The organism is Erythrobacter sp. W302b (assembly GCF_046452395.1).
GTDB lineage: Bacteria > Pseudomonadota > Alphaproteobacteria > Sphingomonadales > Sphingomonadaceae > Erythrobacter.
The window spans coordinates 2,360,117-2,474,061 of sequence record NZ_JBKFDH010000001.1 but is presented as its reverse complement, the minus strand read 5'-3'; the positions used below and the strand labels follow the sequence as shown (position 1 = coordinate 2,474,061).

101 protein-coding genes, 2 tRNA genes, 1 pseudogene and 1 riboswitch (2 of these 105 running past the window's edge) are annotated in these 113,945 nt (G+C 65.0%); of the genes and pseudogenes, 63 read left to right on the top strand and 41 right to left on the bottom strand.

Translation table 11 applies throughout. From position 1 onward, the window contains the following. A pseudogene (locus ACLBKT_RS11695) lies at nt 1–123 on the bottom strand (tRNA-guanine transglycosylase); its annotated part reaches 111 nt to the left of the window's first position; the annotation flags it as partial. A 428-nt stretch (nt 124–551) separates the two neighbouring features. Here ACLBKT_RS11695 and ACLBKT_RS11690 point away from each other — a divergent pair. From ACLBKT_RS11690 to ACLBKT_RS11640, 11 genes are all read left to right on the top strand, one after another. Next, the gene (locus ACLBKT_RS11690) at nt 552–908 is read left to right on the top strand and encodes a hypothetical protein (protein ID WP_410183092.1); all 357 of its coding nucleotides are present in this window, start codon (nt 552–554) and stop codon (nt 906–908) included. Between the two features lie 188 nt (nt 909–1,096). Next, nucleotides 1,097–1,771 carry an HAD family hydrolase gene (locus ACLBKT_RS11685; RefSeq protein ID WP_410183091.1) on the top strand — a complete coding sequence of 225 codons (675 nt, stop codon included), beginning with the start codon at nt 1,097–1,099 and terminating at the stop codon, nt 1,769–1,771. Between the two features lie 688 nt (nt 1,772–2,459). Continuing rightward, nucleotides 2,460–3,041 (top strand): DUF2239 family protein, encoded by a 582-nt coding sequence (locus ACLBKT_RS11680; RefSeq protein ID WP_410183090.1) that lies wholly within the window; start codon nt 2,460–2,462, stop codon nt 3,039–3,041. Then, nucleotides 3,038–3,481, top strand: a complete 444-nt coding sequence (locus ACLBKT_RS11675) for an abscisic acid-deficient protein Aba4 family protein (RefSeq protein WP_410183089.1) — start codon at nt 3,038–3,040, stop codon at nt 3,479–3,481. The genes ACLBKT_RS11680 and ACLBKT_RS11675 overlap by 4 nt, the downstream gene beginning before the upstream one ends. Nucleotides 3,482–3,760: 279 nt before the next feature. Continuing rightward, entirely contained in the window at nt 3,761–4,288 is a 528-nt protein-coding gene (locus tag ACLBKT_RS11670; protein ID WP_410183088.1) for a DUF2239 family protein, read from the top strand. Continuing rightward, nucleotides 4,285–4,680 carry a GFA family protein gene (locus tag ACLBKT_RS11665; RefSeq protein WP_410183087.1) on the top strand — a complete coding sequence of 132 codons (396 nt, stop codon included), beginning with the start codon at nt 4,285–4,287 and terminating at the stop codon, nt 4,678–4,680. Before ACLBKT_RS11670 ends, ACLBKT_RS11665 begins: the two co-directional genes overlap by 4 nt. Before the next feature lie 204 nt (nt 4,681–4,884). Beyond that, nucleotides 4,885–5,721: a MerR family transcriptional regulator gene (locus tag ACLBKT_RS11660; protein WP_410183086.1), complete on the top strand. Its 837-nt coding sequence runs from the start codon at nt 4,885–4,887 to the stop codon at nt 5,719–5,721. After that, nucleotides 5,718–6,725: an acyl-CoA thioester hydrolase/BAAT C-terminal domain-containing protein gene (locus ACLBKT_RS11655; protein WP_410183085.1), complete on the top strand. Its 1,008-nt coding sequence runs from the start codon at nt 5,718–5,720 to the stop codon at nt 6,723–6,725. The genes ACLBKT_RS11660 and ACLBKT_RS11655 overlap by 4 nt, the downstream gene beginning before the upstream one ends. A gap of 241 nt (nt 6,726–6,966) precedes the next feature. Next, nucleotides 6,967–7,710: a class I SAM-dependent methyltransferase gene (locus tag ACLBKT_RS11650; protein WP_410183084.1), complete on the top strand. Its 744-nt coding sequence runs from the start codon at nt 6,967–6,969 to the stop codon at nt 7,708–7,710. A 66-nt stretch (nt 7,711–7,776) separates the two neighbouring features. Further along, nucleotides 7,777–8,472, top strand: a complete 696-nt coding sequence (locus ACLBKT_RS11645; RefSeq protein WP_410183083.1) for an HAD family hydrolase — start codon at nt 7,777–7,779, stop codon at nt 8,470–8,472. Nucleotides 8,473–8,612: 140 nt separating this feature from the next. Further along, a complete protein-coding gene (locus ACLBKT_RS11640) occupies nt 8,613–9,098 on the top strand; it encodes a DUF5946 family protein (protein WP_410183082.1) in 486 nt (161 codons plus the stop codon). 203 nt (nt 9,099–9,301) lie between these two features. Here the strand turns inward: ACLBKT_RS11640 and ACLBKT_RS11635 are convergent, their stop codons facing one another. Continuing rightward, nucleotides 9,302–10,606, bottom strand: coding sequence for a hypothetical protein (locus tag ACLBKT_RS11635; RefSeq protein ID WP_410183081.1), 1,305 nt, complete (start codon nt 10,604–10,606; stop codon nt 9,302–9,304). A gap of 526 nt (nt 10,607–11,132) precedes the next feature. On the opposite strand from ACLBKT_RS11635, the gene ACLBKT_RS11630 reads away from it, so the two are divergent. Next, the gene (locus tag ACLBKT_RS11630; protein ID WP_410183080.1) at nt 11,133–11,378 is read left to right on the top strand and encodes a helix-turn-helix transcriptional regulator; all 246 of its coding nucleotides are present in this window, start codon (nt 11,133–11,135) and stop codon (nt 11,376–11,378) included. Between the two features lie 32 nt (nt 11,379–11,410). Next, nucleotides 11,411–11,878, top strand: coding sequence for a hypothetical protein (locus ACLBKT_RS11625; RefSeq protein WP_410183079.1), 468 nt, complete (start codon nt 11,411–11,413; stop codon nt 11,876–11,878). Nucleotides 11,879–12,147: 269 nt separating this feature from the next. Here ACLBKT_RS11625 and ACLBKT_RS11620 read toward each other — a convergent pair whose 3' ends face one another. Then, on the bottom strand, nt 12,148–12,711 hold the full coding sequence (locus ACLBKT_RS11620) for a recombinase family protein (protein WP_410183078.1): 564 nt from the start codon (nt 12,709–12,711) through the stop codon (nt 12,148–12,150). Nucleotides 12,712–13,025: 314 nt separating this feature from the next. On the opposite strand from ACLBKT_RS11620, the gene ACLBKT_RS11615 reads away from it, so the two are divergent. From ACLBKT_RS11615 to ACLBKT_RS11605, 3 genes are read left to right on the top strand one after another with little or no spacing between them, the layout of a single operon-like run. After that, on the top strand, nt 13,026–13,943 hold the full coding sequence (locus ACLBKT_RS11615; RefSeq protein WP_410183077.1) for a DUF5655 domain-containing protein: 918 nt from the start codon (nt 13,026–13,028) through the stop codon (nt 13,941–13,943). Further along, nucleotides 13,930–14,445 carry a hypothetical protein gene (locus tag ACLBKT_RS11610; RefSeq protein ID WP_410183076.1) on the top strand — a complete coding sequence of 172 codons (516 nt, stop codon included), beginning with the start codon at nt 13,930–13,932 and terminating at the stop codon, nt 14,443–14,445. Before ACLBKT_RS11615 ends, ACLBKT_RS11610 begins: the two co-directional genes overlap by 14 nt. Continuing rightward, nucleotides 14,429–15,574: a tyrosine-type recombinase/integrase gene (locus ACLBKT_RS11605; protein WP_410183075.1), complete on the top strand. Its 1,146-nt coding sequence runs from the start codon at nt 14,429–14,431 to the stop codon at nt 15,572–15,574. Before ACLBKT_RS11610 ends, ACLBKT_RS11605 begins: the two co-directional genes overlap by 17 nt. On the opposite strand, the gene ACLBKT_RS11600 is transcribed toward ACLBKT_RS11605, so the two are convergent. Continuing rightward, on the bottom strand, nt 15,571–16,293 hold the full coding sequence (locus tag ACLBKT_RS11600; protein ID WP_410183074.1) for an RES family NAD+ phosphorylase: 723 nt from the start codon (nt 16,291–16,293) through the stop codon (nt 15,571–15,573). The genes ACLBKT_RS11605 and ACLBKT_RS11600 overlap by 4 nt on opposite strands. Nucleotides 16,294–16,302: 9 nt before the next feature. After that, complete coding sequence (locus ACLBKT_RS11595; RefSeq protein ID WP_410183073.1) at nt 16,303–16,725, bottom strand: antitoxin Xre-like helix-turn-helix domain-containing protein; 423 nt, start codon at nt 16,723–16,725, stop codon at nt 16,303–16,305. Between the two features lie 306 nt (nt 16,726–17,031). Between ACLBKT_RS11595 and ACLBKT_RS11590 the strand changes: the two genes are divergently transcribed. After that, the gene (locus ACLBKT_RS11590) at nt 17,032–17,904 is read left to right on the top strand and encodes an LOG family protein (protein WP_410183072.1); all 873 of its coding nucleotides are present in this window, start codon (nt 17,032–17,034) and stop codon (nt 17,902–17,904) included. Here ACLBKT_RS11590 and thiD read toward each other — a convergent pair. The 5 genes from thiD to glmM form a co-directional block, all read right to left on the bottom strand. Next, nucleotides 17,901–18,722: a bifunctional hydroxymethylpyrimidine kinase/phosphomethylpyrimidine kinase gene (gene thiD / locus ACLBKT_RS11585; protein ID WP_410183071.1), complete on the bottom strand. Its 822-nt coding sequence runs from the start codon at nt 18,720–18,722 to the stop codon at nt 17,901–17,903. The genes ACLBKT_RS11590 and thiD overlap by 4 nt on opposite strands. Nucleotides 18,723–19,246: 524 nt before the next feature. Beyond that, entirely contained in the window at nt 19,247–19,669 is a 423-nt protein-coding gene (locus ACLBKT_RS11580) for a contact-dependent growth inhibition system immunity protein (RefSeq protein ID WP_410183070.1), read from the bottom strand. 89 nt (nt 19,670–19,758) lie between these two features. Then, entirely contained in the window at nt 19,759–20,031 is a 273-nt protein-coding gene (locus tag ACLBKT_RS11575; protein ID WP_410183069.1) for a hypothetical protein, read from the bottom strand. A 301-nt stretch (nt 20,032–20,332) separates the two neighbouring features. Further along, the gene (locus ACLBKT_RS11570; RefSeq protein ID WP_410183068.1) at nt 20,333–20,557 is read right to left on the bottom strand and encodes a DUF1272 domain-containing protein; all 225 of its coding nucleotides are present in this window, start codon (nt 20,555–20,557) and stop codon (nt 20,333–20,335) included. 123 nt (nt 20,558–20,680) lie between these two features. Beyond that, nucleotides 20,681–22,018, bottom strand: a complete 1,338-nt coding sequence (gene glmM, locus ACLBKT_RS11565) for a phosphoglucosamine mutase (protein WP_410183067.1) — start codon at nt 22,016–22,018, stop codon at nt 20,681–20,683. Nucleotides 22,019–22,108: 90 nt separating this feature from the next. Here glmM and ACLBKT_RS11560 point away from each other — a divergent pair, with 90 nt between their 5' ends. Both ACLBKT_RS11560 and ACLBKT_RS11555 read left to right on the top strand, forming a co-directional pair. Next, entirely contained in the window at nt 22,109–23,407 is a 1,299-nt protein-coding gene (locus tag ACLBKT_RS11560) for a dicarboxylate/amino acid:cation symporter (RefSeq protein WP_410183066.1), read from the top strand. Nucleotides 23,408–23,479: 72 nt separating this feature from the next. Further along, nucleotides 23,480–24,088 (top strand): superoxide dismutase, encoded by a 609-nt coding sequence (locus tag ACLBKT_RS11555; RefSeq protein ID WP_166547478.1) that lies wholly within the window; start codon nt 23,480–23,482, stop codon nt 24,086–24,088. A 156-nt stretch (nt 24,089–24,244) separates the two neighbouring features. Here the strand turns inward: ACLBKT_RS11555 and ACLBKT_RS11550 are convergent, their stop codons facing one another. Then, complete coding sequence (locus ACLBKT_RS11550) at nt 24,245–24,883, bottom strand: sigma-70 family RNA polymerase sigma factor (protein WP_410183065.1); 639 nt, start codon at nt 24,881–24,883, stop codon at nt 24,245–24,247. Then, nucleotides 24,880–25,098, bottom strand: coding sequence for a NepR family anti-sigma factor (locus ACLBKT_RS11545; protein ID WP_410183064.1), 219 nt, complete (start codon nt 25,096–25,098; stop codon nt 24,880–24,882). The genes ACLBKT_RS11550 and ACLBKT_RS11545 overlap by 4 nt, the downstream gene beginning before the upstream one ends. A gap of 130 nt (nt 25,099–25,228) precedes the next feature. Here ACLBKT_RS11545 and ACLBKT_RS11540 point away from each other — a divergent pair, with 130 nt between their 5' ends. Continuing rightward, nucleotides 25,229–27,037 carry a CHASE domain-containing protein gene (locus ACLBKT_RS11540; RefSeq protein WP_410183063.1) on the top strand — a complete coding sequence of 603 codons (1,809 nt, stop codon included), beginning with the start codon at nt 25,229–25,231 and terminating at the stop codon, nt 27,035–27,037. Between the two features lie 108 nt (nt 27,038–27,145). Here ACLBKT_RS11540 and ACLBKT_RS11535 read toward each other — a convergent pair whose 3' ends face one another. Together ACLBKT_RS11535 and ACLBKT_RS11530 are read right to left on the bottom strand one after the other, a co-directional pair. Continuing rightward, the gene (locus tag ACLBKT_RS11535; RefSeq protein WP_410183062.1) at nt 27,146–27,934 is read right to left on the bottom strand and encodes a response regulator; all 789 of its coding nucleotides are present in this window, start codon (nt 27,932–27,934) and stop codon (nt 27,146–27,148) included. A 401-nt stretch (nt 27,935–28,335) separates the two neighbouring features. After that, complete coding sequence (locus ACLBKT_RS11530; RefSeq protein ID WP_410183061.1) at nt 28,336–29,541, bottom strand: N-acetyltransferase; 1,206 nt, start codon at nt 29,539–29,541, stop codon at nt 28,336–28,338. 115 nt (nt 29,542–29,656) lie between these two features. Here ACLBKT_RS11530 and ACLBKT_RS11525 point away from each other — a divergent pair, with 115 nt between their 5' ends. Further along, nucleotides 29,657–30,748, top strand: coding sequence for a fatty acid desaturase family protein (locus ACLBKT_RS11525; protein WP_410183060.1), 1,092 nt, complete (start codon nt 29,657–29,659; stop codon nt 30,746–30,748). A 112-nt stretch (nt 30,749–30,860) separates the two neighbouring features. Here the strand turns inward: ACLBKT_RS11525 and ACLBKT_RS11520 are convergent, their stop codons facing one another. The 7 genes from ACLBKT_RS11520 to ACLBKT_RS11490 form a co-directional block, all read right to left on the bottom strand. Then, the gene (locus ACLBKT_RS11520) at nt 30,861–31,373 is read right to left on the bottom strand and encodes a GNAT family N-acetyltransferase (protein WP_410183059.1); all 513 of its coding nucleotides are present in this window, start codon (nt 31,371–31,373) and stop codon (nt 30,861–30,863) included. Then, complete coding sequence (gene lptG, locus ACLBKT_RS11515; RefSeq protein WP_410183058.1) at nt 31,370–32,473, bottom strand: LPS export ABC transporter permease LptG; 1,104 nt, start codon at nt 32,471–32,473, stop codon at nt 31,370–31,372. Before lptG ends, ACLBKT_RS11520 begins: the two co-directional genes overlap by 4 nt. Nucleotides 32,474–32,479: 6 nt before the next feature. Continuing rightward, complete coding sequence (locus ACLBKT_RS11510) at nt 32,480–33,715, bottom strand: LptF/LptG family permease (RefSeq protein WP_410183057.1); 1,236 nt, start codon at nt 33,713–33,715, stop codon at nt 32,480–32,482. A gap of 118 nt (nt 33,716–33,833) precedes the next feature. Further along, nucleotides 33,834–34,340 carry a DUF427 domain-containing protein gene (locus ACLBKT_RS11505; protein WP_410183056.1) on the bottom strand — a complete coding sequence of 169 codons (507 nt, stop codon included), beginning with the start codon at nt 34,338–34,340 and terminating at the stop codon, nt 33,834–33,836. A 10-nt stretch (nt 34,341–34,350) separates the two neighbouring features. Further along, entirely contained in the window at nt 34,351–34,761 is a 411-nt protein-coding gene (gene clpS / locus ACLBKT_RS11500) for an ATP-dependent Clp protease adapter ClpS (protein WP_410183055.1), read from the bottom strand. A gap of 189 nt (nt 34,762–34,950) precedes the next feature. Continuing rightward, complete coding sequence (locus tag ACLBKT_RS11495; protein ID WP_410183054.1) at nt 34,951–35,724, bottom strand: phasin family protein; 774 nt, start codon at nt 35,722–35,724, stop codon at nt 34,951–34,953. Nucleotides 35,725–35,873: 149 nt separating this feature from the next. After that, nucleotides 35,874–37,802: a PHA/PHB synthase family protein gene (locus ACLBKT_RS11490; RefSeq protein WP_410183053.1), complete on the bottom strand. Its 1,929-nt coding sequence runs from the start codon at nt 37,800–37,802 to the stop codon at nt 35,874–35,876. Between the two features lie 172 nt (nt 37,803–37,974). Between ACLBKT_RS11490 and ACLBKT_RS11485 the strand changes: the two genes are divergently transcribed. From ACLBKT_RS11485 to ACLBKT_RS11460, 6 genes are all read left to right on the top strand, one after another. After that, on the top strand, nt 37,975–39,174 hold the full coding sequence (locus tag ACLBKT_RS11485) for an LL-diaminopimelate aminotransferase (RefSeq protein ID WP_410183052.1): 1,200 nt from the start codon (nt 37,975–37,977) through the stop codon (nt 39,172–39,174). Between the two features lie 123 nt (nt 39,175–39,297). Next, entirely contained in the window at nt 39,298–39,951 is a 654-nt protein-coding gene (locus ACLBKT_RS11480; protein WP_410183051.1) for a hypothetical protein, read from the top strand. An 84-nt stretch (nt 39,952–40,035) separates the two neighbouring features. Next, nucleotides 40,036–40,551, top strand: coding sequence for a hypothetical protein (locus ACLBKT_RS11475; protein WP_410183050.1), 516 nt, complete (start codon nt 40,036–40,038; stop codon nt 40,549–40,551). Between the two features lie 222 nt (nt 40,552–40,773). Continuing rightward, nucleotides 40,774–41,592 (top strand): crotonase/enoyl-CoA hydratase family protein, encoded by an 819-nt coding sequence (locus tag ACLBKT_RS11470; RefSeq protein WP_410183049.1) that lies wholly within the window; start codon nt 40,774–40,776, stop codon nt 41,590–41,592. Nucleotides 41,593–41,701: 109 nt separating this feature from the next. Continuing rightward, the gene (locus ACLBKT_RS11465; RefSeq protein ID WP_410183048.1) at nt 41,702–42,520 is read left to right on the top strand and encodes a sulfite exporter TauE/SafE family protein; all 819 of its coding nucleotides are present in this window, start codon (nt 41,702–41,704) and stop codon (nt 42,518–42,520) included. A gap of 31 nt (nt 42,521–42,551) precedes the next feature. Beyond that, nucleotides 42,552–43,682, top strand: a complete 1,131-nt coding sequence (locus tag ACLBKT_RS11460) for a pyridoxal phosphate-dependent aminotransferase (RefSeq protein WP_410183047.1) — start codon at nt 42,552–42,554, stop codon at nt 43,680–43,682. A 7-nt stretch (nt 43,683–43,689) separates the two neighbouring features. Here ACLBKT_RS11460 and ACLBKT_RS11455 read toward each other — a convergent pair whose 3' ends face one another. Then, on the bottom strand, nt 43,690–44,469 hold the full coding sequence (locus ACLBKT_RS11455) for an acyl-CoA thioesterase (protein WP_410183046.1): 780 nt from the start codon (nt 44,467–44,469) through the stop codon (nt 43,690–43,692). A 139-nt stretch (nt 44,470–44,608) separates the two neighbouring features. Between ACLBKT_RS11455 and ACLBKT_RS11450 the strand changes: the two genes are divergently transcribed. Then, a tRNA-Cys gene (locus ACLBKT_RS11450) sits at nt 44,609–44,682 on the top strand. Nucleotides 44,683–44,732: 50 nt separating this feature from the next. Next, nucleotides 44,733–44,808 (top strand) — tRNA-Thr (locus ACLBKT_RS11445). Between the two features lie 51 nt (nt 44,809–44,859). Here the strand turns inward: ACLBKT_RS11445 and ACLBKT_RS11440 are convergent. Next, nucleotides 44,860–46,158 (bottom strand): amidohydrolase family protein, encoded by a 1,299-nt coding sequence (locus ACLBKT_RS11440; protein WP_410183045.1) that lies wholly within the window; start codon nt 46,156–46,158, stop codon nt 44,860–44,862. Between the two features lie 476 nt (nt 46,159–46,634). Here ACLBKT_RS11440 and ACLBKT_RS11435 point away from each other — a divergent pair, with 476 nt between their 5' ends. The 8 genes from ACLBKT_RS11435 (at nt 46,635) to ACLBKT_RS11400 (ending at nt 57,374) form a co-directional block, all read left to right on the top strand. Next, a complete protein-coding gene (locus tag ACLBKT_RS11435; RefSeq protein WP_410183044.1) occupies nt 46,635–48,269 on the top strand; it encodes a TldD/PmbA family protein in 1,635 nt (544 codons plus the stop codon). Nucleotides 48,270–48,291: 22 nt separating this feature from the next. Continuing rightward, a complete protein-coding gene (locus tag ACLBKT_RS11430) occupies nt 48,292–49,614 on the top strand; it encodes a TldD/PmbA family protein (protein WP_410183043.1) in 1,323 nt (440 codons plus the stop codon). 28 nt (nt 49,615–49,642) lie between these two features. After that, a complete protein-coding gene (locus ACLBKT_RS11425; RefSeq protein ID WP_410183042.1) occupies nt 49,643–50,377 on the top strand; it encodes a DUF4159 domain-containing protein in 735 nt (244 codons plus the stop codon). Between the two features lie 72 nt (nt 50,378–50,449). Then, entirely contained in the window at nt 50,450–51,412 is a 963-nt protein-coding gene (locus tag ACLBKT_RS11420; RefSeq protein ID WP_410183681.1) for an AAA family ATPase, read from the top strand. 3 nt (nt 51,413–51,415) lie between these two features. Then, a complete protein-coding gene (locus ACLBKT_RS11415; RefSeq protein WP_410183041.1) occupies nt 51,416–52,312 on the top strand; it encodes a DUF58 domain-containing protein in 897 nt (298 codons plus the stop codon). After that, nucleotides 52,309–53,448, top strand: coding sequence for a BatA domain-containing protein (locus ACLBKT_RS11410; RefSeq protein WP_410183040.1), 1,140 nt, complete (start codon nt 52,309–52,311; stop codon nt 53,446–53,448). The genes ACLBKT_RS11415 and ACLBKT_RS11410 overlap by 4 nt, the downstream gene beginning before the upstream one ends. Beyond that, a complete protein-coding gene (locus ACLBKT_RS11405) occupies nt 53,445–55,580 on the top strand; it encodes a DUF4175 family protein (protein WP_410183039.1) in 2,136 nt (711 codons plus the stop codon). Before ACLBKT_RS11410 ends, ACLBKT_RS11405 begins: the two co-directional genes overlap by 4 nt. 27 nt (nt 55,581–55,607) lie before the next feature. After that, on the top strand, nt 55,608–57,374 hold the full coding sequence (locus ACLBKT_RS11400) for a carboxypeptidase regulatory-like domain-containing protein (RefSeq protein WP_410183038.1): 1,767 nt from the start codon (nt 55,608–55,610) through the stop codon (nt 57,372–57,374). Nucleotides 57,375–57,444: 70 nt separating this feature from the next. Here ACLBKT_RS11400 and ACLBKT_RS11395 read toward each other — a convergent pair whose 3' ends face one another. Next, complete coding sequence (locus ACLBKT_RS11395) at nt 57,445–60,198, bottom strand: TonB-dependent receptor plug domain-containing protein (RefSeq protein WP_410183037.1); 2,754 nt, start codon at nt 60,196–60,198, stop codon at nt 57,445–57,447. Between the two features lie 529 nt (nt 60,199–60,727). Between ACLBKT_RS11395 and ACLBKT_RS11390 the strand changes: the two genes are divergently transcribed. The 4 genes from ACLBKT_RS11390 to ACLBKT_RS11375 are packed head-to-tail and all read left to right on the top strand — an operon-like array spanning nt 60,728 to nt 64,349. Continuing rightward, nucleotides 60,728–61,726, top strand: a complete 999-nt coding sequence (locus ACLBKT_RS11390) for a glycosyltransferase family 2 protein (protein ID WP_410183036.1) — start codon at nt 60,728–60,730, stop codon at nt 61,724–61,726. After that, on the top strand, nt 61,713–62,402 hold the full coding sequence (locus tag ACLBKT_RS11385; RefSeq protein ID WP_410183035.1) for a class I SAM-dependent methyltransferase: 690 nt from the start codon (nt 61,713–61,715) through the stop codon (nt 62,400–62,402). Before ACLBKT_RS11390 ends, ACLBKT_RS11385 begins: the two co-directional genes overlap by 14 nt. A 4-nt stretch (nt 62,403–62,406) precedes the next feature. Next, nucleotides 62,407–62,790 carry a GtrA family protein gene (locus ACLBKT_RS11380; RefSeq protein ID WP_410183034.1) on the top strand — a complete coding sequence of 128 codons (384 nt, stop codon included), beginning with the start codon at nt 62,407–62,409 and terminating at the stop codon, nt 62,788–62,790. Next, entirely contained in the window at nt 62,787–64,349 is a 1,563-nt protein-coding gene (locus tag ACLBKT_RS11375) for a hypothetical protein (RefSeq protein ID WP_410183033.1), read from the top strand. Before ACLBKT_RS11380 ends, ACLBKT_RS11375 begins: the two co-directional genes overlap by 4 nt. Here ACLBKT_RS11375 and ACLBKT_RS11370 read toward each other — a convergent pair. Further along, the gene (locus ACLBKT_RS11370; protein WP_410183032.1) at nt 64,346–66,070 is read right to left on the bottom strand and encodes an N-acyl-D-amino-acid deacylase family protein; all 1,725 of its coding nucleotides are present in this window, start codon (nt 66,068–66,070) and stop codon (nt 64,346–64,348) included. The genes ACLBKT_RS11375 and ACLBKT_RS11370 overlap by 4 nt on opposite strands. Before the next feature lie 103 nt (nt 66,071–66,173). On the opposite strand from ACLBKT_RS11370, the gene ACLBKT_RS11365 reads away from it, so the two are divergent. Next, the gene (locus tag ACLBKT_RS11365; protein WP_410183031.1) at nt 66,174–67,070 is read left to right on the top strand and encodes an NAD(P)H-binding protein; all 897 of its coding nucleotides are present in this window, start codon (nt 66,174–66,176) and stop codon (nt 67,068–67,070) included. Here the strand turns inward: ACLBKT_RS11365 and ACLBKT_RS11360 are convergent. Together ACLBKT_RS11360 and ACLBKT_RS11355 are read right to left on the bottom strand one after the other, a co-directional pair. Continuing rightward, the gene (locus ACLBKT_RS11360; RefSeq protein WP_410183030.1) at nt 67,067–68,968 is read right to left on the bottom strand and encodes a beta-galactosidase; all 1,902 of its coding nucleotides are present in this window, start codon (nt 68,966–68,968) and stop codon (nt 67,067–67,069) included. The genes ACLBKT_RS11365 and ACLBKT_RS11360 overlap by 4 nt on opposite strands. Then, a complete protein-coding gene (locus ACLBKT_RS11355) occupies nt 68,965–71,076 on the bottom strand; it encodes an alpha-galactosidase (RefSeq protein ID WP_410183029.1) in 2,112 nt (703 codons plus the stop codon). The genes ACLBKT_RS11360 and ACLBKT_RS11355 overlap by 4 nt, the downstream gene beginning before the upstream one ends. A gap of 105 nt (nt 71,077–71,181) precedes the next feature. Between ACLBKT_RS11355 and ACLBKT_RS11350 the strand changes: the two genes are divergently transcribed. From ACLBKT_RS11350 to ACLBKT_RS11315, 8 genes are all read left to right on the top strand, one after another. Then, nucleotides 71,182–72,660, top strand: coding sequence for a sodium:solute symporter family transporter (locus ACLBKT_RS11350; protein ID WP_410183028.1), 1,479 nt, complete (start codon nt 71,182–71,184; stop codon nt 72,658–72,660). Beyond that, on the top strand, nt 72,660–73,685 hold the full coding sequence (locus ACLBKT_RS11345) for a UDP-glucose--hexose-1-phosphate uridylyltransferase (RefSeq protein ID WP_410183027.1): 1,026 nt from the start codon (nt 72,660–72,662) through the stop codon (nt 73,683–73,685). Before ACLBKT_RS11350 ends, ACLBKT_RS11345 begins: the two co-directional genes overlap by 1 nt. Nucleotides 73,686–73,700: 15 nt before the next feature. Beyond that, nucleotides 73,701–74,885, top strand: a complete 1,185-nt coding sequence (gene galK, locus ACLBKT_RS11340) for a galactokinase (RefSeq protein ID WP_410183026.1) — start codon at nt 73,701–73,703, stop codon at nt 74,883–74,885. A 64-nt stretch (nt 74,886–74,949) separates the two neighbouring features. Beyond that, a complete protein-coding gene (locus ACLBKT_RS11335) occupies nt 74,950–75,933 on the top strand; it encodes an ArsR/SmtB family transcription factor (RefSeq protein ID WP_410183025.1) in 984 nt (327 codons plus the stop codon). Continuing rightward, nucleotides 75,933–76,865, top strand: coding sequence for a methylenetetrahydrofolate reductase [NAD(P)H] (gene metF, locus ACLBKT_RS11330; RefSeq protein WP_410183024.1), 933 nt, complete (start codon nt 75,933–75,935; stop codon nt 76,863–76,865). The genes ACLBKT_RS11335 and metF overlap by 1 nt, the downstream gene beginning before the upstream one ends. Continuing rightward, nucleotides 76,862–77,905 carry a homocysteine S-methyltransferase family protein gene (locus ACLBKT_RS11325; protein ID WP_410183023.1) on the top strand — a complete coding sequence of 348 codons (1,044 nt, stop codon included), beginning with the start codon at nt 76,862–76,864 and terminating at the stop codon, nt 77,903–77,905. Before metF ends, ACLBKT_RS11325 begins: the two co-directional genes overlap by 4 nt. A 122-nt stretch (nt 77,906–78,027) precedes the next feature. Beyond that, complete coding sequence (gene metH / locus ACLBKT_RS11320; protein WP_410183022.1) at nt 78,028–80,640, top strand: methionine synthase; 2,613 nt, start codon at nt 78,028–78,030, stop codon at nt 80,638–80,640. Between the two features lie 31 nt (nt 80,641–80,671). After that, nucleotides 80,672–81,874 carry a serine hydrolase domain-containing protein gene (locus tag ACLBKT_RS11315; protein ID WP_410183021.1) on the top strand — a complete coding sequence of 401 codons (1,203 nt, stop codon included), beginning with the start codon at nt 80,672–80,674 and terminating at the stop codon, nt 81,872–81,874. A 140-nt stretch (nt 81,875–82,014) separates the two neighbouring features. Here the strand turns inward: ACLBKT_RS11315 and ACLBKT_RS11310 are convergent, their stop codons facing one another. Continuing rightward, entirely contained in the window at nt 82,015–83,214 is a 1,200-nt protein-coding gene (locus ACLBKT_RS11310) for a cation:proton antiporter (protein ID WP_410183020.1), read from the bottom strand. A gap of 139 nt (nt 83,215–83,353) precedes the next feature. Further along, nucleotides 83,354–83,461, top strand: a riboswitch (glycine riboswitch). 166 nt (nt 83,462–83,627) lie between these two features. On the opposite strand from ACLBKT_RS11310, the gene gcvT reads away from it, so the two are divergent. From gcvT to gcvPB, 4 genes are read left to right on the top strand one after another with little or no spacing between them, the layout of a single operon-like run. Further along, entirely contained in the window at nt 83,628–84,767 is a 1,140-nt protein-coding gene (gene gcvT, locus ACLBKT_RS11305) for a glycine cleavage system aminomethyltransferase GcvT (RefSeq protein ID WP_410183019.1), read from the top strand. A 3-nt stretch (nt 84,768–84,770) separates the two neighbouring features. Continuing rightward, the gene (gene gcvH, locus ACLBKT_RS11300) at nt 84,771–85,139 is read left to right on the top strand and encodes a glycine cleavage system protein GcvH (protein ID WP_410183018.1); all 369 of its coding nucleotides are present in this window, start codon (nt 84,771–84,773) and stop codon (nt 85,137–85,139) included. A gap of 43 nt (nt 85,140–85,182) precedes the next feature. Beyond that, nucleotides 85,183–86,559, top strand: coding sequence for an aminomethyl-transferring glycine dehydrogenase subunit GcvPA (gene gcvPA, locus ACLBKT_RS11295; RefSeq protein ID WP_410183017.1), 1,377 nt, complete (start codon nt 85,183–85,185; stop codon nt 86,557–86,559). Further along, nucleotides 86,556–88,112 (top strand): aminomethyl-transferring glycine dehydrogenase subunit GcvPB, encoded by a 1,557-nt coding sequence (gene gcvPB / locus ACLBKT_RS11290; protein ID WP_410183016.1) that lies wholly within the window; start codon nt 86,556–86,558, stop codon nt 88,110–88,112. Before gcvPA ends, gcvPB begins: the two co-directional genes overlap by 4 nt. A 109-nt stretch (nt 88,113–88,221) precedes the next feature. Here gcvPB and ACLBKT_RS11285 read toward each other — a convergent pair whose 3' ends face one another. From ACLBKT_RS11285 to ACLBKT_RS11275, 3 genes are all read right to left on the bottom strand, one after another. Beyond that, on the bottom strand, nt 88,222–89,535 hold the full coding sequence (locus ACLBKT_RS11285) for a lipopolysaccharide biosynthesis protein (protein ID WP_410183015.1): 1,314 nt from the start codon (nt 89,533–89,535) through the stop codon (nt 88,222–88,224). A gap of 152 nt (nt 89,536–89,687) precedes the next feature. Next, the gene (locus ACLBKT_RS11280) at nt 89,688–90,152 is read right to left on the bottom strand and encodes a hypothetical protein (RefSeq protein ID WP_410183014.1); all 465 of its coding nucleotides are present in this window, start codon (nt 90,150–90,152) and stop codon (nt 89,688–89,690) included. A gap of 5 nt (nt 90,153–90,157) precedes the next feature. Next, the gene (locus tag ACLBKT_RS11275) at nt 90,158–91,651 is read right to left on the bottom strand and encodes a CoA-acylating methylmalonate-semialdehyde dehydrogenase (RefSeq protein ID WP_410183013.1); all 1,494 of its coding nucleotides are present in this window, start codon (nt 91,649–91,651) and stop codon (nt 90,158–90,160) included. Nucleotides 91,652–91,790: 139 nt separating this feature from the next. On the opposite strand from ACLBKT_RS11275, the gene ACLBKT_RS11270 reads away from it, so the two are divergent. Next, complete coding sequence (locus ACLBKT_RS11270) at nt 91,791–92,726, top strand: SMP-30/gluconolactonase/LRE family protein (RefSeq protein ID WP_410183012.1); 936 nt, start codon at nt 91,791–91,793, stop codon at nt 92,724–92,726. Between the two features lie 66 nt (nt 92,727–92,792). Here ACLBKT_RS11270 and ACLBKT_RS11265 read toward each other — a convergent pair whose 3' ends face one another. Further along, nucleotides 92,793–94,145: a M24 family metallopeptidase gene (locus tag ACLBKT_RS11265; protein WP_410183011.1), complete on the bottom strand. Its 1,353-nt coding sequence runs from the start codon at nt 94,143–94,145 to the stop codon at nt 92,793–92,795. A gap of 57 nt (nt 94,146–94,202) precedes the next feature. Beyond that, a complete protein-coding gene (locus ACLBKT_RS11260) occupies nt 94,203–94,988 on the bottom strand; it encodes a citryl-CoA lyase (protein ID WP_410183010.1) in 786 nt (261 codons plus the stop codon). A 102-nt stretch (nt 94,989–95,090) separates the two neighbouring features. On the opposite strand from ACLBKT_RS11260, the gene ACLBKT_RS11255 reads away from it, so the two are divergent. The 8 genes from ACLBKT_RS11255 (at nt 95,091) to ACLBKT_RS11220 (ending at nt 103,835) form a co-directional block, all read left to right on the top strand. Continuing rightward, nucleotides 95,091–96,251, top strand: coding sequence for a CaiB/BaiF CoA transferase family protein (locus ACLBKT_RS11255; protein WP_410183009.1), 1,161 nt, complete (start codon nt 95,091–95,093; stop codon nt 96,249–96,251). Beyond that, a complete protein-coding gene (locus tag ACLBKT_RS11250) occupies nt 96,232–97,062 on the top strand; it encodes an IclR family transcriptional regulator C-terminal domain-containing protein (protein WP_410183008.1) in 831 nt (276 codons plus the stop codon). Before ACLBKT_RS11255 ends, ACLBKT_RS11250 begins: the two co-directional genes overlap by 20 nt. Before the next feature lie 360 nt (nt 97,063–97,422). Continuing rightward, a complete protein-coding gene (locus ACLBKT_RS11245; protein ID WP_410183007.1) occupies nt 97,423–99,642 on the top strand; it encodes a TonB-dependent receptor in 2,220 nt (739 codons plus the stop codon). Between the two features lie 11 nt (nt 99,643–99,653). Further along, entirely contained in the window at nt 99,654–100,256 is a 603-nt protein-coding gene (wrbA, locus tag ACLBKT_RS11240; RefSeq protein WP_410183006.1) for an NAD(P)H:quinone oxidoreductase, read from the top strand. 29 nt (nt 100,257–100,285) lie between these two features. Next, the gene (locus tag ACLBKT_RS11235) at nt 100,286–100,831 is read left to right on the top strand and encodes a VOC family protein (protein ID WP_410183005.1); all 546 of its coding nucleotides are present in this window, start codon (nt 100,286–100,288) and stop codon (nt 100,829–100,831) included. Between the two features lie 28 nt (nt 100,832–100,859). Continuing rightward, nucleotides 100,860–101,681 carry an alpha/beta fold hydrolase gene (locus tag ACLBKT_RS11230; RefSeq protein ID WP_410183004.1) on the top strand — a complete coding sequence of 274 codons (822 nt, stop codon included), beginning with the start codon at nt 100,860–100,862 and terminating at the stop codon, nt 101,679–101,681. Continuing rightward, the gene (locus ACLBKT_RS11225) at nt 101,678–102,802 is read left to right on the top strand and encodes a cobalamin-independent methionine synthase II family protein (protein ID WP_410183003.1); all 1,125 of its coding nucleotides are present in this window, start codon (nt 101,678–101,680) and stop codon (nt 102,800–102,802) included. Before ACLBKT_RS11230 ends, ACLBKT_RS11225 begins: the two co-directional genes overlap by 4 nt. A 61-nt stretch (nt 102,803–102,863) precedes the next feature. Beyond that, nucleotides 102,864–103,835 (top strand): CorA family divalent cation transporter, encoded by a 972-nt coding sequence (locus ACLBKT_RS11220; protein ID WP_410183002.1) that lies wholly within the window; start codon nt 102,864–102,866, stop codon nt 103,833–103,835. Here the strand turns inward: ACLBKT_RS11220 and ACLBKT_RS11215 are convergent. The 8 genes from ACLBKT_RS11215 to ACLBKT_RS11180 form a co-directional block, all read right to left on the bottom strand. Then, the gene (locus ACLBKT_RS11215; protein WP_410183001.1) at nt 103,832–105,256 is read right to left on the bottom strand and encodes an AMP-binding protein; all 1,425 of its coding nucleotides are present in this window, start codon (nt 105,254–105,256) and stop codon (nt 103,832–103,834) included. The two genes, ACLBKT_RS11220 and ACLBKT_RS11215, sit on opposite strands and share 4 nt — an antisense overlap. After that, nucleotides 105,253–106,077: a hypothetical protein gene (locus ACLBKT_RS11210; RefSeq protein WP_410183000.1), complete on the bottom strand. Its 825-nt coding sequence runs from the start codon at nt 106,075–106,077 to the stop codon at nt 105,253–105,255. The genes ACLBKT_RS11215 and ACLBKT_RS11210 overlap by 4 nt, the downstream gene beginning before the upstream one ends. Further along, complete coding sequence (locus ACLBKT_RS11205; RefSeq protein ID WP_410182999.1) at nt 106,074–107,372, bottom strand: hypothetical protein; 1,299 nt, start codon at nt 107,370–107,372, stop codon at nt 106,074–106,076. Before ACLBKT_RS11205 ends, ACLBKT_RS11210 begins: the two co-directional genes overlap by 4 nt. Further along, a complete protein-coding gene (locus tag ACLBKT_RS11200; protein WP_410182998.1) occupies nt 107,369–108,457 on the bottom strand; it encodes a DUF3419 family protein in 1,089 nt (362 codons plus the stop codon). Before ACLBKT_RS11200 ends, ACLBKT_RS11205 begins: the two co-directional genes overlap by 4 nt. Beyond that, complete coding sequence (locus ACLBKT_RS11195; protein ID WP_410182997.1) at nt 108,454–110,865, bottom strand: PEP/pyruvate-binding domain-containing protein; 2,412 nt, start codon at nt 110,863–110,865, stop codon at nt 108,454–108,456. The genes ACLBKT_RS11200 and ACLBKT_RS11195 overlap by 4 nt, the downstream gene beginning before the upstream one ends. After that, nucleotides 110,862–111,788 carry a UbiA family prenyltransferase gene (locus tag ACLBKT_RS11190; protein ID WP_410182996.1) on the bottom strand — a complete coding sequence of 309 codons (927 nt, stop codon included), beginning with the start codon at nt 111,786–111,788 and terminating at the stop codon, nt 110,862–110,864. The genes ACLBKT_RS11195 and ACLBKT_RS11190 overlap by 4 nt, the downstream gene beginning before the upstream one ends. 4 nt (nt 111,789–111,792) lie before the next feature. After that, nucleotides 111,793–113,052 carry a hydroxymethylglutaryl-CoA reductase gene (locus ACLBKT_RS11185; RefSeq protein WP_410182995.1) on the bottom strand — a complete coding sequence of 420 codons (1,260 nt, stop codon included), beginning with the start codon at nt 113,050–113,052 and terminating at the stop codon, nt 111,793–111,795. A 387-nt stretch (nt 113,053–113,439) separates the two neighbouring features. Next, nucleotides 113,440–113,945, bottom strand: partial view of a PAN domain-containing protein gene (locus tag ACLBKT_RS11180; RefSeq protein ID WP_410182994.1) — the 3' portion only. 313 nt of this gene lie beyond the right edge of the window; only the last 506 of its 819 coding nucleotides appear in the window; the start codon falls outside the window, past its right edge; its stop codon occupies nt 113,440–113,442.

The window sequence follows — 113,945 nt, the reverse complement described above, 5'->3', positions numbered from 1 at the left end:
GTTATGCTCGGTGACCAGCATCGCACCGAGCATCTCGCCCGATTTGACGAGGTGGTGGATATAGGCGCGGCTGTAGGTGGTGCAGACCGGGCAGGTGCAGCGGGTGTCGAGCGGGCCTGTATCGGCGGGCAAGCAGTATCTTTTGGGCGAAAACGGCCCCGAGATGTTCGCGCCTCCCTCACGGATCCTTCGGCGCACGCGAGCCACAGCTTTCGGCGCAAGCAGACACTCAAGCACCTTCTGTTGAAGGGCAATTTCTGGTCGATAGGCGACGCATTGCTCGGCTGTGATCAACGGCAGCTAACGCGTTTTGTCACCCGAAAGCAGTCAGACAGCTACCCACCCAGCTGCCGTCATTAGCTTGCTCGATGGGCGATCCTGAAAGCGGCACGGCAGCTTCAACGGGGTTTTCGCCAGCAGCCGACATTCAGGCTTCGACCCCATTCACGACGTGACGATTTATCGTAATCGCTATGAGTGGACAGACATGCAGGGAAACATCATGAAACGTGCAAGGCTCATGACGTCTCATTTTCGAGGGTGCGAAGAACATGATCGATTTGAGAGGCCATATTAATCTTCCAGAATATGGCATGGATGCTGACGACAAAATTACGGTTACGCGAGATGAAATTGAAAATCTCGTCACTTCAATTCGAGATGCGGCTGAGGGCTGGATTACGATTTGCCTTCACCATTGGAATAATGGCCAGAGAATAATCTTTCTCGCTGATTTTGGAAACCACGGTCTCCATAAAATCGCTGCATTGAAAGAAATTGAATCTCTGCTCAGACCATTTGAAGAACGCCTTCCTGGAGCTTTGAAAGCTCATATTTTCGCGCACGACGACGAGACTGACCGAACCGTCGATATGCGTTTTGGCGAACCATATTCACCAAAAATCTGACTTCGATTGCGATGTCCCTTTTCCACCCACCACCCACCTCCAGTCATTAGCAGGCCTGATCCGCGATCCCGAAAGCCGCATGGCGGCTTTGCCGCGCTTCTGAAAAATTCCTGCCATTCAGCAATCGACCCCAAGGTGGTCGCGCATGAAGGTCTTGTTTACCAGCGCCTTTCCATTACATGACGAGCATGCGGCTGAATGAACCCGAAGCGATAATATTTGATTGCGACGGGGTGCTGGTCGACTCCGAGGTCATTCATATAACTGCCGAACTTGAGCTGCTTGCGCACTTGGGCTTGGTCTATGAACGCGAAGCTTATCTGACGCGCTTTGTCGGTTTATCGAATGCGGATTTCCATGCCGAGTTAAGATCGGATTACGCCAGACTTACCGGAGATGAATTCCCTTCAAACTTCGGGTCGCAGCTTGAGCAGACCGTATGGCCCCGGATCGAAACCAAGCTTGAAGCAATTGATGGCGTTGCGGATCTTGTATGCGCCTTGGGTGGAAAGGTCGCTGTCGGATCATCTTCTCCCTATCATAAGCTCGTGAGGAAGCTCGAAATCACGGGGCTGCAATCATTGTTTGTTCCCCACATCTACTCTGCCGATCATGTCAAAGCTGGCAAACCAGCCCCAGACCTTTTTCTGCATTCGGCCGCGCAGCTTAATGCCGATCCCGGACGCTGCCTCGTCGTCGAAGACAGCGTTCATGGGGTCCTAGCAGCAATTGCGGCAGGCATGACACCAATCGGCTTCGTGGGCGGAAGTCATTGTGACGCTGGGCTTGAGCAAAGGCTATTGGCCAACGGCGCGGAGGTGGTGGTTACCCATCACACCCAAATCCTAGCGTTGCTTAGCTGACCTTCAGCTCCCCGCCCACGAGCCGCCATGAGCCGAGCCGAAGCGCGCTTCTGAATACCACATGGCGGCTCTCCCCTGCTCGCGAAAAACATCTACCAATCAGCAACCTACCCCAAATCGGTCGTTCACGACCAAGGTCATTCGACCTCAAAGCTGTCGTTCAAGCAAAATACCGTCAGCAATTCTCAACCGCTAAAAGCGGGGCAGAGAGGCGGAACGATGATGGATATGGAGCGCAAAGAAGCATGTTCTGCCATACCGCTGCTGGGGAGCATGTGCGCGCCCTTGGCTGGTTATGAATGGGCGCGCGATTAAGTCGGGGAGTCAGGCGGTGCGGTTTATCGTCTACATGCCAAACCCGACGGGCCCGACCTGTTCCTCAGAGCTTATCCCTCATTGAAGCTTTTGGCACCAGGAATCCAATAGCTGGTTCAGGAACAGTGCTCCAGCAATTGGTGGCCTTATCTGATAGCCGTTCGCCTTCCCACCCAAAACCAGCCATTCAACACGGTAACGATCTGCGGCCGGGATTGAACCGACAAAAGGCAAGCGGCCTTCGAAATTGACCAAGCCGAAGTTGGTATTTGTTGAGTTTCAAGTCGATGAAATTAGGAGCCAGAATATCACCCGGGTGATATTGACTCTCTAATTTTACCCCGGTAATAATCCCGTATCGGAGGAGGGGCTTTTGAGCGACAATGAACATTCGGCTGCATTTGCAAGCACGAAGCGCCGTGAAGCGAGGGCAGCTCACACGATCGTACGCACCGTCGAACGCCAACTCGAACAGGATTCGGGCACAACCAATCTCATGTTCGACCGCCCGACCGGTCGCCTCGTCGATCTCGATCCGCGCGGAACTGAAGCCGATGTGGCAGATCGATATCGCATCGACGCGCCTATCCCTTCCGCGGAAGCGCGCGAACGCGGCCGTCCAAAGCTCAGCGTCGTTTCTCGCGAAGGGACACTTCTGCCGCGCCATTGGAATTGTCTCGCCGACCAGGAGGGCGGAGCGTCCTCAATGGGGCGTCGAATAGTGGACGCAGCGATCAAGGTTCGCCAAGGCTTGGAACGCGCGCGAGGCGCAACCGAGGCTGGCTCCCGCTTTATGAGTGCCATTGTCGGCGACCTTCCGAATTTGGAGGAAGCGTCAAGTGCCTTGTTTGCGGCCGGCCACGCTGCGTTCAAAACTCGAACAGCCGGGTGGTCAGCCGATTTAAGGGATGAGCTAGACCGTTTTCGTCGCGACGCGACCGGAGCGGACGCATGATCGGCACAGGCCTGTTCGCCCTGTGGGGGAATGCGGTTCTGCTGGCCTGGACTGGCTTGGCGCTGTCCGCTGCGCTCCCGCGATCAGTCACTTGGGGAAAGCGCTTGGCCACTATCAGCGGCTTCTACGCCCCCGCCGTCCTGTCGATCTGCTGGGCCGTGCTGCTTGTCGCCGCCATGACGAATCCGGGTGCGGGCGATCTGTTTACGCTCGATGGTGTGGTCGCAAGGTTCGCTGATCGCGATCGACTAATGCTGCTGTATTTCGAGTCCCTGACGTTTTCATTGTTCGTGGGCGGTTGGATCGTATCGGATGCTTCCGAAAAAGGTGTGCCGCGCATCGCGATGATCCTAGTCCTTCCCCTGCAATTTCTATTCGGACCCGCTGGCGTCGCGTCGTATGTTGTGGTTCGAAAACTACGAACCAAAACCGCATGCTAGGCACATTGTTTATCGAGGTCGGTCGTTGTTGAATGAACGCCTACTTCTAGCACGATCAAACGCTCACAAGCCAATAGGCGAACGACCGGGTCTGATCGGGAGCCGTCACGGCTCACCCTAGCCGCGAATGGCGGTTTGGCGTCACTTTAGAAAAACTTACTGTCATTCTGAAATCTACCCCAGAGCCGACTTTGATCAGGCAAGTGGATTTTATTACCCGGATATAATTGACTCAGTTTCTATCCGGGTATAATGCCACCTCTCAGGAGGCAATCGAAGATGACACATTACACGGCTTTCCTCGCGCATGAGCGAGTTGCCTCTGGCACGCGCGGTGAAATCCAAAGGCAAATCCTGTCGGAGCTCGGGGAGCACAAGGACTCCATCCTCGTCTTCGATGACGAGACCGGGCGGGTGACCGACCTCGATTTTCGGGGGACAATGGCCGGGAATACGCCCCAACCTGTTGGGCGCCCGAAGTTGGGCGTTCAGGCGCGAGAGGTGACGCTGCTTCCGCGGCACTGGGATTGGCTCTCTCAGCAAAGTGGCGGCGCTTCTGCTGCGCTTCGACGTCTCGTCGATGCTGCACGCTCACAAGGGCGCACTGTCCGTGAGCGTCAGGACGCGGCCTATCGCTTCATGCAGGGCCTTTGCGGCGATATGGAAGGCTACGAGGAGGCACTGCGCGCGCTTTACCGTTCTGACAGCACCATGTTTGCATCCGCCATTGCGCGGTGGCCCGAAGACGTGAGGCTCTACATCAACAGCTTGCTCAGCGCAGGCGCGAGCGATCAGGAAACAAAATGATGCGCGTCGCCTCTTGTCGTTGCGGCAGCCTCAGAGCGAATTGCTCAGGTGAGCCGATCCGACTTTCCGTCTGTCACTGCCGGGCCTGTCAGCAACGGACCGGGAGCGCCTTTTCGGCACAGGTTCGCTTTCCTGTCGACGCCGTCACTGTTGAGGGGAACTGGCTCGAATTTGTTCGGACGGCTGACAGTGGACGCGAGGTCACGTACCGGTTTTGCCCGAGCTGCGGATCGACGGTGTCCTACATGATCGATGAGTGGCCAGAACTGATCGCGGTCCCTGTAGGTCTTTTCGATGAGGCAGATTTTCCGGATCCCGCATATTCGATCTACGAGAAAAACAGGCAATCCTGGGTCAGCATCACGTCCGCTGAAGCGGAGCATCATCCGTAGTAAGCTGACTTTCGCCTTCACACCCATCACACGTAATGAGCGGGATCGACGCGCGATCCCGGAACATGCCGGGCGGCTTCGTTGGGCTTCTGACCGACTGCCGAAATTATCGTTCCGACCCCATTCGTGCGATTTGTCGCGATCAGAACTGCTCTTGAATTGGCCGCTTGAAGTTGACGCGACGTCAACTGCTAAAGGCAGGTCATGAGCGATTCGTTTTCCATTCAAGAAGTTGTCCGCCGCACGGGCCTCACCTCGCGCGCACTTCGGTTCTATGAGGCGCGCGGGCTAATCGCGCCGCTGCGGACGGGCTCTGGACGGCGGTTTTATGGCGCGGCCGAGCTTGAGCGCATCCACCAGATTGTTACACTCAAGCGCGCCGGGCTTACACTGGAGGCGATTGGCCGGGTGCTCGGGCGCGGGCCGCATGATCTGAGCGCGATGATCGATGCGCAGCTCGACGTGATCGAAGCCGAAGCTGCGCGCCTGGCCGACATCCGTTCGCTGCTGGCGGCGGTGAAATCGCGGCTCGCACGCCATGAGGCGCTCGATCCGGCCACATTGTGCCAGCTTATCCATGACAGCCAGCTCGCTGCGAGCGGCGACATGGCCGCCTGGCAGGCCTTTGCTAGCCGCTACATGGATGAAAGTGTGCAAGCTGAATTTGTCCGCGCAATGCCTACCATCGACTGCGACGTTTCGAGCGAGGAATATAACGCTAGGTGGCACGATCTCGGCGCGCGGATCAGCGCGTCCCTGCCGCTCGCGCCCGATAGCGCGGCCGCGGTGGGCTTCGTGCGCGAATGGATGGCGCTGCTTGCGCCTTTCTCGCAGGTGGCAACGCCTGCCATGTGGGAAGGCGCGCGCGCGATCTATGACGATGTCGACAACTGGCGCGGCGAAGGCGGATTTGATCCCGGCTTTGACGGCGCAGTGTGGCGCTTCATCAGCGCAGCAACCAGCGCGGCGCTGGCGCGCGGCGAGGATATTGGCCCGGTGCCCGCCTGGATGCAGGCAAACACGCCTCAGGAGACGGAATGACAATGCGCAAATGGATAAAATGGTTCGGCATTGCGCTCGGGGTGGTGCTGGTGCTGTTGGTGGCAGCAGGGGCGTGGCTGTGGACCACCAAGCCGTGGATCCCTGCCATTGAACTGGCTGAGCCGGGGCCGGGCGGTGAACGGATCAACCAGCCTGGACTGATCGGCAATTTCTACCCCGGTAAAGGCGAGGGCAAACGCGCAGCGGTGCTGGTGCTGGGCGGATCGGAAGGCGGGCTGGGCGGGGCGAGCGAGGCCGAGGCGCAATTGCTGGCCAAGCAGGGCTTTGCCGCGCTTGCCATTGGCTACTATCGTCTGCCCGGCCAGCCTGAAAAGCTTGAAGATGTGCCGCTGGAAACCATCACCCGCGCGATTGATTGGCTCAAAGCGCAGCCGACGGTTGATCCGGCGCGCATCGCAATCATGGGCACGTCCAAGGGCGCCGAGGCTGCTCTGCTGGTAGCGAGCCGCCGCGCCGAGGTGGCCGCCGTGGTCGCCGCGGTGCCGAGCCATGTGGTGTGGCAGGGATTTGACTGGAGCTTCATGCCTGTGAACAGCTCCAGCTGGAGCGAGGGCGGCAAGCCCGTGCCCTTCCTGCCGCTTACGCCGGGCGGGTTCAGCAGCGATGTCTACACCCCGGCGCTCGCAAATCTGCCGCAGCATCCCGAAGCGGTGATCCCGGTGGAACGGATCGCCGGGCCGGTGCTGGTGCTGTGCGGCGAGGATGACAGCCTGTGGCCATCCTGCCCGATGGCGCGCGCTGTCAAGACACGGCGCGATGGCAGCGGGGCGGGCCTCCAAACCACGTTGCTCGCGTACAAGAATGCCGGCCATTTCGGCGTTGGCCCGCCGCTTCCCGAGGGCAAGGATGTGCCCTTCATGCTGACTGTTTTCGGCGGCACCGAGCAGGGCAATATCGCCGCGCGCAAGGATGGCTGGCCGCGCACGCTCGCCTTTCTTGAAACCGCGCTGGCAGAGCCTGCCGCTGGAAATGCCGCGCAGTGACGATCAATCTCTGGGCATTGCTGGTGGGCGGGATTACGCATGAGGTGGTCTCGACCAGCCTTCTCAACGCCTCGCAGGGGATGACCCGCTGGGCCCAGTGGCGATCGCGAAAGCGCTATGGCGGCTTTGAATTTCTTCAGAAAAATTTCTGCAGTTCTGAAAGGGCCTCCGTTATGGTCATGCGTCTAATGCCTTCCCGGTACTATCGCCGAGGCTTCGCAGATGGGTCTAACCTAGCCCGATGACTGCGCGCTACGACACGATCGGGATCAACTATGACCAGCTGCGATTACCGGATCCCCGGATCGCCAGGCAGATCAACCATGCGTTGGGAACAGCCTCGACCGTACTGAACGTTGGAGCCGGAACCGGGTCATATGAACCTGCGGATAGACAAGTCACGGCTGTCGAGCCGTCGATGGAAATGATCCGCAAGCGAGGACGGTCGGCTGCTCCCGTCATTCAGGCGAGCGCCGAGCACCTTCCCTTCGAAGATCAGTTCTTCGATGCCGCGATGGCAATTCTGACCATCCACCATTGGCCTGATAAAGCTGCAGGCTTGCGCGAGATAAGGAGGGTGACGCGCGGACCTATCGTGCTGCTAACGTTCGACCCGGCGCACCGGCCTTGGTTGACCGATTACTTGCCCGAACTGGTGGCGCTGGACGAAGGCCAAATGCCACAGATGTCGCAGGATGAAGAATGGCTGGGATCAGTAACGATTGAGCCGGTCTTGGTTCCGCATGACTGCACGGACGGATTCCTGTACGCCTATTGGCGCCGACCGGAGGCATATTTGGACGCGCGGATCAGGTTGGGCAGCTCTTCGTTCTGGTCGATCAAGGGTCTGGAGCAAGGCCTTGCGCGATTGTCGCACAATCTGGAAAACGGGCAGTGGGACAGCAAGCACGGACATCTTCGCGATCAGCGTGAATATGATGCGGGATATCGACTGGTGATCGGCAATCAGCTGCAAGGCAGCTAGCCACGCGGCGCCGGCCATCAGCAGGCAGCAAACGCGATCTTGCCACCTGCCGGGCAGCTTCAACCGATGTTCATCAGCAGCGGCCATTCGAAAACCGGCCCTTGGCAGCTCTCGCGTGCTTTCGGAGTGGAAGGTAAGGGTGGAAGTATGCGACGCAAGACGATCATGGTTGATGTGGATGGCGTGCTCGTCACGCACCCGGATGCAGCTGGCTGGTCTGCCAATCTCGAGAACGACCTCGGCATCCCGCCTGCCTTGTTGCATGACGGATTTTTTCGCCGCCATTGGGATGATGTCGTGCACGGACGCGCTGCTCTGCGAGATCGCTTGGCGCTTGCCCTTGCCGAATTTGCGCCCTCGGTCTCTCCCGCAGCGCTAATTGACTACTGGTTCAAGAACGACGCGCACATTGACGAGCGTTTGCTGGCGGAACTTCAGCACCTGCGAAAGGCAGGTTTCGCGCTCCATCTGGCCACAGTCCAGGAGCATGAACGGGCCGCCTACCTGTGGGATCGTCTGGCGCTGCGAGACAGCTTCGATGGCATGCATTACGCTGCTTCTCTCGGCTGTTCCAAGCCCGATCATGCCTTCTACCTTGCGGTTGAAGCCGCTGTGCAGATCCCACCCGCAGCGATCTTCTTCATCGACGACAAGATCGAAAACGTGGAAGCGGCAAGAGAATGCGGTTGGGCTGCAGCACTATGGACAGGTGACAGCACCGTGACAGAACTCATGCAAGTGATGCAGTGGCAATACCTTTGAGCAACCTGAAGCCAGCCTCAGCGGCAGCGTTCACAACGACTATACTCGCCATGCAGCTTCAACGGATTTCCCAGCGGAAGCCACCATTCTGAAAACGATTACGTAGTTGCGTGGGGGGCGCGGTTCGGTGAGGTATCCTTATGAACGATAAGTGCTTTGCTTGCGGCGGTAGCTTTGTGGCTGTCGAAGGCCCCACGCACGAATACATGCTTTCATCTCCAGGGTGTTGGAACGCATATGGTGGGGTTCTGGCACGCGAGTATGAGAACCCTATGCTATTTGGTGCCGTCCACCGACTGACCGTGGACGCTTATGCACTTCAACATCCAGGCAATGCTTCAGACAGACGCGCCCGACAATCCGTCTGGATTCACTATGCTGCCCTTTATTTGTCCCTTCACAAAAAGGAAGCACACTCGAGGATACCGTCTGTCATGCAGAAGCTAGTGGCTGGCACCTTCCCGGCGCTGCCGCCGCCTCCCGCACGGTTCGATGTCACACTTGAGGACGTTCTCGCCCAGGGGGAGATAAATCATGTATCGGCGGTCAAGGCATGGGCCGACTGCGCATTTAAGGCTTGGGCCGAGCTAGAAGATCAAACCGTCGCGATGCTGAAATCTCTTTAGCGACCATTCCGGAATCCACCCAAATGCAGTCATTCGCCGCGATCGGCCGCGACCCTGAAAGCGGACGGGCAGCTATCGCCGCACCTGCGCCGAAAGCAGACCTTCCGCAAACGACCCCAACCCGGACATCGCGCGGCCCGTTTGTATATATTCCTGAAGGCTTCCAATCGGACGACCCAACTCGTCAGTCCGGCATACATTGACTATTTTTGCAGAGAAGATCTTGGCTCTGGATCGAGGTCAAGAATCGCGCGCGCAACTAGATAATCCCGTTGAAAAGCTGGCTGAGAGATGACAGCTCCGCACTCCTCGATGATAGTTTGTAACCCAATCCGTGCTTGGGCGACTTCTCTGACAAGATTATTCTCCTCGGATGAGCTCGCAAGAAAATATGCCCACGAGAGTTTATGCAACGTGTCGTAGACTTGCTGATCTTCTTCTTTGCAGGTCTTGGGGATCCCATCAGCGTCTAATTGGGCCGCCAAGACCAAGAGACGGACTGCCTCAGACGGAGCGGCGCTCTCCCCATAGCGCATCCCTTGATGCCACGCGCGTCGGATGAAGAGATCTATTGTCTTTCGGGTTGTGCGACCCATTGAGACAGGACCATCAAGCCAGCCAATTGACAGACCGACTTTTTCAGCCAGCAATTCCAAGCGGCTACGCTGATACCAAAAACCGTAGGCGTAACCCTCGAACCCATTCTCATTACACCGATCTTTGTATCCGGCTGCGCTATTCAACTCATTAGCTATGCAAGCTTCATCATCCCTCTCGTAAGCTTCCAGAATGAATGTCAGAAGGTCTGGATACGGATAGCTGCGCCCATCTGGACGATACAGACGTCTCGTCAAGTTATCGGCCGCTAGTATCGCTTGGCTCTCTTTGGTCACAAATGCTTCTGTCACAGCCAATGAAATCTCTCGGAGACGCGGGTCCATCCGGTCGGATAGATATTGGGGTCGCGTGCGCCCTGCTAAAAAAGCCTCAATGCCGCCAAGTTGTTCGCGTTGTTCGATGAACGCCAATGCTGCAGCTGCGGAGGTATGGACCCGCCGCGCCTCACCCAGCAGTTCGCGTGAACCGAACGATTCTGCTGCGCGCGTATATTCGGTTGCAATAAATTGGGCCTCACCGATTTTCTCGGCCTCGGCCTGAAGTTTCTTGATGCTCTTCAGTTTCTCAAATGCAGCGGTCATATCAATGCGTAACTGCTCTTCACTTGCCGAGGGGTTCTTAAGTCGCCTGCGTTCGAGAAGCGCTCCGGCGTCGCGAGCCGCACTTGCCCAAGTCCTCTCGAAATTTTCGGCAAAATCGGGCTCCAGACCGCCGATAAGTTCTTGCTCGAGAAAGCGCAGGGCAGCGATGGCAGACCTATCGTCACCGTGCTTGAGATGCCAATCTAGGAGGCTTCCAAGTACGAGCTGGAACCGTGTGCACGGATCACCAAAAAAGCGGTCACGGAAGGATTGCGGGATCGGCACGTCGTTAATTTGCGCTCGCTCCACGCGGGAGCCTGTCCAACCGCGTGCAATCGTAAGGCAAATTATACCAGAGTCTCTTCCTTCGCTTTGGTCGTTTAGATCCTGGCCGTACAAAGGGTGCACAGCGGCCAACGACGAGACGAGGGCGACCACGGAAAGTCTCGCGGCTAAGCGTATTCGTGTGGTCAAGATCAACACCCTCCAGGGTTCAAGCGATGATGGCGGATCCTAACGCGCTGAAGCTAAGAAATTATTGAATTACCTTGATTTGGAAGCTGCCTTTTAGGAATCCACCCACGAGCCGCCATGAGCCGGGCCGACGCGCCATCCCGAAAGCCGTCTGGCGGCCATCCCCGGCTCACGAAGAAATCCTGCCTTTCAGCAACCGACCCCATTCCGGACGGCTGTCGGCTACCAAGCTTGCCCATTGATCGGGCGAATGTGCCACCCGGGCAACACGTGCGCTAGCACAGGCCAGCGCCGCGTAGACGCCATTTACACAATCCACATTCTTATTGCGTTAACGCAACGAATCATGCATCACATAACTATGTCGAGAGAAATTCACAATCGGATCGCCATGTTTCGGGCTGATGCGGGGATGACCCGCCGCGAGCTTGCGGAAGCCGTCGGGGTCAACCCCCAGACGATCGGCTTCCTCGAGCGCGGCGATTACAAGCCCAGCCTCGAACTGGCGCTATCGATCGCCGAGGTGTTCGGTGTGAGCGTGGAGCTGCTGTTCTCGTTCGAGCCGTTCCCCTCGCTCTCGCAGGCTTTGCAGAAGGGACGCGAATGATGGCTTATGGGAAAAACGGCTTGGTTACAGTCATGGACAGGATCGCGATGGCCGTGACAGGCCAGGATGCCGCCAGTGGCATGGCTCGGCGCGTCGCGATCTTCGGCAATCTCATGTTCATGGCAGCCGGCATCGCGGGCCTTGTCCTCACCGCGCGAGGGCAAAGCGGCCTTTGGCTGGTGTTCATCGCGATGAGCTCCTCGGGCGCTTATTCGGGTGTCCTCGAGCACCAGCAGCGGGGCAAGGCCCCGCGCGACGAACGCGAGTGGGCCATTTTCTGGAAGGCTTCGGCCATCGGAGCTTTCGTGCCCTGCGTGCTCGCGGGGTTCTGGGCCATGCTGCTGGGGTCGTTTGCCGATCAGGGGATGTGGTATCCCGACCGCGCGGAGGAATGGGAGTCGGCGGGGCTGTTCATCCTCGGGCTCATGGTCCAGATCAGCAATGTCGCGAAGGCCTGGATGACCCCTGCCTACGCGACTGAGCCGCTGGGCGATGACTGAACTCTCGGGCCTGGACAAAGCCTGACGAAATCATGCCGACTGATCGGGAGGGGCAACGCGCACAACCTTGAGGTTGAAGGGGTGACCGAAGATAGCTGCCATTCGCCTATCCACCCACTTGCGGTCATCAGCGAGACTCACCGACAGAACCAATAGCGGTCGTTCCATTCCCGGTGGATGGGCGGCTCGTCCAGACCTCGCCTGATTGGCAGCACCTGGGTCAAGCACTTCCGCACGGTCTAGGACTTCTTGTATTTGCAGCGCAGCGACTATGCTAACATGACGAGCTCGTCCCTCAGAGCTCGATAGACGCTCGCTCGTGCGATCCCCAGATGCGTCGCAATGTCAGTTGCACCGATACCCTGTTGTCGCAGAGATCGCACCCGATCGACGTCTACCGTGCGCTTGCGGCCTTTGTAGACACCAGCCGCCTTGGCGCGCTCTATACCTTCGCGTTGGCGTTCTTTGCGAATGTCGGTCTCGAATTCTGCGACCGCAGCGAGGATGCCAAGGATGAGCTTCCCCATACTGGTGGTCGTATCGACCGCTCCCTGTTGAACGCACCGGAACCCTACCTTCTTGGCTGAGAGCTGTGCGATGATGTCGTGCAAATCGCGACCAGACCGAGCGAGGCGGTCTAGGCGCGTGACGATCAGCGTGTCGCCCTCCCGCACCCAGTCGAGGCAATCTGCGAGCGCTTGCCGGTCATTGCGCGAGGTTCCTGTGATCTTTTCCGAGAAGACCTTCTCGCAGCCCGAGGCGGCAAGCTGTTCAAGCTGGAGGTCTAAGTTCTGGGAGTTGCTGCTAACGCGGGCGTATCCGACTATGCTCATGTGCAGGGCCTCACTGTCTCGCTGGGGTCTAGAGTCAGCGCAGCATAGCGTCTCACAATCGCAAGCGAACTCTTATGAGACACTCCGTGGACGCCGTGAGACGCCTCGGATGGGTACCTGCCCCGAGGGCTACAGCCCACAGGCTGGTAGCGCAACGCGCCGGTCGCCGATCCCGACAGGTTTCTCAGCACCCCTCTTGTGGCGCTCATGGGCGCGTCTGTTGGACTTTGGAATTGCATTGCGCTTCTTCACGTTGAAGTGTCACAAGATGGAAGGCGTTGAATACGCATTCCAAGATGGGGGCGCAGAGATAGATGAGTGACCTGAAGCTTTTCCAGGCAAGCAGTTCAACGATGGTGGAGCTCGAAAGTTCTTCCGCCCCCTTGGAGAAGGGTCTCCAAACGCAATTCGAGAAAAACCTCGATACGCTCCTTGGCGTGCGCTTCCTCGCCATTGAATATGTGACGTCGCATGGTGGGCGGATGGACACACTCGGCATCGACGAGAACGGCTATCCGGTCATCATCGAATACAAGCGCGATCGGTCCGAAAACGTCATCAATCAGGGGCTGTTCTATCTCGACTGGCTGATGGACCACCGCGGCGACTTCGAGCTGCTGGTGCGTGATCGATACGGTAAGGAAGCGGCCGACCAGATCGAATGGAGCGCACCCCGTCTGATCTGCATCGCAGCCGATTTCACCAAGTATGACGAGCATGCCATCAAGCAGATGGGCCGCAACATCGAGCTGGTGCGCTACCGCAAGTTCGGCGAGGATCTGCTACTGCTCGAACTGCTCACCGCTGTGTCGGCATCTGCCTCGACAAAGCCGACTATCCCCAGCCTGAAGTCGTCGGGAGCTGGGTCATCTGGCTACAAGACGGTCTCGGACTACATGAACGACATGTCGCCCCAGCTCGCCGAGCTGTTCGCCGACGTAGAGACTTTCCTCCTGGGCCGCGGTGACGATGTGACGAAGAAGGTCACGCGGTTTTACCTTGCCTACCGCCGCATCAAGAACTTCGTGTGCCTGGAGGTGCGGCCGACCCTCGGCCAGCTGAAGTTGTTCCTGAAGATCGACCCAAGCACCGTGGAGCTGAAGGACGGCTTCGCCCGTGACGTGCGCAAGATCGGCCACTTTGGAACCGGCGATCTCGAACTGACGATCGCCTCGCACGACGATTTCGAGCGTCCGAAAGAGCTAATCCTACGATCCTATGAAGAGTCGTGACGCATGTCCGAGCGGCCTCGCAACCGGCCGGGGGAAGGTCGCCAAATTCGACTTCAAGCAGCTCACCCACCTGTCGGTTGCGCTTGCGCTGATCGACGCTGGCTTGTCGCCAGAATACGCCGCGACCGCAGTCGAAGACATGGACGGCGTGGCTGACAGGTGTTTCGGCTTGCTTGCCGGCCACGGGCTTTGCCGTGACGAACTAGGGCAGGCACTGGTGGCGAGTTTCTGGCCAATGGAGGCGAGCGTCACAGCTCTATGCAGTGTGCATCGTCTTCTGGGTAATCCCGGTGATCAAGCAATTCGCGTCCCTACTTGGGCTATCTCGTCGTCCACAAATAGCCGACAACCTTCGGACACTGGCTTGTCCGCTGCGCACATCGATTTCGGAACCCTGTTCATCAGGCTCGTGCGCGCGATCGCTGGAATTACGGGCCATGATGGCGTTGAGCTCGCGACCGCTCTGCTCGACCGATCGGAAGACTATGTCGTCCATTCGTAAGCGGTCTTGGAACACACCATCAGGTAAGTCCCGCACAGCTTGGCAAGTCGATTACCGAGACGCAGCAGGCAAACGCCGCTCGAAACAGTTCGAGCGGAAGAAAGACGCTGAAGCTTGGGCCGTCAATGCCCTCGCCGAGGTTCGGCGAGGCGTTCACACGCCGGACAGCACCTCGATCACTGTGGCCAAAGCTGCTGACCAGTGGCTGGATTCTGTGCGCGCCAGTGATCGCGAGCCAACCACCATTGCAGCCTATGAGCAACATGTCCGTCTTCACATCGTGCCAGTATGTGGCGACATCAAGCTCTCGCAGCTGACTGCCCCGAAGGTGCGCAGCTTGCTAGACGGTTGGCTGGCTGGGCTTTCCCGACCAATGACCACGAAGGTGTTTCGCAGCTTCAAGGCGATCCTGACCGAAGCGCAGGCGCGCGGGCTGCTCGGTCAGAACGTAGCGTTGGCGGTCAAGGTGCCAAAAGCTCCGCGCAAGGGCAAAAAGATGGTTATTCCGTCTAAGGCTGAGCTCCGTGCGGTCTTAGCCGCTTGCAAAAAATCCGAAGACCTTATGGCTCGCGCTATGGTCGAATTGATCATCTACACTGGCATGCGTGCTTCAGAGGTTCGAGGGCTCAGATGGAATGCAGTTGATCTGAAGAACAACAATGTGCGGGTAGAGAGCCGCGCAGACGCTGGCGGCGTCCATGGCGCACCGAAATCAGAGTCGGGCGTGAGAACCATACCGCTGCCGGTAGGAGCCGTGGCGACCATACGGAGTTGGAAGATCGCTTGCCCCAGCCACCCGGATAGCTTGGTGTTCCCCAGCCCTAAGGGCAAGGTTCTATCGCATGACGTTATGGGCAAGAAGTATCTCAAGCCCATCCTGGTTGCCGCTGGAGTGACCAAGCTCGCACAGGGAGAGGCAGTTGCGAAATACACTGCGCATACCTTTCGCCATGCCGCTGCCTCGCTCTGGATCGACCAAGGTCTCAATCCGAAGCGGGTGCAAACCCTCGTCGGGCACAGCTCAATTCAGGTGACGTTTGATACCTACGGTCACCTGTTCGAGGAGCGGGATCGCGATGCTTCCGACGCGGACGCAATCGAGCGAGCGCTGTTGGCCGCTGACACTTAGAGTGCGATCACGGTGGGTCGAGGTGTGCCTTGCCACTCTAAACGCCAAGTTGCCCCCTGCCGGATGTTTTGGACGAGGTTTGTGCGAAATGCTGCAAGGCAAAGCCCTCCTGGGCGCCGCAACGATGGGTATAGGACACCATTAGCGTCCGCAGCTTGCAACTCACGGGCGAGCGTCTGTCCGGCTACGTGCCCAACGTCTGGATCGGGATCCAAATACGGCTCGTGGTCATTGCCACGCAGATCGACGAAGGGACCGATGAAGGCAGCAACGAGCTCGCGATAGTCGGTGATGTTCTCGAAGACGCCTACATTCTCCAGTTCGCGAGTAAGGTGAAAGGAGACCTCTTCAATTGCAGTTTTCGCAGCCTCGGCGTCCCACGCGGCATACCAAGTTCCGCGATTGGCATCGTTGAAACGATTGCCATCTGGCCGCGTGTAGCAGAACGCGGCGTTAACGTAGCTCCAGCCATAGCCAGAGGCTTCTGTCAGCAACTCGCGCCGATCGACTCCCGGCGGGAGAGGAATATCTTCATTCTGTCTCATCGAGGTCTTGCGCTCGATCTCAGCAAGGTAGTCGAGCTCGGGGTCGCTATCGGCAAGTGGTGCCATTGCAGGTTCATCGATGTAGGCCGTGTTGATGAGCCTAATGGTATTGGGTTCCGCTACGTCTGTGAACGCGAGGCCGTGCGGTAATTGAGTCATTTTGTGTTTGGCCACAGGGATGCTTCAGAGCCCGCCCCGAAGCGCATCGATGTGCTGACGCACCGACACCATTGCGGGAATGCCTCCTGCAATCATGGCATCAATCGGACGCTTGCCGTTGTAAGGCGTACCCTTGTTAGGGAGTGTCGGCCAGCCATAGGTCAGAGGGCCGTTGAACAGCAATCGAAGCCCCTTGAAAATGCCGATGATGAGACTGGCCCTCGTCACCTTATCTCGGTCGAGGCGACCCTTGAAGGTATCGGCCTTCATGCGATCCCACGTTGCGACCGGGACATCAAACAGCGCTGCTGCTTCCATGCTCGTCAAATCCCATGCGGCTGATACGCGCACGATGGCCTTGACGATCGTGGAGACCTCGTCACGGTTGGCGACTGGTTGAATTTGAGGTTCGAGCATGCTGCCAGAAGCAGTCACAAAAATCTCCATATGAGAGAATTACCCCTTTCATATGATACAAGCATCATCAAGATGCAAGAGGGATGCCGCGGAGGTCTCGGCGCGCGCATTTCGCGCTTGTGCAACATGGCTGCGACATGGTCTGACAAAAAGTAATAGATACAAAGCACGTTCGCGGACTCTGACTCCGTCAATCAAGGTTCGAATCCTTGCGGGGCATCCAGCCACCCATCGTCCGAATGTTTCATGACCAAGCAACGCTCTGGCGTGCGTCGGAAACATGCCAGCAAACCAAGCCTATTGCGGGTGCGACCACCCCCCACTAGGGGTTGAGCAATGACTGAAAAAGACCTGACCGACCGCAAGTTCTACCGTGCGGGCGAAGAGACCCGCTTCGCCGAAGGTGGCCCTGAGCGCACACCCCAGACCGCGCATCCCGCCTACAAGCTCGCCTTCCGCGACACCGATTTCCTGCTGCGCGACGAGCTGCGCCCGGTGCGGTTCCAGCTGGAATTGCTCAAGCCCGAAATGCTGCTCGATGAAGCGCGGGTCGGCTCGACGCTGGTGATGTATGGCTCGGCCCGCATCCCCTCGCCTGCGCAGGCCGAGGCACGGATTGCCGCGGCCAAGGATGGCGATGAGTATGACCAGAAGGTCGCCGCCCGCCTCGCCGAGAAGGCCAAATATTATGACGAGGCCTACAAGCTGGCCCGCCTCGTGAGCGAGAAAGGCATCATCGAGAACGGCTTGCGCCAATTCGTCATCACCACTGGCGGTGGGCCTTCGATCATGGAGGCGGGCAATCGCGGCGCGTCTGATGCGGGCAGCGAATCGATCGGGCTCAACATCGTGCTCCCGCACGAGCAGGCGCCCAATCCCTATGTGACGCCGTATCTCAGCTTCCAGTTCCACTACTTCGCGCTGCGCAAGATGCACTTCCTGCTGCGCGCCCGCGCTGTCGCGGTGTTCCCCGGCGGATTCGGGACGTTCGATGAATTCTTCGAGCTCGTCACGCTGATCCAGACCGGCAAGATGAAGCCGATGCCGATCATCCTGTTCGGCAAGGAATTCTGGAACCGCGTCGTGAATTTCGACGCGCTGGCCGAAGAAGGCGTGATCTCCAAGGCCGATCTCGACCTGTTCACCTGGGTGGAAACCGCTGAGGAGGCCTGGGCCTGCATCTGCGATTTCTACGAGATCACGAACTAGGCGAGGCTGCGCACCGCCTGATGGCCGAGCGGGCCGTGGCCTGCGCCAAAGCCGGGGGCGGCTTCGATCGCGCGGATCACGAATTGCCGTGCCAGCCGGACCGCGTGTTCGAGCGGCTGACCGTGGCCGAGCAGCGTCGCGATCGCCGATGACAGAGTGCAGCCGGTGCCGTGGGTGTGCCGGGTGTCGATCCGCGCATGATCGAATGAGACGATCCGCGCGCCTGCATCACCCGCTGCGGGGAAATAGAGCACGTCGCGGATCCGGTCGGTCTCGCCATGCCCGCCCTTGGCCAGCACCGCTGCGCCGACCGCTTCGGCCAAATCCTCGGCAGCGTCGACCATGGCGTCATGGGTGGTGAGCGGGCGGCCCACGAGGTGCGCGAGTTCAGGGAGGTTGGGGGTGATCAGAGCCGCGCGCGGGAACAGCAGTGTGCGCATGGCCTCCACCGCATCGGGCGCGATCAGCGCCGCGCCCGAGGTGGCGATCATCACGGGATCAAGCACGATGGGCGCTTCGACCCCCGCCAGCGCCTCGGCCACCGCGGCGATCACGGCGGCATCGTGCAGCATCCCGATCTTGATCGCGTCCACGCCGATATCGTCGATGCACGAGGCGATCTGCCGCGCCACCATCTCCGGAGCGAGCGGGACGATCCCCTGAACGCCGACCGTGTTCTGCGCCGTAATCGCGGTCATCGCCGTCATGGCATAGCCGCCGAGCATGGTGATGGTCTTGATATCCGCCTGAATCCCCGCGCCGCCTGAGGAGTCGGAACCGGCGATCGAGAGGATGCGAGGGGGTGCAGGGGAGGTCATGTGCCCCCCATAGCAGGCCCGCATGGCAGACGAGACGATTTTTGCGAGCGCCCCGACCGGCAGCTTCCGGGACGGCGCCGCGCCGGAGCGAATGACGGGAAGTGGGTGGTTATTTGCCGCTCGAAAGGTAGCCCTGCTTCATCGGAACGCCGCGAGTCTTGAGCTCGTCGAAAACGCATTTCGCTTGTTCGAAGGAGCTCGCCTCGGGCGCGATCCAGCGAACAGACCCGTCAACGAACTGCAAGTTTTCTGACGGTATTCCGCACTTTTTTGCGACCGCTTGCACTTCCGCCGGCCAGTCCTTGTTTCCCGCCAAGAATGTGCCTCCCGCGCTTAGAGCGATAACTGCCAAAGCCGCAACGTAGACCATCGTGTTGTTGTCGCATCAATGTCCGATGGCAGCAACGGGTTCGCTTGCAGAAGGTCCACTTTCGACTCAGATGAAGCGATAACTGCTTGACGGCTGCCGGGCTCGTGGCTGATCGCGGCGAACGACTGCTAATGGGTAAATTTCGGCCGTGTTATCAATTCGAGAGGCTATCATCAGTGGGAAGACCTAAGCTTTCCAGAAAGCTGTCCTTTTCCTCTTTCGGTCGCTGAATTGCGCGTTTGTAAAGGCTTTTCAGCTCCGCCTCATATTCTGGTCTATCTTTCCAGTTCTCTTTCTCCCAGCGGATCAGGTTTGAGAGCACATCGCCTGGATAGTAACTTCCTTCGAACAGTGGATCGCGTTGTAGCTTTACCCAAACGAGATCAAGGATGTAGGGCATGCCATACCCCTGCACGACAAGCCGCCCGATTTCTTCATCCGTGAGGCTGGATAGGGGCTTCTTCCAAGACCGCATGATCCACTCGACAAGCGGCGTAGGCGCTTCAGCAGGATCACCTTCGATTAGTCCTGTGAGTTCTTCGAGCGACTTGTCGAAATCTGTGATGGTTCGCGTCATTGTCGTTCGATACGGAACAAGCGCGACGTCCGCAAAGGGTTGCTTGCTGTTGGCCAGCTTTTGTCTGAAAAGCTTGGTTAGCTGCCGTCTCAGGGACCGTATAAGGTGCTGCCCCTGTTTGGTGCCGAGAGGAGTTGATGGATACCGATCCGCCAGGCATCCTGAACGGTCAATTTCGGAGCATCGCTGTTCCAGATCCCAGCCGATACACCCGTCGTGAACTCCTTTGTTAGTCGTAAAAGGACCTTCTCTGCCGCCTTCTCCTTTGTGGCAGCATACGCATGGCGGGTTGTGAAGAAGCCGCGGACGTCGTCCGGATAGCGGGGGTCACGACCGTGAATCATGAAGCGGTAGAACGGCATCGACTTAGTTTCTGACACTTGCAGAATGACATCAATGGGGTCGATAGCCGAACGGCAGATTTCGGCTGGCAGCCAGCCACCGTGGACATTTCCTACACGGCTCGGGGGCCGTAGGATCGGCCCGGCTCTTTCCCATTGTCATGCACGGCCTGCGAGGCCGTTGGAAACCGGTCGGGCGAAACAAGGCCCGGTTTCCCTGTCCGTCCGCTTGCGTGAAATGCGACTAGACTATTGAAAGTGCTGCAATAAATCAATGCTGCATAAGCGGACACGGTGTCCGCTTTGTCCGCTTTGCGCCGTCTCAGCCCTTGTACTTGCGCTCGGTGCTCGGCGGGTATTTCGCGTGGAGCGCCTTGGCGCGCGTCGGGCGGTCGACCAGCTCGCCGCCGCAATTGGGACAGCGGTCGTCGAGGTCTTCCGCGCATTCGGCGCAATAGGTGCACTCGAAGGAGCAGATGAAGGCGCCTGCCGCCTCGGCGGGCAGGCCGACGCCGCACATTTCGCAATCGGGGCGCATTTCGAGCATTCTTGTTAGTCCTGTTCCCGTTCGCCCAGCGCTTGTCGAAGGGCCGTTTTCCTCTTCCTGCGAAGCGATGACGGAAGAACGGTGCTTCGACAAGCTGAGCACGAACGGAACAAGGGGCGAAACCTATCCCGCCGCGTGCACGGCTTCGCAGATGGCGTCCACCACCTGTTCGACCTGCGCGCGGTCGTCACCCTCGGCCATGACGCGGATCACCGGTTCGGTGCCCGAGGGACGGATAACCAGGCGGCCCTTGCCCGCCAGCGCGGCTTCCGCCTCGGCGATCACGGCCTTCACCTGCGGATTGTCGAGCGGCTTGCCGCCCTCGTAGCGCACGTTCTTGAGCAATTGCGGCACGGGGTCGAACACATGCAGCACTTCGCTGGCGGGCTTGCCCGAGCGCACGAGGCTCGCCAGCACGCGCAGCGCGGCGACCGTGCCGTCGCCGGTGGTGCCATGGTCGAGCAGGATCATGTGGCCCGATTGCTCGCCGCCGACATTGAACCCGCCCGCCTTCATCGCTTCGAGCACGTAGCGGTCCCCCACCTTGGCGCGTTCGAGGGTAAGGCCCCGGCCCGCCAGATAGCGTTCGAGGCCGAGATTGCTCATCACTGTCGCCACGATCCCGCCGCCGCGCAGCAGGCCCTTGTCCTGCATTCGCCCGGCGATCAGCGCCATGATCTGGTCACCATCGACCGCGCGGCCTTTCTCGTCGACCACGATCAGCCGGTCGGCATCGCCGTCCAGCGCAATGCCGATATCCGCGCCTTCCTCGACCACCTTGGCTTGCAGCGCGGCAATGGCGGTGGAGCCGACGCCGTCGTTGATGTTGATGCCGTTGGGGGTGACGCCCAAGGCGATCACCTCGGCCCCCAGTTCCCAGATTGCGGAAGGGGCCACCTGATAGGCCGCGCCATTGGCGCAATCCACCACCACTTTCAGGCCATCGAAGCGGATATCGGATGCGACCGATTGCTTGACCGCGTGGATATAGCGCCCGCGCGCATCCTCGATCCGGCGCGCACGGCCGATGCGTTCGGCAGGGGCAAGCGGGATGTCGGTCTCCATCAAGCGCTCGATTTCCGCCTCGGCCTCGTCCGACAGCTTGAAGCCGTCAGGGCCGAACAGTTTGATGCCGTTATCGGCGAACAGGTTGTGGCTGGCCGAGATCATCACGCCCAGATCCGCGCGCATCTCCCGCGTCAGCAGCGCGATGGCCGGGGTGGGGAGCGGTCCGGTCATGATCACGTCGATCCCGACCGAGGTGAAGCCCGCCACGAGCGCGCTCTCCATCATATAGCCCGACAGCCGGGTGTCCTTGCCGATCACCACCCGGTGCCGGTGCCCGCCGCGCACAAAGTGACGTCCGGCCGCCTGCCCGACCTTCATCGCGGTCGCCGCGGTCATTACGCCGGCATTGGTGCGGCCTCTGATCCCGTCCGTCCCGAACAGCTTGCGTGCCATGAAAGTCCCGTCCCCGCTTCAGCAAGATTGTCTCGCGCTTCTGGCGCGGTTATCGGCCAAAGGGAAGGGCGGGGCGCTCGTTTAAGGGATATGGCATTGCTCGAAAGTGAAAACGCGGCACCCGGTTCAGGCGGGCAGGGGAAATTCGCGCTGGTTTCGATCCGCTTGCCGGTGGCCTTGACCTTCGCTGCGCTGGTGGGCGGCCTGCTGGCGGGGATCGTCGGGGGAGCGATGGGCGCGCCGACCGCGCTGACCGATATCGCCGCGCTGATCGGCGGGCTGTGGCTGCGCGCCTTGCAAATGACGATCATCCCGCTGGTGGCGGCGCTGCTGGTGCTGGGGCTGGTGCAGATGATCATGGCCGCGCGCGTCGGGACGGTGGCGCGGAGGATGCTGGCGATCATGGTCGCGGTGCAGCTGACGGGCGGGGCCTTCACCTCGATTGCCATGCCGGCGCTGCTGCGCGCCTTCCCGGTGCCGCAGGGCGCAGGCGCGTTTCTTGCCAGAACGCCGGAGAGCGTGGGGGAAGTCCCCGGCGTGCTCGACTTCATGGCCTCGCTCGTCTCGCCCAATATCATCGCCGCCGCGGCCGAGACCGCGATGCTGCCGCTGACGCTGTTCTTCGTGATGTTTGCGGTCGCGATCACCCGCTTGCCCGAAGATCAGGGTGAGCGGCTGCTGGGGTTCTTCCATGCGCTCGGCAATGTCATGCTGCTGATCATCGGCTGGGTGTTGGGGATCGCGCCCATCGGCGTATTCGCGCTGGCCTACGGCGTCGGCGTGCAGAGCGGGGGTGGGGCATTCGCGGCACTGGGGCACTATGTGCTGACCGTGACGGCGATGGGCACCTTCATTCTGGCGCTCGCCTATGGCATCGCCATCGGGCTGGGGCGGACGGGCGCGCGCTTTGCCACAGCCGTGCTGCCTGCCCAAGCCGTGGCGCTGTCGACCCAAAGCTCGCTCGCCAGCCTGCCGGCGATGCTCGATTCGGCGGGACGGTTGAGCCTGCGCGCATCGACCGCTGAATTCGTCCTGCCGCTCGCCGTGGTGATCTTCCGCGCCACCAGTGCGGCGATGAACCTCGCGGTGGTCTATTACATCGCCGCGCTGGCGGGCGTGGAGGTTTCGCCGACCGTGGCGGTGGCGGGCATCCTGATTGCCAGCGTCATCAGCCTGTCTGCTGTCAGCCTGCCCGGATCCATCAGCTTTGTCGTCTCGATCGGCCCGATTGCGCTGGCGATGGGCGTGCCGGTCGAGCCGCTCGCGCTGCTGGTCGCGGTTGAAATGCTGCCCGATCTGATGCGCACCTTGGGCAATGTCACGATGAATGTGGCTGTCACAAGCGCAGTTGACCGCGCTGCTGCGTCGTCCGAGACAGCAACGACTTGAAGCTGCAACCCTTCGCCCACATCTGCGTTACCGATACAGAGTAATTTCAACCCCGCCTTCTGGAGGACACCCATGGCTTTCGCACTTTCCCCGCTGCCCTATCCCGCTGACGCGCTCGACCCGGCGATTTCGGCCGAGACGCTGTCGTTCCACCACGGCAAGCATCACCAGACCTATGTCGACAAGATGAACGCCGCGATCGAAGGCACGGCCCATGCCGACAAGTCGCTCGAAGAAATCGTCGCTGCATCGCGTGGCAGCGACAAGGGTCTGTTCAACAACTCGGCCCAGACCTGGAACCACGCGTTCTACTGGCACTCGATGGCACCTGCCACGACCGAGCCTTCGGCCGAACTGGTCGCCGGGATCGAAGCGGCGTTCGGCTCGGTCGACGAGCTGAAGCAGAAGCTCAAGGATCGCGGCGTTGGCCACTTCGCGTCGGGCTGGGTTTGGCTGGCTGAAAAGGACGGCAAGCTCAGCATCGAGGAAACTCACGATGCCGACACGCTGGCCGACAGCGACTTCAACCCGCTGCTGGTGCTCGACGTGTGGGAGCACGCCTATTACCTCGATCACCAGAACAAGCGCCCCGCCTATCTGGACGCCGTGGTCGAGAACAAGCTCAACTGGGCCTTCGCCAGCGAAAACCTCGCGCGCGGCACGGTGTGGACTTACGCCTGATTTTCTTGGGTTCGTGAATAAGGAAGGCCCGGGGCGCTTGGCGCTACCGGGCCTTTTCTTGTCCCCGTCCCGGGCTTGACCCGGGACCCCGCTACCTTTTGGTGACAGCGAGGAGAGACGCTAGCTGGGCCCCGGATCAAGTCCGGGGCGGGGGAATCAAGGCCGCGAACTGACCCCGTTGCCCGCTGCGACCTCGTCCAGCTCTTCGAGGATCGCGGCGTGGGCGACATCATCATCGCTCGACCGGCGCGGGATGCTGCCATTCGCCAGCATTTCGGTCAGCGCCGCCCGCGCACGGCCCACGCGGCTCTTGATCGTGCCGACGGCGCAGCCGCAGATCGCCGCGGCCTCCTCGTAGGAAAAGCCTCCCGCACCCACCAGCAACAGCGCTTCGCGCCGCTCCGCCGGGAGCGTCAGCAGCGCGCGGTGGAGGTCGGAGAGGTGGATCGGTTCCTCCTGTCCCGCAGGTGCGGTCAGGATGCGTTCGGCTACGCCTTCATCATACTCGCCGCGGAAGCGGTTGCGGCGCATATCGGTAAGGTAGGCGTTGCGCAGGATCACGAACGTCCAGGCGCGCATCGAGGTGCCAGGCTCGAACCGGTCCTGCGCCGCCCATGCCTTGAGCAAGGTTTCCTGCACCAGATCGTCCGCAAGATCGGGCCGGCCGCACAGGCCCCTCGCAAAGGCGCGCAGATGGGGAACGACCTCGGTCAGCTCACGCTTGAAACTGGCCTTGTCGAAGGCCGAAAGGCTGCCGCCCGGCTGGCGTTCATCGCTCGCTGGCCCATCGCTCATTGGCTGGTGTCCCGGCCATCGCGCGCTGCACCCTTCCCGCGGGCCGGGTCCTTTGCGTCGAGCCGGTCGAGCAGATCCTTGAAACTATCGGGCAAAGCCTCTTCGACGACCGAATCATACAGCTGCTTCAGCCCGTCGGCCCATTCGGGCGGGCGCTGCCGGGCGCCGTCGTCGCCCCTGCCATTGCTGCCACCCTGATTGAAATTCGCGGCCATGATGCTGTGGTGTGTCCCTGATCCCGTCGTCCCGGCCCCACTGCGGAGCCGATTTCGCCGCCCTGTTGGCTGACCATACCACGATGGCCACCGCTTTGGCACGCTTGCGAGTTTGGACGATTCGGGAACGATGCGCTACCAGTTTGGTTCCGGCTGCGACCTCAGCGTCCCGCTTTGCGCCGCTGCTCGGACAGGATTGCACGCCATCGACCCGCTCAATCTCAGCCCGGAGCTTGTTTCCACCGTCCCGCCGCCGCCGACTTCGTCGAGCCGGGCGCGGCGTTGGCTGGTGCTCTATCCGCGCGCGATCCCGCTGATGATCTTCCTTGCGCTGGCCGCGATCACCGCGCTCAGCGTCTTCGCGATCGAAAGCAACGCGCGCGCCCGCGAACGTGCGCTGATGCGCGAATATGCCCAAGGCGTCGCCGCCGCGCTTGATCGTAGCGGGAGCGCGTTCACCTCATACCTCAGGGCAGGCGCGGCGCTGTTCTCCAGCCTTGAGGATGTCAGCCCCGAGACCTTCGACAATTTCGTGCGCGCGCTGAAGCTCAATACCGAATATTCGGGCGCAGAAGGCATCGGCTGGATCCCGGTGCTGGAGGCCCGCGACCTGCCGGCGTTCCTTGCTGAGACCCGCGCCAGCCAGCCGGCCTATCCCGATATCTTCCCGGCCCCCACCAGCCGCACCGGGCGGGTGGCACCGGTGGCGATGTTTGCTCCGGCCGCGCCGCATAACCGCCGCGCGCTGGGCTATGACATGTATTCCGACCCGGCCCGCGCCGCCGCCATGGCCGAGGCCGAGCTGACCCTGCGCCCCGCCGCATCGGGCCGGATCGTGCTGCGGCAGGAAACCAGCGGCACCGCGCCCGCCTTTGCGATCTACATGCCGGTGTTCCGCATGAGCCGACCGGGTGAGCGCGGACTGGCGGGCTTCGTTTACACCCCGTTCCGCGCGCGCGAATTTCTCGATGCGGCGATTGACCGGCAGGGGCAGGGCCAGTTCGGCGTGCGGCTCTATGACGGCGAGGTCAGCACCGGGCACCTGCTGGTCGCCCAGTCGATCAGCGACGCGGCCAAGGAAACGGTCGAACAGGAAGTCACCATCGCCGACCGCAAGCTGATGCTGGTGATCGAAGGCGGCAATGCGCAGGTGCTCTCACCCCTGTCGATGGTCACGCTGATCTTCGGGCTGGCGCTGGCGAGCCTGCTGATGCTGCTCGCAAGGCTCCTGACGCAGCAAGCGTTCGAGGATCAGGCGCGCCTCGCCTTCTTCGAAGAGCAGCACTCGATCCGCAATTCGCTGACCCGCGAACTCAATCATCGGGTCAAGAACACTCTGGCCAATGTGCTGTCGATCCTGTCGCTGACCCGGAGGCGGGCGAGCGGGCTGGATGACTTCGCCGACAGCCTCGAAGGCCGGATCCGCGCGCTGTCCGCGACGCATGACCTGCTGACCGTGACGGACTGGGGCACCACCCCGATCCGCGCCGTGATCGAGGCGGAATTGCAGCACTTCCGCAGCGTGCTGGACGATACGATCCTGCTCGAAGGGCCGGAGCTGGAGCTGGCGCCGAATGATGCGCTGTCCTTCGGCCTCGCGGTTCACGAATTGGCGACCAATGCGGCGAAGTATGGCGCGCTCAGTGTCCCCGGCGGGCAAGTCACCATCCGCTGGCACCGCGGAGAGGATCAGAGCGGGGAAGCCGGCTGGGCCGAGGTCGAGTGGCAGGAAACCGGCGGGCCGTTCGTCGCAACCGAGCGCCGCCGCGGGTTCGGCACCGAACTGATCGAAAAGGTCGTCGCGCACGAATTACGCCAGCCAGTGACGCTCGACTTTGCGCCCACTGGCGTGCGCTGCGTGCTGCGCGTCCCCGTGCGCCGCCCGGCGGATTTCCGCATCCGCGAGAAGGACGGGGAACGGCGGGTGAGGAAGCCGTGACCCGTTATCTCCCCTCCCCTCGGGGAGGGGCTGAGGGGTGGGGGCTCTGCCCTACGAGATGTCGAACCCCCATCCCCAACCCCTTCCCCAAGGGGAAGGGGCTAAAGGTCACAAAGGCCGCGTGCTCCCGAAGAACAGCGCCTGACTGATCGCCGCGCGCACCGTGGCCTCCTGGAAGGGCTTGGTGACCAGATAGGTCGGCTCGGGCCGGTCGCCGGTCAGCAGGCGCTCGGGGTAGGCGGTGATGAAGATCACCGGCATCGACCCCACCGAAAGGATATCGTCCACCGCATCCAGACCGGACGAGCCATCGGCCAGCTGGATATCGGCCAGCACCAGCCCCGGCATCGCCGCGTCCACCGCAGCGCGCGCCTGCGTGCGCGTCGCGGCGGTGCCGCTGACGGTGTGGCCCAGACTGGTGACGAGGTCTTCGAGCTGCATCGCGATCAGCGGCTCATCCTCGATGATCAGGACCGATGTGGTCTGCTCGCGTTCGATATCGGCGATGGCCTGCGCGACCATCTCCGTCACCTCTTCGGGCGAGCGGTCAAGGATCGCGGCGGCTTCGGCCGTGGTGAAATCTTCCAGCGTGGTCAGCAGCAGCGCCTGACGCGCGGGCGGCGTGATCACGCCCAGCCGCGCCTGCGCCCCGGCCTCGTGCTCGCTCGCCGCGGTGCCGGTCGCTTCCGGGCCCGAAGCGCTCGCCCAGACCTTGCTGAACGCGCGGTAGAGCGGCACGCGCCCTCCGGCGAGGCTGGCCATCAGCGCCTCATCGGCGAGCACGGCTTCGAGCATCTCGCGCACGAAGGCATCCCCGCTCGCCTGCGATCCCGTCAGCGCACGAGCATAGCGGCGCAGGAAGGGCAAGTTGGCCGCGATCTGGCTTCCGAGAGACATGAGGCACCTTTCGCATGGATATGTTTGGATCAATCGACCAAGGCCCATAGCGGTTCCCCGCAGCGCCGTCGCGCTTATCCGGCAAGCCTTTGAATTATCGCGATTTGCATCGCCTTTCCGTTACGGCAAAAAAATTTTGCGGGGTACGGGAACCGGAATACTGGACGATCATTATCCCATTGTCACCGCCGAGACCCCCCTCCCGTCCAAGCGGCTGGTGATACGATCCCGAAAGGCCTCCGTTGTTTTGCAACGGAGGCCTTTTTTCTATGTATCGCGCTGGCGCGCGATGCAGACCACCCGCCCCACCTTCCCGCCCGGCCACCAATAGTACCACTATGTTATGGTGGCCGGGCGGGGAGGTGGGGCGGGTGGTCTGCGCCAGCGACGGTGGCCCTAAATCAAAAAAGCTTCCGCTCGTAGATCACATATTCGCGGTTGATCGCGCTGTTGATGGTGTCGGCAATCGCCAGCATCCCTTGATTGTCTTCAAGGATCCAGCCGATCTCTCCGCGGGTAGAGGCGAACTTGGTATTCGCCTGCTGGCGGATGTCCTCGATCATCATGAAGGCAAGCTGGCTTGCGAGCCGGGAATTGTGGAGCTCCTTCAGCACTCCCATCAGGGGCACCCGCATCCCTGCGCCCTTGGGATGGCGCAGCCAGCGCAGCATGGTGATCCAGCCGAACGGGAACAGCTTGCCTCTGATCTTGGCCAGCGCGGCATTGATATCGGGCCAGGTCAGCATGAAAGCGACCGGGCGTCCGTCGAGCTCGGCGATCATGTTCAGCTCTTCGAAGATCAGCGGGCGCAGCTTCTTGCCCGCATAGGCGACCTCGGCGGGGGTGAAGGGGACAAAGCCCCAATTGTCCGACCACGCATCATTGAGGATGCCGAGGATGGTCGCCACCTCGCGGTCCCAGTCGTTCTTGCGCACCCGCCGGATCGTGATCCGCGCGTTCTTGTGTCCCGATTGCACGATGCGCTGCACCAGCGGAGGGAAAGGGCGGGTGATGTCCAGATCATAGGTGTAGAGCGTCTTGGCACGGGTAAAGCCCGCTGCCTCGATCCACCCCGCATAATGTGCCGGGTGGTGCCCCATCAGCAGCATCGGCGCGTGATCCTGCCCACGGACCAGCAAGCCCGGTTCCTCCCAGATCGACAGCGAGATCGGGCCGAGCACGCGGGTCATGCCCCGCTCGGCCAACCATGCCTCGGCCGTGGTCAACAGGGCGTGGGCAACATCTTCGTCCTCGGCATCGAAATAGCCGAAGAAGCCAGTGCCGGGGCCAAACCCCTGCTCGGCCGGCATGGCGAGCGCGAGTTCGTCGATATGCGCCGCAATCCGCCCCACCGGCTTGCCGTGGCGGTGCGCCATGAACAGCTGCATGCGCGCATGGCCGAAGAACGGGTTCTTGGCCGGATCGACCAGTTCGATCTGTTCGGAGCGGATCTGCGGGACGAAATGGTCCAGACGATCCGAAAAAGCGCGCCCGAGATCAACGAAAGCCGCCCGCCCGCGCTTGTCGCTGACCGGCACGATCTCTATCTCTGCTGTCTTGGCCGCTACATCCGTCACGCAACCATCCTCGTATTTGCTATCAATCAAGGTGTCTGTGTCGCGCCCGGGCCATTGACGCAAGGCTATCGATCACTGTCACCAACAACCCGCGTTTGGCTCGGCCCCTGATTTGGGGTAGGGCGAGCCTCAGGATTTGCTCAAAATGACCATGCACCAGACCATCCACCCCCAGCCCGCGACGGCTACGCCAAAGCCGACCAGAGCCCAGTTCATGGTCGAGGATGACAAGGCGATGCTGCGCGCCGCGCGCGACCTGACCAAGGGGTTGGGTGAGGCGAAGCCGGCGATCTACTGGACGGATATGCTGGTGTCGGCGGGCGTGGGCTATGCCGGGATTGCGGTGGCGATTGTGTCGGGCAGTCTTGGCGTGAAGATTGCCGCCGGTCTGGTGGCCGCGCTGGCGCTCTACCGTGCGCTGATGTTCATCCACGAGCTGACGCATATCCACCGCGATGCGCTCCCCGGGTTCCGCACCGGCTGGAACCTCCTCGTCGGCATTCCGATGCTGACGCCGAGCTTCATGTATGAAGGCGTCCACACCATCCACCACAAGCGCACCCAATATGGCACGGTGGAAGACCCCGAATACCTGCCGCTGGCGCTGATGAAGCCGTGGAGCCTGCCGCTGTTCGTGCTGGTGGCGATGCTGCTGCCGGTGGCGCTGATTGTGCGCTTCGGCGTGCTCTATCCGCTGGGCCTGATCATTCCGCCGCTGCGCACCTTCACGTGGGAGCGGTTCTCGTCGCTCTCGATCAATCCCGAATTTCGCCGCAAGGCGCCCGAGGGGGATTTCGCTGGTCGCGTGCGCTGGCAGGAAGCAGGTGCGAGCCTGTGGGCGATCGCGCTGATCGCGAGCGTCTTCGTGTTCGGCTGGCAGCCACTGGCGACAGCGCTGGTGATCCTGTCGCTCGCCGCGGTGCTCAACCAGTTGCGCACGCTCGTCGCGCACCTGTGGGAGAACGAGGGCGAGGCGATGACGGTGACCGCGCAGTTCCTCGATAGTGTGAACGTGCCCCCGCCGGGGCTGGCCGCCGAGATCTGGGCGCCGGTGGGCCTGCGCTATCACGCGCTGCACCACCTGATGCCCTCGATGCCGTATCATGACCTGCCCGAAGCGCATCGCCGTCTGGCGCGCGAATTGGGCTCGGGTTCGACCTATGACGGCGCGAACCATCCGGGGATGCTGACGCTGGTGGGCCGGATCGCGCGGAGCACGATGGGAACGCGGGGTTAGAACAACGCTCGTTCGTGCTGAGCTTGTCGAAGCACCGCACTTTCTCCTTGAGCATCGAAGAGGAAAAGCGGCCCTTCGACAGGCTCAGGGCGAACGGATTCTGGTTGAGGCGTCAATCCAGAAAACAGATCATCGCGCAGCGGCGGTCGGCGGGGAGGCCGTCGTCGACCTCGTTCGCCAATTCGCCTGCAAGGCGCGGATGGGCGTCGATGGCCGTCAGCTCCTCGAAACCAAGGCGCGCGTAGAACGGGCCATTCCATGCCAGATCGCGGAAGGTCGTCAGGGTCAGGGCTCTGAACCCGGTGTTGCGCGCGTCGATCATGGCAGCGCGCACGAGCCCCGCCCCGATCCCGCGCCGCTGATACGCCGGGGCGACGTCCATTTCCCAGATGTGGAGTTCGCGGCTGAAAGGTTCGGCCACCAGAAACCCCGCCATCGCCTCCCCGACATGGGCGACGAGGCTGTGGCCCTTGCGGATCAGACGCGCAAAATCAGCGGGGGTGCGGGTGACAGTGGGGTCAATCCCCGGCTCCCCTGCAAAGGCGACCGCTGCCGCGCGCTCGATCTCGGGCATGGCTTCGGCGTCGCCCGCACGCGCGAGCCGGAGCGACCATTGGCCTCTCACTCTTCGGTCCGGATCAGCACCGTCTCGCCGAGCAGCAGGAACAGCACGAACGGCGCCCAGGCCGCGAGCAGCGGCGGGTAGCCGCCGAAGCTGCCCATCGCCAGCGCGGCATTGTCGACCACGAAATAGGCAAAGCCCAGCGCCATCCCGATGATCGCGCGCACGAACAATTGCCCCGACCGCGCCAGCCCGAAGGCGGCAATCGAGCCCAGCAAGGGCATCAGCAGCGCCGATAGCGGGCCCGACAGCCGGTGCCACCACTTGGCGCGCATCTCGTCCGTGTTGCGGCCCGCCGCGGCATAGGTGTCGATGCTGTGCGACAGCTCCCAGAAGCTTTGCGCGTCGGGATCGATCGATTGCAGCATGATCCGGTCTGGGGTGAGGGTTTGGCCGACCACGACTGCGGCCGGACGTTCGGTGATCGCACCGGCCACGTCGAACTTCACCGGGTTCTCCAGCCGCCAGCCGGGGCTGGCGTAGGTCGCGCGGGGGCTGCGGATCTGTTCGCGGATGATCCCGCCCGGCGCGCGGGCGTACCACGTGACGCCGGTCAGCACGATGCTGTCACCCGTCCCTGTCAGGGTGGCAGCGGTGAGGATATTGTCGCCATCGATGAGATAGACGCCCGATCGCACGCCGCCGGTTTGCGCGGGCGGGATCGGGCCGTATTCGGCGCTCTCCCACGCCTTCAGCGTCGCATTGGCGCGGGTGACGACCCGCTCGTTGAAGGCGAAGCTCCCCAATGATACCAGGGCTGCGGTGAGCAGCAGGGGTGAGAGCACCTGATGCGCCGAAAGCCCCGCCGCCTTCATCGCCACCACTTCGCTGTTCTGGTTCAGCGTCACCAGCGTGATCAGCGTCGCCAGCAGCACCGAATAGGGCAGGAAGCGGCTCACCAGCTGCGGCAGGCGCAGGCTCGCATATTGCAGGATTTCGGCCTGTCCGTTGCCCGGCGCGGCGAGGATCTTGCCGGTCGCCGACAGCAGATCGAGCGCCAGCAGCACCAGCACCAGCATGATGAGCACCGCCAGGATGCGCACCACGAACATCTTCGCCAGATAGAGCGTCAGTGTGCGCGAGGGGAAGAAATCGAGCTGCATCGCGCCTTACTCTGCCGGAGCCGTTTGTGGCGCAGCCGGCCCAGCCGCGCGCGGGCGGCGGCGCGCGAACAGCGTCCTCACCCGCTTTGACAGCTTGGCAAAGGCCATCTCCAGCGCGCCGATGGCCTGTCCACCGGGGACATAGGCGACGCGGTAATACATCCAGATAATCAGCCCCGCGAACAGCACGAAGGGCACCCAGAAGGCGAGGATCGGATCAAGCCGGCCGAGCGCAGCGACATCTTCGCCGTATTGGTTGATCTTGTGATAGGCGACCACCATCACGATCGACACGAACACCCCCAGCGCGCTGGTGGATCGCTTGGGCGGGATCGCCAGCGCCACCGCCAGGAGCGGCATCAGGAACATCATCACGATCTCGACCAGCCGGAAATTGAAGCTGGCGACACTGGCGTCACGCTGATCGGGCGCGCTGTCGCGGCTCCAGCCCATCTTGAGCAGTTCGGGCAGAATGTATTCTCGCGTCGCATCGCCGCGCGCGCGGAATTTCTCGATCGCGGGCAGATCGATCGGCAGATCATGGCGGCTGAAGCTCAGCACGCGCGGGGTCTGCCCCTGCATCCCGGTGTCCTGAATGATCGTGCCTTCGGTCAGGCGCAGGATGATGGTATCGGGATTGTCGCGGGTCGAGAGGAACGCCCCCTCGCGCGCGGAGATCGAAAGCACCTGCCCCTTGGCGTTGGCAACGCGGGCGAAGATGCCGATCAACCGGCGGCCATCATCCTCGCTCTCCTCGATCCGCAGCGCCATGCGGTCGGCGATGGTGGTGAACTCGCCCACCTTGATCGAAGCCCCCAGCGCACCGGAGCGCAGCTCATATTCCATCTGCTCGTAGTAATAGCGGCTGATCGGCTGGATGTAGAACACCAGCGCAATGTTGAGCGCGACCATCACCAGCGTGATGAGATAGGGCATCCGCAGCAGACGGTTATAGGACAGGCCGACCGCGCGCATCGTATCGAGCTCGGAAGACGTCGCCAGCTTGCGGAATGCCAGCAACACCCCCAGCAGCAGGCCCAAGGGAATCGCAAGGCTCGCATATTCGGGGATCAGCGCACCCAGCATCTTGAACACAACGCCCACGGGCCCGCCTTCGACCGCGACGAAATCGAACAATCGCAGCATCTTGTCGAGCGTCAGCAACGATGCGGCAAGCGCGAACACGCCCAGCATCGGTACGATGACCAGCCGCAGGATATAGCGGTCTATGCTGGGGATCATGTTGAACAAGAGCGGCTTTCCGTCGTTTGCGTGCACGCCATAGCGATGCAGCGTCCCCGCGTCATGCCCCCAATTCTGGGAGAAGGTGGATGAGCGCCAGATTTACCGCCAAACAGCTTTACCAGAAACGGCTGCCGGGTATGCCCTTGAACGGGCCCGCCTCGCGTGCGGTGATCCAGCCGCCATAGAAGCCGCCGGGCTGCGGGGTGACGGGTTCGCCATCGATCAGCACCGCATCGAATGGTGTCGCATAGAAGGCGATGTGATCCCGGATACGGGAAAAGGCAGGCGTGGGGGCGGGGTAGCTCCATGCCGTGGCCGCAATCGTCTCGGTGCCGATCACCACATCCCAATAGACCGCCTGCCCCTTCCATTCGCAGAGCGAACGGGCCGGGTTGGGCCGCAGGTGCGCCATCGCAATGTCGGATTGGGGAATGTAATAGGTGGGCGGGTGGCTGGTTTCGAGGGTGCGCCACGCCTCGCGCGTGTCGGCGATCACCACATCGCGATGAACGATGCGAATATGCCGCGATGTCGGTTCACAGACCGGAGGGCGGGGGTAGTCCCATACGCTTTCCTGCCCGGGCAGCGGCGGATCGGGATCGGGATGGTGCGGCTGGCGCATGGCCGGCCGGTCAGGCTTTCTCAAGCGTGCATTGCAGCGGGTGCTGATTCTGACGGGCGAAGTCCATCACCTGATTGACCTTGGTTTCGGCCACTTCGTAGGTAAAGATCCCGCAGACGCCCACGCCGCGCTGGTGGACGTGGAGCATGACGCGGGTGGCCTGTTCCAGATCCATCCCGAAGAAGCGCTTCAGGACGAGCACCACGAATTCCATCGGGGTGTAATCATCGTTGAGCATCAGCACCTTGTACTGGCTCGGCTTCTTGGCCTTGGCGCGGGTCTTGGTGACGACGCCGACCTGATCCTGCCCGTCGCTGTCCTTGCCACCGTCGCCATCCTCGTCTGTCGCGCACGCGGGAAGGGCAAGCGGCGCGAGCGGCTCGACCATGGCGGCGAGGGGAGGGAAGGACGGGTTCGGCATGAGCCTCCATTATGGGAAAGGCACGCGCGTGTGCAAGCGGTTGGTTGGATTCATTTGGGGTCGGCCGTGCCGCCGCCCGGAATCAAAAGGGCCGGCCAGACGCTGGTCTGGCCGGCCCGCGCTTTGCAGCGCTCTTTCGTGAACCGGGTTGGGAGAGAGGAGAGAGGCCCGGCTCAGAAACTGTTTGGCTTACGCAGCCTTCTTGATCTTTTCCGCGGCGACGCTGACGCGGTTCGAGATCGGGGCGAAAGCGTCGTTGTAGAGCTTCACCCAGGCTTCGGTGCGCTTCGAGCCGTAGGAAACCAGCGCGTCGAAGTTGCGACGGGCGATTTCACCCTGAAGCTGGAAGAGCTCGGTCGGCGACTTGACGGCGGCAACCTTCTTGGCGTCTTCGGTGACGGTTTCGATCGCGGTCTTGCCGGTTTCGACGTTGTCCTTGAGCAGTTCCTGCGCACCGGCGATGAAGATCTTGCCGCTTTCCACGACAGCTTCAACGTTCGCCTTGGTGAACTCGGTGGCTTCCGAAGCCAGCACGGTGGTCTGGGCGTAGGCGGTCTTCGCGCGGGTCTGAACGTCGGCGATAACGTCCTTGGCAGTTGCGGCGATATCGGTGTTCTTGGCAGTGGCCATGATCGTGTCCTTGAGCTTGATGACGGGATTGGTCTTCGGCGCGGCGGGCTTGCTCGTCTTGACGGCAGCCTTCCTGGCCAGCACCGGCTTCTTGACCGGGGTTTTGCTTGCCGTCTTCTTGACGGTCTTGGCAGCGGCCTTCTTGACCGGGGTTGCCTTCTTGGCAGCCGGGGCCTTCTTGGGCGCAGCGATCTTCTTGGCGACCGGAGCGGCGTCAGCCTTCGGCACTTCGACAGACTTCGCCGATGCTTCGGCGTAAGCCTTTTCGGCAGCAGCGTCGATCTTGGCGACGGGAGCCTTTGCTTCGGTGGCAGTGTTTTCAAATTCGGACATGGCAGCCTCGCTTCATGTTGCACTGCACAAAATAGTGAATGCAGGTGCGAAGTCAAGTCTTTTTGTGCAGTGCACAAAAATGTCCGAATGTTTGCAGATTCAGAGGTTTGTCGTTGGGGTCAGCCGCTGTGGGCTGCGCAAGTCTTCGCCTACCGCGTCTTCACATAGCGCCCCGGCGCGTCCTCGATCACGGTATCTCCCTTGCCGCCGGGCACGCGCTTGCCTTTCGCAGGAACGCGCGCATCGGACTGGCGATGAAGCCATTCCAGCCAGTGCGGCCACCAACTGCCCGGATGTTCGGTCGCGCTTTCGACAAAGGCCTTGAGCGACGGCGCGGCGCTATCGCCGACCCAGTATTGGTACTTCCCCGCCGCGGGCGGATTGACCACGCCGGCGATATGGCCGGAACCTGCCAGCAGGAACTCCATCGGCCCGGTGAAATGACGGGTGATGCGCCACACGCTTTCGGCGGGCGCGATGTGATCCTCGCGCCCGGCTTGCACGAAGCTGGGCGTGGCGACCCTCGTGAGGTCGATCGGCGTGCCGTCAGCCTCCAGCGCGTCCGGCACCACCAGCTTGTTGTCGCGATAAAGATCGCGCAGATAGGCGTTGTGCCATTTGGAGGGCAGGTTAGTGACGTCACCATTCCAGTGAAGCAGATCAAAGGCGGGGTAATCCTCGCCCATCATGTAGTTGTTCACCACATAGTTCCAGATCAGGTCACGCCCTCGCAGCGCGTTGAACGCGGCGGCGAGATAGCGGCCGTCGAGGTAACCATGCGGCGACAGCTGCCCGATCATTTCCAGCTGACCATCGTCGATGAAATTCTTGAGATCGCCGCTCTTCTCGAAATCGACCTGCGCGGTGAAGAAGGTGGCGGACTTGACCTTGTCCGCTTCTTCGCGGCGCGACAGGATCGCGAGCGTTGCCGCGAGTGTCGTCCCCGCCACGCAATAGCCGATGGTGTGCACGGCTGGCACATCGAGCCGTGCGCGAACATGGTCGATCGCTTCCATCTGGGCGCGGATGTAATCGTCCCACACCACGTCGCCCATCGTTTCGTCGGCGCTTTTCCAGCTGACCACGAAGACGCTGATCCCCTGATCCACGGCCCACTTGATGAAGCTCTTCTTGGGCGTCAGGTCGAGGATGTAGAAACGGTTGATCCACGGCGGGAAGATCACCAACGGCACTTCCAGCACCTCGTCGGTCGAGGGCGAATACTGGATCAGCTGGAAGATCGGCGTTTCGTGGACGACCTTGCCCGGGGTTGCGGCCAGGTTCTCACCCAGTCGGAACGCGTTGGGATCGGTGTGGGTCAGCTGCCCGCGCTTCAAGTCGTTGATGAGGTGCTGCATGCCCCGCACGAGGTTCGCCCCGCGGCTTTCGATCGTGCGCTTCATCACCACCGGATTGAGCGCGAGGAAATTGTCCGGGCTCATCGCTTCGGCCAGCGCCGACACGGCAAATTCGAGCTGCTGACGCTTGGCGCGGTCGAGCCCGTCCATGCCCTTGACCGCCTGCCGGAAATAGTCGGCCAGCATCAGATAGGTCTGATGCAGCAACAGGAACGCCGGATGGTCGCGCCATGCCGGGTCGGCAAAGCGGCGGTCGCTTTTGGGCAGGGCAGCAGCTTCGGGGGCTTCAGCCATCTTCCCGCCAGTGGCGCCCGCAGCAAAGCTCTGCATCACGCCTGACCACAGCTGCATCTGATCCTGCGCCAGCTTGGCCGAGGCTTCGAACATCCCCTTGGGCATCTGGCCGAGCATCGCCTGCGACATCACCAGCCACTGCGCAGGGTCCAGCATATTGCTGCCGCCCATGCTCCCTTTGACGGCCTTCCCGGCGGCAGCCTGTGTCTGATGCGCCGCGAATTCGAACCACAGCTGCTGGAGCTGCGTCGCGGTGGCGGCCCATTCGGCCAGTTCGGCAGGGTCCATGCCGCCCTTCATGCCAGCGCCCAACAGCGAATCGAGCCCCTTGGCTCCCAGCAGCTCGCGCATGGCGTCGCCCTGCATATCGAAAAAGCCTTTCAGCCCCTCGCCTGCCGTCGCCATCAGGTCGGTATCCTGTGCCATCGCGTCAAATCGTCCCTTGTCTGTCGCACCGTCATACCAGTGTCGCCCCTCCGGCCAAGCCGCAATTGGCGAAAACGCCTTCCCACGATCCGCGGGTTTGGCCTAGGGAGAGGGCGCGGGGGGCGCATCAGAGCCGCTGAAGACCTCGCGCAAGACAAGGTGATGACAGACGATGAATGACCAGTTCTACCGCATGAAGCGCATGCCTCCGTACGTGATCGCGGAAGTCAACGCCATGCGTCATGCCGCGCGGCTGGCAGGGCAGGACATCATCGACCTCGGCATGGGCAACCCCGACCAGCCCCCGCCGCAGCACGTCATCGACAAGCTGTGCGAAGTCGCGGCCAAGCCCGACGCGCATGGCTATTCGCAGTCCAAGGGCATCCCCGGCCTGCGCCGTGCACAGGCGGGGTATTATGCCCGCCGCTTCGGGGTCGAGCTTGATCCCGATAGCGAGGTGGTGGTGACGATGGGCTCGAAAGAGGGCCTCTCCAGCCTCGCCACGGCGATCATCGCGCCGGGCGATGTGGTGCTGGCGCCCAATCCGTCTTACCCGATCCACACCTTCGGCTTCATCATCGCAGGGGCGACGATCCGGTCGGTGCCGACCACGCCCGACGAGCACTACTGGGAATCGCTCGAACGCGCGATGAACTTCACCGTGCCGCGCCCGTCAGTGCTGGTGGTGAGCTATCCGTCCAACCCCACCTCGGAGATCGTCGATCTGGCTTTCTATGAACGGCTGGTGGCTTGGGCGAAGGAGAACCAGGTCTGGGTTGTATCCGATCTGGCATATTCCGAGCTCTATTTCGACGGCAATCCCACGCCTTCGATCATGCAGGTGCCGGGCGCCAAGGATGTCGCGATCGAGTTCACCTCGATGTCGAAGACCTATTCGATGGCGGGCTGGCGCATGGGCTTTGCGGTCGGCAACAAGCAGCTGATCGCGGCGCTGACGCGGGTGAAGTCCTATCTTGATTACGGTGCCTTCACCCCGATCCAGGCGGCGGCCTGCGCAGCCTTGAATGGCCCGCAGGACATTATCGACACCAACCGCGAACTCTACCACAAGCGCCGTGACGTGATGGTCGAGGCGTTCGGCCGTGCGGGTTGGGATATCCCTGCGCCGCCGGCCTCGATGTTCGCCTGGGCCCCGCTGCCGCCGGCGCTGAAGTCGATGGGCAGCCTCGAATTCTCCAAGCAGCTGCTGACCGAAGCGCAGGTCGCTGTCGCCCCCGGGGTTGGCTACGGCGAAAACGGCGAGGGGTACGTGCGGATCGCGATGGTTGAGAACGAGCAGCGGCTCCGACAGGCTGCGCGCAATATCAAGCGCTATCTGCAATCCAAAGGGGTCAACAGTTCGGCCGCCTGACAGCCGGGTTTCCGATCGGCATTAGGCGATCCGCAAGGTCTTCTCCTCCAAATCGGTGAAAAATTCCATCCGTTTTGGGTTGGTTTAGGTGTAACCTGCACTGGACTGACGAAGGAGATCGACATGACGTCTGGAGTCGGACGGCGGTTGACCGAAAGACAGCGGGCCGTGATGGAACGCATAGACCGGCGCGTGCCCATCAAGGTGATCGCGCAGGAACTCGGCGTGTCCGAAACGCGCATCAATCAGCACATTCGCGCGCTCAAAGACATTTACGCCGCAGGCAACCTTGGCGATCTGGTGGAGAATTACCGCGCTCTCCATCGCGACAGCCGGGCGGAGCAGTCCCCGCCCCGATCGCGCGATCCTTTGCCGTATGTGGTGCCAATCCTGTCGCAGCCGGTTGTCCCGGCCGGCAGCGCAGCCCACCTCCCAAGAACGTTCCCGCTGGTCGAGGCCTTTGCGCGGGATGAAACCGGCGGCATCCTTTTGGGTGACGCACGGCCATTCGTGCCATCGGACAATCAGGCAGAGCCGGACGAGCCGCAGCTTGTGCCAAGGCTCCTCGACGGGCAGCATGCCGTGCCCTTCCGGCTGCTTGCGATCCTGTGCATTTCGGCCTGTATTCTGGCGACAGTCATCCTCAGCGTGAATGCCGCTGTGGTCCTGAGCGATGTGGTCGAAGACAAGTCCGCGCTTTCGGCCCGGGACTGGAGCGCGCCCGTGGAGACGGTAGCCACCGCGGATTGTGGTCGCGCCTGTGGCCGTCCGCGCTGATATGCTTGGCGGCCACGGCAGAAAGCGGGGCAAACTCGTGACCACGCCGCCCGTGATCCGCGCAGCCTCCTGCGTGGTGCGGCGATGATCCCTACGGTCATCAGCGCGCATCTGGCCGATATCCAGAACCTCACCTTTGTCAGCCTGCTGTTTGCCATGTGGTGCTGGGGCGGCGGCCCGGAACGGGGCTTGGCTATCGTCTTTGGCAGCACCATCGTCGCGCCTTCGCTGGCGTTCCAGACCCTGAGCAACGAGATCCATGATCTGGGCGCATTTTCCTTGTTTTTCGGCATTGCAGATGCGGCCGCGCTGATTGGGCTTATCCTTGTCGCGCTGAATGCCAACCGCACCTATCCCATGCTGATCGCCGCCTTTCAGGTGGTGGCTTTCAGCTCGCATCTGGTGAAAGGCTCCGTCGATCAGGTCTCGCCCGCAGCGCATCTTGTGCTCGCCGCGGTCCCCGGTTTTTGTCAGGTTGCGCTGCTTCTCCTGGGTCTTGTGCACCACCGGTTGCGGCTGAGCCGCTTCGGCTGTTATCGCGATTGGCGCTTGGGCCATGATTTCCCCTGTCTTGCGGCGATGCTGAGCACGCGGACCTGAGACCACCGCCCTGACGACCCATGTGGCGCGGGTGCGGGCCAAGCTTCGACCCTTCGGTCTGGCGCACCTGATCGCCACCCACCCGGACGGCGACTATGCGTTCGATGTCCCACCGGCTGCCGGTCTGTTCTGCCTTGCAGGTGCAGCCTAGGCACCTCTGGACAGGGCGCGGCGGATCAGCCAATCTTGCCGCCGAATTCACGCCTTGAGGGATCACATCGCATGTCCGCCACCGCCACCACGATCGCCAATGACCGCGTCGCCATCGACCTTGGCGAAGATGGCGTCGCCGAAGTCCGCTTGGTGCGGGGCGACAAGATGAATGCGCTCGACCCCGAGATGTTCGAACGCATCATCGAGGCGGGCCACGCGCTCCAGCGCATGAAGGGCCTGCGCGCGGTGGTGCTGTCAGGTGAGGGGCGGGCGTTCTGTGCCGGGCTCGACCTGTCGAATTTTTCGCGCAAGCCGCCCGAGGACGAGCCGAGCCTGACCGAACGCACCTATGGCAATGCCAATCGCCCGCAGCAGGTGGCGATGCAATGGCGCAAGCTCCCCGTTCCGGTGATCGCGGCCATCCACGGCGTGTGCTTTGGTGGCGGCTTGCAGATCGCCAGTGGAGCCGACATCCGCGTTGTCCATCCGACCACGCGCATGGCGATCATGGAGATGAAGTGGGGCCTCGTCCCCGACATGGGCGGCTACGCGCTGTGGCGCGGACTGGTGCGCGACGATGTGCTGCGCGAGCTGATCTACACCAACCGCGAATTCACCGGGGCCGAAGCCCAGACTCTCGGCCTGGCGACCTATCTCGACGAAAACCCGCGCGAGCGCGCGCTCGCTATCGCCCGCCAGATCGCCAACAAGAACCCCCACGCCATCCGCGCCGCCAAGCGGCTTCAGGCCGGAATGTGGGAGCGGGAGACCGATGCGATCCTGCTGGAGGAGAGCATCGAGCAGCACGCGATCATGCGCAGCCGCAATCAGGTCGAAGCGGTGATGGCCGAGATGGAGCGCCGCAAACCCAACTTCGAAGACGTGTAAGCGGCCGCGTCAGCCACCCGGCACCCTGAGTGGACATGGGGCATTTACCCCATGCTGCACTGCAAAAATTCGCTTGGCGATTAGGGCCGCGAGCTTATTCTCCGCGTGAATGAGCGTCCTCTCCCCCCTCGCCTTCGCGCTTCCCGCCCTGCTGATCGCGGGCGCTGCGGCTGGCTTTGCCGGCGGCCTGTTCGGGATCGGCGGCGGGTTCGTGGTTGTCCCGGCGCTGATGTTGCTGCTGCCGGTGCTGGGGGTTGCGTCAGAGCAGACGGCGCATGTGGCGGTGGGCACCTCGCTCGCCTCGATTATCTTCACCTCGCTCCGCGCGACCAGCAGCCATGCCAAGCGCGGATCGGTTGATTTCGGCCTGCTCAAGGGCTGGTCGATCTGGGTGGTGCTGGGCACCGCGGTCGGCACGGCGCTGGCCGACTGGATTTCAGGCGCGCACCTTGCGCTGATCTTCGGCACCGGGGTGCTGGCCTTCGCGGTCTATTTCCTGCTGCCCGCCCGGCAGGGCGAACCGCTGTTTGCCGCACTTCCTTCCGGCCTGCCGCGCGCCGGGATTGCCAGCGCGCTGGGGGTGTTCTCCACCTTGCTCGGCATTGGCGGCGGTACGCTCACCACCCTGACCATGACGGTGTGCGGCACCCCGATCCACCGCGCGATCGGTACAGCAGCCGGGATGGGCGCCATCATCGCGATTCCGGCGACGATCGGTTTCGTCGTGATTGGGCTGGGGGAAAGCGGGCGTGGCTGGGGCTCACTCGGCTTCATCAACCTGCCCACTGCCGCGGTTCTGATCGCAACATCCGTGTTGTTCGCGCCGCTGGGCGTGGCGGCGGCGCATATGCTTTCGCCTGCCATCCTGCGCCGCGTGTTCGGCCTCTATCTCACCTTCATCGGCGTTTTGATGATCGCCAAGTTCTGACCCGTTGCCACCTGACTTAAAGGAGCTCCTCATGTCGACCACGCGCCGATCCTTCATCGCCGGTGCCAGCTTGACCGGCGGACTTGGGGCCATGCCGTTCTCCGCACTTGGCGCAGCAGTGGCCACGCCGACGGCCGAGCCCGATTTCGGTCCTAAGATCGGCCAAGCGCTGCTCAGCCGGAACGAGAATCCCTATGGCCCGGCCCCATCGGCGCTCCGCGCGATCGCCGAGACGTCGAAGATGGGCTGCTATTACGCGGACCGCGGCCTGATGCGGCTGACCGCGATGATTGCCGAGCGGCATGGGGTCAGCCCCGCGCAAGTGGTCGTCGGTGCCGGGTCGACCGAAATCCTGTGCGCCATCGCGCTGGCCTGGGGTCGCGAGGGCGCGATCCTGTGCCCCGATCTGTTCTGGGATACGACGGTCATCTATGGCGAGCGGCAGGGCATCACGTCGATCCGGGTGCCGCTGACGGCCGATATGAATGTCGATCTGCCAGCGATGGCGGCCAAGGCAACGGACGGGGTTGCGCTGATCCAGCTGTGCAATCCCAACAACCCCACCGGCGTGCTGATCGAGCCTGCCGCGCTCCGCAGCTTTGCGGCGCAGGTTACACCGCACGCCACCCTGCTGGTGGACGAAGCCTATAACGAGCTGACCGACCGGCCCGAAGACAACGCAATGGTCGATCTGGTGCGCAGCGGGGCCGATGTGATCGTGTGCCGCACCTTCTCCAAGATCTATGGCATGGCGGGCCTGCGCGTCGGCTACGCCATCACCAGTGAGGCCAATGCCGCGCGCATCCAGTCGCACCTGATGAGTTTCGGCGGCAATCTCGCCGGGCTGGCGGCGGCGATTGCGAGCTATGACGACACGCCCTTCCTCACCCAATCGCGCGCCGCCGTGCTCGAAGGCCGCGCGATGATCCTTGATGCCGTGACCAGGGCAGGGCTGACCGCGCTCCCTTCGCAGACCAATTTCGTCTTCGTGAAGGTGCCCGATGCCGACGCCCTGCGCGAGGCCATGGGCCAGCGCGGGATTTCCATTCGCGGGACCTATGGCGACTGGAAAGGCTATTCGCGCGTCAGCACCGGGCGGATCGAGGATGTTGCCCGCTATGCCGCAGCGCTACCGGAACTGACGCAGAAACTGTGGGGTTGATCCCCCGCTAGCCAAAAACGGCGACGCATTGGATGCCGTCAAGCACCTGCTGGCCATCGGCGTCCCACATCCTGAGGCGTTCCGAGGAATAGCCTGCCGCGGCGTGCTGGCTGGCGTTCTCGGCCAGATACCAGCCGTCGCGTGACCGGCTTTCGGGATCGAGCACGTTGAACGACCAGTTGATCGAGCTGATCGGGCCCTGCCGTTGCATCACCCGCATGGCACCCGGCGGCATGACGTCGCCCATCAGCACCAGCTTGGAGACGGGGTCGAGATCATGCGCCTCAGTCAGCCGTGCCCAGCGCCGCACGGTCGCGCCGCGATCCTCGCCCCGGGTCTGGCCGTGGCGCAGCTCGAAATTCTTGGCGACAAAGCTCGGCGCGAAGCTGTGGGTGACCTCCGGGGTGTCCTCCGGCGGGCCCGGCCAGTTTTCGGGCGGCGGCGCCGGGTGGAGCGCGTTGGCCTCCCGCCCTTCGGCAAACAGCCAGAAGGCGCTGAGCGCGACCTTGCCGTCGCTGATGATCTCGCTGCGCACCTGAGTCACATTGCGGCCCTGCCGGATGATCTCGGCCGAGAGTGCGATCTCCTCTCCCACCGGAGCGACAAAGGCGATCTGGCCCGCGCGCAAGGGGGGGAGACCGCTGAAGGCGCGGGTCGCCATGGTATAGGCCACCAGCGCCGAGGCCCCGCCATACAGTGTGCGCCCCTGCATCCAGTCGGCGGCATGGGTGAGGCGGGCCGGGCCGGGCTGGCCGGTGACGGGTTCAAGCAGGCTGGCGATGGTCATGGCGGTGAGCTTTGCCGCGTGATCGCAGCGCGGTCCAGACTGACGTTGCGTAAAGTCAGGCTTGCAATCACAGATTGCCAAGCAGTCCCCGAATCGCTAGTGCGCCGCTTCCGTCCGAGGCATCTGCCTTGGGTGGCTCGGCCCGATGGCGGAGTGGTTACGCAGAGGACTGCAAATCCTTGCACGCCGGTTCGATTCCGGCTCGGGCCTCCACCTTTGCATTGCGCCCGCGCGCCCACACGACTAGGGCCGCGTGCAGGAATGCCGCTTTAGCTCAGTCGGTAGAGCACATCATTCGTAATGATGGGGTCACGTGTTCGAGTCACGTAAGCGGCACCACCTGCCTTCGGGCACTTCCCAAAGCAAACGTTCAGGATCGCGGCGGGCTGATCAATCCAGTGCGACCACGGTGCCGCGCGCCATCACGAACTGGACATCCTTGTAGACCGACACATCCTTCAAAGGGTCGCCCGAGACGGCGATGATGTCGGCGCTTTTGCCCGGTGCGATTGTGCCGATCTTGTCGGACAGGCCGAGCAGGTCGGCGGCGTTGATCGTGGCTGCGACCAATGCGCTTTCGGGGGTCATGCCGTGCGCGACCATCAGCTCGAATTCGTCGCCATTGCGGCCATGCTTCGACACGCCAGCGTCAGTCCCGAAGGCAATACGGACGCCGCGCGGAACAAGCGTCTCTAGCGTCTTGCCGGTGATCTCGATGCGCCATTTGATCTTGGCGAGGACATCAGGCTCATAGGCATTGGGGTTCGCCGCCAGCCTTTCCTTATATCCGTTCACGGTCGACAGCGTCGGGACGTAATAGGTCTTGCTCTTCGCCCACAGGGCGATGACGTCCTCGTTGAGCATCGTGCCATGTTCGATCGAATCGACGCCGAGCTTGAGCGCCTGCAAGGTCCCGTCTGCGCCATGGGAATGGACCGCCACCTTGCGTCCGAACATGCGTGCGGTGGCGACCACCGCGGCGGCCTCATCATCGAACATCTGGCTGCCGAGGCCCGCGCCAATCCGGCTGTTGACCCCGCCAGTGATGGTCATCTTGATGACGTCCGCGCCGCGCCCGATCTGGTACCGCGCCGCGCGGCGGCAGTCTTCGGCCCCGTCGCAGGTACTGCCAGCGCCCGCAAAGAAGGGGCGCAATTCGTCGCGATAGCCGAGTGCATCGTCAGAGTGACCAGCCGTGCCCGACAGGCTGCTGCCGGCATCAATGATCCGCGGCCCCATCGCCTTGCCGGCATTGACCGCGTCACGCAGGGCAAACACCGCGCCGTCGCCATCGCCAAGATTGCGCACCGTGGTGAAGCCCGCGCGCAGCGTTTTCATCCCGTTGGCCTGCGCATTGAAGGCCTGGGCGGCGGGGGACAGGGTCACAGCCTCCAGCTGTCCCGCCAGCCCGCCGGAATCGCTGGTCAGGTGGACATGGCTATCGATCAGTCCGGGGAGCACCGTGTGAGCGCGCAGGTCGATGAATTCGGCCCCCTCGGGTCGTTCCGCATAGCCATCAACGATGGCAACGATCAGACCATCCTCGACAATGATCGTCGATGGGCCGCGCGGCGCTTCGCCCGGCACGTCGATCAGGCGGCCTGCATGAATGACAGTGGTCTGGGCTGCGACTATCGACGGCATGATGATCGACAGGCCGACGGTGGCTGCAAAGATGACCGACTTCATACGATTTTTCCCCTGTTCCCGGCCAAGGGTCTAGCTTCTGCTGAAGGCACGCTCAAGCGGCATCGTCTGCTCACGCCAGCGGCTGCAAAGCACAGCCGAAGGTTGAAGGCTGTGGCGAGGGCTGCCTTTGGTTCAGGCCTCGCCGAAGCAGATCCACAGATCACGGCCCCGTCGGGGTCGCATCAGTCGCACCGGCGTTCCCGTCAACGAGGCCGTGTATCTGGCGGAGCGTGGTGGCCTGTTCGTCGATAAAGTCCTGCGCTTCGTCGTGCGGCGTCCCCGCGCGGTGGGAAGGGTTGCTAGCGATGCCGGACCGGGGCGACACATGTGTCGGGCGGGGGCTGCCATCCATACCGTGCTGAGCGGTTTGATGACCGTGCGGACTTCCGGCATCCAGGCGCTCGGGTGAATAGCTATGGCCGCATTGCCTTCGGATTCCCTGACGGATGCGGCGGGCCGGGTTGAGGAGTATTCACGTGGACAGACGCGACTTTCTGGCGCTCAGCACCTTTTTTACAGGTGTGGCGCTGACGCCTTCCATTTTTGGCAAAGCGATCGCGGCTGAACAGCTGCAAGACGCGATCGACATCGCGGTCAAGAAGCGGCTCGCCGATGCGGCGCTGGGTGCGGCGACGGCAGCGGGCGCGAGCTATTGCGATGTCCGGGTCGGCCGGTACCTGCGCCAGTTCGTCATCACCCGCGAACGCAATGTCGAGAATATCGTCAACACGGAATCGACCGGCACCGGCGTGCGCGTGATCGCCGATGGCTCGTGGGGCTTTGCGGCCACCAACGAGATGACCGAGGATGCCGTCGCCAATGCCGCGCGGCAGGCCACCGCGATCGCCAAGGCCAATGCCCGCATCCAGACCGCACCGGTGCAGCTCGCGCCGACGCCGGGGGTCGGCGAGGTCAGCTGGCGCACCCCGATCAAGAAAAACGCGATGGAGGTGCCGATCGCGGACAAGGTCAACCTGCTGATGTCGGTCAACGACGCCGCATTGGGGGCCGGGGCAAGCTTTGTGAACTCCCTGCTGTTCCTGGTGAACGAGCAGAAGTATTTCGCCTCGACCGACGGGTCCTACATCGATCAGGACGTCCACCGCATCTGGGCCCCGATGACGGTGACGGCCGTTGACACGACCACCGGCAAGTTCCGTTCGCGCGAAGGCCTCTCGGCGCCGATGGGCCTCGGTTATGAATACATGGATGGCCGCGCGGAGGACAAGTTCGTGCTGTCCAACGGCCTGACGACTTACGGCAATTCCTATGACATGAAGGAGGATGCCATCGCAGCCGCGCAGGATGCGCAGGCGAAGCTTAAGGCGCCGTCGGTCAAGCCGGGCAAGTATGACCTCGTGCTCGATCCGAACCATCTCGGCCTCACGATCCATGAATCGGTCGGCCACCCGCTCGAACTTGACCGGGTGCTGGGTTACGAAGCCAATTACGCCGGCACCAGCTTCGCCACGATGGACAAGCGCGACGAGGGCTTCAAATACGGCAGCGAGATCGTCAATCTGTTTGCCGACAAGACTCAGGTGGGCTCGCTCGGCGCGGTCGGCTACGATGATGAAGGCGTGAAGTGCAAGCGCTGGGATCTGGTGAAGGACGGCATTCTGGTCGATTACCAGACCATCCGCGATCAGGCGCACATCGTTGGCAAAAACGAGTCAGACGGCTGCTGCTATGCCGACAGCTGGTCGAGTGTTCAGTTCCAGCGCATGGCGAACGTCAGCCTCGCCCCCGGCAAGACGAAAATGAGCACCGCCGACATGATCGCAGGCGTCGACAATGGCATCTACATCGCCGGGCGCGGGTCGTTCTCGATCGACCAGCAGCGCTACAATGCGCAGTTCGGCGGGACGGTGTTCTACGAGATCAAGGGCGGAAAGCTCGGCCCCATGATCGAGGACGTCGCCTACCAGATGCGCACGCCGGAGTTCTGGGGTTCGTGTTCGGCCATCTGCGACGAAAGCGACTATCGCATGTTCGGATCCTTCTTCGATGGGAAGGGGCAGCCAAGCCAGGTCTCGGCGGTCAGCCACGGTTCGTCGACCACCCGTTTCGACGGCATCAACGTCATCAACACCGCCCGGTCGCTGGGCTGAACCGCGCGCAGGAGAAGCAGCAATGAGCATTCTTTCAGAAGCGCAGGCCAAGGCGATCCTCGACAAGGTGATCGCCTTTTCCACCGCCGACAACACAAGCGCCGTGTTGAGCGGCGGGATCGGGGGCAACGTCCGGTTTGCGCGCAACGACATTTCCACCTCGGGCATCGTCGATGATGTCCAGCTCGCGGTCGAGGTCGCTTTCGGAAAGCGCGTGGGCACGGCCTCGATCAACCAGTTCGACGATGCCTCGCTCGAACGGGTGGTGCGCCGGGCCGAGGATCTGGCCAAGCTGGCGCCGGAAAACCCCGAATACATGCCGCCGGTCGGCAAGCAGACCTACACCGCGACCGACACCTTCAGCGAAGCGACCGCCGCGCTGACGGCGGAAGCCCGCGCCAAGATCGCCGAAGCCTCGATCCTGCCCTGCCGCGAGCGTGGCCTGATCGCGGCAGGCTTCCTGGAGGACGGGCACACCTTCTTTGCCCACGCCAATTCCAACGGCAATTTCGGCTATCAGCGCTCCACGATCGCGGATTACACCTGCACCGTGCGCACCGAAGACGGGCGCGGGTCAGGCTGGGTCGCCAGCAACGTGAAGGACGTGGCGGAACTGGATGCGGGCACCGACATCCAGATCGCCATGCGCAAGGCTGCGGCCTCGGTGGATGCCAAGGCGCTGGAACCCGGCAAGTACACGGTCATCCTGGAGCCCGCGGCGGCCTCTGGCCTCATCAGCTTCATGATGAACTTCTTCGATGCGCGTTCGGCGGATGAAGGGCGCAGCTTCCTCAGCAAGCAGGGGGGCGGCAACAAGATCGGCGAGCAGATCATGGATCCGCGCGTCAATATCTATACCGATCCGGCCAACCCGACGGTCCCCGCCATGCCGTGGGACGGTGACGGCCTGCCGCGCCAGCGCACCAAGATCATCGATGCGGGCAAGGTCGCGAACCTCCAGTACTCGCGCTACTGGGCGTCGAAGCAGGGCAAGCCCGAAACCGCGGGCTGGGGCAACACGATCATGGAGGGCGGCACCAAGTCGACCGCCGAACTGATCGCCAGCACCGAGCGCGGCATTCTGGTTACGCGCACCTGGTACATCCGCATGGTCGATCCGCAGACGGTCTTGCTGACCGGCCTCACCCGCGACGGCACGTTCTATATCGAGAACGGGCAGCTGATGTACCCGATCAAGAACTTCCGCTTCAATGAAAGCCCGGTCATCATGCTCAACAATATCGACGAGCTGGGCCGGTCGGTCCGGGTCGAAGACGGGTCGATGATGGTGCCGCCGATGAAGCTGCGGGACTTCACCTTCACCTCGCTGTCGGACGCCGTCTGACGCGGCAGGAACAATGGGCGCGGGTCACGTGAGCAATTCAGCGATGAACCGCGCCCGTTTCCTCAAATTGCTGGGAGGCGGGCTTGCCACTGCGATGATGGGCGGCCGCCTTGCCGCAGCCCAGCGCGCGGGCGGCGCGGCCACGGGCGGGTTCGACTTCTGGTTCACCCGCCTCAAATACAATTCCGGTGACTGGGACGTCGACCAGCGGATGCCCGCCAATCTGCTGACGTCGCTGATCGATTACACCACCTTGCGCGTCGACCCCGAGGAACACGTCGTCGCCCTCAGCGATCCGAGGATGCTGTCGGCGCCGTTCTGCTACCTCGCGGGGCACAAGGCGGTCGAGTTCTCCGATGCCGAACGCCGCAATTTCGAACGGTATGTGCGCAATGGCGGCTTTGTGTTCGTCGATGACTGCAATCATGACATCGACGGCCTGTTCGCCAAGTCGTTCGAAGCGCAGATGGCCGGGATCTTCGGCGGCGAGGCGATGAAGAAGCTGCCGAACAACCACCCGCTCTATTCGAGCTTCTTCAAATTCGACGGGCCGCCGGCCACCAGCTTTGAACTCAATGGCTGGGGCGATGACCTGATCCACGATTATCTCAAGGGCATCACCATCAACGGCCGCCTTGGCGTGCTCTACAGCAACAAGGACTACGGCTGCGAATGGGACTATGACTGGCGCAACAAGCGCTTCCTCGCCGAGGATAACACCCGCTTCGGGGTCAATATCATCATGTACGCGCTCTCCAATTGAGGGGCACCAATTGAAGGGTTTGAACACGTGTCACAGCAGGCTCCGGTAAGCGCGGCGGATCTTGAGCGGCGGATGGCCAAGCTCGGGGATCTGAAGCGCGCCATCGCGACCGCGATCGTCGGGCAGAACGATGTGGTCGATCAATTGCTGATCGGGTTGCTCGCGGGCGGGCACTGCCTGCTGGAAGGTGTGCCGGGGCTGGGCAAGACGCTGCTGGTGCGGACGCTGGGGGACGCGCTGAAGCTCGATTTCCGGCGGGTCCAGTTCACGCCCGATCTGATGCCGAGCGACATCCTCGGCACCGAACTGCTCGAAGAAGACCACGGCACCGGCCACCGGTCCTTCCGCTTCCAGCAAGGCCCGGTGTTCACCAACCTGCTGCTGGCCGACGAATTGAACCGCACCCCGCCCAAGACCCAGGCCGCGCTGCTGGAGGCGATGCAGGAAAAGACCGTCAGTTACGGCGGGCAGACCTATCAGCTGCCCAAACCCTTCTTCGTTCTGGCGACTCAGAACCCGCTGGAGCAGGCGGGCACCTACCCCCTGCCCGAAGCGCAGCTTGACCGGTTCCTGCTGCTGGTGCGGGTCGGCTATCCGACGGCGGTAGAGGAGCGCGATATTCTCGCGCTCACCACCGGGCGCGCGGGGGATGCCGTGCCCCGGGTCATGGAGGCCGGTGATGTGCTGGCATTGCAGGCGAATGTGCGCGAGGTTTACCTCAGCGATGATCTGCTGGGCTGGATCACCACCCTTGTGCGCGCCACCCGGCCCGGCGATGCGGCTGCCCCGCCGGAAGTCGAAAGCTATGTGCGCTGGGGAGCGGGTCCGCGCGCAGGTCAGGCGCTCGTGCTGTGCGCCAAGGCCCGCGCCTTGCTGAGCGGCCGGTTGGCCGCAACGCGAGAGGATATCGCCGCGCTGGCCGCGCCGGTGATGCGCCACCGCCTGCTGCTGTCCTTCGCGGCTGAGGCCGAGGGCAAGAGCGCGGATGACGTGGTGGCTGCGCTGCTGGCGCGCATCCCTCCCCCGGCGGGCTGAGCCATGGCGCGCACGCCGCTGACCATCCCGCCCGAAATCCGGGGCCGGCTGAAGCGGCTTTCGCTCAGAACCCGGCGCATTTCCGGCACCCGTGGCTTCGGGATGCACGCCAGCCGCAGCAAGGGCGCGGGCCTCGAATTCGCGCAATACCGCGCCTATGAGCCGGGTGATGAGCCACGCCGCATCGACTGGAAGCTGTTTGCGCGCTCCGACAAGTTCTTCGTGCGCGAGGCGGAGGAGGAAAGCCCGATTGCGATCTGGATCCTGCTCGATGCCAGCGCGTCGATGGCGCAGGCTGATCGGGCACGGCCGGACTGGTCGCGGTTCGATGCGGCCAAGCTGCTGAGCCTATGCATTGCCGAGCTGGCGATGCAGCAAGGCGACCGGTTCGGCTGGATCGCCTTGCAGGAGGCGGCGCTCGGTGTCGCCGATCCGCGCGCCGGGCGCGTTCAGGCGGGCCGGATGCAGGTTGATTTCAGCCGTCTTGAGGCGGCCGGCGCCTTTCCTGACGAGGCGACCCTTGCGCCGCTATGGGAGCGGATTGGCGCGCGCGATCTGGTGCTGTTCCTCAGCGACTGTTTCGATGAAGGCGGGATTGCGCTGATCGAGCGGCTGGCCAAGGCGGGGCGCGAGGTCGTGGCGATCCAACTGCTCACCGCGGAGGAGCGCGATTTTCCCTTCGATGGCGGCTTCCGCTTCCGCGATCAGGAAAGCGGCGCGGAACTCATCAGCGATGGTGCGGCGCTGCGCGACACCTTCCTCAGCCGCTTTGCCGCCGCGCAGGCTGCGCTGGACGAGCGGCTCGACAAGGCGGGGATCCGCCATGCCACCGTCGTCATCGACGAGCCGATCGACCGGCCCCTGCACGTCCTGTTCGGGACAGGGGTAGCACCGACGTGACACCGTTGCTGCTGGCCCCGCTTGGCCTTGCGGCGCTGGCCGCGCTGATCGTGCCGCTGCTGATCCACCTGCGGCGGCGGACGGAGGAAGTCCCGGTCGATTTCGCCGCGCTGCGCTGGCTCGATGCGCTGCCCCGGCCGCGCAGCAAGCTGCGCTTTGACGAGCTGGTGCTGCTCGCCTTGCGGATGCTACTTATCGCGCTGCTGGCGCTGTTGCTGGCGCGGCCTGCGGTGCTGGGGTGGCACGATGACGCCGCGCCGATCCTTGTCGCGCCCGGTGTCGAACCGGTTGCGGCCCGCGCGAGTGCTGGGCCCGAGGCTGACCTGCGGTGGATCGCACCGGGCTTTCCCGACATCGCGACGCCCCCGCCGCCGCAATCGCCCGTGTCCAGCCTGATCCGCCAATTCGACGCCGAGCTTGCGCCAGAGGTGCCGCTCACGATCATGGTGCCGCCGGTGCTGAATGGCGTCGATGCCGAGCCATTGAGGCTGACCCGCGCGGTCCAATGGCAGGTCGTCAAAGGCAGCCAGAAGACAGACGATCCCGCCCTTGCCGCAACCCCGGCCTTGGCGGTGCGCTATGCAGCAGGCGGGGAAGCGCCGGTGCGATATTTCCGCGCGGCGGCTGCGGCGTGGCGGGACGAACCTCGGTTTGAGGCGCGCGCAGGGGCTGAACTGCCGCCGCGCGATCAGGTGCTGGTCTGGCTCGCCCCCGGGCGGGTTCCGCAAGCGGTGGTGGACTGGGTGAGCGCAGGCGGCACGGCTGTGCTGAGCCATGCCGTAGAGGTCGCGATGCCTGAACCCACCACGGCGTTGTGGCGCGATGATGCAGGCGAGACTTTGGTCGAAGGCGGCCCCCTCGGTTCGGGCCGATTGCTGCGCTTCGCGCGCCCGCTGGAGCCTGCCGCGATGCCCGCTCTGCTCGACGCCGATTTCGCCGCCCGCCTGCGTGATCTGATCGCCCCCGCAGCGCCGTCACCGGCCCGCGTGCTGTCCACCGCCTTTGCGCCCAAGGCCAGCACCCCGCCGTTCCCGCTGCCGCCGCGTGAGCTGTCCGCATGGCTCGGCCTCCTGATCGCGCTGGTCTTTTGCGCCGAACGTGTGCTGGCGAGCCGGCGGCGGAGGTTTGCGCCATGAGCCGGGAGCTCAACCCGAACCATTGGGTCGCCCCGGCGCGGCAGCGCGCGGCTCTGGGCGCTGTGCTGGTATGGAGCCCGGTGGTGCTGGTGCTCGCAGGCCTGTGCTGGCGGCTGGTCGGTATCGGGCTGGCCACAGGCGTGCTGGCACTGGGCGGCCTTGCTTTGGGATTGACCGCCAGGCACCTCGCGAACCGATATGACCAAAGCTGGCTCGTCCGCCGCCTCAACGCGCGCGAAGCGCGGCTGGAAGACAGCGCCGCGTTGGTCTTTGCCTCCACCGATCTCGCCCCACTCGAACAATTGCAGGCAGAACGGATCGCGGCCCGGATCGAAGCGATCGACCCGGAAAGCCTTGCCGATGGCTGGTCGAAGCGGGCGATCCTCGCCGCATGGGGGCTGGGTGCCGTGGCGCTTGCCGCGATCATTCTGTGGCCCGCCCAAGCGTCAGCGCCGCCGCTCGCGGCTCCACCGCAGACCGAAGCGACCGCGCCCGGCCAACCCCGCCTCAGCGGTCAGCGCGTGCGGATCATCCCGCCCGCCTATACCGGCCTGCCTGCGCGCTATGCCCAAGGCCTCGACATCCGTGCGCCGCTGGGCTCGCGGATCGAATGGACGCTGGCCTTCACCCCGCAGGCCCAATCCGCCGCGCTGCAACTGGTCGGCGGGCAGGCCCTGCCGCTGACATTGGGCGAGGAAGGGTGGTCGGGATCGCTGCGGCTCGACATCCCCTCGCTCTATCATGTCACCGCTGAGGGGAACCGGATGTCGCGGACCGCGCACCGGCTTGAACCGATCCTCGACGAACCACCGCAGGTGCAGGTGATCGAACCGGCGTCGGGTCTGGTGATGATCCAGCCCGGACAGCGGCGCTGGCGCGTGGTGTTCGAAGCGAGCGATGATTACGCCGTCGATCAGATGGCGCGGCTCACGCTTACCACCGCGATTGGTGAGGGTGAGAATGTCAGCTTCTCCGAGCGCAGCCGGATGGTCTCCGGCACGGGCGATCCGAAGCGCCGCCGCTTCGTCGTCGATCTCGACCTGGCGGCCTTCGGGCTGCAACCGGGCAGCGATCTGGTGGCGCAGTTGACGGTCGCCGACACGCGCACGCCCGGCCCGCAGGTGGTGCGCGGCCCCGGGGTCATTCTGCGCTGGCCCGGCGCGGTGCCGCCCTCTGCCGACGGGCTTGAACTGATGGCGAAGCAGACCATGCCCGCCTATTTCCGCAGCCAGCGGCAGGTCATCATCGATACCGAAGCGCTGATCCGGGAGCGTGGGAAGCTGACCGCCGACGACTTCATGGTGCGTTCTGACACGATCGGGGTCGATCAACGGCTGCTGCGCCTGCGCTACGGCCAGTTTGTGGGCATGGAAGCGGAAGAGACACCGCGCCGCCCGCCGCTCCCGGTTGCCGAGAAGGATGCGCCCGCCGGGCACGCCGAAGACGAGCACGACCACGATCATGAACATTATGATGGCGACGGCCACGATCACGGTGACGCGCCGGAATCGCCGGTGTTCGGCGCGCTCGGCAATATCACGGCGGAATATGGCCACGTGCATGACGAGAGCGAGGCAGCGACCTTGCTCGACCCTGACACGCGCGAACTGCTGAAAAGCGCGCTCGATGCGATGTGGGAGGCGGAGCTCAACCTGCGCTCGGGCCAGCCGGAGAAGGCGCTGCCGTTCGAGCTGAAGGCGCTCGATTTCATCAAGCGGGTGCAGCAGGCGAGCCGCATCTATCTCCCCCGCATCGGCACGGTTCAGCCGCCGCTCGATATGGCGCGGCGGATGGCGGGCAAGCGCGAGGGCATTGTGGGGGGCGGCGCGCGTTTGACCCCATTTGCGATTGAGGACGCCGTTCCCGCCACCGCATGGCGTGCGCTATCGTCGCTTCAAGCGATTGACCTCAATGGCCTCGACCGCTGGGTGCGGACCAACAGCGGGCGCATCCGCGACCCGCTGGCGGTGCTCGCGGCGATCGATGCGCTGCGCGGCGATCCTGCCTCCGGTGCCCTGCGCGAGAAACTGCGCCAGCAGCTCTGGACCGTCCTCACGCGCCCGCCCGCCCAGGTGCGGCGGCGCCATGATGGCGGCTCTGTGGGGCAGCGCTATATGCAGGGTCTGCGCTGAATGCTGTCCCTTGAGACATCAACCGCGGTGCTGATTGCAGTGGGCGCGCTTGGCGCCGCTATCGCCCTGCTGTGGCGGCGGCGCGATTGGCGGGCAGGCGTGCTGGCGGCGCTGACACTGGTGAGCGGTCTGCTGCTCTATCTCGCCCTGTTCCCGCCGCGCCTTCCGGTCGGGGGAGAGACGCTGGTGATTGCCACCGCCGAGACTCCGCTGACGACAGAGGCTCGGCCGGGCGAGCGCCTCATCGCTCTGCCCGAGGCACCGGCCATCAACGGTGCCGAGCGCGTCCCTGATCTCGCAACGGCGCTGCGGCGGCATGACCAGGCGCAGCGCCTGCGCATTATCGGGCGGGGCCTCACCCCGCGTGATCGCGATGCCGCTGCAAACTTGCCCGTCGCCTTTACCCCCATGCCCGTCCCGCGCGGCCTCATCCGGCTGGACCCGCCAGCCGATACGCCGGCCGGCGCGATCTTCACCGTCGCGGGCGAGGCCAGCGCGATGGAGGGCGGCGTGGCCGAACTGCTCGACCCGGCCGGACGGCGGGTGGATCGCCGGGTCATCGGCTCCGACGGCGTATTCGCAATGGGCGGCACCGCGCGCGCGCCGGGCCTTGCCACCTTCACGCTCCGTCTGCGCGGGCGGGATGGCACAATCGTCTCGGACACGCCGGTGCCGCTGCGGACGATCGCCCAGCCGCCCTTGCGCGCGCTCCTGATCGGAGCCCCTTCGCCCGAAGCGAAATATCTGCGCCGCTGGGCGGAGGATTCGGGCATCGCCTTGCAAAGCCGGCTGGAGGCGGGCGGCGGGGTCAATCTGGGCGGCGAGAGCGTGTCTCTGAATGCGGCCACCTTGCGCGACGTCGATGTGGTGATCATCGACGATCAGTCGCTCGGCAGCGGGTCGCGCGCTGTTCTTGCCCAAGCGGTAGCGGGCGGCCTTGGCGTGGTCGTCAGAATGACGGGCCCGGCCAGCGCGGCCGCACGCGGCAATTGGCGGGCGCTTGGCCTCGCGGTTGAGGGCGGGAGCGAAGCCGTGCCCGTTACCCTGCCTCCGCTCGCGCCGGACGCCGACACGCTGGCATCGCTGCGCGGACCGGGGTCGGCGGATGCGCCCGCGAGTCTCAATACCCTCGATGATCCCGCTCCCGATCTCGGGCGATGGGCCCTGCGCGCAGGCTCTGCCTTCGTGCCCGCTGTCACCGATGCGGATGGCGGCGTGCTGTCCGGCTGGCAGCAGCGCGGCGAGGGCCGCGTCGCCCTGTGGACAGTCGCCAACAGCTTCGCGCTGGTGCTCAACGGGCAGGCCGATCGCTATTATCAATGGTGGAGCGACACAGTGAGCGCGGTGGCGCGGCCCGATGGCACCTTCCGGCCCGACGTGCCCGCTCTGCCCCTGGTGGGCGAGCGGATGGCGATCTGCGGTGTCTCGGGCGCGGCCCGCGTGATGGGCCCGGATGCAACCGAAGTCGCGCTCGCCATCGATCCCTTGGCGGGGGCGAAGGGATGCGCCGCCTATTGGCCCGCCAGCGCGGGTGTTCACCGGATCGTGCAGCCGGGGCGTGACGGTGCGCAGGAGTTTGCTGTGCTCGTCTTGCCCAAGGACGCGCTGACAGTCGCCAAGGCCAGGGAAACGGGGGAGGCCACCCAGCGCTGGGCTGCCGAACAGAACGCCCCTGCGGCCCGCGAAACCCCCGAACGGCGCGGCCCGGCCTGGCCCTATGCGCTCGGCTGGTTGCTGGTCAGCGGCTTGCTGTGGTTTGGTGAGCGCCGCTGGCTTGCCCGCCAGCTCTCATGAGAACGGGCGGCGCAGCGCAGGTCTGACCCGCTCTGCGCCGCCCGTATCATTGGCCTGCGAAGCCGCCTGCTTAGAAGGCGAAGCTCAACCGGCCATAGAGGAAGCGTCCGTTGAACCCGAAGGGCGAGAAGGACGAGAACGGCAGGAAGTAGTTGTTGACGGACAGGTTGGCCGGATTGCCGGTGACCGGATCGGTGGTGCGTCCGGTCGGGTTGACGGTGGGGTATTGGTCGAACACGTTGTTCGCCCCGAACGCCAGTTCGATCCCTTCGGCAATGCCCCCTTGCGGGCGGATACGGATTTCGAGATCCGTGATCCAGCGCGGTTCGAGCAGCACATCATTGAGCGGCGTTGCACCGGCCGAGAACACCTCGCCAAAGCGATTGGCGCGCACGGTGGCGCTCAGCCAGTTCCACTCCCAATCCGCGCCGAGATTGATGCGATCCTTGGGCTGGCCGCGCTCGATCCGCAGGGATTCGAGGCGCCCGAACAGATCGATCCCCGGAACCTGAGCCAGACTGCCCGGGGAGGTCCGACGCCCGGTGATGTCGATATCGTTGCGGTTGTAGCCCCCCGTCAGCGACAGGGTGCCCAGATCGCCAAGGCTGGTGCGGTAGGTCGCGATCGCGTCAAACCCGCGGGTGCGGGTGTCGATCCCGTTGAAGAAGAACCGCGCGGCCGAAATGCTGGTGAACCCGGCGGCATTGAGGATCTCGGCGATCCCGCGACCGGGGTTGCTGCCGGTCGGTGCGCCCGCCGCATCGCGGTTGGCGCTGAGGTTGTCGGTCAGCACGATGCGGTCATCGATGTCGATCTGGTAGTAATCGACGGTGATGTTGAGGCCATCGATCAGGTCGAACACCGCGCCTGCCGACCACGAGAACGACTTTTCCGCCTTGAGCGGGGTCGCTCCCAGCGCAACCGCGACCGGGTTGTTGACTGGCAGCGTCACCGCATCGACCAGCACACCGCCGATATTGTTGGTGGCCGCCGCCGCGAAGAACTGCTGCTGGAGCGAAGGCGCCCGGAACCCGGTCGACACGGCGCCGCGCAGGGCAAAGCCGTCAATCAGCTCAAGCCGACTCGCCAGCTTGCCGTTGAGCGTCGATCCGAAGTCGCTGTAATCCTCGAACCGGCCAGCGGCCTGGACGTTGAAGCCGTCCCAGATGTCGGTATCGAGTTCGGCATAGAGCGACACGTTCTCGCGCGAGTTGGGGGTGGTGACGTTGACCCCGCCGATCACCGGCTGGAAGCCCGGGAACACCTGCGCGCCCGGCGCGGCGAAGGCGGTTGCACCTGCGCCGGTGATGAAGGGGTTGTTCGCCCCGACCCGCACCGGCCCTGCGACATAGCTGTTCAGCTCGCCCGCACCCAGCTGGTACTCCTCGCGCCGCCATTCCGCGCCGAAGGACAGGGTCATCTGCTCGATGACCCCGATCTCCAGCTCCCGGCTGATCCCGAGGTTGGCCATCAGCTGGCTATAGGCAATCGACCCGGCATCGAATTCGGTCTGGCTGGCCGCGCCGAGCGAAGCGTTGAGCGTTTCGGTGATGCGGAAGTCGGTCTTGTTCTCGCCGTAGGACATCGACAGGTCCCACATCCAGCCGCCGAAGTCGCCTTCCAGCCCGCCGACGATGGAGAAATCCTTGGTGTCGGTGTTGATCAGCGGCAGGAAGCCATCGGGATAGATCGCGGTCACGTTCCGGTTATCGGCGGCGCGGCGATAGAATCCGGCGGATTCCGCATCGCGCGTGCCGTAGCTGCCGAAGGCGTAGAATTCGACATTCTCGTCCAGCGGAATGCCCATGTTGACGACGATGTTGAGATCCTCGGTCTCCGGGTCACCATAGCGGTGATAGCGCCGGTCGAGCGTCAACTCGCGCGGATCGAGCGCGCCGCTCTGCGAATAATTGCGCCGGGGGTCGTAACCGGCCCGGTTGGTGTCGGCGCGGTCACGATACTCGGCCGTGATATTGAGGAAGCCTTCCGGCCCCAGCGGCAGGCCGATATTGCCCGAAACCGCCAGAATCTCGCCGTCGGTGACCTTGAGATCGCGCCCGGTGCCGACCAGTTGCAGCACGCCATCGGGCGTCAGAGTGGGGGTCTGGCCTGCGGTGCCGTTCACCCCGGTCACTTCCTGCACGCCGGCAATGCGGGTGTTGTAACCGCCGTAATTGACCCAGAAACGTCCGCCTTCGCGCGCGTCATTGAGCTGGAAGTTGACCACCCCGGCAATCGCGTCGGAACCATATTGCGCCGCCGCGCCATCGCGCAGCACTTCGACCCGGCCGATGGATGAGGACGGGATCAGGTTGAGGTCAACCGCCGTGCTCCCGCGTCCGACCGAACCGTTGATGTTGAGCAGCGCCGAGACATGGCGGCGCTTGCCGTTGATCAGCACCAGCGTCTGGTCGGGCCCGAGGCCGCGCAAGGTCGCCGGACGGATCGCATCGGTGCCGTCGGTGATCGAGGGCTGCGGGAAGTTCAATGAGGGCACCAGATCGCGCAGCACGCGCGCGGTTTCCGTGAGGCCGGTCTGGCGCAGCTGTTCGGCCGAGATGACGTCGATCGGCACCGGGCTCTCGGCCACGGTGCGGTTGGACCGCCGCGTGCCGGTCACGATCAGCACATTGCCGCTATCGTCCATCGCGTCCGCAGCGGCTTGGTCGGCCGCGTCGGCCCCGGCCTGTGCCGCAACCGTGACGACGGCGTCAGGGCCGTCTGCCTCAGCGGCCTGAGCCGGTGCAGCGCCGAAGGCGGCAAACACGGCCGCGCCAATGGCGATCGACGAGCCGGAATGAAGAACTGTCTGGAAGTTTCGCATGGCTACCCCTTGTCTGGTTATCGCGCATGATGATCCGCGCGGACGCCTTGGCCCGCTGGAAAATCACGATCCGGTCCGAGGGCGGTATGGCGCCCTGCGACCGGACGCCTGATGGCATCCGCTCTTGTAACATGCGGGAAGCTACGACTGCGCTGATCGCATCGTGCATCCTCGCGGTTGGCAGCAGCTGAGCGCGACCCCTGTGCACTTGACTGGCGGCACAAATGTTGCGTGCGCCTGCGAAGGGGTCAACGAAAAACAATTCTGTGGCCGCACTTGGGGCATACATCTTACGTTCTGTAATCATTTTGCAACAGTGTCCGGCATGGGCACTGGTCGCCGCCGCGTCCTCCGTGCTTGAAATTCGGCCAGTCATGCGGGATATAGCGGCGTCCGGCGCGGGCGCGTGGGGCACGCGGGCCCGCTGACCTCAACCCGCCAATTTTCCGTAATCACCGCCGCAGGCTCGAGGAGGGCCGGAGACTTGCAGGTTTCGCAATCATTCTCAGGCTCCTGCGACCTTTCGGTGGTGATCCCGGTCTATAACGAGGAGGCCGGGCTCGACGCGCTGATCGCGCGGGTGATCCCCGCGGCCGAGGCGATCTTTGCCGACCGGTTCGAGCTTGTCCTGATCAATGACGGATCGAAGGACGCCAGTTGGGATGTGATCTGCAAGCATGCCGAGCGTGATCCGCGGATCGTCGCCATCAACCTGTCGCGCAACCACGGCCACCAGCTCGCGCTGACCGCCGGGCTCAACCATGTGCGCGGGCAATTGGTGTTCGTGCTCGATGCCGACCTGCAAGACCCGCCCGAACTGCTCGGCCCGATGCTGGAGCAGCTGCGCAAGGGCTATGATGTCGTCTATGGCCAGCGCAGCAAGCGCCACGGCGAGACCGCGTTCAAGCGTGGCACCGCCGCGTTGTTCTACCGGATGCTCGGCAGGATGGTCGACACCCACATCCCGCGCGACACGGGCGATTTCCGGCTGATGACCCGCCGGGTGGTCGACCAGCTCAATGCCATGCCGGAGCGGTATCGCTTCATCCGCGGACTGGTGAGCTTTGTCGGCTTCAACCAGATCGCCTTCCCCTATGAACGCGATCCCCGCTTCGCCGGGGAAACCAATTACCCGCTGCGCAAGATGATCGCGCTGGCGGTGGATGCCGTCACCAGCTTTTCGACCGTGCCGCTGCGGTTTGCCTCGCATTTGGGGATGCTGTTCGGGCTGGCGGGCCTTGTCTCGCTGATCGGGATCGTCTGGGTATGGATGCAGGGCGGCACGGTGGCGGGCTGGGCGAGCCTTGCCGCCCTGATCCTGATCATGGGCAGCGTCCAGCTGCTGGTGCTGGGCGTGTTCGGCGAGTATCTCGGCCGGATGTACATGGAAGCCAAGCAGCGCCCGCTGTTCATCATCGCCGAGGTGCGCCGCCACCCGGTCAGTCTTGATGCAAGGCTGAGCGACGATGCCGCCACTGCCGCCGTGACCCCCACCGAACCGCATGAGAGCCTCCGTGTCCCAGGCTGAATTTGACGCTTACGTCGATGAATATGACGCGCAGCACGCCGCTTCGGTGAGGTTGAGCGGCGAGGACCCCGATTTCTTCGCAGCCTACAAGGCGGTCGAAGCCGCGCGGATCATGGCGGCGGCGGGCGTCTCCCCCCGGCGGATCATGGATTTCGGCGCCGGGCGGGGCAATTGCATCGCGCATTTGCAGCGCGAATTTCCCGCTGCGGCGCTGACTGCGCTGGACGTATCCTCACGCTCGCTCAGCCATTGCGAGGCGCGGGCGATCCGCCCGATCGATGCGGTGTGCTATGATGGCCAGACCCTGCCTTTCGATGCCGGAACCTTCGACCTTGTGTTCACGGCCTGCGTGTTCCACCACATCCCGGCCGAGGATCACATCCGCCTGCTGAGCGAAATTCGCCGCACGCTGACCCCGCAAGGGCGCTTCGTGCTGTTCGAGCACAATCCCTGGAACCCGGCGACCCAGCACGCGGTGCGCACCTGCCCGTTCGACGCCAACGCCGTGCTGATCAGCGGGCCGGAGATGCGCCGCCGGTTGCGCGCGGCGGGCTTTGCCGATGTGGCCCTGCGCTGGACGCTGTTCTTCCCCGCGATGCTCGCCCCGCTGCGCCCGCTCGAACGCGGGCTCGGCTGGCTGCCGCTGGGCGCGCAATACGTGCTGGTTGCACGCTGAGCCCATGCTGCAACGCTTGGGCCGCTTTCTGCTGACCGGCTTTGCCAATTCCGCTGTCGGCTGGGCAGTGATCTTTGGCGGCCTGTGGGCGGGGATGAGCGGGCTGGCGGCCAATGCGGCGGGCTATGCCGTCGGGCTGGTGGTGTCCTTCACCCTCAACCGCCACTACGTCTTCGGCGTCAGGGGCGCGGTTTCAGGGCGCGAGATCCTGCGGTTTCTGGCGGCCTTCGCCTTTGCCTATGGGGTGAATGTCGCGGTGCTCTTGGCCGCGCAATCGGTGCTGGGCGCGGACAGCGCGCTGGCGCAGCTCCCGGCAATCGCTGCCTATGTCGTGATCTTCTTCCTCCTCTCCCAACGCTTTGTCTTCAGACCTGTAGCTTCCGAATGACCCCATCCCCTACCATTGAAAGCGTGCCGCCCGGCGGCACGGCGCAGGCGTTCGGCTGGCTGGATCGCTGGCCGGTGATTCTGCTCGTTGGCCTTGTGGCGATCACGCCGCTGCTGCTGGTCGACTTCCCGCCGCTGGTCGATCTCTACGGCCACCTTGGCCGCTACGCGGTGCAGACCGATCTCGCCAACCGGCCCGAACTGCAAGCCTTCTACACTTACGAATGGAAGCTGATCGGCAATCTCGGGGCCGACATTCTGGTGCAGGTGTTGCACGGCGTGCTGGGGTTGGAAACCGCGGTGCATGTCGTCGTGATCCTGACGCAGGTGCTCGGCGCGCTCGGCCTGCTGCTGATCGCCCGCGAAGTGCATGGCCGCGTCACGCCCTTTGCGGTGGCGGCGATCCCGCTGCTGTATGGCTACCCATTCAACTACGGCTTCATCAACTACGCGCTGAGCATGGCGCTGGCGATGCTGGCCTTCGTGCTGTGGCTGCGGCTGCACCGGAGCAAGCGCGAGGGCGCGGCGCGGCTGTGGCTGGGTGTGGCGGGGGCGATGATCTGGGTGTGCCACACCTATGGCTGGGCGTTTCTCGGGCTGATGGCCGGATCGGCGATGCTGTGCGAGGTCTTCGCCGCGCGCACCCGCCCGGTCGCGGCGGTGCTGCGTATTGTCGGCGCATGCTGGCCGCTGCTGCTGCCGATCATCCCGATGGTGATCTGGCGCGCGGAATCGACCGGCGCCGCGATGGGGGACTGGTCGCTCGACTTCAAGCTGTTCTGGCTGATTTCGGCGTTCAGGACGCAGTGGTACAATCTCGATGTGGGCGCGCTGGCGGTGATCGGCGCGTTGATGGGCTGGGCGCTGTTCAGCAAGACAGTGCGCTATGACCGCAGCGTCGGGACGGCGGCGCTGCTGTGCTTCATCTGCTACGCGATCATGCCGAGCCGGGTGTTCGGATCGGCCTTTGCCGACATGCGGCTGGTGCCCTACGCCTTCGCGCTCGCGCTGGTGGCTATCGGCCCGGTCAGGCCGGGTTCGAAGGTTTTGCAGGTGGCGGGCGCGATCGCGCTGGCTCTGTTTGCCGGACGGATCGCGGCGACCAGCGTTGCCTATATCCAGCAGGACCGCAGGGCACAGGCGGAATTGACCGCGCTGGAGCCGATGCCGATGGGCGCGCGGATCGCCTTCTTCGTGGTCAAGCCGTGCTGGAACCCCTGGGCGATGCCGGTGCTCGATCATGTGGTCGGCGCGGGGATCGCCCGGCGCAATGCCTTCGTCAATGACCAGTGGCAGCAACCGGGCGTCAACCCGATGCGGGTGCACTATCCGGCGGCGGGGCCGTTCTATCGCGATCCCTCGCATCTGGTGCAGCGCGAGGATTGCAGCCACCGCATCCGCCCGAAGCTGTCGCAATCACTGGCCAAGCTGCCGCTGGACGCCTTCACCCATGTCTGGATCGTCGGCGAATTAGCGCAGCCGGTCGCCGTTCCCGACCGGTTGGTGCCGGTGCCCTACGGCGGGGCCGGGCGGCTCTACGCCATCAAGCCGCAGGACTAGGCCGCGCGGTAACCCCCGCCGCGCACCAGCTGGCCGGGGCGCGCGCCGGTCGGCTGGTCGAAGCGGCGGATCAGTTGCCCTGCCACCATGGTGGCCTCGTAGCCTGTCGCGCGCTGGTGCAAGCGGCGGCCGCCGGCGGGCAGATCGCGCACGACTTCGGGCAGGTGGAGGCGCAGGCCATCGAGGTCGATCACGTTGAGGTCTGCCCTGCCGCCCACATGCAGCGTGCCGCGATCGGTAAAGCCCACCGCGCGCGCCGCCTTGGCGCTGAGCATGTGCACGGCCTCGGCCAGCCCCAGTTGCAGCGGCCCTTCCTTCTGCACGAACTGGGTCAAAAGATAGGTCGAATAGCTCGCATCGCAGATCGCGCCATAATGCGCGCCGCCATCACCGAGGCCGGGGACGCAATAGGGGTGGCGCAGCATTTCATGCGCGGAATCGAGCGTGGCGTTCTCGTAATTGCCGAGCGCGGCGAGGAACAGCCCGCGCCCCTCGGTGGCGAGGATGCGGTCATAGGCGACCTCCTGCGGGGTGCAGCCGCGCGCGGCGGCCTGACCGGCCATGCTCATCGCAGCGGGCGGGGCATAGTTCGGCGGATCGTCGAGCGGGAACAGCCAGCGCCAGTTCCGGGCGAGCTCGTTGAAGGGGTGGCCGGGAGCGAAGTCCTCTGTGAGAAGCGCCGCGCGCAAGGCGGGATCGCGCATCGCGGCGACCTGTTCGGGGATGGATAGGTGCGCGATCTTCGCCCAGCTCGGGCAGAGGACGAAGGGGTGCACCGTCAACTCCAGACCGGCGATGAGGCCAATCGGGCGCGGCATCACCTGCGCATGGGCGACCCCGCCAGCGGCATTGGTGGCCTCCAGCATTTCAAGCACCCGCCGCCAGCGCGGCGGCGCATCATTGCCCGAGGCGAGCGTGAAGGTCGCCGGGCGGCCGCTCGCGGCGATCACCCGCTCGATCACCTTGTATTCCTTGTCCCACCCGACAAAGGCATCGAGCACCACCTGAAACGTCCCCGCGCCGGCCTCCTTCATGCCGCTGGTGATGGCTTCAAGTTCGGCAATATCGGTGTCGAACGTCGGGATCGCCTGCCCGTCGGCGGTCTTGTGGATCGAGAGGCGCGAGGTGGCAAACCCGATGGCGCCCGCGCGCATGGCGTCGGCGGTCAGTTGTCGCATCATCGCCAGGTCGTTGTCGGTTGCGACCTCGCGTGCAGCTCCCCTTTCGCCCATCGCATAGACCCTGAGCGGTGAGTGCGGCAGATAGGCCGCAACGTCGATATCGCGCTTTCCGGCGGCGACCTTGTCGAGATATTCGGGGAAGGTTTCCCAGTCCCAGTCCAGCCCCTCGGTCATCACGATCCCGGGGATGTCCTCGACCCCCTCCATGACGTTGATGAGCATGTCGTGATCGGCGCGGCGGCAGGGGGCGAAGCCGACCCCGCAATTGCCCATCACGGCCATGGTAACCCCGTGCGAGGAGGAGGGGGAAAGCTCCTCGGCCCAGATGCACTGGCCGTCGTAATGGGTGTGAACGTCGATGAAGCCGGGGGTGACGATCCGCCCACGCGCGTCGATCTCCTCGCGCCCGCTGCCGCTCACCTGCCCGATCGCCGCGATCCGCCCGGCGGCAATCGCGATGTCGCCCTCGATGCAATCGCCCCCGCTGCCATCGGCAATCGTGCCGCCGCGGATCACCCAATCAAAATCGGCCTCAGCCATTGCCTCACGCTCCCTCTCAGGCCCCACCCTAGCGCTGCCCTAGCGGGGGGCAATCCGGCAACTCGCACTTTTGCGCCAGGCCTGCGCGGGTTAGGGTGGCGGCATGAGCCCAGACCGTCCCGTGCCCCGCCGTATCGTCCTTGCCGGAGCAAGCGGCATGATCGGTTCGGCGGTAGCCGCGCAGCTGGCGGCGGAGGGGCACACGGTCACCGCTCTGCCGCGTGCGGCGCTGGCTGACGGGGCGGCGCTGGCGGCAGCCATGGCGGCGGCGCGGCCCGAGGTCGTGATCTCCTGCATCGCCTCACGCAGCGGCGCGCCGAAGGATGCCGAGGCAGTGGATTACCGCGCCAATCTCGCCCTGCTGACGGCGGCTGAGGCGGCAGGTGCGGGGCACTTTATCCTGCTCTCGGCGATCTGCGTGCAGAAGCCGCTGCTCGCGTTCCAGCACGCCAAGCTGCGGTTCGAGGCCGCGCTGGCGGAAAGCGGGATCGGCTACACCATCATCCGCCCCACCGCCTTCTTCAAGTCGCTCTCGGGGCAGGTGAAGCGCGTCAAGGCGGGCAAGCCGTTCCTGATCTTTGGCGACGGCAACGTCACTCGCTGCAAGCCGATCAGTGATGGCGATCTGGCGCGGTTCATTGCCGGGTGCATCGACAACCCCGAAGCTTTGGGCAAGGTGCTCCCCATCGGCGGCCCCGGCCCGGCGCTGTCCTTGCGCGATGCGGGCGAACTGCTGTTCGCGGCGGCGGGAAAGGCGCCGCGTTTCCGCTCGGTCTCGCCCGCCATGTTCACACTGGCCGGAAAGCTGCTGAGCCTCGGCGCGCCGTTCTCGGACTGGTTCGCCGAGAAGGCGGAGTATGCCCGGATCGCGCATTACTACGCGACCGAATCGATGCTTCTGCGCGATCCGGCGACGGGGGAGTATTCCGCCGACCTCACCCCCGAATTCGGGAGCGAGACGCTTGCCGATCACTACCGGCGGCTGCTGGCGGAAGCCTAGCGCGGGGCGAAGTGCCAGCTAGCGGGTGAAAGGGTTTCACCAAGGTGGGGGACGGACACCGGCTCCGCCGCGTAGTTGAAGGTGAAGACGTTGCTCGCCGTGCGGCGCACGCGGATGCCTTCGGGGAGATCGAGCAGCGCCACCCCAGCTTCGCCCGCCATCCGCTCGACCAGCAGGCGCAGCAATGCGCGGTCGGGCCAGATCGCGCAGTAGCGGATGTTACCGTGAGCATAGACCACCCCGCGCCCCGCGCTGTCCGATAGCTCGGGCGCGAGGTCGGAGGCCACATCCTCGCGCCAGCGGGTGATGATAAAGCCCTCTGCGGGTTCGGCGATGCCGTCTCGCAAGGACTCGATGCGGGTCACGGTTAGGCCGGTCAGGTCGCGCAAGGCTCCGGGAGCAAGGCCTTCGGGAATGCAGAAGCTCTCCGTCTTGCTGCCCGAACGCGGGCCGAGAAGCACGGGGCAGTCGAGCGCCGCGAGCTTATCGGCAAACCCCTCCAGCACGATCGGCAGGGTCGGCACCACCACCATCGGGTAGCCCGCAAGGTCGGCTGAGGGCGCCACGATGTCGACATCAAGCCCCCGCTGACGCAGTGCTGAATAGGCCTCGAACACCAGTTCCAGATAGCGGAAGCTCCGCCCCTGCGGCTGGATGCCGATCACCCACGCCGCCTCATAGGCAAACACCAGCGCGACCGGGGCCTGCGCGGTCGCTTGCGGGCCGATGGTGGCGAGGACTTCGGCTGCCTGTCGCACCTCGGGCGCGGCTTCTGCTTCGGTGCTGTCGGGGCGCAGCAGGCCGGCGTGCATCTGCTCCTGCGCGAAAGGGGCCTGCCGCCAGCGGAAGTAGCTCGTCAGCTCCGCGCCGTGGGCACAGGCTTCGAGCGTCCACAGTGCCACCATCCCCGGCAGCGGCGCGGGGTTGAACCGCGCCCAGTTCACCGGGCCGGGCTGCTGTTCCATCACCCCCCAGCGGCCATTGGAACACCCGCGGTAGAGATCGTGGTGGAAGGCGGCGATGTCGGGGTGGCCCTGCCTGAGATACGCCTGCTTCTCCTCGGCTGAGAACCAGAACTGTTCCAGGAACCCAAGCGGATAGGAATCCCACGTCGCCACATCGATATCGCGGCCCACGGCGTGGTGATCGAACTCGGTGAAGAAGCCCATGAAGTTATGGGTGATGTCCACGCCGGGTGAGTGTGCACGCAGGATATACACCTGCTCGCGGTTGAAGCTGGCGACCTGATCGGAAGCAAAGCGGCGGTAGTCGAGCCAATGCGCTGGGTTCGCCTCGGTGACGGTGAGGTGCGGGGGATCGACCTCGGCGAAGGAGCGATACTCCATGCTCCAGAACACATTGCCCCAGGCCGTGTTCAGCGCTTCAACCGTGCCGTAACGCGCCGCCAGCCAGCCCCGGAACGAAGTGGCGGCGGCGTCGGAGAAGCTCAGCACGGTGTCATGACAGCCATATTCGTTGTCGGTCTGCCACATGTGAAGCGCGGGGTGCTTCCCATAGCGCTCGGCCAGCGCGGTGACGATCCGGCGACATTCGGCGCGGTAGCCGTCGTGGCTGAAGCAGTAGTGCCGCCGCGAACCGAAACCACGCGGGCGGCCCTGCTCGTCGATGGCGACCATGTCGGGCATCTGATCGACCAGCCACTTGGGCGGGGTCGCGGTCGGCGTGCCGAGGATGACCTTGAGGCCCGCCGCGTGGAGCGTGTTGATCGCACGGTCGAGCCAGCCCCAGTCGTAGTGTCCGGGCTCGGGTTCGAGGCGGCTCCATGCGAATTCGCCGATACGGACGAGCGAGAGGCCCATCTCCGCCATGCGCCGTGCATCCTCGGCCCACCATTCCTCCGGCCAATGTTCGGGATAGTAGCAGCAGCCGAGTTTCATTGCGGCAATCTCTCCAGCACGACGAGCCACGCGGTTTCGGGATGGGTGAGGGGGAGGGCGAGGCCCTGCGTCATCAGCGCGGTGCCCGAGAGGACGAGGCCCTCGCGCCACTGGTCCGGCGCGGCGAGGTAGTGCCTGGCGCGCGGCGGCCACGGCTCGGGCAGGGTCACGCGGTAGCGCGCATCAGGCTCGAGACCCGCAAGCCTTACCGGCGCGGCGTCGAACACTGGAGAGAAGGCGGTCTGGGCCACCAACGCCAGCGCTCTGCCCATGTGGGTGACCATCATCCCGGTGACGTTCGGATCGGGATGCGCGAGCCGCCACAGCGCGCCCGAATGCAGCACGCCGCGCCATTGCTTGTAGAGCGCGATATGCGCGGCCAGCGTGGCGCGTTCCTTGTCGGTCATGCGGGCCGGATCGGCCTCCACGCCCATGTGGCCGAACATCGCCACCTTGGCGCGGAAGTCCATCGCGAGGCGGCGCCCGGTGATCGGATTGGGCGAGGGGCCGACATGGCTGCCCAGCACTTCGAGCGGCAGGAACTGGCTCCACGCGGGGATGATCCGCAGCCGCTCGATCGCGTCGTTGTTGTCGGAGGGCCAGACGCGGTGGCAGCGCGAGAGGACGCCGAAATCGATCCGCCCACCGCCGCTCGAACAGCTTTCGATCTCCACCTTGGGATGGGCGGCGCGCAAGGCATCGAGCAGGGCGTAGAAGCCTTCGGTCTGGCCGGGGCGCGAGGGGAAGAGGTCGCGGTTATGGTCCCACTTGAGGTAGGCAATGGCGTTCTCGCGCAGCAGCGCGTCGAGCCGCTCGGTCAGATATTCGCGCACCTCAGCCAGCGACAGATCCAGCGCCAGCTGCCCGCGCATCGTCGGTCGCTCCGTGGCTCCGTCGACGTGAAGGCACCAGTCAGTATGCTGACGGTAGAGGTCGCTGTCCGGGGAGACCATCTCCGGCTCGACCCACAGGCCGAAATCCATGCCGAGCTGGTGCACCCGGTCGATCAGCGGGCCGAGGCCGTTCGGAAAGACTTGCGGCGAAACGAACCAGTCGCCGAGGCTGGTGCGGTCGTCGCGCCGGCCGCCAAACCACCCGTCGTCCAGCACGAAGCGCTCTATGCCGAGGCTGGCGGCGTCCTCGGCGAGGCGCGTCAGTGCTTCCTCCGAGAGATTGAACCCCAGTGCCTCCCACGAATTGAGGTGGACCTTGCGCGGGCCCCATGTGGCGCGCTCGGGGAGAACGTCGGTGCGGGCATGGGCGTGGAAGGCCTGCGCGAGGGCGGAACGGTCGGGAGCGATGGCAAGAATGGCAGGTGGCGGCCAATGCTGCGTGGGGCTGCCGAATGCGGTCTCACCATCAGCCGCGGCTGCGCTCATCTGCAGAATGGCGCGGCCATCGCCCAACCCTTGCGTGTCGCATTCGATCCGTGTGTCGTGGTCCCCGCTCCATGCGAGGTGCGCGCCCAGCACCTCACCGGTCGCGGGGTCTTCGAGGATGAGCCAGTTGCCATCGGCGAAGCCGGGCTTCCCGATCGCGGATCGGCGCGCGAAGCCATCCGGCGCTACGGCACGGCGCGTCTCGTGCATCTCGCCGGCCCAACGACCTGAAAAGCCGATCACCTCGGTGAAACGCGCAGGTACGGGCAGGGCCAGCGAACTCGTCCGTTCTAGGATCAGGCCTGCATCTGCCGCATGGCTGACCGCACTGTTCACGCAGACGATGTCGCCACCGCCGATCCCCCAGCACTGTTCGACTTCCAATGCCAAAGCGGGATCGCGCCAGATAAGCTCGAGTGATCCACGTTTGAGCCGCCAGAACGCGAGACGCAAGTCTGTCTCGACCGGTATTCCGCTGCGCCGCAGTTCCAGCGCTGGAGTCCCACTCCACCCCGCCTTGCGCTCAGGCAGCAAGCCCGGGACCGGTGGGACATCGGGCTGGCTTTCGTGCCGTCCCCGCGCTGTGGCGGCGGCGAGGGCGGCGAGATCCTCGCCATCAGGCAAGCGCGCGCCGAGGTACACGCAGTCGGCCGCGCCGCCCGTTTCCAGCGCGAACACGAGCGTTACCGCGCCTCCGTCCAGCCGTACAAACTCCCGCGATCCGCTCAAGCGCTCTGGTCCTCTCCTCGCGGCCGGTGATGGCAAATGCCCCAAGACTTGTCCGGCGTTCCGCAATGCGCTGTAACCGCGCCCAGCGAGAGGGGAAAGCACGCAATGACCGACGCCGCCACCGGCACCAGCCTGATCCAGATTGCCGTCTGCCTAGCGGTGACGGCGATCATCGGGCTGGTAACCTGGCTCACCATCCGCCGCGAAAAGCACGATGGGTCGCGCAAGGATGTCTATCTGGCGGGGGGCAAGCTCAACTGGCTGTTCGTGGCAGGCGCGATCACACTCACCAACCTCTCGACCGATCAACTGGTCGGGATGAATGGCAACCAGATGCTGCTGCTCGCGTGGTGGGAGATCAGCGGCTTCGTCGGCCTGCTGATCCTCGCCTTCGTGTTCGTGCCGATCTATTACCGCTCCGGGGTTACGACCGTGACCGAGCTGCTGGAGCAACGCTATGGCGGCGGCGGCATCCGCACGCTGGTGTCGGCGCTGTTCCTGTTCGGGATGGTGCTGATCTATCTGCCCGCCGGGCTCTATTCGGGGGCGCTGTTCCTCAAGACCGCCGGGATCGACCTGCCGCTTATGGTGCTGGCGGCATTTCTTGGCGTGGTCGCGGCGGCCTATACCATGGCGGGGGGATTGCGCGCAGTCGCGGTGATGGAGACCTATGCTGGCATCGGCGTGCTGGCGATTGCGGTGCTGATCGTGGTGCTGGCGCTGAACGCGGTCGATTGGGACATTGCGCGCGGCGTCCCGGCCGAGCGGCTGACGATGGTGGGTGCGAGCGATTCCCCGATCCCGTTCCATACCTTGTTCACCGGAATGATCTTCATCCAGATCTATTACTGGTCGACCAACCAGCCGATCACCCAGAAGGCGATGGCTGCCCCCAATGTGCGTGAGGCGCAGAAGGGCGTGCTGGCCGCCGCGGTGGTGCGTATCCTCATCATCCCGGCGATTGTTGTGATCCCCGGCGTGGTCGCTTTCCAGCTGTTCGGCGATATTGACGATGCCGCCTATGGCCGATTGGTCGGCGCGGTGCTGCCGCCGTGGCTGTCAGGCATCTTCGCCGCCGCGATCGCAGCGGCGGTGATCGCCCACACGGCGGCGGTGATGAACGCGGCGGTCGGGCTCTATGCGGTGGACTTCCACGAGAAGTTCGTCGCCAAGGTCGAAAGCCACTGGCGGCTGTCGAGCATCGTCACCGCCCTGCTGACGATCAGCTCGATTGCACTGGTGCCGGTGTTCGCTTCGGCCAAGAGCATCATCAACCTGCTCCAGCAATTGAACGGGCTCAGCTCCATGCCGATCCTTTCGGCCTTCGTGGTCGGGCTGCTGTTCACCGGGGTGGAATCGCGCGCGGCGATTATCGGCGTGCTGTGGGGCTTTGCCTTCTATGCGGCCTACACCTTCGTCGCTCTGCCGATGGGCGCGGTCACGCTGCATTACATCGACATGATGGTGGTGACGCTGGTGACGAGCATTCTCGCGGCGCTGGCCTTCAACCGTTTCGTGCTGGGCGGGCGCGCCACATTCGCCCCGCGTTCGGCCTTGGCGCAGCGGGTCGCCGGAGCCGGCTGATGGCGGTCGATTTCGCCCGCCCGCATCGGCGTTACAACCCGCTGTTTGGCGGCTGGGTGCAGGTGTCGCCGCAGCGGATGGGGCGGCCGTGGCAGGGAGAGGTGAGCCCGCCCGATCCGCCGCCGCCCGCCTATGATCCGGCCTGTTACCTCTGCCCCGGCAACCCCCGCGTCGGCGGCGCGATCAACCGGGCCTATCAAGGCGTCTACGTCTTCGACAACGACTTCCCGGCATTGGCCGAGGATCAGCCAAGTGCCGCCGATCACGACCCGCTACTGCGCGCCGAGGCTTCGGCGGGGGTGTGCCGGGTGATCTGCTTCTCCCCCGATCACGGCAAGTCGCTGCCGCTGCTCACGCCGGAGCAAGTGCGCGCCGTGGTTGACGTGTGGGCCGATCAGACTGCGGAACTGGGCGAGCGCTTTGCCAATGTGCAGGTGTTCGAGAACAAGGGCGCGATGATGGGGTGTTCCAATCCCCACCCCCACGGACAGGTCTGGGCGACCGCGCACGTGCCACAGGAAATCACCGCCGAGGACGCGCACCAGCGTGCCTACCATACCGAGCACGGACGGGCGCTGCTGCTCGACGTGGCGGCGCGCGAGGCAGAGGTTGAGCGGGTGGTGGAGGCCAACGCCGACTGGCTCGCCATCGTGCCGTTCTGGGCGGCCTGGCCGTTCGAGACGCTGCTGCTGCCGCGCTTTGCCGTGCAGCGGCTGCCGCAGCTGACCGCAGGCCAGCGCGCCAGCCTCGCCAGCATCCTCAAGGCGCTGACGACGCGCTATGACAACCTGTTCCAGACCAGCTTTCCCTATTCGATGGGCTGGCATCAGGCACCCTTTGGGCTGGGCGAGACTGACCACTGGCAGCTTCACGCGCACTTCTACCCGCCGCTGCTGCGCTCGGCCGAGGTGCGCAAGTTCATGGTCGGTTATGAAATGCTGGCCGAACCCCAGCGCGACCTCACCCCCGAGCGCGCGGCAGAGATGTTGCGCGCGGTCAGCGGTGTGGTGCATTACCGCGCGTAACGAAGGGACCGCAGCATGGATCGCCGCGAGAGACTGATTGCCCGCGCCCGGCAGGGCTACCGCCTCGCCTACGGGGCCGAGCCGACGCGCTTCTTCGCTGCCCCCGGCCGGGTCAATCTGATCGGCGAGCATGTCGATTACAATGATGGCTTCGTCCTGCCCTGCGCGATCGACCGGGAGGCGATCATTGCGCTCGGCCCGGCGGACAAGGACGCCCATGGCCCGCTGTTCGAGGCGGTCGCGCTCGACATGGGCGAAATGGCGCGTGCGCGGGACAGCTTCGATCTCGCCCGCCCGATCGTGCCGGGGGCCAACAACTGGCAGAACCATGTGCGCGGCGTGGTGCAGGCGCTGGGACGGGATGGCCACCGGGTGAAACCGGCGCGGATTGCGATAGCCGGAGACGTTCCCATCGGGGCGGGCCTGTCATCCTCGGCCGCGTTCGGCGTGGCGGTGGCGCTGGCCTGTTCCGACTATTCGGAGCTGGGCCTGCCGGTTGAAACCCTCGCGCGGGTGGCGCAGCGTGCCGAAAACGATTTCGTCGGCTGCGCCTGCGGGATCATGGACCAGATGGCCTCTGCGGCCAGCGTCGCGGATCATGCGTTGCTGCTCGATTGCCGCAGCTTGCAGCATATGCCGATCCCGATTCATGCCAGCCTCGCCATCACGGTGATCGACACGGGCCTGCGCCGCAACCTCACCGAGAGCGCCTTTAACGAGCGGCGCGCGCAGTGCGAGGCGGCGGCGGCACATTTCGGCCTCAAGGCCCTGCGCGATCTGGATCTCGCCTCGCTGGAAGCGGGGCAGACCAGCCTCGACCCGACGCTTTACCGCCGCGCCCGCCATGTGGTCGGCGAGATCGAACGGGTCGAGCCGGTGGCGGTGGCGCTGACTCAGGGCGATACGGCCACGCTGGCCGAGGTGATGCGCGCGGCGCACCTGTCGCTCTCCGCCGATTTCGAGGTTTCGCTCCCGCCGATTGACCGGCTGGCCGGGCTGATCGGCGAGGCGCTGGGCGATGCGGGCGGGGTGCGGTTGACCGGCGCCGGCTTTGGCGGCTGCCTTGTCGCGGTCAGCACCCATGATGCCGGCAGCGCCATCGACGAGGCGGTGGCGCGCTACAATGCCGCCGCCGATCTGCCCGCGCGGGCCGAAAAATTCCGCCCGGCCCGGGGGGCTGCGCCGATCATGCTGGAATGATCGAACGTCCTGCACCAAGAGGCGATTTACAGATATAAAAATATCTTTATATGATGTCCGCAGCATGATGATCGAGGACATCTTCAAGGCGCTGGGCGATCCGACCCGGCTGCGCATTGCCCGCTTGCTCGGGACGATGGAACTTGCCGTGGGCGAGTTGGCACAGGTGCTCGGCCAAAGCCAGCCGCGCGTGTCGCGCCATGTCGGCATTCTGTGCGATGCGGGCCTTGCCGAACGCCGCCGCGAAGGCAGCTGGGTGTTCCTGCGCCAGAGCGAATCGAGCGCCCCGGTGATCGAAGCGGTGCAGCGCCTGCTTGCCCTCGCCGAAACCGAAGAACCCGCCTTTGCCGCCCTGTGTGAGGCGGACCGCCGGAAGCTCGCGGCGATTCGCAATGCCCGCGAAGCGGCGGCGGAAACCTATTTCGCCCGCCACGCCGGGGAATGGGACGAGCTGCGCGCGCTGCACAGCGCCGATGCCGATGTCGAACGCGGTCTTACCGAAGCGCTGGCCGATGCCCCGCTGGGCGCGCTGCTCGACATCGGCACGGGCACCGGGCGCATGGCCGAACTCTTCGCACCCCATGCCGAACGCATCGTCGCGCTCGACAAGAACCTCGAGATGCTGCGCGTCGCGCGGGCCAAGCTGCAACATCTGCCGACCAACCTGATCGAGCTGGTGCAGGGCGACTTTGCCGATCTGCCGTTCCCCGATGCCAGTTTCGATACGGTGGTGCTGCATCAGGTGCTGCACTTCGCGGCCGATCCGGCCCCGGCGCTGGCCGAGGCGGCGCGGGTGCTGCGCAGCGGCGGACGGATCGCGATCGTCGATTTTGCCAGCCATGATCACGAAGAACTGCGCACCCGTCACCAGCACGTCCGGCTCGGCTTCACCGATCGCCAGATGGCTGAATTGCTGCGCGGCGCTGGGTTCAGCGTCAGCCCGCCGCTCGCGCTCGAAGGTGGGCCTCTGGTCGTCAAGATCTGGACGGCCAAGCGCCGTTCCGCCCCCGCGTTGAAAACCCCCGCCAGCCTCACGGAAAGCGTCTGATGACCCCGACCCTCGACCAGCTCCACGAATACCGCACCGCCACCGACATGCCGCTGTTTTCCGGCCTGCCGGGCGATGTCGCGGTGAGCTTCGAATTCTTCCCGCCCAAGAGCGAGAAGATGGAAGAGCAGCTGTGGGATGCGGTGACGCAGCTGAAGCCGCTGGGGCCGAGCTTTGTTTCGGTCACCTACGGCGCGGGCGGCTCCACGCGCGAGCGCACCCATGCGACGGTCGCGCGCATCATCGGCGAGGCCAAGCTCCCCGCCGCCGCGCACCTGACTTGCGTTGCGGCGTCGAAGGCCGAGATCCGCGAGGTGGCCGAGCAATATTGGGAAGCGGGCGTGCGCCACATCGTCGCGCTGCGCGGTGACGCGGGCGAGCCGGGTGCGCCCTTCACCCCGCACCCCGAGGGCTATACCGGCGCGGCTGACCTCGTCGCGGGCCTCAAGGCGATTGCCCCGTTCGAGATTTCGGTCGCCGCCTATCCCGAAACGCACCCCGATGCCCTGTCCCCGCAGGACGATATCGACAATCTCAAGCGCAAACTGGATGCCGGGGCGAGCCGCGCAATCAGCCAGTTCTTCTTCTCGCCCGAAGCCTTCTTCCGCTTCCGCGATGCCTGCGCGGCGAGCGGGATCGATGCCCCGATCCTGCCCGGCATCCTGCCGGTGACGAACGTCGCGCAGGCGCGCAAGTTCGCGAGCGCCTGCGGGGCCGAATTCCCGGTGTGGATGGATGGCCTGTTCGAAGGCCTCGACGAAAAGCCCGCCGCGCGCCAGCTGGTCGCCGCGACGGTCGCCGCCGAGCTGTGCCGCCGCCTCTATGCGGGCGGGGTGCGCGATTTCCACTTCTACACCTTGAACCGCCCCGAGCTCGCCTATGCGATCTGCCACATGCTCGGGAAGCGCCCCGTTTCGGAGAACGCCGCATGAGCAAGCGTGACCAACTCCTCGCCGCCGCGAAGGACCGCGTGCTAATCTTCGACGGCGCCTTCGGGACGCAGATCCAGCTGCGGAAGCTGTCGGAAGAGGATTACGCGGGCGACCTCGGCCTTCCCGCCGATCAGAAGGGCAATAACGACATCCTCGCCCTCACGCGCCCCGACGTGCTGAGCGACATCACCCGCGCTTACTTTGAGGCGGGGTCGGATATCGTCTCGACCAACACCTTCTCGGCCAACCGCATTTCGCAGGCTGACTATGCGGCGGAAGGTCTGGTGCGCGAAATCAACGTCGCCAGCGGCCAGCTCGCCCGCAAGCTGGCGGAGGAGTTCGAGGCGAAGGACGGGCGGCCAAGGTTTGTCGCAGGGGCGATCGGGCCGACCAACAAGACGCTCTCGCTCAGCCCCGACGTCGAAGACCCGGGGTTTCGCGAGATCGACTTCGATTATCTGGTCGACGTCTATCTCGAACAGGCGCGCGCGCTGGTCGAGGGCGGGGTGGACTTCATCCTGATCGAGACCGTGTTCGACACCTTGAACGCCAAGGCCGGGATCATGGCGGTCAAGCAGCTGGAGCGCGAGCTGGGCCGGGAAGTCCCGGTGATGATCTCGATGACATTGACCGACCTGTCGGGCCGCAACCTGTCGGGCCACACGGTCGAGGCCTTCTGGTATGCCGTCCGGCATGCGAAGCCGCTCACCATCGGCCTCAATTGCAGCTTCGGCGCGGAGCAGTTGCGCCCGCACGTCAAGGTGCTCTCGCAGATCGCCGACACGCTGCTGATGATCTACCCCAATGCGGGCCTGCCCAACGAACTGGGCGAATATGACGAGCTGCCCGACACCACCGCGGGGCTGGTCAAGGACTGGGCCGACCACGGCCAGGTCAACATCCTCGGCGGCTGCTGCGGCTCCTCGCCGGCGCACATCGCCGCGATTGCGCGGGCGGTGGCGAAGAGCGAACCACGCGCCGTGCCGACGCCGGAGCCGGCGATGAAGCTGGCGGGGCTTGAGGCCTTTATCGCCGCTTAGCCAATTCTCCCCTCCCCTTCAGGGGAGGGGCCGGGGGTGGGGGCTCTCAGCGAGCAACCCGCCCAGTTTACAGCCCCCACCCCAACCCCTCCCCTGAAGGGGAGGGGCTTGAGAGCAGAAAAATGACCCAACCCTCCTCCTCGCGCTTCATCAATATCGGCGAACGCACCAACGTCACCGGCAGCGCGGCGTTCAAGAAGCTGATCATGGCGGGCGATTACCCCGCCGCCGTGGAAGTCGCGCGCCAGCAGGTCGAGAACGGGGCGCAGGTGATCGACGTCAACATGGACGAGGGCCTGCTCGACGCGGTCCACGCCATGACGACGTTCCTCAAGCTGATCGCCGCCGAGCCCGACATCGCCCGCGTGCCGGTGATGATCGACAGCTCGAAATTCCATGTGATCGAGGCAGGGCTGAAGTGCGTCAGCGGCAAGCCGATCGTCAATTCGATCAGCATGAAGGAAGGCGAGGCGCAGTTCCTCGAACATGCGCGCATCTGCATGGATTACGGCGCGGCTGTGGTGGTGATGGCCTTCGACGAGGTCGGGCAGGCCGACACGAAGCACCGCAAGGTCGAAATCTGCAAGCGCGCCTATGACTTGCTCGTCAATGAGGGCTTCCCCCCTGAGGACATCATCTTCGATCCCAACATCTTCGCGGTGGCGACGGGGATCGAGGAGCACAACAATTACGGCGTCGATTTCATCGAGGCGGTGAAGGAACTGCGCGAGCTGTGCCCCCACGCGCACTACTCGGGCGGCCTCTCCAACCTCTCCTTCTCCTTCCGCGGCAACGAGCCGGTGCGCCGCGCGATGCACTCGGTGTTCCTCTACCACGCGATCCCCGCGGGGCTCGACATGGCGATCGTCAACGCGGGCCAGCTCGACGTCTACGACCAGATCGACCCCGCCCTGCGCGAGGCCTGCGAGGACGTGATCCTCAACCGCGATCCTGACGCGACCGAACGCCTCATCACCCTCGCCGAAAGCTTCAAGGGCAAGTCCGCCTCGGACGAAAAGGCCGCCGAGGAATGGCGCGGCTGGGCGGTCGAAAAGCGGCTGGAACACGCGCTGGTCAAGGGCATCGACGCGCATATCGTCGACGACACCGAACAGATGCGCGCCGCCATCGCGGCCAAGGGCGGCCGCCCGATCGAGGTGATCGAAGGCCCGCTGATGGACGGGATGAACGTCGTCGGCGACCTGTTCGGCAGCGGCAAGATGTTCCTGCCGCAGGTGGTGAAGTCCGCGCGCGTCATGAAGAAGGCGGTGGCCCACCTCATCCCCTTCATCGAGGCCGAGAAGGACCTGCTCCCCGAAGAGGAACGCAAGGCCAAGGGCAAGATCATCATGGCCACCGTCAAGGGCGATGTGCACGACATCGGCAAGAACATCGTCGGCGTCGTGCTCCAGTGCAACGGCTATGACGTGATCGACCTGGGTGTGATGGTGCCCTGGCCGACGATCCTTGCCGCCGCCAATGACAACAAGGCCGACATGATCGGCCTCTCGGGCCTCATCACTCCTTCGCTCGACGAGATGGTGACTGTCGCGGAAGAAATGCAGCGCGCAGGCATGACGATGCCGCTGCTGATCGGCGGGGCGACGACCTCCAAGGTGCATACCGCGCTCAAGATCGACCCGGCCTATGATGGCCCCGTGATCCACGTGCTCGATGCGAGCCGCGCGGTCGGGGTGGCGTCCAAGCTGCTCTCCGACACCCAGCGCGATGAATATGTCGCACAGGTCGAGGATGACTATATCGCCGTGCGCGATGCCCGCGCGGGGAAAACCGTGAGCGCGCTGCTCAGCCTCGCAGATGCGCGCGCCAATGCCTTTCCGGCCGACATGGCGGCCAAGCCCGCGGCGCCTGCACAGCCGGGTCTTCACGTGTTCGATGACTGGTCATTGTCGCATCTTCGCGGGTTCATTGACTGGACACCCTTCTTCCGTGCGTGGGAACTCCACGGCAATTACCCCGCGATCCTGACCGACGAAGTGGTGGGCGAAACCGCGACGCAATTGTTTGCCGATGCCAATGCGATGCTCGACCGGATCATCGCCGAAAAGTGGCTGACCGCGCGCGGCGTTGCCGGGCTGTGGCCGTGCGGGCGGGACGGCGATGACATCGTGCTCGACAATGGCACGCGCCTCCCCATGCTGCGCCAGCAGGTCAAGAAATCGCGCGACCGCGCCAACATGTGCCTCGCCGATTTCATCGATCCGAGCGGCGACTGGATCGGCGGCTTTGCGGTTGGTATCCACGGGATCGACAGCCACTCGGCGCGCTTCCAGGCCGACAAGGACGACTATTCGGACATCCTGCTCAAGGCCCTCGCCGACCGTTTCGCCGAGGCCTTTGCCGAGGCGCTCCACCAGCATGTCCGCACGACCTTGTGGGGCTATGCACCGGGCGAGCAGCTCACCAACGAGGCGCTGATCAAGGAGGAATACCGCGGCATTCGCCCCGCGCCGGGCTATCCGGCCTGTCCCGATCACTCCCTGAAGCCGATCCTGTTCGACCTGCTCGACGCGCCGACAAACACCGGCCTGACACTGACCGAAAGCTTCGCCATGTGGCCGACCGCGGCGGTCAGCGGCTTCTATTTCGGCCACCCCGAGAGCGAATATTTTGGCGTTGCCCGCGTGGGGCCGGATCAGGTCGAGGATTATGCCGCACGGCGTGGAGTCGATCTGGCGACCGCCGAGCGCTGGCTCAGGCCGAATCTCGATTGACGCGGGGCGCGGGGCGGCGATGATGCAGGGCATGATCCGCTGTCTCCTCGCCGCACTGGTGTTTATCGCCGCCCCTGTCGCCGCGCAGGACAGGCCGCCTGCGACGGTCGTCGTCGCCTTCGACCGCGAGACCATTACCCCGCTGATCGTCGAGGGGCTGGCGAACAAGCAGACGGGCCGCGCCGTGGAGGCCAATGATCCGGTGCGGATCGCCTCGATCTCCAAGCTGATCATGGCGCTGACCGCGCTCAGGCTGGTGGATGAGGGCAAGCTCGATCTGGACCGCGATGTCTCGGACTATCTCGGCTGGAAGTTGCGCTCGCCCTATCATCCCGATGCGCCGGTGACGCTGGCGCACCTGCTCTCCCACCGCGCGGGGCTGTCTGACAAGGCGGGCTACATCATCCCGTTGGGGGAGAGTCTTGCGGCGAAACTCGCCGATCCGGCGGCATGGCGGGACACTGGCCCGCCGGGCGAGGCCTCGTTCGAATATGCCAATCTCGGCTCGCCCTTGGTCGCGACCGCGCTCGAGGCAGTCTCGGGCGAGCGGTATGACCGGCTGGTCGAGCGGCTGGTGTTCAAGCCGCTTGGGGTGAAGGCCTGCCTCAACTGGACCCTATGCGATGCCGACATGCTGGCCCGCGCCGTGACGCTCTATCGCGATACCGGCGAAGTGGCCCGCGATGCGCCGGAGGACTTGCCGCCGAATTGCACAATCCCCGTGGCCGAGGGCGGGGCTTGCGATCTTGAAAGCTATGTCCCCGGCACCAATGCCTCGATCTTCTCGCCGCAGGGCGGGGTGCGGATCGGGATGATGGACTTGGCGAAGATCGGGCAGGCCTTCGATGAATCCCGCGCGTTCTTTTCGGATCGTGCGAAGCAAGGCTTTGATCGCGCATGGAACACGAGTTTCCATCCCGGTCAGAACTTCTTCTGCATCTATGGTCTGCATCTCCAGATCATCGACTCGCCACCATCACTGTGGGCGAATGCGGAGCAGGCCAAGCCGCCGACGTGCGGGGACGAATTGTTTGGCGATGGCGTCGCACGGGTGGGCCATTCAGGCGAGGCCTATGGGCTGCAATCGGGCCTGTGGATCGACCTCGGCACGGGGCGGGGCTTTGCCTATTTCCTCACCCAAGTCCCGCCGCCGCCCGGCGGCGAGGACACCGGGGGCTTCACGCTGCGCGAAAAGGCGCTGGTGGCGCGGGCGCTGGGGATGGTGGGGAAATAGCGCCCGAAAAGTCCCTCCCCGTTCCAACGGAATGGGGGCCTGTCCCCCCGTCAGCGCCTTAACCCCTCCGTCACCGCTGCGCGGTGCCATCTCCCCATCCCGGATCAAGTCCGGCACGGGGCGGGATCTGGGGGCAAGCCCTAAGCCTCCGCCTTCACCCGCTCCCCCAGCTTCGCGATCAGGGGCGTGGCGAAGGGTTTGGTGAGCATCGTGCTGCCCACCGCCATCAGCAGCAGCGCGGTGAAGGTGGTGGGCGTGATCACCTGCTTGTCGAGCAGGATGTTGGCGAAGATGATCATGATCAGCGCCTTGGTTTGCAGCAGCCAGCCAATCAGGCTCGCCTCGGTGCGGCTCCAGCCGAGCAGGCGCCCGGCGATGTGGACGCCGATGAGCTTGCCCCCCACGGCCGCCACCAGCAGCAGCGCCGCGACGCCGAAGACGGCGAGCCCGCCGCCCTCCCACTGAGTGCGCAGCCCGGTGGAGAGGAAGAACACCGGCATCACGGTGAGCAGCACGACATTGCGGAACCGGTCCATCGCCTCGTGGCCGAACCACTTGGCGTCGAGCACCACGCCCGCAAGGAAGGCGCCGACCATGTAGTGCAGGCCTGACCAATCGCCCGCCAGCCCGCAGAGCGCCAGCCAGATCAGCCCCACCGGCCAGCGGTCATTCTCCGACAGGCGCGCCATCAGCCAGCGCACCGCCCATGCCGCCAGCGCAAAGCCGACAAGGAACACCGCCTGCCGCCCGATCCGCTCCCAATCGAGCAGGATGATCGCCAGCACCCCCCAGATCGCAATATCGTCAAGGCTGGCGTAGCGCAGGATGCGCTGGCCGAGCTGTTCGCGCAAAATCCCGAGCTTCTCCATGAGGAGCACAAGGATGGGAAGCGCCGTCACCGCGCAGGCCATGCCGATGCCCAGCAAGGCCTGCCAATACTGGCCGTTTGGCCCGCGCCAGCCGGGGAATTGCAGGATCACCGCCGCTGCCAGCGTGCCAGCGATCAGCGGCGCGCCGAGCGCCAGTCCTGCGGTAAGGCCCGTTTCGCCGCGGTGCTTCCATGCCTGTGACAGATCGAGCTCGATCCCCGCGATCCACACAAACAGCATCACCGCCCACCACGCGACGCCGTTCAGCGCGATGATCACATCGGGCCGGAACACAAAGGCGTAGTAATCGGGGAACACCGCGCCGAGCACACCCGGGCCGAGCAGAATGCCGCCCACGATCTGCACCACCACCAGCGGCGCCCAGTAATCGGTGCGCAGCACCCGCCACACCAGCCACGGCACGGCGAAGATGATCGTGAGCGCAATCAGGTAAATTTCAGTGAGGTTCATCCCGCCCCTGTGTCTATTCAACCGCGCGATGAAGCGCAAATGCGTTTTCCCCCAAGCCTGCGCGGTTCGCCCGATTGACGCGATGCAGCAAATCAAGCAGGGCGAGATCGTCTTCCGCCACAGGAGCGATTCTTTGGTGGGCAGGCGAGCGGGAGAGCCCGATGCAAGCCCCTTTACCGGGGCGCGCAAAGGCGCCGAAGGAGCAACCGCCCCGGAAACTCTCAGGCCACCGGACCGCTCGGCTGCGTGACACTCTGGAAAGCGCGCCGGATTCGTCCGGGGCCACCGAAGGGGAGGCGCCCCGCCGCGTTGGCAGATGCGCCGAAGCTCTCAGGTCACCCGACAGAGGGGGCAGTTACACAGCAGCGCCATGCGCGCTGCCCGACTGCCGTATTCTGCCGGGGATTTTCCGAGTGACCGACCACGATAGCGAAGACCATCTCGAAGATATTCCCTTGGAGGCGCTGCCGCTCGATGCCTGGCACCGTGCGCGCGGGGCGCGGATGGTGCCCTTCGCGGGCTATGACATGCCGATCCAGTATGAGGGCATCGTCGCCGAACACAACTGGACGCGCGAGAGCGCGGGGCTGTTCGATGTGTCGCACATGGGACAGCTGCTGCTGTCCGGCCCCGATCTCGATGCGGCGGTCGAGGCCGTCCTGCCGATCGACCTGTCGACACTGAAGCTCGGCCAGCAGCGCTACTCGCTGCTGCTCGACGAGAACGGCGGGGTGCTGGATGACCTGATGGTCTCGCGCTGGCCAGAGGCGCTGTATCTCGTGGTCAACGGCGCGACCAAGTGGGACGACATGGGCACCCTGCGCGAGGCGCTGCCGGACGACATCACGCTCAACTATCTCGATGATCGCGCGCTGCTCGCCCTGCAAGGCCCCAAGGCGGCGGATGCGCTGGCGCGCCATGCGACGGGCGATTACCCGCTGAGCGCGCTGACCTTCATGCGGTTCGGCCGCTTCCAGATCGTGGGCCATGACGTCACCATCGCACGGGCGGGCTATACCGGCGAGGACGGGTTCGAGATCTCGCTCCCGGCTGAAGCCGCCGCTGAGATCGCCGATCTGCTCTGCGCCGAGCCCGAAGTGAAGCCCATCGGCTTGGGAGCGCGGGATTCGCTGCGGCTGGAGGCGGGCCTGCCGCTTTACGGGCACGACATGTCCCCTGAGACCAGCCCCATCGAAGCAGGTCTCGTCTTCGGCATCAACAAGCGCCGCCGCACCGAAGGCGGCTTCCCCGGCGCAGACCGGATCAACCGCGAAATCGCCGAGGGTACGACCCGCAAGTGGGTCGGCCTCACCATCGCCGGGCGCTTGCCCGCCCGCGAAGGCGCGGAAGTCTTCAGCGGCTCCGAGAAGATCGGCACCGTCACCAGTGGCGGCTTCTCGCCCACCTTGGGCGCGCCCATCGCCATGGCCTATGTCGCCAGCGAACACGCCGCCATCGGCACCGCGCTCGAAGTGGAGGTGCGGGGCAAGCGCCTCGCCGCCACCGTTTCGCCCACGCCTTTCGTACCCCACCGCTATTTCCGAGGGAGCTGACCCATGCGTTACTACACTGACGAACACGAATGGATCGATGTCGAAGGCGATATCGCCACTGTTGGCATCACAGACTATGCGCAGGGCCAGCTGGGCGACATCGTCTTCGTCGAACTGCCCGAGGTTGGCGCGCTGATCGAGCAGGGCAAGGACGCTGCCGTGGTCGAAAGCGTTAAGGCGGCATCGGATGTCTACGCCCCGATCACCGGCGAGATCACCGAAGTGAACCCGGCGCTGGAAGAAGACCCTGCGCTGGTCAACACCTCGCCCGAAGATGGCGGCTGGTTCTTCAAGATGACCATTGCCGACGAAGGCGAGCTTGACGGGCTGATGGACGAAGATGGCTACAAGGCCTTCGTTGAAGGCCTCTGATCGCACACGCAACCTCTCCCCTCTCCACACGAGGCTGAACACCATGCGCTACCTCCCCCTCACCGAGACCGACCGGCAGGCGATGCTGGCGACCATCGGCGCCGCGAGCGTCGATGATCTGTTTGTGGACGTGCCCGAAGTCGCCCGGCTCGATGGCCCGATCCACGGCTTGCCGATGCATGCGAGCGAGATGGCGGTCGAACGCCACATGAAGGCGCTGGCAGCGAAGAACCTTGTGGCGGGGGATGCGGCCTTCTTCCTTGGCGCGGGGGCCTATCGTCACCATGTCCCCGCCAGCGTCGACACGATCATCCAGCGCGGCGAGTTCCTGACGGCCTATACCCCCTATCAGCCGGAAATCGCGCAAGGCACATTGCAGGTGCTGTTCGAGTTCCAGACGCAGGTCGCGCGGCTCTATGGCTGCGCCGTGGCCAATGCCTCGCTCTATGACGGCTCAACCGCGTGCTGGGAGGCGGTGGCGATGGCGACCCGCGTGACCAAGCGCAAGCGCGCGGTGCTTTCGGGCGCGCTCCACCCCCACTATGCGCAGGTGGTGAAGACCATGGCGCATTTCACGGGTGATACCATCGCCGACGCCATGCCTGCCATCACCGCCGAGCCTGACCTCGACGGGTTGATTGCCCGGATCGACGAGGAGACCGCCTGCGTCGTTGTGCAATATCCCGACATTCTGGGCCGCATCAGCGACCTCACCCCGGTGGCCGAAGCCGCCCATGCCAAGGGCGCGCTGCTGGTGGTGGTGAACACCGAACCGGTGGCGCTCGGGGCAATCAAGAGCCCGGGCGAGATGGGCGCGGATATTGTGGTGGGCGAGGGGCAGTCGCTCGGCGTCGGCCTGCAATTTGGCGGGCCTTACCTTGGCCTGTTCGCGGTACGCGATCCCAAGCATGTCCGGCAGATGCCGGGCCGGCTGTGCGGCGAGACGACCGATGCCGAGGGCAAGCGCGCCTTCGTGCTCACCCTCTCGACCCGCGAACAGCATATCCGCCGCGAGAAGGCGACCAGCAACATCTGCACCAATTCGGGCCTGTGCGCGCTGGCCTTTACCGTGCACATGACGCTGCTCGGCGAAAAGGGCCTGCGCGAACTGGCGGCGGAGAACCACCGCCTCGCCTGCCTTGCGGCGGACCGGTTGGCCAAGGTGCCGGGGGTGGAGGTGCTCAACAATGCCTTCTTCAACGAATTCACCCTGATGCTCGGCGGGAAGCCCGCGCGGGCAATCGTGCGCGATCTGGCCGACCGGGGCGTGCTGGGCGGGGTGTCGCTCGGGCGGCTTTACCCGGGCGTCGAGGCGCTGGAGCACGCGCTGCTGGTCGCCGTGACCGAGACCACCACCGAGGACGATATCGAGCGCCTCGCCTTCGAGCTTGAGGCCAGCATCAAGGAGAGCGCCCAATGAACGCCCCCAACAAGAGCGGCTGGAAGCCCGAGATGCAGATCGCCGAAAGCGGCTTCCTCGGTGGCCCCGCCACCACCACCGGCAACCGCGCGCTGATGCTGGAAGAGCCACTGCTGTTCGAGATCGGTCGCGCCGATGTGACCGGGGTTGATCTGCCCGCAATCGACGCGGCGGCGCCAACCCGTCTGGGCGCGCTGGCGCGCAGCGAGCCGATCGGCCTTGTCGGCCTGACCGAGCCCGAGACGGTGCGCCACTACACCCGCCTCAGCCGCCAGAACTACGGGATCGATCTCGGCTTCTTCCCGCTCGGCAGCTGCACGATGAAGCACAACCCGCGTTTGAACGAGAAGATGGCGCGGCTGCCCGGCTTTGCCGACATTCATCCGCTGCAACCGCAGTCGACCGTGCAGGGCGCGCTGGAGGTGATCCATCAGCTCGGCGGCTGGCTCTGTACGCTGACCGGCATGCCCGCCGTCGCCATGAGCCCCAAGGCGGGTGCCCACGGCGAACTGTGCGGGATCCTCGCGATCCGCGCGGCGCACGAAGCGCGCGGCGATGCGCGCGAAGTGGTGCTGGTGCCCGAAAGCGCTCACGGCACCAACCCCGCCACCGCCGCCTTCGCCAATTACCGGGTCGAGGATATCCCCGCGACGCCCGAAGGCCGGGTCGATGTGGCGGCGCTCAAGGCGCGGCTCGGACCGGATGTGGCGGCGGTGATGATCACGAACCCCAACACCTGCGGGCTGTTCGAGAAGGACTTCCGCGAGATTGCCGATGCGGTGCACGCCGTGGGCGGCTATGTCTATTGCGATGGCGCGAACTTCAACGCCATCGTCGGCAAGGTGCGTCCCGGCGATCTGGGCGTCGATGCAATGCACATCAACCTGCACAAGACCTTCTCCACCCCGCACGGCGGCGGCGGTCCAGGTTCGGGACCGGTGGTGCTGTCGGAGGCGCTGGCGCCCTATGCACCGCTGCCCTTCGTGCGCGAGGATGATGCCGGCACGTTCTACCTCGTCGAGGAAGAAGACCGTGAGGAGCGCGGGCCGAGCTTCGGCCGCATGACTGCGTTCCACGGGCAGATGGGGATGTTCACCCGCGCGCTCACCTACATGCTCAGCCACGGCGCGGACGGGCTGAAGCAGGTGGCCGAGGATGCGGTGCTCAACGCCAACTACATCCTGCGCAGCATGGAAGACATCCTCCACGCGCCCTTCGCGGCGAGCGGCCCGTGCATGCATGAGGCGCTGTTCGGCGACAAGGATTTCGGTGGTGGTTTGTCGACGCTGGATGTGGCCAAGGGGCTGATCGACGAAGGCTATCACCCGATGACGGTCTATTTCCCGCTGGTGGTCCACGGCGCAATGCTGGTCGAGCCGACCGAGACCGAGAGCAAGGCCGCAATCGACCAGTTTATCACCGCCTTCCGCAGCGTTGTGGAACGAGCACTGGCGGGAGACGAGGCGCTGAAGCAAGCGCCTTACTATGCCCCCCGCCGCCGCCTCGATGAAACCGGCGCTGCGCGGAAGCCCAAGCTCGCTTACGAGGGGTGATAGCCCCTTCCCTTGAGGGAAGGGGTTGGGGATGGGTGTGCGGCGGTCGATAAGGCAGGCCCCCCATTCCCGACCCTTCCCCAAGGGGAAGGGAGAAACGGGCGATGGGTTATGATTTGGGAGGGGCGGGCCGCGTGTCCGCCCCTTCGTCATTGGTGTCGTCCACCACCAGCCGGAACTGCTTGAGGTTCACGATCGCGAGGTAGAAGCCGACCACGGTCAGCACGCTCGACCCGAGCACCGCGAAGCCCGCGCCCTGCGCGCCCTTCCAGCCAATCGCCAGCTCCAGCATCACCAGTGCAAGGATCGTCGGGAACAGCCGGACGAGGAAGGCGACATGGGCCTTGCCGGCGGAGATCAGCAGCGATTCAAGGCTCGCCCCCACCAGCTCGACCGCGCCAGCGATGGAGAGAATGATCATCGCCCAGTAGAAGCCGGTGAACTGCTCGCCTGCGATCAGGGCAAGGCCGGGACGGCCGAACAGGATCGCCGTCACCACCGCGGTCACCCCGGCAATCGCCGCGATGTTCGCCATCCGCCGCGCAATCTCGACCGCGCCGTCGCGCGACTGGACAAGCTCGGGCAGGATCGCTTTCGAGATCGTCTGCGCCAGCGCGATCAGCGCGACGCCCAGCTGGTTGGCGATGCGGAAGCCCCCCGCGAGATACGCCCCACCAAAGGTGCCGACCAGCAGGATCATCACCTGCTTGCCCGCCACTGCCAGACTGCCCGACATGTTGGTCGACAGCACGAACCGCCACGCGTCCTTGTGCCGCGCAGGGATTGCCCGCAGGCTGATCGACGACAGCGGCACCGGCTGCACCCGCACAGCGACGATCCACAGCGCAATCGCCGTGCCCACTTCGGACAAGGCAAAGGCGAGGATAAAGCCCGTCACATCAGGCATCGCCCACCATGCCAGCACCGCACCGGCCGCGCGGATCACCGGCTGCACCGCTTCGGCCCAGGTCGCGCGGCCATATTCGGAATGCAGCCGCAGCATCCCGGTGGGCGTGGTGCGGATCGTCAGCAGCGAGATGACGCAATAGGCGAAGGTCAGCCACAGCAGCTCCGCCGGCACATCGAGCCAGAGCGGCGCGGTCAGCACCAGCAGCGCTGACGCCAGCGTGCCGACCACCACCGACACCCCGTCAAGCGCCACCGCAAACCCCGTTGCCTCGCGGGCGCGTTGGAGATCGACGCCCGGCTCGTCCGGGTTGGCCCCCCAGCGCACGATGAACTGCCAGGTCTGGAAGCTGGAAAAGCCGGTGATCGCCTGTCCCAGCGCGATGATCAGCGCGAAATGGCCGAAGCCTTCCGTGCCCAGCGTGCGCGCGGCAATGGCGAGGTAGACGAGGCTGAGGACCGCGTTGAACCCGCGTCCGCCCAAGAGCCAGCCCATATTGGCGAAGACCTGCTTCATGCGTGTCCGGCTCGGGCCTTAACGTATCGCCGGGAAGGGCAGGGGTCGGTTTACCATAGCGCGGCGGTGCTTAGCCGCAAATGACGCATCACGCCAAGCATGGATGGCGCACGGGGCGCAACTAATGTGGCAGAGGGGATGTGCGTGCCGGCCTAGGCCGGGCAGCGTTTGCGCAGGGGATCGTCCGGGCTCTCGGGCTTGAGCGCATCGGAAATCCGCAGCCGCTCGCCCTCCGGCAGGGTTTCGAGCGAGAGCCGCGTGGGTTGCACCCACGTCTCGCCCTCACCTTCCATCACAAGATCGGCGATCGCATCGTCGCCCTCGCTCCCCATACCGGAAACGTCACCGACGCTTTCGTAATACTCGATCCGCCGCGCTGTGATGTTCACCCGCATGTCCGAGGCGGGATCGCACGTGCCCGTGACTGCGTCCCACACGCCGTGGAAGCGCGTAGGGATTTCGCCAGCGGCAATCGCTGGGTCGAGCGGCTGGCCTGCGCTATCGCCGGTGCCGCCATCAGGTTCGACCGGGACCGGCGTTTCGGCCGGCACAGGATCGGTCCCGCTCTCGCAAGCCGCCAGCAACAGGGTCATTGCGATCAGGGGAAGGCGGCGCACCTCCATCACCCCATTGTCGGGATGACGAAGGCGTTGCTTCCGTCGTGCGAGCCGTCGGGCCAGCGCTGGGTGATCTTCTTGTTCTTGGTCCAGAACCGCAGGCCCTCGACGCCATATTGGTCGATGTCGCCAAAGCCCGAGCGCTTCCACCCGCCGAAGGAGTGGTAGGCGACCGGCACCGGGATCGGCACGTTGATGCCGACCATGCCGACATTGACGCGCGCGGCGAATTCGCGTGCGGCGTGGCCGTTTCGGGTGAAGATCGCGACGCCGTTACCATACTGGTGTTCCGACGGCAGGCGCACCGCTTCCTCGAAGTCCTTCGCGCGCACGATCTGGAGGACGGGGCCGAAGATTTCCTCCTGATAGGACTTCATCTGCGGGGTGACGTGATCGATCAGGGTCGGCCCGACGAAGAAGCCCTTTTCGTGGCCTTGCAGCGTGAACCCGCGACCGTCGACGACGATCTCCGCGCCCTCCTGCTCGGCGGTGGTGATCCACTGCTCGATCCGCGCCTTGTGCTCGGGCGTGACGACCGGGCCGTAATCGGCCTCGGGATCGTTGGAGACGCCGATCCTGAGGCCCGCGATGGACTTCAGGAGCTTTTCCTTGAGGCGCTCGGCGGTGTCCTCGCCCACCGGCACCACCACGGGCAGCGCCATGCAGCGCTCGCCCGCCGAGCCGAAGGCCGCGCCGGTCAGATCGGTGACGACCTGATCCAGGTCCGCGTCAGGCAGCACGATCCCGTGGTTCTTCGCGCCGCCGAAGGCCTGCACGCGCTTGTTGTTCGCGCTGCCCCGCGCGTAGATGTACTGCGCGATGTCGGAGCTGCCGACGAAGCTGATCGCGGCGATATCGGGGTGATCGATGATCGCGTCGACCATCTCCTTGTCACCGTGGATGACCTGAAGCAGGCCTTCCGGGGCGCCTGCCTCAAGGAACAGCTCGGCGAGGCGCACCGGCACGCTCGGGTCGCGCTCGGAGGGCTTCAAAATGAAGGCATTGCCCGCCGCGCAGGCCATGCCGAACATCCACATCGGGATCATCGCCGGGAAGTTGAACGGGGTGATCCCCGCGCCGATCCCGAGCGGCTGGCGCATCGAATAGACGTCGATCCCCGGCCCCGCGCCGTGGGTGTATTCGCCCTTCATGATCTGAGGCAACCCGCAGGCATATTCGATCACCTCGAGCCCGCGCTGCACGTCGCCGCGCGCGTCGGGGACGGTCTTGCCGTGTTCGCTGGAGAGCATTTCGGCCAGCGACTGCATGTTCGCCTCGACCAGTTCCTTGAAGGCGAACATCACCCGCGCGCGGCGCTGGGGATTGGTGGCGGCCCAGCCGGGCTGGACGCGCTTGGCGGTCTCCACCGCGCGGGCAAGCAGCGCGGCATCGCCCAAGGCGACCTCGGCCTGCACTTCGCCGGTCGAGGGGTTCCAGATGGCGTGCTTGCGGGTGGGGGCGGGGGTCTCGCCGACGATGAAGTGGTCGATCTGACGCATGGGAATGGGGTCTCCTGTCTGGCCTCCCCAATGCCCCCCGCGCGGGCCTCATGCAACCCTTGCGGCTCCCCTCAAAAGTGCTGGCGCGGCGGGGCGCGGCAGGGCAGGTTGTGCGTGCGACGAGACGAGAGAGGGACGGATGGTGGGTACGGCATGGCGGGCATTCGCAGCACTGGCAGCGGCGCTGCTAGCTGGCGGCGCGCTGGCGCAGAACGAAGGCGGGGATTCGATCTTTGTCCCCGAAAGCCTGGAACTTGTCGCCACCGGCTACACCTTCACCGAAGGCCCGGCGTGGGACGGTGCGCGCCTGATCTTCAGCGATATTCCCGGCAATACGGTCTATGCCTTCTCTCCCGGCCAAGGCGCGCCGCAGGTGCTGTACACGCCTTCCGCGAACGCCAATGGCCACACCCTCGACCGGCAAGGTCGGCTGCTCAATGCCGAGCACGCCAGCGGCGCGCTCACCCGCTGGACGCCCGAAGGCGGGCGGCAGGTGATCGTTGAGGCCTATCAGGGCAAGCGTCTGAACAGCCCCAATGACGTGGTCGTGCGCAGCGACGGGCTGATCCTGTTCACCGATCCGCCTTATGGCCTCGGCCAGCGGCAGAGTGAGGTGGGCTTTTCCGGCGTCTTTGCGTTTGACGAGGCGAGCGGGCGGATGGTGCTGATCGACGAGGCGCTATCGCGCCCCAATGGCCTTGCGCTGTCTCCCGATGAAAAGGTGCTCTACGTTGGCGACACTGCCACCCAGACGCTGTGGGCCTATGACCTGGCCGCTGATGGCACCGCTTCGGGCAAGCGGCTGGTGGTGGACCTCACCGCTGCGGGCCAATCGGGCAATGTCGACGGGGTGCGGGTGGACCGCGAGGGGCTGGTGTACCTGACTTGCCCGGGCGGCATCTGTGTGGTCGATCCCGGGAAGGGCGTGTTGCTCGAACGCATGGCAGTGCCCAAGCGCGCGACCAACCTCGCCTGGGGCGGGCCCGGTCTATCCGACCTCTACATCACCGCTCAGAGCGATGTGTACCGGGTGAAGACGCGGGCTGAGGGCGTGGGATCGTCAAGCAAGCGCTAGCGCGTCACCTTCCCATTTCTGTCATGCCCGCCTTCGCGGGACTGACAATGAGTGGAGTGTTTCACCTCAATCGGACGCAATCAGCGTGATCGCCGTTTGCCGCCCGTCGATATAGCGCACGGTTTCTCCGTCGAAGAAGGCGTCCTCCTCGGTGCGGAAATCGACGCGCTGGCCGCCCCATTCGGGCACGGCAGCGTAGGATGTGAGCTCGATCGACCAAGCGGTGTTCGCCCTGATCGGGCCGCTGCCGCGCGGGTCGGCCTTCTGATTGTCCCAGAACCCGATGCTTGGCCCCGCGCCGTGGCCATGGTGGCCGATGGGGTGCGAATAGATCGACGGTTCGAGGCCCGCCGCAATGCTATCGGCGCGGGCGATGGCGAGCGCTTCGTTGCCGCTGCGCCCCACGGCAAAGGCGCGGGTGAGGAAATCCTGCACTCTGTTCGAATTCGCCAGCCCCGCGCGCAGCCCTTCGGGCGCTTCGGTTTCGCCCGGCTTCAGCACATAGGCCAGATGCTGGGTATCGGTATTGAGCCTGAGATAGGTGATACCGAAATCGGTCCAGAGGAGATCGCCCGGCTGGATCACTGCGTCGCCTTCGATCATGCCCTTCGCACCCTGCCGCTGGATCGCCACCGAGGGGTGGAACCATGGGTCAAGGCCCAGCGCCATCAGTCGGTCACGATACCACCATTGCACCTGCTCTGCCGTGGTGACGCCGGGGGTGATGACCTTGCGCGAAAAGGCTTCGCTGATTACCGAATGAGCGAGGCGCACCACCGTGGGGTAGAGTTCCATCTCTGAAGGCGTCCGGGTTTCGAGCCAGCGGATCGCAAGGTTTTCGCCCGACACAACGCGGTCATGCATCGCGGGCGGCAGGGCCTGCATGAACTTGCCATACTGGCTCAGCGTCATGCCATCGGCGAACTGGTAGAGATCGCTGGAATTGATCGCGATCCTTGCCGGGTCTTTCGCTGCGATCAGATCGGCGACCGCCTGCCACTGATCGGGCTGCGTGTCGGGATCCCAGGTCGGCGCAAACAGGCCGCCGAGGCCATAGCGGCTGACGGTCAACCGCTCGACCGGCTTGCCCTCGCCCGGATCGTGGAAGACGAGGATCGTCCGGCGCCGCGCGTGCATGTTCTCGGCATCGAGCATGGTGGCGACCACCGGCTCCTCGAAATATTCGCGCGCGACCAGCAGCCACAGGTCGATCCCCTCCTCGCGCATGATCTGCGGGATGAGGGTGTCGAGCCGTTCGGCAAGGATGCGGTTTTCGAGGCTTGCACGCTCGCGGGGGGAAAGGATACGCGGCAGGGCGGGGGCCGCCTGCTCGGTCTCGCTGAGCGTGAGCGGCGTGTCGGCCAGCACCGGCGTTGCCGCCAGCAATGCTGCCCAGGAAATCAAATGCCGCGCGATCATGTTCGTCCCCTGTCCGTTACCGCGCCGGTTCTGGCGCGGGGAGGGCCGGGGATCAAGCTATTCCCCGCCCGCGCTCCCGTCATCGAACCCGATCCGCTCGGCCGCCGCGCCGCTCATGATGAAGCCGATCGGCCGCTCGGTCTCCTCCTGCAAATGCGCGATCAGGCTGGCGGTGCGGGCGAGGAGCGAGATGCCCTTCAATGCCGCGAGCGGAAAGCCTGCGTCGAGCATCACGGCCGGGATCGCGCCGTTGACGTTGATGGGCAGTGAGCGACCAATCGCCTCGGGCAGCACGCTTTCGATGGTCCGAAGCATGGCGATGTGCTTGCCTTCCATCCCGTGCTCCTTGGCGAGCGCGAGCAGGCGGTGCGCGCGGGGATCGCCGCCCGAGTGCTGGGGATGGCCGAAGCCGGGGATCGCCTTTTTCTCAGCGCGCAGGGCCTTGATGGCTGCGGTGGCTGCGGCAGCGGGATCGCCTCCCTCGGCGACGACCTGCGCATAGAACTTGCCGGCGACTTCGGCGCTGCCGAGCACCACGCTCCCGCAACCCAGCAGCCCCGCCGCCACCGCGCCATGGAAGGCTTCCGGCGCGGCGGCGTAGGTCATGCGGGTGGCGACCACGCTGGGCACCAGCCCGTGTTCGGCAATTGCACACAGCACCGCGTCAGCGAGCGCCTTCTGGGGCAGGGTGGGCATGGTGCCCGTCACCAGCAGCCAGAAGTAGCTCGTGAAGTCGACATGGCCGATCACCTCGCTACACAGATCCATCCCCCGCACCGTGATGCTCGTCGCATCCGAGGTGCAGATCGAGGTGACGGCGTTATCCTGCTTGCCGATGCGCATGGCCATTCCTTTTCGATATTCGAAGTTGATTTCGTTATGCGAAGAATATAGTGTCACATCCAACCCAAGGCAAGCTTGGGGCAAGCAGATGGGATTTGTTGGATGACAGCTCGGCCATTAGCAGGCGTTACCGTGCTCGAAATGGGCACTTTCATCACGGGCCCTGCCGCCGGGATGCTGCTGGCCGATCTGGGCGCGGATGTCATCAAGGTCGAGCAGCCGGGCACGGGCGATCCGTTCCGCAGCTTCAAGGGCGAACTTTATTCGCCGCATTTCCAGACGTACAACCGCAACAAGCGTTCAATCACGATTGACCCCAAGAAGGAAAGCGATCTTTTGGTGCTCGACCGTCTGGTCGCGGACGCTGACGTGTTTATCCAGAACTTCCGCCCGGGGGTGGCAGCGCGGCTGAATGTCGACGCCGCACGGCTCCAGGCGATCAATCCGGCGCTGGTCTATGCCTCGATCTCGGGCTTCGGCAGCGAGGGGCCGGAGCGGGATCGCCCCGCCTTCGACACCGTCGCGCAGGCCGCCTCGGGCTTTCTCAGGCTGCTGGTCAATCCCGAACACCCCCGCGTCGTCGGCCCCGCCATCGCGGATGCCATGACCGGCTTCTACACCGCTTTGGGCATCCTCGCCGCGCTCAACGAGCGGCACGTGACCGGCAAGGGCCGGGTGGTCGAAACCTCGATGTTCGAGGCGATGTGCCACTTCAACCTCGATGATTTCACGCACCTGCTTTCCGTCGATCAGGTCATGGGGCCGTATAGCCGCCCGCATGTCTCGCAGAGCTACGTGTTCCAGTGCGCCGACGGCAAGTGGCTGGCGCTCCACATGTCCTCGCCGCCCAAGTTCTGGGAAAACCTGGCGACCGCCGTGGGCCAGCCCGACATGCTGAGCCTGCCCGCCTTCGAAAGCCGTGAAGCACGGATCGCGCATTACGAGGATGTCGTCGCCTTCCTCGCCCCGATTTTCGCGACGAAGCCGCGTGCCGAATGGACCGAGACCCTCACCCGCCTCGAAGTCCCCAATTCGCCCATTTACGACAGCGCCGAAGTCCTGGCCACCGAACAGGCCAAGGTGCTCGGCATCGAAGTCAGTGACCCCGACGGGCCGAGGGGCACCTTCCGCACGATCCGTTTCCCGCTCAGTTTCGATGGCGAGCGGATGGACAGCGTCACCGCGCCGCCCCTATTGGGAGCGGACGACGCGGCTGTCCGCCGTTCCATCGAAAGGCCAGTGCATGGGATCCGCAGGGGCTGAACCCGCAGACAAGGGTGCCGGGGGCAAAGACCCGGAATTTCTCTCGACGTTGGAGCGGGGCCTGCGCGTCCTCAAGGCGTTTGACGAGGACCACCCGGAAATGACGCTGTCCGAGGTGGCGGCCAAGACGGCGCTGCCTCCCGCTGTGGCGCGGCGGTGCCTGATTACGCTGGTGGAACTGGGCTATGTCGGCCAGCACGAACGCAAGTTCCTGTTGCGCCCCGCAGTGTTGACGATCGGTTCGGCGTTTCTGGCTTCGATGCAGATCGAACAGGTGGTGCTGCCCCCGCTGCAAGGGCTGCGCGACCAGACCGGCGACAGCGCCAGCCTCGCCGTGCTGTCGGGTGCGGAGATTCTTTATGTGGCGCATGTGAGCACCGACCGGCGGTTCCGGGTTGCGGCAGGGGTCGGCACGCGCTTCCCGTTCCACGCGACCTCGCTGGGCAAGGCGCTCGCCGCCCATCTGCCCGAGGGCGAGCGGGCCGCGCTGATGGCTGGCGCACCGTTCCAGCGCTTCACCGAACGCACCGTTACCGACGGCGCGGCCCTCACCGAACGGCTCGATCTGATCACGCAGCGCGGTTACGATTCGGCGCTGGACGAGCTCGATTACGGCATCGTCTCGGTTGCCGTGCCAATCTTCGGGCGCGACAAGCGGGTTATCGCCGCGATCAATTGCTCCACCTCCACCACCCGCATTTCGCAGGACGAGTTGGTCCGCACCCGCCTTCCGCTGCTGCGCGGCGCGGCGGGCGAGATCGAGGCCTCGCTCAGGCGCTGGCCCGCGCTGGAGGCCAGCCTGCGGCCATGATGCCTGCCGCGGCTCGGGCCGGGGACATGAGGTTTTGCCTGTTCTCGTCACCCCGCTTGCAGTGGGCTGACGGTCAGGGCGCAATGGGCCGACAACAACCCGGCGATGACCCGGCGACAGCCCGCGTGTAACCCTGCGATAACCCCGCGATAAGCCGCGTATACCCGGCGATAAGCCGCGAAACATCCGCCGAACGCATGGGACAAAATGGCACAGCCGAGCCTCGCAGTGGCTCTGCCGCCACACCTTGTCAGATTTTCGCATATCGAAGTTGACTTCGCATTGCGAATTTCATAACGCAGTTTAAGGGAGGGATCGCCAATAGAGCGACGCGATGACGCGCGCACAGGGGAGAGAGATATGACGACTTCGGGCATCGGCCGCGCAACGCGCAGGCTCATCAGCACCACCGCTCTGACCGCCGCCGCGCTGGCAGCAACCCCGCTCGCCGCGCAGGAGGCCGCTCCCGCTGAAGAGACGATCGACGAACAGGGCATCGTCGTCACCGGCCTGCGCCGCAGTGAAACGCTTCAGGACACCCCGGCGGCCGTCACCGCGTTCGATTCGCAGGCGATCAGCAATGCCGGGATCGAGCGCCCGGCCGACTTCATCGCGCTGACGCCCAATGTCACGCTGGTTGAAACCCAGAACGCGGGCAACGCCTTCGTCATCATTCGCGGGATCACCCAGAACCGCAATTCCGAGCCTTCGGTCGCAGTGATTGTTGACGGGGTGCAGCAAGTAAACCCCGCGCAATTCAACCAGGATCTGTTCGATATCGAGCAGATCGAAGTGCTCAAGGGCCCGCAGGGCGGTCTCTATGGTCGTAACGCCATCGGCGGCGCGATCATCATCACCACCAAGGCCCCGACCGATGAATTCGCGGGCAACATCACCGCGGGCGTCGACAATGGCTTCGGCTATTTCCTGCGTGGCGGGATCAGCGGGCCGCTGGCCGAGAACGTCAAGTTCCGGGTGGCGGGCTCGTATTACAACACCGACGGTTTCATCGAGAACACCTTCCTCAATGACGAAGCCGATCCGGTCGAGGATTTCAGCCTGCGCGCCAATCTGCTGATCGAGGCGACCGACAAGCTGACCTTCGATCTGCGCGGATCGATGAACCAGCTGCGCACGCAGGGGCTCTATTACAACATCGTCAATGACGTGAACACCGTCGCTCCGGTGCGGGTGAACAACCCCGGCCAGAATGACCGCGATATCTACAATGCCGCGCTGAAGATCGAATATGCGGGCGATAACGCGGTGTTCACCGCGATCTCGTCCTACGACACGGTCAAGGAAGTGCTGACCGGCGACGCCTTCGACTTCCTGCCGATCCCGGACAGCTTCTTCTTCAATCTGTTCGAAGCCATCCTCGGGCAGGGTAATGGCTTCGATCTCAACCAGAGCCAGTATCTGAACGTCAAGGCGTTCAGCCAGGAAGTGCGCCTCGCCTCGCCCGAGGATGGCCGCGCCTTCAACTGGATGGCCGGCGGCTATCTGATCGATACCACACGCTTCATTTCGACCGGCAACATGGTCGATACCGGCAACGGGGTGTTCCCGGTGTTCCGCTCGCCTTCAACCAATCCTTTGAACTCGCAGTTCTCCTATCTGGCCGATGGTCAGGAGAACTTCGCCTGGGCGCTGTTCGCCAATGCGGGCTATGAATTTTCCGATCAGTTCCGCGTCGATGCCTCGCTGCGGTATGACCGGGACAAGCGCCGGCAGACCACGCTGACCCCGCAGGCGTTCCTGCCGGTGGTGCCCGGCGTGCCGCAGGCGCAGAGCGGCGAGGTGCGGACCGCGGTGTTCGACGATTGGCAGCCCAAGCTGACCCTGACCTATGAGCCGACCCCCGATCTGACGATCTACGGCGGCTATTCGCGCGGCTTCCGTTCGGGCGGGTTCAATCAGACCGGCGTGGGTGCGGAATCGGTCAATGCCGGGATCGTCGGCGTGGGCGACATCTTCCAGGCCGAAACCGCCGACACCTTCGAGATCGGCGCCAAGGCACAGCTCGGCCCCGTCCGTCTGGCGAGTGCGGTCTACACCACGCTGTCGAAGAACTCCTATTTCTTCGTCTTCCTTGCCCAGTCCTCCACCCAGAACCTCGGCAACATCCCTGAGACCCGCCTCAACGGTTTCGAGCTGGAAGCGACCGCTGAAATCCTCCCCGATTTCGACATCAACGCCGCGATTGGCGTGACCGATAGCGAGATCAAGGACTTTCCCGATGCGAGCGTGATCGGCAACAAGGCGCCGCAGATCTCGAACTATACGCTCAACCTCGGTGCGCAATATGCCGGGGCGATCAGCGACAGCGTCGATGCGCTGGTGCGGATCGATTACCGCCGCACGGGCAAGACCTGGTGGGAGCCGTTCAACACCACGGTCCGCCAGCCGGTCGATATCGTGGACGCGCGCGCGGGCGTGACGCTGGCGAATGGCCTCTCGCTCACCGCCTTTGCCCAGAACCTGTTCGACGAGACCTACAACGCCGAATTCTCGCCCGGCGGCTTCGTGTTCCGCGCGCGTCCGGCGCGTTACGGCTTCGAAGTCGGCTTCAAGTTCTAAAGGAAATGCGCATGACCAAGGTGCTGGTGCTCTACTATTCGAGCTATGGCCATATCGAGGCGATGGCCGCTGCGGTTGCCGAGGGCGCTGCCAGCGTGCCCGGCACCGAGGTGTTTGTGAAGCGTGTCCCCGAATTGGTGCCTGATGAGGTCGCCAAGGGTGCGGGGATCAAGCTCGATCAGGCGGCCCCCCTTGCCGACCCGAACGAGCTGGCCGATTATGACGCGATCATCTTCGGCACCCCCACCCGCTTTGGCAATATGGCGGCGCAGATGCGCAACTTCCTCGATCAGACCGGCGGGCTGTGGTTCAGCAAGGCGCTGGTCGGCAAGGTCGGGAGCGTGTTCGTCTCCACCGCCAGCCAGCACGGCGGACAGGAAACGACCATCACCTCGTTCCACACCACGCTGCTGCATCACGGCATGGTGATCGTCGGGCTGCCCTACACCTTCGAAGGCAATGCCGAGATGGGGGAAATCAGCGGCGGCACCCCCTATGGCGCATCCACGCTGGCTGGTAACGACGGGAGCCGGATGCCGAGCGCCAACGAGCTGGCCGGGGCCCGTTTCCAGGGCGCCCATGTCGCCACCATCGCGGGCAAGCTGGCCGCCTGAACGAATTTGGGATTGATGGAGAGAGCACGATGACAAAGATTCTGGCCAACCGCCTGCACCACACCGCCTATGTGACCAAGGATCTCGAGGCGACCCGGGCGTTCTACGAAGACGTGCTCGGCTTCCCGCTGATGGCGACCTATTGCGAGAAGGACGAGCTGTTCGGCAAGGAGCGCACCTATTGCCACGTGTTCTTCGAGCTGGCCGATGGTTCTGCGCTGGCCTTCTTCCAGTTTGCCGACCCTGACGATCAGGCGGAGTTCGGCCCCGATATCCCTTCCAGCCCCTTCATCCACATCGCGCTGCATGTCGACCAGGACGGGCAGGACGAACTCGCCCGCCGCATCGCCGCCGCCGGGATTGTCGAGCCGCAGACCTATGTGCTGGAGCATGGCTATTGCAAGTCGCTCTATGTCACCGATCCCAACGGGATGATCTTGGAATTTACCTATGATGATCCGCGCGCAGCCCCGCTCGATGCGGATCGCCGCGCGTCGGCCCATGCCGAATTGAAGCGCTGGCTTGGCGGGCAGCACCACAACAACAACCCGTTCCGCGCCGCCGAAGCTGCCTGATCGCCGAGCCGTGGGGGCGCATGTGAGCATGACTGCCCCCAAGGCGAACACCATGGCCGATGATCCGGTGCCTTACGGCGAGGTTGCCGTCGCGGGCGGCACCCTGCCGATCTGCATCGCGGGCAAGGGCGCGCCCGTCATCCTGCTTCACGGCTGGACGCTCGATCACCGGATGTGGACGCCGCAGGTGGCGGGGCTGGCGGATGATTTCTGCCTCGTCATGCCGGATCGGCGAGGGTGCGGACGCGCCACCGCTCCGCCGGATCTGATGCACGAGGCCGAGGATGTCATCGCCATTGCCGACACCCTCGGGTTCGCGCGGTTCGCGCTGGTCGGCCTGTCGCGCGGCGCGGTGGTCGCGCTGGATGTGGCGCGGCGTTTCGGCGCGCGGCTGACCGGGCTGGTGGTGTCCGGCGCGCCGCTCCCCGCGCTGGTGCCGCGCGAGGAGGTGATCGACCTCGACCGCTTCCGCGCCCTGGCCGCTGCTGGCGATCTGGAGCGCTTGCGGGCCGAATGGTCGCGCCATCCGCTGATGCAGACCCATTCGCCCGCCGCCCGCGCGCTGATGTTCGAGATCCTCGCGGACTATGATGGTCGCGATCTCCTTACGCCGAGCCCAACGCCTGCCTTCCCGCATGAGGCGGCGGCGCTGCTTGCCATGCCGGTGCTGGCGATGACAGGCGCGCACGATACGCTGTGGCGGCGCGAATGTGCGCGGGTGCTCGGCACGGTCGCACCGCGCGCGCGGCATCTGGAAATCCCGCAGGCGGGCCACCTTGCCAATGCCGACAACCCGGCGGCCTTCAACGCCGCCATCGCCCAGTTCCTCACGCCAAAGGCCCCCGCATGACCCAGCGTTTCCTCACCACCCATGTCGGCAGCCTGCCGCGCCCCGAAGCCCTGCTCGATCTGGTGTTCAAGCGCGAGGGCGGGGAGCCCGTGTCCGAGGCCGATTTCGACTCAGCGGTGGAAGAGGCCACGGCCTATGTCATCAAGCGCCAGATCGAAGCCGGGATCAGCATCGTCAATGATGGCGAGCAGTCCAAGCCGTCCTACGCCACCTATATCAAGCACCGCCTGTCGGGCTTTGGCGGTGAGGCGGGGCAGTACGAATTCGCCGACCTCGAGGCCTTCCCCGGGGCCAAGGCGCAGGTGTTCGGCAACAAGGGCCGCGCCAAGCGTTCCGCGCCCGCCTGCACCGCGCCCATCACCGTCATCGACATGGAAGCGCCCCGGATCGACGCCGAGCGGCTCAAGCGGCTCGCCAGCGGCCACGCCACCTTCATGTCCGCTGCCAGCCCCGGCGTGACCGCGCTGTTCTTCCCGAACCAGTACTACGCCACCGACGAGGACTATGTCTTCGCCCTCGCCGAAGGCCTGCGCCACGAATACGAGACCATCGCCGCGGCCGGGATCACGCTGCAAGTGGACTGCCCCGACCTCGCCATGGGCCGCCACGTACAGTTCACCCACCTCAGCACCGAGGAGTTCCGCAAGCGCATCGGCATGAACATCGCCGCGCTGAATCATGCCGTGCAGAACATCCCGGCGGAGCAATTGCGGATGCACCTGTGCTGGGGCAACTACCCCGGCCCGCACCACTGCGATGTGGCCTTGGACGAGATTGCCGACATCGTCTGGTCCGCCAAGCCACAGACCGTGCTGATCGAAGGCGCCAACCCCCGCCACGCGCATGAATTCGCCTTTTTCGAACAGCATCCCCTGCCCGAGGGCAAGATCCTCTGCCCCGGCATGGTCGAGCCGCAATCACCCTATATCGAGCACCCCGAACTGATCGCCCAGCGCATTGGTCGCTATGCCGATCTGCTCGGGGCCGAGCGGGTGATGGCGGGGGTCGATTGCGGCTTCTCGGTCCACGCGGGCAGCAATGCGCTCGACCCCGAGATCGTCTGGGCCAAGCTCGCTGCGCTCGCCCAAGGGGCCGAGATCGCCAGCGCCCGGTATTTCTGAGCGCATATCTTGAAGGCCCCCGCTTGCCGCCAGCGCGGCGGCGGGGCTAACAGGGGCGGCGATGGACGCGATAACCCGCCCGCTCACCGTGCAAGCGCTTCTGGTGCGCGATGGCACCGTTACCGATATCGGGCCGGCCGAGGTTGCGCAGTTCGCAGGGCCGGGCTTCGTCTGGCTTCATGCCGAGGGTGTCGGGCACGGCGAAAGCATGGACCTGCCGGACTATGTTCCGGCGATGGCCGCCAACGCACTGGTCGCGAGCGAAACCCGTCCCCGCTGTGATGAAGTGGACGACGCGGTGCTCATCAACCTGCGCGGCACGGCGGCGGACAGGATGCAGGATTCCGACGGGCTGGTCTCGATCCGCGTGTGGGTCGAAGGCGCGCGCGTCACCTCGGTCAGCCGCCACCGCATGGCCGCGCTCGCCAAGGTCGAGGCGGCGGTGCGCGCGGGGCGGATCACCGACGGGGGCGACTTTGTCTCCGCGCTGGCGCAGGCGATTTCGGTCCAGCTCGATCCGCAGGTCGCCGATCTGGGTGACAGCCTTGATGATTGCGAGGCCATGCTCGACGGCGGCGACATCTACGCGCTGCGGCGCAAGATCGCTTACATCCGCAACCAGGCGATCGTGCTGCGGCGGTTCGTCGCGCCGGACCGCGATGCGCTGGGCCAGATGGCGCAGCTTGAATTCGACTGGATCAGCAAGGATGACCGGATGCACCTGCGCGAGGCGGCAGACCGCTTCGCGCGCATGGCCGAGGAACTCGAAGCGGTGCGCGAACGCGCCGCGCTGCTCCACGAACAGCTGACCGATCTGCGCGCCGAAAAGATCGACCAGCGCTCGCTCGGGATCGCGGTGACGGCGTTCATCTTCCTGCCGCTGACCTTTGTGACCGGGCTGCTCGGGATGAATGTGGAGGGCATTCCCTATGCGAGCCACCCTTGGGCCTTCTGGGGCGTGGTGGCCTTTTGCGGCGCCATTGGCGCGCTGGTGATGGGCTGGTTCGCCTGGCGGCACTGGCTGGAGGATTAGGCGGCGCTTGCGCTGACCACCGTGGCAAGGCGGGCGTAATCCACCTTTGACCGGTGACGCCGGTCGAGCGGGATGGATGTGAGCGCGACGACTGTGGCAACGCCGAGCGCGGCGGCCGCCGCCTGCCAATCAGCGAGGCGTGCGGTGTCGCCTTCAATCGCGAGGCAGGCCTTGCCATTCAGCGGGCAGAGCGCCGCGCGCCTGACCCCCGGCCAGCTCCGCGCCGCGACCTCGATCGCGAAGGGCCACAGGCCTTCGATGCGACCTTGCGTGCGGCCCAGCAGCCACAGACGACCGGCCGCGTCGAACCGCCCGCCATCGCCGGTGCGGTGCCAGATCGTGCCTTCGGCATCGCGAATCTTGGTCGCGGCGTTATCCGCAGGGTCGACATAGGTTTCCACCACGTGTTCGCCCGCGACGAGGATCTCGTCTTCGACGATCCGCACCCGCACCGCGCCGACGGGCGGCCCGGCGAGGAGGCCTTCACCGCCGTCAATCCGGGCGCGGTCGGCGGGGGAAAGCGCGCTGACCTCCAGCTCGGCAATCGGCTCGGCCTCGGTCGACCCATAGACCGCCATGACCCGCAGCGCGGGATTGTGGGCGATCAGCCGCTCGACCACATCGGGAAACACCGGCCCGCCCCCGGTGAAGACCGTGGTGACGCTGGCGGGAAGGGGCGCATCGGCCAGCGCTTCGGCCAGCACCGGCGGCAGCAGCAAGCGGGTGACGCCGTGCCGGGCGATGTGCGCGCGGATCGCTTTGGAGTCGGCGCGGTCAGGGCGGCGCAGCGGCCAATTGGGCAGCACCGACGGCACACCGCTCCCAAGGTTCGCCAGCACGAAGACGGGGAAGGCGACAAGGTCGACCTCAGGGCGGTCGCTCGCCAGCAGCGGGCCGACGGCCCGGTTCTGCGCGGCGAGGAAGCCGTGGCTGCGCAGGATCGCCTTGGCCCGCCCAGTGGAGCCGGAGGTGAAGCTCATCAGGGCCGGATGGTCGTCCGGCCAGTCGGGCGCGGGCGGCGCAGAAACGGTTCCCGCGCCGAGCGACAAGCGCGTCACGCTCAGCAAGCGCGGCACCAGCAGGGGCAGCAGCCGCAGCACGCCTGCGCCGATCCATGCCTTCACCTCTGCCGCCGCCAGCGCGGTCTTGACCCCCTTCAGCCCCATCGCAGGCTCCGGAAGGACCGCCACCGCGCCCAGCCGCCAAAGCGCGGCGAGTGCAGCGTAAAGGTCGGGCGTCACCCCCATTGCGATCAGCACCCGGTCCCCCGACCCGATCCCGCGCCTGGCCCAGGTGTCGGCGAGGAACCCGGCGCGGGCGTGGAGGCGCGCAAAGCTGACGCTGCGCCCCTTGCCGTCGATGATCGCAGGCCGCTCCGGATGGGCGGCAACAGCCGCATCAAAGGCGGCGAGGATGGTCAAGCGGGGCGGTGTCCGAACAGGGCGTAACGGCGGAAGACCGTGGCTCCGTGCTGGCCGCTCCGCACCAGCGAGACATTGTCCGAATGCATCAGCGCATGGATCACATCGGTGCAGCCAAGTGCCCGTGCCGCCTCATGGAAATGATGCGCCAGCAGGTGCCCGACGCCCCGCCGCGTGCCAGCATAGGTCTTGAGCACCGCCCGCGATGGCACCGCCGGATCGCGGAAGCCGAGGAGGAAGCCGACAATCGCCCCGCTCTCCTCCCGCGCCAGAAACACCAGCCGCGGATCGAGCAGCGGCAGCAGCGGCAGATAGAGGCCCAGGAACCCCTCGCGTGTGATCGGCTTGAAGAACTGCTTGTCCGCAAACGAGCCGCCTGCCAGCGCGAACACCTGCTCCAGCAGCGGCTGCGCGTCTGTGCCGTCCCATGCCGCGACGGTGATCCCCGCCACCGGCGCCGGTTCGGCCTGCGGGCTATCGAGCGCCATCCGGGTCGAGGCATAATGCGCCACCGGCGCGAAGCCCGCCTCCGCCAGCGCCTCGGCCACGTGGGGATGGGCGGCAGGCTCCATCAGGAAGGGCGGGCTGCCGTCGCTCTCCACCACGGTGCGATAGGCGTGCCAGGTGTCGCCATCCATCGGCGCGAGCACCGGGCGGCCACCGGCGCGCGCCACAGCCTCACGGAGCAATGCTGCGCCTGCCTCGGGATCGGTGAAGGTCAGAGCCCCCAAAGCCACCGTCGCCGCACCATCCCACGCCGGGCCATCGGCGTAGAACCGCAGGCTCGCGCCCGGCGCGTGCATCTCGTCGAAGTCGCTCATTGCATCCCCAATGTCGCAAGATAGGCCGCGAAGGGCACAAGATTGGCAACCGCGCCAAGCCGCGGCGCGCGCCAGCGGTCGAACCATGGCGTGCGCGCCAGCACCAGCGCGGCGACCAGCAGCAGGCTCGCCGCCGCTACCCATGGCAGATAGGGCGAATGGAGCGCATGGCCGGGCGCAAGGCTCAGCAACGCGAGGTAGCCCGCCCCCACGGCCAGCGTCAGCATGGCTCCCGCCGCGATCCGGCCTCCGGTCGCCACCACCAGCAGCCCCAGCGCCATGCCCGCCATGCCGAGATTGTAGAAGCTCAAGGCGCTCGGCCCGATGGTCTCGCCCACGAAGAACCAGATCAGCCCTGCGCCGCACAGGGTCGCGATGAAATCGAGGTCGCGGTGCGGGCTCGCGCAGGGGCGGCGGCGGGCGATCAGATGCGCGGCGATGGCGAACATCGGCACCACGGCTCCGTAAGGCCCGCCCGCGCCCAGAAACAGGAAGATCGCGATCACGAAGGCGCGGCTGGCATGGACCGACAGCGCCAGCCGCCGCGCAATCACCGCCACCGCGATCACCGCCACGCCGAATTGCAGCGCGATCAGCGCCAGCGCCATCGGCTCGGCAAAGAGGTAGCCCTTGATGAAGAATTGCAGGCAGATCGGCACAAACAGATTGTCCAGACCCCGCCACGACACTGCTTCGACAATCGCGCCAAAGGCAGCAATCGCGAAGGCCAGCACCACCACGTTGAGGCGCGGGGCGTCGGTGAGCAGCAGCAGCATCGCCATCGCCACGATCACGCTGACCATGAAGAAGGCGACCACGCCCTCCCAGCTTTTCACCCCGTCCTCCACGGCGAAGCGGCTGCGGCCATAGGCGCTCCCTGTCAGCGCGGCGGCGGTGTCGGAGAGAGTGATGATCGCGAGCGGGAGGGCATAGAAGATGTATTCGCCCTCCGATTGCAGGAACACGAACCCGATCGCCAGCGCCAGCCAGATATCGCCGAGCGAGCGCCGCTCGACCGCGTGGATCGCCTTGCCCAGCCCGGTGGTCCGCACCTGCGGCAGCCGCAGCCAGCCCATCAGCGCGAGCGCGATCAGCAGCAGGACGACCACCGGCAAGCGGGTGTCGAACAGCAGCGGCAGGGCCATGGCGTAGAGGCCGATGGCGACGTGAATGGTCTTGCGGCTGACCTCGGCATGCCAGCCGAACCGCTCCCCTGCGTAACGCACCGCGGCGATCACGCCCATCAGCAGCGCGACCGATCCGGCGAGCAGGACGAGGTCGAGCGCGATGCTCAAGCAAGCACCTCGTCGACATGGAAGGCGGAGTAGAAGAACGCCTGATCGCGCGCTGCCAAGGGCGCGGCGATGTCGGGGCGGGGGCGGGCGCGGGGCGCGTATTCGGGCGGCATGGCGCGCGGGGCCATCATGTTCCAGTAGACCAGCCGCGCGCCCGGATGGGAGGCCGCGAGGATTGCGCCATAGGCTTTGCGGAAGCCCTCGGGCGACATGTATTCGAAGATGTCGGAGAGATTCCAGCCGTCCACACCCGCCCTCGCCGCCTGCTCCAGCGGGCCGAGATGAAGCCGGATCCGGTCCACCCGCGCGGCGATGGTGGCGTGATGCTCAGGCCGCCACGCGAGCGGCAGGACGGGGCCGTGGGTGCCGGTCAGCACGTAGCGCAGATAGGGGTTCCGGGTCGGATCATTGGCGACAAAGGCATGTTCGATCCGGCGCGCGACATGGTCCGAGACCGAGCCTTCGACCTGATCGAAAAACGCCGGATCACGGCCCAGCGCGCCCATCGCGCGGCGCGAGAAGAAGGCTTTGAGCAAGCAGCGCCAGCGCCAGTTGTTCCACTGCTCCTTGAGGAACCGCGCGCGTTCTTCCTGCGCGCGCGGTGCGAACACCGCGGCCACCGTGCGGCGCGAGTGGACGAAGGGGAGCAGGCGGCGGTGGAACAGGCGGAAATAGCGCTCGAACTTGCCCACTCCGCCCGCGCCGTGGGCGATCACATCGGGGCGCAGCGCGGCCCAGAAGGCGGCGGTTTCGGCGTCGCACTCCGCCAGAACCCGGTCGAGCAGCGCGCCGCGCCGGGCGGAGGGGGCCGCGCCGAGCAGTTCGGTCAGCTCGGGGTGCGACAGCAGCGGAAACGCCGCCAGCCGCAGCTTGAGGCAGGCCAATTGCGCGGGCGACAGGTCGGCGGCGATCACCTCCGCCGGGTCGCACAGGAGCATCGCCAGCGCATTGTCACCCGCGGAGCAGATCGACACCAGCCGCCCGCCGGGGCGCGGGCCGATCGCTGCGACCAGCACGTCCGCATCCTCCCACAGCTGGGCGTAGCGGATGTGATCGAAGGCGGCCTTGGCGGCGATCTCGCTCATGCTTTGCTCACCCTTCCGCTGGCGCCGTCCACTGTCAGCACATCGCCATCCGTAATCCAGCGGGTCGCGTCCGACAGCCCGACAACGCAGGGAATCCCCAGTTCGCGCGCGACGATGGCGCTGTGGGACAGAAGGCTGCCCCGCTCGACCACGATGGCCCCGGCGCTGGCGAACAGCGCGATCCAGCCGGGATCGGTGTGACGCGCGACGAGGATTTCGCCCGCCGCAATGCTCTGCCCGCGCGGATCGGCGATGACGCGGGCGACGGCGGTGATGGTGCCGGCGGACGCGCCGGTGCCGCTGCGGGTGCGTTCATCGCTGGCGGCGTGCTGCGGCGCGGCGAGGGTGGCGGCGGCGCAAGCGGGGCCTTCGGTGATGATGCGCTCGGGCGGATCGGGCAGGGCGGCGGCGCGCGCCATCTCGCGGCGGCGCACCTCGGCAAGGCCCGCCAGATCGGCGGTGACGCCAAAGCCCTCGATCGCGCCCAGCACTTCGGGAAGCGTCAGCAGAAACACATCGCGGGGCGCACCGAGCAGCCCCATCGCGTGGAACTGCACCCCCATCGCCAGCAGCACGCGGCGCGCGCGGCCGAAGATGCGGGTGCGCTCATACCGCAGGTTCTCACGGTCGCGCACGCGGTCCTTGGCCCAGCGCACCAGCCAGCGGGCGACACGGCGCTTCACCGGCTTGCCCCTCAGCGCCCCGTCCAGCCGCGCCCAGGGATCGCCCCGCTCGCCCGGCGGCGCGTGGCGGCTGCGCGCGGCGGCGGCAATGGCGGCGAACAGGGGCGTGGGATCCTCGTCGAGGGTGACGCTTTCGAGCTTCAGCTCCTCGGTGCAGCGGTCGCCGAATTCGGCGATGTAGCCCGCAACGCCCGGCCCGATGGCGCTGGCCTCCACGGCCGCGCGGTCCTGCGCATCGAGCGCGGCGAGCAGCGCCGCATCCGCGCGCGCGGTCTCCCCCATCGCCCGGATCAACTGCGCGGGGCGGGCCGAGATGATGTCGCCCTGGCCGATCAGCACGTCGTTGAGCGCGGCGGTGCCTTCCGCGCCCGCCCAGCCTTCCAGCGCCTTGCGCGCCGCGCCGAAGGCGATCATGCACAGGAAGTCGTTCACAATCGGCGCGTCCCAGCGGTCGAGCAGGTCTGCCTCGATCCGGCGATATTCCGCCGCCAACTCGGTAAGCGACAGCGTTGCCATCCGCTCGGGCGTGGTCGCCTTGAGGGCGCGGTCGAGCCGTTTGCGGAACAGCGCCGAAGTCGCAGGCAGCGCGCGCGAGGCCCGCCACAGCCGCCATGCCGAGCGCGCCATGCGGGCATATTCCTTGAGGCGCTGCGGCTGGCCATGCTCGATCTGCCCCAGCAGTCGCTCGGGCAGGGGCGCGCTCGTGCCCATCATCCCGTCCATGAACCCGCGGTTGAGGCTGTAGCCCGGCAGCATCGCCAGCGCGCGGTGCCAGTTGCCGAGGTTGTAATAGACCCGCCCCTCGATCCGCGAGAGCATGTTCTCGAACACCACCCGCTCGGCGCGGATCCGCTCGGGCGCAACGCCGAGCAGCGCGACGAAGGCCATATAGACCCGCGCATAGGCGTAGGACGCGAAGGAGAAGGTCAGCGGCGCGACGATGCCGGGGTAGCTTTCGACGATGTTCGAGTTGTCGAACACCATGAAGCCCGGATCGGTGAGCGGGGCGGAGCGCAGGGGGGAGGTGATCGGGCGCGATTGCAGCAGGTAGAGCGCGCCGCCCGCGAAGGCCCATTCGATATCCTGCGGCCCGCCGAACGCAGCCTCGGCGGCGAGGCACAATTCGGCGACTTCCCGCACCTGTGCAGGGGTCAGCCCCTCGCCATCGCCGGTCGTGGCGACCACGTCCAGCGCAGGCCGCGCCAGCCACCAGCCGCTCCCGTCGACTTCGCCCGCCACCAGCCGGTCGCCAAGGCCTTGGGTGGCGGAGACCACCACCCGGTCGCGCCGTCCGGCCACCGGATCGGCGGAAAAGGCGACCCCGGCGTGCGAGGCGGGGATCATGCGCTGCACCACCACGGCCGGCGGGGCGCTGTCGGCGATACCGCGTTCGGAGCGGTAGGCGGCCAGCCCTTCGCCCGCGCCGGAGGCTGAGACCTGAGCGATAGCGGCGGCGACCCCTTCGGTGGGTATGTTCAAGAGGCTCTCGAACTGCCCGGCATGGCTCGCCTCGGCCCCGTCCTCGGCCAGACCTGAGGACCGCACCGCATAAGGCCCCGGCCCAAGGGCGGCGAGCGCCTGTGCCAAAGCCTCCGCATCGGGCATCTTGCCGGAGGGAACGACAAAGAACGGCGGCACGGCAAAGCCCGCCGCGCTGGCGCGAGCGAGTGCGCGGCCTTTGCCGCCCGCCTCCGCCGTGTCGGCCTGCGCCCCTGCGAGGATCATCGCAGCATCGCCCCCGCAAAGGGCGCAAAGCCCGCCGCGCCATAGCAGGCGAAGACCCACAGGCCCGAGGCATCGTCCAGCGCCTTGGCCCGCTCCGGCGTGGCCGCCGCGCGATACCGCAACGCCGCGCGCGCGGCATAGACCACGCCCGCCAGCCCGATTGCGCCGGTCAGCACCGGCGCGCCGGTCGCCACGCCCACCGCCAGCAGCAGCGCCAGCGCGGTGCCCAGACAGGCCAGCCACAGCACCGCGCCCCGCGCAGGCCCGAGCACCCGGCTGTAGGTCTCCACGCCCTCACGCTCGGACTCGGGCGCCCACAGCTTGCGCCCGATCTCCAGCACGCAGCCATTGGCGAAGCTCAAAAACAGGAACAGCGACAGGGCCGGCACGGGCGCGCCGTGGGGCGTCCACTCCGCGCCCGTAATCACCAGATCGATCAGCGGCATCACCGCCATGTGGCTGACCAGATAGGCAAAGGGCCGCGCTTTCAGCCACGCAGGCACGAAGAACTCGAAGCTCATCAGCGTCATCCAGCCCCACGCGAGGGCGAGCAGCGCGATCAGCCGCAGGTCCACCGCCAGCGCAGCCAGCGCGGCCACGGCGGCACTGGCGATCCCGAGCGCGATGATCGTCTCCAACCGCACCAGCCCGCGCGGGATCGGGCGTTCGGGACGGAAGCGGGCATCGTCCTCCTTGTCCTTGATTTCGTCGAGCACCCGCAGCTGGAAGAAGAAGGCGAGCGTGATGATGAAGGCGGCGAGGTAGGCGGTCAGGCCGGGAGCCGCCCGCCCCGACAGATGCGCCGAGACGCTGACACTCGCGCCCGCGAACACAGCGCACAGCACGGCGGTGCGGCCCAGCGGGAAGCGCTCGGCCTGATAGGTCCAGAGGCGGGCGGGGAGGGATGGGCGGGCGCTCGCCATCGGCTCAGCCGCGTGTCCGCGCCAGCTTGTGGTGGGCGCTGGTGAACACCCCGCTGGCAATCGCCGCCATGATCGAGATCTCGCCCGCAAGGCAGAGCCCCGCAGTGACCTCGGCCAAAGCGCGTGCCTTGCCGGTGCCGGAAAGGCCCATCAGGTCCAATGCGGCACGTTGATGCGGCATTCCCGTGCCCCCGCCGACCGTGCCGACCATCACATTGGGCAACATCACGCTCATGAACAGCGCGCCGTCCGCGCGCAACTCCATCCGGGTGAAACCGACCGCGCTCTCCGCCACACAGGCTGCATCCTGCCCGGTGGCGATGAACAGGGCGGCGAGCCCGTTGGCAAAGTGCCCCTGCGCGCCGATCTGGCCCGAGAGCGTCGACCCCAATTGCGCCACCCGCGCATAGGCAAGCATCGTGTCGGCATCGGTGCCGAGCGTGCGGCGGATGACTTCGGCCGGCAGCGTAACGCTGGCCGAAACCTTGCGCCCGCGCCCGCCGATCAGGCCGAGGTAACTCGCTTTCTTGTCGCCGGAGAAATTGCCCTCGATGAACCAGTGCAGCGGCTGCACGGGGGTGTGCGCCATGATCCACCGGCAGATCGCCTCGGTCGCGATGGTGACCATGTTCTGGCCGGAGGCGTCGCCGGTGGTGTAGCGGCAGACGAGAAACACCGTGTCGCTATCGATCATCGGCTCGATCGCCTGCAAGCGGCCGTGGCGGGTGGTGGCCTGCGCGGCGGCGGCAAGGTCGGCCTCGTGCCGGGTTGCCCAGGCGACGAAGCTGCCAGCCTCGGCCAGAGAGGCAAAGACGAAGGCGGGCGCGCGGGCGACGTTCTCGCCCAGCAGCGCCGCGCTGGTCCCGCCCGCCTGATTGATCGCATGCGCGCCGCGCGCATAGGAAGCGACCAGTGCGGCTTCGCTGGTGGCGAGCGGCAGCCAGTAATCACCGCTCGCGTGCAATCCGTTGACCTTGAGCGGCCCGGCCACGCCCAGCGGCAGGGCGGTCATGCCGATCGGGTTCTCGATATTGGCGGCGCATTGGGAGAGCACCGCGAGCGCCGCCTCATCCGTCAGCGGCCCCGGAGCCGCCGCCGCCTCACCGCTCCACCAAGCCCGGATCGCGGCGATATCGACCCCGCGCCGCACCCTCAAGCGGCCCGCAGACGGAACCCCGCCGCGCAGCCGCGCGCTCAAGGTGTTCGCCGCATCGGCACCGCCCAGCGATTCGATGAAGGCAAGCAGGCGCCGGGGAAACAACACGCTTCGGGACTCCCATGTCCGGCACGCCCGGCACGTTGGTGCCATAAATCACCAGAGCTTAAATTTATGCAATGACAAAGCTGGCGTCGGCCAGCCGTGCGCGTCACCCGGCCTCAGGTCGGCAATCGCACATGGAGTTGTCGCCCGGGATCATGGCGAGCGCGGCCACCGGCACGGCCTTGGCCAAGGCCGAGCGCGGCCATCCGACGAGTTTCCGGCAAAGTTTGGAGAAAGTGGCGGGGCAAGCGGTTCGTCGAGCCGAGCGCCGCTCACCCCGATGAAGCCGAGCGCCCGGCGGCGATCCATGCGCGTGTCCGCTGTCCGCTTCCCCACCCCGAGGGTGCAGCCGCGCGTTGACCGCGCGGCTACCTTGCGCCGCCCGCTTGATCAGTCGATGATCTTGACGAGCAGTCCACGCACCTTGCGGTCGACCGCGTTGTTAAGCTCGTCCTCGGCCGCGTTGGTGGCCGTGTCGCCCAGCCGTCTCAGACCGCGCCCGATGGCGGCATCCCCCACGGCACCGCCCGCGCTTGCTCCGCCCTTGATGCCCGAAATGCAGCAATCGCTTTCCGAGGGTTCGGGCACCGGTGCCTTCAGAAAGCACTCGCCATGCTCGGTGCGACCGGGTTCGACATAGGTCCACGCCTGGCACTGCCTGTCACCATCGCAGGTGGCCTTGCAGGTCTTCCACGAATTGCCCGCCGACGCGTAGACGATCTCGCGGTAATCATTGCCGAGGAAATCGACATTGTACATCGGCTGCCAGTCGTCATCCGCTGCTGCGACCGTTGCAGGCGTGCCCGGTCGGGGCGCGGGCGAAACCGGTGCCACGGCGGCCGTCTGCCTGCTCGGCCCGACATAGCGCACCGAGCTGATTGCGCCTCCGTTGTCGC

Bases quoted from the DNA above. Each gene is read 5' to 3' on its own strand.
- ACLBKT_RS11690 (WP_410183092.1), top strand. From the start codon at position 552: ATGATCGATTTGAGAGGCCATATTAATCTTCCAGAATATGGCATGGAT.
- ACLBKT_RS11685 (WP_410183091.1), top strand. From the start codon at position 1,097: ATGCGGCTGAATGAACCCGAAGCGATAATATTTGATTGCGACGGGGTG.
- ACLBKT_RS11675 (WP_410183089.1), top strand. From the start codon at position 3,038: ATGATCGGCACAGGCCTGTTCGCCCTGTGGGGGAATGCGGTTCTGCTG.
- ACLBKT_RS11670 (WP_410183088.1), top strand. From the start codon at position 3,761: ATGACACATTACACGGCTTTCCTCGCGCATGAGCGAGTTGCCTCTGGC.
- ACLBKT_RS11665 (WP_410183087.1), top strand. From the start codon at position 4,285: ATGATGCGCGTCGCCTCTTGTCGTTGCGGCAGCCTCAGAGCGAATTGC.
- ACLBKT_RS11660 (WP_410183086.1), top strand. From the start codon at position 4,885: ATGAGCGATTCGTTTTCCATTCAAGAAGTTGTCCGCCGCACGGGCCTC.
- ACLBKT_RS11655 (WP_410183085.1), top strand. From the start codon at position 5,718: ATGACAATGCGCAAATGGATAAAATGGTTCGGCATTGCGCTCGGGGTG.
- ACLBKT_RS11650 (WP_410183084.1), top strand. From the start codon at position 6,967: ATGACTGCGCGCTACGACACGATCGGGATCAACTATGACCAGCTGCGA.
- ACLBKT_RS11645 (WP_410183083.1), top strand. From the start codon at position 7,777: ATGTTCATCAGCAGCGGCCATTCGAAAACCGGCCCTTGGCAGCTCTCG.
- ACLBKT_RS11640 (WP_410183082.1), top strand. From the start codon at position 8,613: ATGAACGATAAGTGCTTTGCTTGCGGCGGTAGCTTTGTGGCTGTCGAA.
- ACLBKT_RS11630 (WP_410183080.1), top strand. From the start codon at position 11,133: ATGTCGAGAGAAATTCACAATCGGATCGCCATGTTTCGGGCTGATGCG.
- ACLBKT_RS11625 (WP_410183079.1), top strand. From the start codon at position 11,411: ATGGACAGGATCGCGATGGCCGTGACAGGCCAGGATGCCGCCAGTGGC.
- ACLBKT_RS11620 (WP_410183078.1), bottom strand. From the start codon at position 12,711: ATGAGCATAGTCGGATACGCCCGCGTTAGCAGCAACTCCCAGAACTTA.
- ACLBKT_RS11615 (WP_410183077.1), top strand. From the start codon at position 13,026: ATGAGTGACCTGAAGCTTTTCCAGGCAAGCAGTTCAACGATGGTGGAG.
- ACLBKT_RS11610 (WP_410183076.1), top strand. From the start codon at position 13,930: ATGAAGAGTCGTGACGCATGTCCGAGCGGCCTCGCAACCGGCCGGGGG.
- ACLBKT_RS11605 (WP_410183075.1), top strand. From the start codon at position 14,429: ATGTCGTCCATTCGTAAGCGGTCTTGGAACACACCATCAGGTAAGTCC.
- ACLBKT_RS11595 (WP_410183073.1), bottom strand. From the start codon at position 16,725: ATGGAGATTTTTGTGACTGCTTCTGGCAGCATGCTCGAACCTCAAATT.
- ACLBKT_RS11590 (WP_410183072.1), top strand. From the start codon at position 17,032: ATGACTGAAAAAGACCTGACCGACCGCAAGTTCTACCGTGCGGGCGAA.
- thiD (WP_410183071.1), bottom strand. From the start codon at position 18,722: ATGACCTCCCCTGCACCCCCTCGCATCCTCTCGATCGCCGGTTCCGAC.
- ACLBKT_RS11580 (WP_410183070.1), bottom strand. From the start codon at position 19,669: ATGACGCGAACCATCACAGATTTCGACAAGTCGCTCGAAGAACTCACA.
- ACLBKT_RS11575 (WP_410183069.1), bottom strand. From the start codon at position 20,031: ATGCCGTTCTACCGCTTCATGATTCACGGTCGTGACCCCCGCTATCCG.
- ACLBKT_RS11570 (WP_410183068.1), bottom strand. From the start codon at position 20,557: ATGCTCGAAATGCGCCCCGATTGCGAAATGTGCGGCGTCGGCCTGCCC.
- glmM (WP_410183067.1), bottom strand. From the start codon at position 22,018: ATGGCACGCAAGCTGTTCGGGACGGACGGGATCAGAGGCCGCACCAAT.
- ACLBKT_RS11560 (WP_410183066.1), top strand. From the start codon at position 22,109: ATGGCATTGCTCGAAAGTGAAAACGCGGCACCCGGTTCAGGCGGGCAG.
- ACLBKT_RS11555 (WP_166547478.1), top strand. From the start codon at position 23,480: ATGGCTTTCGCACTTTCCCCGCTGCCCTATCCCGCTGACGCGCTCGAC.
- ACLBKT_RS11550 (WP_410183065.1), bottom strand. From the start codon at position 24,883: ATGAGCGATGGGCCAGCGAGCGATGAACGCCAGCCGGGCGGCAGCCTT.
- ACLBKT_RS11545 (WP_410183064.1), bottom strand. From the start codon at position 25,098: ATGGCCGCGAATTTCAATCAGGGTGGCAGCAATGGCAGGGGCGACGAC.
- ACLBKT_RS11540 (WP_410183063.1), top strand. From the start codon at position 25,229: ATGCGCTACCAGTTTGGTTCCGGCTGCGACCTCAGCGTCCCGCTTTGC.
- ACLBKT_RS11535 (WP_410183062.1), bottom strand. From the start codon at position 27,934: ATGTCTCTCGGAAGCCAGATCGCGGCCAACTTGCCCTTCCTGCGCCGC.
- ACLBKT_RS11525 (WP_410183060.1), top strand. From the start codon at position 29,657: ATGACCATGCACCAGACCATCCACCCCCAGCCCGCGACGGCTACGCCA.
- lptG (WP_410183058.1), bottom strand. From the start codon at position 32,473: ATGCAGCTCGATTTCTTCCCCTCGCGCACACTGACGCTCTATCTGGCG.
- ACLBKT_RS11510 (WP_410183057.1), bottom strand. From the start codon at position 33,715: ATGATCCCCAGCATAGACCGCTATATCCTGCGGCTGGTCATCGTACCG.
- ACLBKT_RS11505 (WP_410183056.1), bottom strand. From the start codon at position 34,340: ATGCGCCAGCCGCACCATCCCGATCCCGATCCGCCGCTGCCCGGGCAG.
- clpS (WP_410183055.1), bottom strand. From the start codon at position 34,761: ATGCCGAACCCGTCCTTCCCTCCCCTCGCCGCCATGGTCGAGCCGCTC.
- ACLBKT_RS11495 (WP_410183054.1), bottom strand. From the start codon at position 35,724: ATGTCCGAATTTGAAAACACTGCCACCGAAGCAAAGGCTCCCGTCGCC.
- ACLBKT_RS11490 (WP_410183053.1), bottom strand. From the start codon at position 37,802: ATGGCACAGGATACCGACCTGATGGCGACGGCAGGCGAGGGGCTGAAA.
- ACLBKT_RS11485 (WP_410183052.1), top strand. From the start codon at position 37,975: ATGAATGACCAGTTCTACCGCATGAAGCGCATGCCTCCGTACGTGATC.
- ACLBKT_RS11480 (WP_410183051.1), top strand. From the start codon at position 39,298: ATGACGTCTGGAGTCGGACGGCGGTTGACCGAAAGACAGCGGGCCGTG.
- ACLBKT_RS11475 (WP_410183050.1), top strand. From the start codon at position 40,036: ATGATCCCTACGGTCATCAGCGCGCATCTGGCCGATATCCAGAACCTC.
- ACLBKT_RS11470 (WP_410183049.1), top strand. From the start codon at position 40,774: ATGTCCGCCACCGCCACCACGATCGCCAATGACCGCGTCGCCATCGAC.
- ACLBKT_RS11465 (WP_410183048.1), top strand. From the start codon at position 41,702: ATGAGCGTCCTCTCCCCCCTCGCCTTCGCGCTTCCCGCCCTGCTGATC.
- ACLBKT_RS11460 (WP_410183047.1), top strand. From the start codon at position 42,552: ATGTCGACCACGCGCCGATCCTTCATCGCCGGTGCCAGCTTGACCGGC.
- ACLBKT_RS11455 (WP_410183046.1), bottom strand. From the start codon at position 44,469: ATGACCATCGCCAGCCTGCTTGAACCCGTCACCGGCCAGCCCGGCCCG.
- ACLBKT_RS11440 (WP_410183045.1), bottom strand. From the start codon at position 46,158: ATGAAGTCGGTCATCTTTGCAGCCACCGTCGGCCTGTCGATCATCATG.
- ACLBKT_RS11430 (WP_410183043.1), top strand. From the start codon at position 48,292: ATGAGCATTCTTTCAGAAGCGCAGGCCAAGGCGATCCTCGACAAGGTG.
- ACLBKT_RS11420 (WP_410183681.1), top strand. From the start codon at position 50,450: ATGGCCAAGCTCGGGGATCTGAAGCGCGCCATCGCGACCGCGATCGTC.
- ACLBKT_RS11415 (WP_410183041.1), top strand. From the start codon at position 51,416: ATGGCGCGCACGCCGCTGACCATCCCGCCCGAAATCCGGGGCCGGCTG.
- ACLBKT_RS11405 (WP_410183039.1), top strand. From the start codon at position 53,445: ATGAGCCGGGAGCTCAACCCGAACCATTGGGTCGCCCCGGCGCGGCAG.
- ACLBKT_RS11395 (WP_410183037.1), bottom strand. From the start codon at position 60,198: ATGCGAAACTTCCAGACAGTTCTTCATTCCGGCTCGTCGATCGCCATT.
- ACLBKT_RS11380 (WP_410183034.1), top strand. From the start codon at position 62,407: ATGCTGCAACGCTTGGGCCGCTTTCTGCTGACCGGCTTTGCCAATTCC.
- ACLBKT_RS11375 (WP_410183033.1), top strand. From the start codon at position 62,787: ATGACCCCATCCCCTACCATTGAAAGCGTGCCGCCCGGCGGCACGGCG.
- ACLBKT_RS11370 (WP_410183032.1), bottom strand. From the start codon at position 66,070: ATGGCTGAGGCCGATTTTGATTGGGTGATCCGCGGCGGCACGATTGCC.
- ACLBKT_RS11365 (WP_410183031.1), top strand. From the start codon at position 66,174: ATGAGCCCAGACCGTCCCGTGCCCCGCCGTATCGTCCTTGCCGGAGCA.
- ACLBKT_RS11360 (WP_410183030.1), bottom strand. From the start codon at position 68,968: ATGAAACTCGGCTGCTGCTACTATCCCGAACATTGGCCGGAGGAATGG.
- ACLBKT_RS11350 (WP_410183028.1), top strand. From the start codon at position 71,182: ATGACCGACGCCGCCACCGGCACCAGCCTGATCCAGATTGCCGTCTGC.
- ACLBKT_RS11345 (WP_410183027.1), top strand. From the start codon at position 72,660: ATGGCGGTCGATTTCGCCCGCCCGCATCGGCGTTACAACCCGCTGTTT.
- galK (WP_410183026.1), top strand. From the start codon at position 73,701: ATGGATCGCCGCGAGAGACTGATTGCCCGCGCCCGGCAGGGCTACCGC.
- ACLBKT_RS11335 (WP_410183025.1), top strand. From the start codon at position 74,950: ATGATGATCGAGGACATCTTCAAGGCGCTGGGCGATCCGACCCGGCTG.
- metF (WP_410183024.1), top strand. From the start codon at position 75,933: ATGACCCCGACCCTCGACCAGCTCCACGAATACCGCACCGCCACCGAC.
- ACLBKT_RS11325 (WP_410183023.1), top strand. From the start codon at position 76,862: ATGAGCAAGCGTGACCAACTCCTCGCCGCCGCGAAGGACCGCGTGCTA.
- metH (WP_410183022.1), top strand. From the start codon at position 78,028: ATGACCCAACCCTCCTCCTCGCGCTTCATCAATATCGGCGAACGCACC.
- ACLBKT_RS11315 (WP_410183021.1), top strand. From the start codon at position 80,672: ATGATCCGCTGTCTCCTCGCCGCACTGGTGTTTATCGCCGCCCCTGTC.
- ACLBKT_RS11310 (WP_410183020.1), bottom strand. From the start codon at position 83,214: ATGAACCTCACTGAAATTTACCTGATTGCGCTCACGATCATCTTCGCC.
- gcvH (WP_410183018.1), top strand. From the start codon at position 84,771: ATGCGTTACTACACTGACGAACACGAATGGATCGATGTCGAAGGCGAT.
- gcvPA (WP_410183017.1), top strand. From the start codon at position 85,183: ATGCGCTACCTCCCCCTCACCGAGACCGACCGGCAGGCGATGCTGGCG.
- gcvPB (WP_410183016.1), top strand. From the start codon at position 86,556: ATGAACGCCCCCAACAAGAGCGGCTGGAAGCCCGAGATGCAGATCGCC.
- ACLBKT_RS11285 (WP_410183015.1), bottom strand. From the start codon at position 89,535: ATGAAGCAGGTCTTCGCCAATATGGGCTGGCTCTTGGGCGGACGCGGG.
- ACLBKT_RS11275 (WP_410183013.1), bottom strand. From the start codon at position 91,651: ATGCGTCAGATCGACCACTTCATCGTCGGCGAGACCCCCGCCCCCACC.
- ACLBKT_RS11270 (WP_410183012.1), top strand. From the start codon at position 91,791: ATGGTGGGTACGGCATGGCGGGCATTCGCAGCACTGGCAGCGGCGCTG.
- ACLBKT_RS11265 (WP_410183011.1), bottom strand. From the start codon at position 94,145: ATGATCGCGCGGCATTTGATTTCCTGGGCAGCATTGCTGGCGGCAACG.
- ACLBKT_RS11260 (WP_410183010.1), bottom strand. From the start codon at position 94,988: ATGCGCATCGGCAAGCAGGATAACGCCGTCACCTCGATCTGCACCTCG.
- ACLBKT_RS11255 (WP_410183009.1), top strand. From the start codon at position 95,091: ATGACAGCTCGGCCATTAGCAGGCGTTACCGTGCTCGAAATGGGCACT.
- ACLBKT_RS11250 (WP_410183008.1), top strand. From the start codon at position 96,232: ATGGGATCCGCAGGGGCTGAACCCGCAGACAAGGGTGCCGGGGGCAAA.
- ACLBKT_RS11245 (WP_410183007.1), top strand. From the start codon at position 97,423: ATGACGACTTCGGGCATCGGCCGCGCAACGCGCAGGCTCATCAGCACC.
- wrbA (WP_410183006.1), top strand. From the start codon at position 99,654: ATGACCAAGGTGCTGGTGCTCTACTATTCGAGCTATGGCCATATCGAG.
- ACLBKT_RS11235 (WP_410183005.1), top strand. From the start codon at position 100,286: ATGACAAAGATTCTGGCCAACCGCCTGCACCACACCGCCTATGTGACC.
- ACLBKT_RS11230 (WP_410183004.1), top strand. From the start codon at position 100,860: ATGACTGCCCCCAAGGCGAACACCATGGCCGATGATCCGGTGCCTTAC.
- ACLBKT_RS11225 (WP_410183003.1), top strand. From the start codon at position 101,678: ATGACCCAGCGTTTCCTCACCACCCATGTCGGCAGCCTGCCGCGCCCC.
- ACLBKT_RS11220 (WP_410183002.1), top strand. From the start codon at position 102,864: ATGGACGCGATAACCCGCCCGCTCACCGTGCAAGCGCTTCTGGTGCGC.
- ACLBKT_RS11210 (WP_410183000.1), bottom strand. From the start codon at position 106,077: ATGAGCGACTTCGACGAGATGCACGCGCCGGGCGCGAGCCTGCGGTTC.
- ACLBKT_RS11200 (WP_410182998.1), bottom strand. From the start codon at position 108,457: ATGAGCGAGATCGCCGCCAAGGCCGCCTTCGATCACATCCGCTACGCC.
- ACLBKT_RS11195 (WP_410182997.1), bottom strand. From the start codon at position 110,865: ATGATCCTCGCAGGGGCGCAGGCCGACACGGCGGAGGCGGGCGGCAAA.
- ACLBKT_RS11190 (WP_410182996.1), bottom strand. From the start codon at position 111,788: ATGGCGAGCGCCCGCCCATCCCTCCCCGCCCGCCTCTGGACCTATCAG.